Source organism: Pseudomonas migulae NBRC 103157, from assembly GCF_002091715.1.
Taxonomy (GTDB): domain Bacteria; phylum Pseudomonadota; class Gammaproteobacteria; order Pseudomonadales; family Pseudomonadaceae; genus Aquipseudomonas; species Aquipseudomonas migulae_A.
The window spans coordinates 1-88,064 of sequence record NZ_BDAG01000033.1 but is presented as its reverse complement, the minus strand read 5'-3'; the positions used below and the strand labels follow the sequence as shown (position 1 = coordinate 88,064).

86 protein-coding genes and 1 pseudogene are annotated in these 88,064 nt (G+C 59.1%); 24 read left to right on the top strand and 63 right to left on the bottom strand.

What is annotated here, in order from left to right; genetic code table 11:
• Positions 1-168 precede the first annotated feature (168 nt).
• The gene (locus tag PMI01S_RS22495; RefSeq protein WP_084322325.1) at positions 169-939 is read left to right on the top strand and encodes an SDR family oxidoreductase; all 771 of its coding nucleotides are present in this window, start codon (positions 169-171) and stop codon (positions 937-939) included.
• A gap of 185 nt (positions 940-1,124) precedes the next feature.
• A complete protein-coding gene (gene tsaA, locus PMI01S_RS22490; protein ID WP_084322324.1) occupies positions 1,125-1,823 on the top strand; it encodes a tRNA (N6-threonylcarbamoyladenosine(37)-N6)-methyltransferase TrmO in 699 nt (232 codons plus the stop codon).
• A gap of 182 nt (positions 1,824-2,005) precedes the next feature.
• On the opposite strand, the gene fpr is transcribed toward tsaA, so the two are convergent.
• Positions 2,006-2,785: a ferredoxin-NADP reductase gene (gene fpr, locus PMI01S_RS22485; protein ID WP_003443014.1), complete on the bottom strand. Its 780-nt coding sequence runs from the start codon at positions 2,783-2,785 to the stop codon at positions 2,006-2,008.
• Positions 2,786-2,907: 122 nt separating this feature from the next.
• On the opposite strand from fpr, the gene PMI01S_RS22480 reads away from it, so the two are divergent.
• Positions 2,908-3,834, top strand: coding sequence for a LysR family transcriptional regulator (locus PMI01S_RS22480; RefSeq protein ID WP_084322323.1), 927 nt, complete (start codon positions 2,908-2,910; stop codon positions 3,832-3,834).
• Here the strand turns inward: PMI01S_RS22480 and PMI01S_RS22475 are convergent.
• The 3 genes from PMI01S_RS22475 to PMI01S_RS22465 all read right to left on the bottom strand — a co-directional run bounded on the left by PMI01S_RS22475 (position 3,831) and on the right by PMI01S_RS22465 (position 5,884).
• Positions 3,831-4,193 carry a diacylglycerol kinase gene (locus PMI01S_RS22475; RefSeq protein WP_008030027.1) on the bottom strand — a complete coding sequence of 121 codons (363 nt, stop codon included), beginning with the start codon at positions 4,191-4,193 and terminating at the stop codon, positions 3,831-3,833. The genes PMI01S_RS22480 and PMI01S_RS22475 overlap by 4 nt on opposite strands.
• A 75-nt stretch (positions 4,194-4,268) precedes the next feature.
• On the bottom strand, positions 4,269-4,919 hold the full coding sequence (gene erdR, locus PMI01S_RS22470; RefSeq protein WP_017336764.1) for a response regulator transcription factor ErdR: 651 nt from the start codon (positions 4,917-4,919) through the stop codon (positions 4,269-4,271).
• Between the two features lie 221 nt (positions 4,920-5,140).
• Positions 5,141-5,884 (bottom strand): tRNA-uridine aminocarboxypropyltransferase, encoded by a 744-nt coding sequence (locus PMI01S_RS22465; RefSeq protein ID WP_084322322.1) that lies wholly within the window; start codon positions 5,882-5,884, stop codon positions 5,141-5,143.
• 186 nt (positions 5,885-6,070) lie between these two features.
• Here PMI01S_RS22465 and PMI01S_RS22460 point away from each other — a divergent pair, with 186 nt between their 5' ends.
• Positions 6,071-6,496 (top strand): PA3611 family quorum-sensing-regulated virulence factor, encoded by a 426-nt coding sequence (locus tag PMI01S_RS22460; RefSeq protein ID WP_084322321.1) that lies wholly within the window; start codon positions 6,071-6,073, stop codon positions 6,494-6,496.
• A 1-nt stretch (position 6,497) separates the two neighbouring features.
• Here PMI01S_RS22460 and PMI01S_RS22455 read toward each other — a convergent pair whose 3' ends face one another.
• Complete coding sequence (locus PMI01S_RS22455; protein ID WP_084322320.1) at positions 6,498-6,698, bottom strand: hypothetical protein; 201 nt, start codon at positions 6,696-6,698, stop codon at positions 6,498-6,500.
• A 366-nt stretch (positions 6,699-7,064) separates the two neighbouring features.
• Between PMI01S_RS22455 and PMI01S_RS22450 the strand changes: the two genes are divergently transcribed.
• On the top strand, positions 7,065-8,183 hold the full coding sequence (locus tag PMI01S_RS22450; protein ID WP_084322319.1) for an LOG family protein: 1,119 nt from the start codon (positions 7,065-7,067) through the stop codon (positions 8,181-8,183).
• Between the two features lie 44 nt (positions 8,184-8,227).
• Here PMI01S_RS22450 and recX read toward each other — a convergent pair whose 3' ends face one another.
• From recX to PMI01S_RS22330, 24 genes and pseudogenes are all read right to left on the bottom strand, one after another.
• The gene (gene recX, locus PMI01S_RS22445; protein WP_084322318.1) at positions 8,228-8,695 is read right to left on the bottom strand and encodes a recombination regulator RecX; all 468 of its coding nucleotides are present in this window, start codon (positions 8,693-8,695) and stop codon (positions 8,228-8,230) included.
• A gap of 8 nt (positions 8,696-8,703) precedes the next feature.
• Entirely contained in the window at positions 8,704-9,756 is a 1,053-nt protein-coding gene (gene recA / locus PMI01S_RS22440; RefSeq protein ID WP_017336758.1) for a recombinase RecA, read from the bottom strand.
• Between the two features lie 83 nt (positions 9,757-9,839).
• The gene (locus tag PMI01S_RS22435) at positions 9,840-10,340 is read right to left on the bottom strand and encodes a CinA family protein (RefSeq protein WP_084322327.1); all 501 of its coding nucleotides are present in this window, start codon (positions 10,338-10,340) and stop codon (positions 9,840-9,842) included.
• Positions 10,341-10,419: 79 nt separating this feature from the next.
• Complete coding sequence (locus PMI01S_RS22430; protein ID WP_084322317.1) at positions 10,420-10,956, bottom strand: lysis system spanin subunit; 537 nt, start codon at positions 10,954-10,956, stop codon at positions 10,420-10,422.
• Entirely contained in the window at positions 10,938-11,501 is a 564-nt protein-coding gene (locus tag PMI01S_RS22425) for a glycoside hydrolase family 19 protein (RefSeq protein WP_084322316.1), read from the bottom strand. The genes PMI01S_RS22430 and PMI01S_RS22425 overlap by 19 nt, the downstream gene beginning before the upstream one ends.
• Before the next feature lie 63 nt (positions 11,502-11,564).
• Positions 11,565-12,581, bottom strand: coding sequence for a contractile injection system protein, VgrG/Pvc8 family (locus tag PMI01S_RS22420; protein WP_084322315.1), 1,017 nt, complete (start codon positions 12,579-12,581; stop codon positions 11,565-11,567).
• Positions 12,582-12,590: 9 nt separating this feature from the next.
• Complete coding sequence (locus tag PMI01S_RS22415; protein ID WP_084322314.1) at positions 12,591-12,803, bottom strand: tail protein X; 213 nt, start codon at positions 12,801-12,803, stop codon at positions 12,591-12,593.
• Positions 12,796-13,179 (bottom strand): phage tail protein, encoded by a 384-nt coding sequence (locus PMI01S_RS22410; RefSeq protein ID WP_084322313.1) that lies wholly within the window; start codon positions 13,177-13,179, stop codon positions 12,796-12,798. The genes PMI01S_RS22415 and PMI01S_RS22410 overlap by 8 nt, the downstream gene beginning before the upstream one ends.
• Positions 13,179-15,239, bottom strand: coding sequence for a phage tail tape measure protein (locus PMI01S_RS22405; RefSeq protein ID WP_084322312.1), 2,061 nt, complete (start codon positions 15,237-15,239; stop codon positions 13,179-13,181). The genes PMI01S_RS22410 and PMI01S_RS22405 overlap by 1 nt, the downstream gene beginning before the upstream one ends.
• A gap of 128 nt (positions 15,240-15,367) precedes the next feature.
• Positions 15,368-15,952, bottom strand: coding sequence for a phage tail assembly protein (locus tag PMI01S_RS22400; RefSeq protein ID WP_084322311.1), 585 nt, complete (start codon positions 15,950-15,952; stop codon positions 15,368-15,370).
• A gap of 162 nt (positions 15,953-16,114) precedes the next feature.
• Positions 16,115-16,621 (bottom strand): phage major tail tube protein, encoded by a 507-nt coding sequence (locus tag PMI01S_RS22395; RefSeq protein ID WP_084322310.1) that lies wholly within the window; start codon positions 16,619-16,621, stop codon positions 16,115-16,117.
• On the bottom strand, positions 16,621-17,787 hold the full coding sequence (locus PMI01S_RS22390) for a phage tail sheath protein (RefSeq protein WP_084322309.1): 1,167 nt from the start codon (positions 17,785-17,787) through the stop codon (positions 16,621-16,623). Before PMI01S_RS22390 ends, PMI01S_RS22395 begins: the two co-directional genes overlap by 1 nt.
• A 2-nt stretch (positions 17,788-17,789) precedes the next feature.
• Complete coding sequence (locus PMI01S_RS22385) at positions 17,790-17,999, bottom strand: hypothetical protein (protein WP_084322308.1); 210 nt, start codon at positions 17,997-17,999, stop codon at positions 17,790-17,792.
• Between the two features lie 101 nt (positions 18,000-18,100).
• Positions 18,101-18,802: a tail fiber assembly protein gene (locus PMI01S_RS22380; protein ID WP_084322307.1), complete on the bottom strand. Its 702-nt coding sequence runs from the start codon at positions 18,800-18,802 to the stop codon at positions 18,101-18,103.
• Between the two features lie 278 nt (positions 18,803-19,080).
• Positions 19,081-20,292: pseudogene (locus tag PMI01S_RS22375) on the bottom strand (phage tail-collar fiber domain-containing protein); the annotation flags it as partial.
• Positions 20,293-20,928, bottom strand: a complete 636-nt coding sequence (locus tag PMI01S_RS22370; RefSeq protein WP_084322305.1) for a phage tail protein I — start codon at positions 20,926-20,928, stop codon at positions 20,293-20,295. It abuts the pseudogene before it with no gap.
• Positions 20,925-21,920 (bottom strand): baseplate J/gp47 family protein, encoded by a 996-nt coding sequence (locus PMI01S_RS22365; RefSeq protein WP_084322304.1) that lies wholly within the window; start codon positions 21,918-21,920, stop codon positions 20,925-20,927. The genes PMI01S_RS22370 and PMI01S_RS22365 overlap by 4 nt, the downstream gene beginning before the upstream one ends.
• Positions 21,917-22,249, bottom strand: coding sequence for a phage baseplate protein (locus PMI01S_RS22360; protein WP_084322303.1), 333 nt, complete (start codon positions 22,247-22,249; stop codon positions 21,917-21,919). The genes PMI01S_RS22365 and PMI01S_RS22360 overlap by 4 nt, the downstream gene beginning before the upstream one ends.
• Before the next feature lie 10 nt (positions 22,250-22,259).
• A complete protein-coding gene (locus PMI01S_RS22355) occupies positions 22,260-22,871 on the bottom strand; it encodes a phage baseplate assembly protein V (protein ID WP_084322302.1) in 612 nt (203 codons plus the stop codon).
• 3 nt (positions 22,872-22,874) lie between these two features.
• Entirely contained in the window at positions 22,875-23,399 is a 525-nt protein-coding gene (locus PMI01S_RS22350) for a hypothetical protein (RefSeq protein ID WP_084322301.1), read from the bottom strand.
• 87 nt (positions 23,400-23,486) lie between these two features.
• Positions 23,487-23,834 (bottom strand): phage holin family protein, encoded by a 348-nt coding sequence (locus tag PMI01S_RS22345; protein WP_084322300.1) that lies wholly within the window; start codon positions 23,832-23,834, stop codon positions 23,487-23,489.
• 96 nt (positions 23,835-23,930) lie between these two features.
• Entirely contained in the window at positions 23,931-24,800 is an 870-nt protein-coding gene (locus tag PMI01S_RS22340; protein ID WP_084322299.1) for a putidacin L1 family lectin-like bacteriocin, read from the bottom strand.
• Positions 24,801-24,809: 9 nt separating this feature from the next.
• On the bottom strand, positions 24,810-24,995 hold the full coding sequence (locus PMI01S_RS22335) for a Com family DNA-binding transcriptional regulator (RefSeq protein ID WP_084322298.1): 186 nt from the start codon (positions 24,993-24,995) through the stop codon (positions 24,810-24,812).
• Between the two features lie 494 nt (positions 24,996-25,489).
• Complete coding sequence (locus PMI01S_RS22330; RefSeq protein ID WP_084322326.1) at positions 25,490-26,224, bottom strand: LexA family transcriptional regulator; 735 nt, start codon at positions 26,222-26,224, stop codon at positions 25,490-25,492.
• 199 nt (positions 26,225-26,423) lie between these two features.
• On the opposite strand from PMI01S_RS22330, the gene mutS reads away from it, so the two are divergent.
• Together mutS and fdxA are read left to right on the top strand one after the other, a co-directional pair.
• A complete protein-coding gene (gene mutS / locus PMI01S_RS22325; protein WP_084322297.1) occupies positions 26,424-29,003 on the top strand; it encodes a DNA mismatch repair protein MutS in 2,580 nt (859 codons plus the stop codon).
• A gap of 142 nt (positions 29,004-29,145) precedes the next feature.
• Complete coding sequence (gene fdxA / locus PMI01S_RS22320) at positions 29,146-29,469, top strand: ferredoxin FdxA (RefSeq protein WP_007908827.1); 324 nt, start codon at positions 29,146-29,148, stop codon at positions 29,467-29,469.
• A gap of 752 nt (positions 29,470-30,221) precedes the next feature.
• Here the strand turns inward: fdxA and rpoS are convergent.
• The 8 genes from rpoS to PMI01S_RS22280 form a co-directional block, all read right to left on the bottom strand.
• Positions 30,222-31,229 (bottom strand): RNA polymerase sigma factor RpoS, encoded by a 1,008-nt coding sequence (gene rpoS / locus PMI01S_RS22315; protein WP_084322296.1) that lies wholly within the window; start codon positions 31,227-31,229, stop codon positions 30,222-30,224.
• Between the two features lie 105 nt (positions 31,230-31,334).
• A complete protein-coding gene (locus PMI01S_RS22310) occupies positions 31,335-32,192 on the bottom strand; it encodes a peptidoglycan DD-metalloendopeptidase family protein (protein WP_084322295.1) in 858 nt (285 codons plus the stop codon).
• Positions 32,193-32,394: 202 nt separating this feature from the next.
• Entirely contained in the window at positions 32,395-33,030 is a 636-nt protein-coding gene (locus PMI01S_RS22305; protein WP_174602683.1) for a protein-L-isoaspartate(D-aspartate) O-methyltransferase, read from the bottom strand.
• Between the two features lie 38 nt (positions 33,031-33,068).
• Complete coding sequence (gene surE, locus PMI01S_RS22300; RefSeq protein ID WP_084322294.1) at positions 33,069-33,818, bottom strand: 5'/3'-nucleotidase SurE; 750 nt, start codon at positions 33,816-33,818, stop codon at positions 33,069-33,071.
• Positions 33,806-34,864: a tRNA pseudouridine(13) synthase TruD gene (gene truD, locus PMI01S_RS22295; RefSeq protein WP_084322293.1), complete on the bottom strand. Its 1,059-nt coding sequence runs from the start codon at positions 34,862-34,864 to the stop codon at positions 33,806-33,808. Before truD ends, surE begins: the two co-directional genes overlap by 13 nt.
• The gene (ispF, locus tag PMI01S_RS22290; RefSeq protein ID WP_084322292.1) at positions 34,861-35,334 is read right to left on the bottom strand and encodes a 2-C-methyl-D-erythritol 2,4-cyclodiphosphate synthase; all 474 of its coding nucleotides are present in this window, start codon (positions 35,332-35,334) and stop codon (positions 34,861-34,863) included. The genes truD and ispF overlap by 4 nt, the downstream gene beginning before the upstream one ends.
• A gap of 43 nt (positions 35,335-35,377) precedes the next feature.
• On the bottom strand, positions 35,378-36,223 hold the full coding sequence (gene fghA, locus PMI01S_RS22285; protein WP_084322291.1) for an S-formylglutathione hydrolase: 846 nt from the start codon (positions 36,221-36,223) through the stop codon (positions 35,378-35,380).
• Positions 36,224-36,231: 8 nt separating this feature from the next.
• Positions 36,232-37,344 carry an S-(hydroxymethyl)glutathione dehydrogenase/class III alcohol dehydrogenase gene (locus tag PMI01S_RS22280; protein ID WP_084322290.1) on the bottom strand — a complete coding sequence of 371 codons (1,113 nt, stop codon included), beginning with the start codon at positions 37,342-37,344 and terminating at the stop codon, positions 36,232-36,234.
• Positions 37,345-37,450: 106 nt separating this feature from the next.
• Between PMI01S_RS22280 and PMI01S_RS22275 the strand changes: the two genes are divergently transcribed.
• A complete protein-coding gene (locus PMI01S_RS22275; RefSeq protein ID WP_084322289.1) occupies positions 37,451-38,347 on the top strand; it encodes a LysR family transcriptional regulator in 897 nt (298 codons plus the stop codon).
• 79 nt (positions 38,348-38,426) lie between these two features.
• Here PMI01S_RS22275 and ispD read toward each other — a convergent pair whose 3' ends face one another.
• From ispD to rpsB, 23 genes are all read right to left on the bottom strand, one after another.
• Positions 38,427-39,134: a 2-C-methyl-D-erythritol 4-phosphate cytidylyltransferase gene (gene ispD / locus PMI01S_RS22270; RefSeq protein WP_084322288.1), complete on the bottom strand. Its 708-nt coding sequence runs from the start codon at positions 39,132-39,134 to the stop codon at positions 38,427-38,429.
• Positions 39,131-39,409 (bottom strand): cell division protein FtsB, encoded by a 279-nt coding sequence (gene ftsB, locus PMI01S_RS22265; RefSeq protein WP_084322287.1) that lies wholly within the window; start codon positions 39,407-39,409, stop codon positions 39,131-39,133. The genes ispD and ftsB overlap by 4 nt, the downstream gene beginning before the upstream one ends.
• Positions 39,410-39,580: 171 nt before the next feature.
• Positions 39,581-40,870: a phosphopyruvate hydratase gene (gene eno, locus PMI01S_RS22260; RefSeq protein WP_008039408.1), complete on the bottom strand. Its 1,290-nt coding sequence runs from the start codon at positions 40,868-40,870 to the stop codon at positions 39,581-39,583.
• 153 nt (positions 40,871-41,023) lie between these two features.
• The gene (gene kdsA / locus PMI01S_RS22255) at positions 41,024-41,869 is read right to left on the bottom strand and encodes a 3-deoxy-8-phosphooctulonate synthase (RefSeq protein ID WP_084322286.1); all 846 of its coding nucleotides are present in this window, start codon (positions 41,867-41,869) and stop codon (positions 41,024-41,026) included.
• A 5-nt stretch (positions 41,870-41,874) separates the two neighbouring features.
• Positions 41,875-43,506, bottom strand: a complete 1,632-nt coding sequence (gene pyrG, locus PMI01S_RS22250; RefSeq protein WP_084322285.1) for a CTP synthase — start codon at positions 43,504-43,506, stop codon at positions 41,875-41,877.
• Positions 43,507-43,780: 274 nt separating this feature from the next.
• The gene (gene tilS / locus PMI01S_RS22245; RefSeq protein ID WP_084322284.1) at positions 43,781-45,109 is read right to left on the bottom strand and encodes a tRNA lysidine(34) synthetase TilS; all 1,329 of its coding nucleotides are present in this window, start codon (positions 45,107-45,109) and stop codon (positions 43,781-43,783) included.
• 131 nt (positions 45,110-45,240) lie between these two features.
• Positions 45,241-46,188 (bottom strand): acetyl-CoA carboxylase carboxyltransferase subunit alpha, encoded by a 948-nt coding sequence (locus tag PMI01S_RS22240; RefSeq protein WP_084322283.1) that lies wholly within the window; start codon positions 46,186-46,188, stop codon positions 45,241-45,243.
• A gap of 140 nt (positions 46,189-46,328) precedes the next feature.
• The gene (dnaE, locus tag PMI01S_RS22235) at positions 46,329-49,850 is read right to left on the bottom strand and encodes a DNA polymerase III subunit alpha (protein ID WP_084322282.1); all 3,522 of its coding nucleotides are present in this window, start codon (positions 49,848-49,850) and stop codon (positions 46,329-46,331) included.
• A 76-nt stretch (positions 49,851-49,926) separates the two neighbouring features.
• Complete coding sequence (rnhB, locus tag PMI01S_RS22230; protein ID WP_017336711.1) at positions 49,927-50,553, bottom strand: ribonuclease HII; 627 nt, start codon at positions 50,551-50,553, stop codon at positions 49,927-49,929.
• 11 nt (positions 50,554-50,564) lie between these two features.
• Positions 50,565-51,695, bottom strand: a complete 1,131-nt coding sequence (gene lpxB, locus PMI01S_RS22225; RefSeq protein ID WP_084322281.1) for a lipid-A-disaccharide synthase — start codon at positions 51,693-51,695, stop codon at positions 50,565-50,567.
• 2 nt (positions 51,696-51,697) lie between these two features.
• Entirely contained in the window at positions 51,698-52,474 is a 777-nt protein-coding gene (gene lpxA / locus PMI01S_RS22220) for an acyl-ACP--UDP-N-acetylglucosamine O-acyltransferase (protein ID WP_084322280.1), read from the bottom strand.
• Positions 52,471-52,911 (bottom strand): 3-hydroxyacyl-ACP dehydratase FabZ, encoded by a 441-nt coding sequence (fabZ, locus tag PMI01S_RS22215; protein ID WP_017336708.1) that lies wholly within the window; start codon positions 52,909-52,911, stop codon positions 52,471-52,473. Before fabZ ends, lpxA begins: the two co-directional genes overlap by 4 nt.
• Positions 52,912-53,019: 108 nt before the next feature.
• Positions 53,020-54,075: a UDP-3-O-(3-hydroxymyristoyl)glucosamine N-acyltransferase gene (gene lpxD, locus PMI01S_RS22210; protein WP_084322279.1), complete on the bottom strand. Its 1,056-nt coding sequence runs from the start codon at positions 54,073-54,075 to the stop codon at positions 53,020-53,022.
• Between the two features lie 3 nt (positions 54,076-54,078).
• On the bottom strand, positions 54,079-54,582 hold the full coding sequence (locus PMI01S_RS22205; protein WP_008028980.1) for an OmpH/Skp family outer membrane protein: 504 nt from the start codon (positions 54,580-54,582) through the stop codon (positions 54,079-54,081).
• A 45-nt stretch (positions 54,583-54,627) separates the two neighbouring features.
• On the bottom strand, positions 54,628-57,003 hold the full coding sequence (bamA, locus tag PMI01S_RS22200) for an outer membrane protein assembly factor BamA (RefSeq protein WP_084322278.1): 2,376 nt from the start codon (positions 57,001-57,003) through the stop codon (positions 54,628-54,630).
• 74 nt (positions 57,004-57,077) lie between these two features.
• The gene (gene rseP, locus PMI01S_RS22195; protein WP_084322277.1) at positions 57,078-58,430 is read right to left on the bottom strand and encodes a sigma E protease regulator RseP; all 1,353 of its coding nucleotides are present in this window, start codon (positions 58,428-58,430) and stop codon (positions 57,078-57,080) included.
• A 53-nt stretch (positions 58,431-58,483) separates the two neighbouring features.
• Complete coding sequence (gene ispC, locus PMI01S_RS22190; protein WP_084322276.1) at positions 58,484-59,674, bottom strand: 1-deoxy-D-xylulose-5-phosphate reductoisomerase; 1,191 nt, start codon at positions 59,672-59,674, stop codon at positions 58,484-58,486.
• Positions 59,671-60,477 carry a phosphatidate cytidylyltransferase gene (locus tag PMI01S_RS22185; RefSeq protein ID WP_084322275.1) on the bottom strand — a complete coding sequence of 269 codons (807 nt, stop codon included), beginning with the start codon at positions 60,475-60,477 and terminating at the stop codon, positions 59,671-59,673. The genes ispC and PMI01S_RS22185 overlap by 4 nt, the downstream gene beginning before the upstream one ends.
• Positions 60,477-61,232 (bottom strand): polyprenyl diphosphate synthase, encoded by a 756-nt coding sequence (gene uppS, locus PMI01S_RS22180; RefSeq protein ID WP_084322274.1) that lies wholly within the window; start codon positions 61,230-61,232, stop codon positions 60,477-60,479. Before uppS ends, PMI01S_RS22185 begins: the two co-directional genes overlap by 1 nt.
• 13 nt (positions 61,233-61,245) lie before the next feature.
• The gene (gene frr / locus PMI01S_RS22175; protein ID WP_084322273.1) at positions 61,246-61,803 is read right to left on the bottom strand and encodes a ribosome recycling factor; all 558 of its coding nucleotides are present in this window, start codon (positions 61,801-61,803) and stop codon (positions 61,246-61,248) included.
• Entirely contained in the window at positions 61,800-62,543 is a 744-nt protein-coding gene (gene pyrH / locus PMI01S_RS22170; RefSeq protein ID WP_003189161.1) for a UMP kinase, read from the bottom strand. Before pyrH ends, frr begins: the two co-directional genes overlap by 4 nt.
• A gap of 209 nt (positions 62,544-62,752) precedes the next feature.
• Positions 62,753-63,616, bottom strand: coding sequence for a translation elongation factor Ts (gene tsf / locus PMI01S_RS22165; RefSeq protein ID WP_084322272.1), 864 nt, complete (start codon positions 63,614-63,616; stop codon positions 62,753-62,755).
• Positions 63,617-63,809: 193 nt separating this feature from the next.
• The gene (gene rpsB, locus PMI01S_RS22160) at positions 63,810-64,547 is read right to left on the bottom strand and encodes a 30S ribosomal protein S2 (protein ID WP_007907989.1); all 738 of its coding nucleotides are present in this window, start codon (positions 64,545-64,547) and stop codon (positions 63,810-63,812) included.
• Positions 64,548-64,920: 373 nt separating this feature from the next.
• Between rpsB and map the strand changes: the two genes are divergently transcribed.
• The 5 genes from map (at position 64,921) to PMI01S_RS22135 (ending at position 71,646) form a co-directional block, all read left to right on the top strand.
• Positions 64,921-65,703: a type I methionyl aminopeptidase gene (gene map / locus PMI01S_RS22155; RefSeq protein WP_084322271.1), complete on the top strand. Its 783-nt coding sequence runs from the start codon at positions 64,921-64,923 to the stop codon at positions 65,701-65,703.
• A gap of 45 nt (positions 65,704-65,748) precedes the next feature.
• On the top strand, positions 65,749-68,451 hold the full coding sequence (locus tag PMI01S_RS22150; RefSeq protein ID WP_084322270.1) for a [protein-PII] uridylyltransferase: 2,703 nt from the start codon (positions 65,749-65,751) through the stop codon (positions 68,449-68,451).
• Between the two features lie 154 nt (positions 68,452-68,605).
• Complete coding sequence (gene dapC / locus PMI01S_RS22145; protein ID WP_084322269.1) at positions 68,606-69,805, top strand: succinyldiaminopimelate transaminase; 1,200 nt, start codon at positions 68,606-68,608, stop codon at positions 69,803-69,805.
• Positions 69,806-69,979: 174 nt separating this feature from the next.
• Positions 69,980-70,729: a M12 family metallopeptidase gene (locus PMI01S_RS22140; RefSeq protein ID WP_159439519.1), complete on the top strand. Its 750-nt coding sequence runs from the start codon at positions 69,980-69,982 to the stop codon at positions 70,727-70,729.
• Positions 70,730-70,872: 143 nt separating this feature from the next.
• Positions 70,873-71,646, top strand: coding sequence for a zinc metalloprotease (locus PMI01S_RS22135; RefSeq protein WP_084322267.1), 774 nt, complete (start codon positions 70,873-70,875; stop codon positions 71,644-71,646).
• A 26-nt stretch (positions 71,647-71,672) separates the two neighbouring features.
• Here PMI01S_RS22135 and PMI01S_RS22130 read toward each other — a convergent pair whose 3' ends face one another.
• Positions 71,673-73,304 carry a Na+/H+ antiporter gene (locus PMI01S_RS22130; protein WP_084322266.1) on the bottom strand — a complete coding sequence of 544 codons (1,632 nt, stop codon included), beginning with the start codon at positions 73,302-73,304 and terminating at the stop codon, positions 71,673-71,675.
• 314 nt (positions 73,305-73,618) lie between these two features.
• On the opposite strand from PMI01S_RS22130, the gene PMI01S_RS22125 reads away from it, so the two are divergent.
• The 4 genes from PMI01S_RS22125 (at position 73,619) to PMI01S_RS22110 (ending at position 76,821) form a co-directional block, all read left to right on the top strand.
• A complete protein-coding gene (locus PMI01S_RS22125) occupies positions 73,619-73,981 on the top strand; it encodes an ArsC family reductase (protein WP_007949322.1) in 363 nt (120 codons plus the stop codon).
• 33 nt (positions 73,982-74,014) lie between these two features.
• The gene (gene dapD, locus PMI01S_RS22120) at positions 74,015-75,049 is read left to right on the top strand and encodes a 2,3,4,5-tetrahydropyridine-2,6-dicarboxylate N-succinyltransferase (protein WP_084322265.1); all 1,035 of its coding nucleotides are present in this window, start codon (positions 74,015-74,017) and stop codon (positions 75,047-75,049) included.
• A 162-nt stretch (positions 75,050-75,211) separates the two neighbouring features.
• Positions 75,212-76,417 (top strand): aminotransferase class V-fold PLP-dependent enzyme, encoded by a 1,206-nt coding sequence (locus PMI01S_RS22115; RefSeq protein WP_084322264.1) that lies wholly within the window; start codon positions 75,212-75,214, stop codon positions 76,415-76,417.
• On the top strand, positions 76,414-76,821 hold the full coding sequence (locus PMI01S_RS22110) for a SufE family protein (RefSeq protein WP_084322263.1): 408 nt from the start codon (positions 76,414-76,416) through the stop codon (positions 76,819-76,821). Before PMI01S_RS22115 ends, PMI01S_RS22110 begins: the two co-directional genes overlap by 4 nt.
• 93 nt (positions 76,822-76,914) lie before the next feature.
• On the opposite strand, the gene tcdA is transcribed toward PMI01S_RS22110, so the two are convergent.
• Positions 76,915-77,733, bottom strand: coding sequence for a tRNA cyclic N6-threonylcarbamoyladenosine(37) synthase TcdA (gene tcdA, locus PMI01S_RS22105; protein ID WP_084322262.1), 819 nt, complete (start codon positions 77,731-77,733; stop codon positions 76,915-76,917).
• Between the two features lie 271 nt (positions 77,734-78,004).
• On the opposite strand from tcdA, the gene PMI01S_RS22100 reads away from it, so the two are divergent.
• The 4 genes from PMI01S_RS22100 to PMI01S_RS22085 all read left to right on the top strand — a co-directional run bounded on the left by PMI01S_RS22100 (position 78,005) and on the right by PMI01S_RS22085 (position 83,265).
• Positions 78,005-80,596 (top strand): glycosyltransferase, encoded by a 2,592-nt coding sequence (locus tag PMI01S_RS22100; RefSeq protein ID WP_084322261.1) that lies wholly within the window; start codon positions 78,005-78,007, stop codon positions 80,594-80,596.
• Between the two features lie 254 nt (positions 80,597-80,850).
• Entirely contained in the window at positions 80,851-82,002 is a 1,152-nt protein-coding gene (dapE, locus tag PMI01S_RS22095; protein ID WP_084322260.1) for a succinyl-diaminopimelate desuccinylase, read from the top strand.
• Positions 82,002-82,811 carry a putative RNA methyltransferase gene (locus PMI01S_RS22090; protein ID WP_084322259.1) on the top strand — a complete coding sequence of 270 codons (810 nt, stop codon included), beginning with the start codon at positions 82,002-82,004 and terminating at the stop codon, positions 82,809-82,811. Before dapE ends, PMI01S_RS22090 begins: the two co-directional genes overlap by 1 nt.
• Before the next feature lie 76 nt (positions 82,812-82,887).
• The gene (locus PMI01S_RS22085; protein ID WP_084322258.1) at positions 82,888-83,265 is read left to right on the top strand and encodes a hypothetical protein; all 378 of its coding nucleotides are present in this window, start codon (positions 82,888-82,890) and stop codon (positions 83,263-83,265) included.
• A gap of 139 nt (positions 83,266-83,404) precedes the next feature.
• On the opposite strand, the gene PMI01S_RS22080 is transcribed toward PMI01S_RS22085, so the two are convergent.
• Entirely contained in the window at positions 83,405-83,614 is a 210-nt protein-coding gene (locus PMI01S_RS22080) for a cold shock domain-containing protein (RefSeq protein WP_019647794.1), read from the bottom strand.
• Positions 83,615-83,850: 236 nt separating this feature from the next.
• Here PMI01S_RS22080 and plsB point away from each other — a divergent pair, with 236 nt between their 5' ends.
• Genes plsB through PMI01S_RS22065 form a run of 3 tightly spaced genes read left to right on the top strand, consistent with a single transcriptional unit; the run spans position 83,851 to position 87,539 of the window.
• Positions 83,851-86,352, top strand: coding sequence for a glycerol-3-phosphate 1-O-acyltransferase PlsB (gene plsB, locus PMI01S_RS22075; protein WP_084322257.1), 2,502 nt, complete (start codon positions 83,851-83,853; stop codon positions 86,350-86,352).
• Positions 86,353-86,410: 58 nt separating this feature from the next.
• Entirely contained in the window at positions 86,411-86,809 is a 399-nt protein-coding gene (locus tag PMI01S_RS22070; protein WP_084322256.1) for a YbaY family lipoprotein, read from the top strand.
• 40 nt (positions 86,810-86,849) lie between these two features.
• Complete coding sequence (locus PMI01S_RS22065) at positions 86,850-87,539, top strand: DUF4197 domain-containing protein (protein WP_084322255.1); 690 nt, start codon at positions 86,850-86,852, stop codon at positions 87,537-87,539.
• The last annotated feature ends 525 nt before the right edge of the window (positions 87,540-88,064 follow it).

Genomic DNA, 88,064 nt, shown 5'->3' with positions numbered 1-88,064 from the left:
AGCTTGCTGGCGATAGCGATTTTGAGAACGCCATCGCCAGCAATCCGGCGCCTACAATTGAACGTCGCTGGCCCGGCTGTATGAATCCCCATTCCGCGCAAAAATAGTGGCTCCGCTTCCGGCGGCTGACGACTAGGGTGTATGCACCCTCAGCTCTCAGGATTCGCCATGCACCCGTACTTTTCCCTGCAAGGCCGCACCGCTCTGGTGACCGGCGGCACCCGTGGTATCGGCAAAATGATCGCCAAGGCTTATGTCGAGGCCGGCGCTACGGTGTACGTCTGCTCGCGGGATGCCCAAGCCTGCCTGCAAACCGCCGAGGAGTTGAGCGCCCTCGGTCACTGCCACGGCGTGGCGGCCAACCTGGCCACCGAAGAAGGTGTGCTTCAGCTCGCCACGCAACTGGGCGAACAGATCAGCCATCTGGACATTCTGGTGAACAACGCCGGCACCACCTGGGGCGCGCCGCTGGAGAGCTACCCGGTCAAAGGCTGGGAAAAGGTCATGCAGCTCAACGTGACCTCGGTATTCAACTGCATCCAGCAGTTCTTGCCGCTGTTGCGCAAGGCCGGGACGGAGGCGAGCCCGGCGCGGATCATCAACATCGGCTCGGTGGCGGGGATTTCTTCCTTCGGCGAACAGGCTTATGCCTACGGGCCGAGCAAGGCTGCCTTACATCAACTGTCGCGGATTCTGGCGCGGGAGCTGGTGAGCCAGCACATCAACGTCAACGTGATTGCGCCGGGACGTTTCCCGAGCAAGATGACACAACACATTGGCAATGATGAGGAGGCGCTGGCGGAGGATACAGCGCTGATTCCGATGAAGCGCTGGGGGCGGGAGGAAGAGATGGCGGCGCTGGCGATCAGTCTGGCGAGTACCGCTGGGGCGTATATGACCGGGAACATTATTCCGCTGGATGGTGGGTTCAGCCTCTAATCCGCGGCGCGGCCATCGCGAGCAAGCCCGCTCCCACATTGGATCTCCTGTGACCACACCCTTTGTGGCCGATATAAATCCAGTGTGGGAGCGGGCTTGCTCGCGAAGGCGTCCTGTCAGGCTCCACCGATGCATGAGTTGATCGGGTTATCATGCCCGCTTCATTCCCGCCTCGACCCCAAACCATGACCTACAGCGTTTCCCCCATCGGCTTCGTGCGCTCCTGCTTCAAGGAGAAGTTCGCCATCCCGCGCCAGCCGCAACTGGCCCCCGCCGCTCGCGGCGTACTGGAGCTGGTAGCGCCGTTCGATCAGGGCGATGCGGTGCAAGGGCTGGAGCAAGTGAGTCACGTCTGGCTTCTGTTCCTGTTTCACCAGGCCCTGGAAGAAAAACCACGCCTGAAAGTCCGCCCTCCTCGCCTCGGCGGCAACAAGTCCATGGGCGTGTTCGCCACCCGCGCGACGCATCGGCCCAATGGCATCGGCCAATCCGTGGTGAAGCTGGACAAGGTTGAAGCCAATCGCCTGTGGATATCCGGTATCGACCTGCTGGATGGCACGCCGATTCTCGACATCAAACCTTACGTGCCTTACGCCGACATCATCGACACGGCCTCCAATAGCATCGCCAGCGCTGCGCCGCCGTTGATTCCCGTGCAGTGGACGGATTCGGCGCTGGAGCAGGCGCACGGGCATGCTCAGCGCCTTGAAGAACCGCTGGTAGAACTGATCGAGCAATGTCTGGCACAGGATCCGCGCCCGGCGTACCAGACGCCTGCGCCTGAGCGGGAGTATGGGGCACAGTTCTGGGATGTGGATGTGCGGTGGCATTACCCGACGTCGGAGCTGATCCGCGTTCTCGAAGTCATTCCCGCGAAAGTCTGAACACCGGAACGAAAAAGCCCGCATGACCTTCTCAGGCCATGCGGGCTTTTCTTTGCGCTACATATCTATTGTAGGAACTGGCTTGCTAGCGATGAACTTGAACTCACCGCATTCAACCAGCAAGGAACGCGTCATCGTTAACGACCATCGCTAGCAAGCCAGCTCCTACAAGTGACCTACGGTCACTTTTCGACGAACGCACGCTCGATCAGGTAATCACCCGGCTCGCGCATCCGCGGCGAAACTTTCAGGCCGAAGCTGTTCAACACTTCGCTGGTCTCGTCGAGCATGCTCGGGCTGCCGCACAGCATGGCGCGGTCGTCCTGCGGGTTGATCGGTGGCAGGCCGATGTCGCTGAACAGCTTGCCGCTACGCATCAGGTCGGTCAGGCGACCTTCGTTCTCAAACGGCTCACGGGTCACGGTCGGGTAGTAGATCAACTTGTCACGCAGTGCCTCGCCGAAGAACTCGTTCTGCGGCAGGTGCTCGGTGATGAATTCGCGGTAAGCGACTTCGTTGACGTAACGTACGCCGTGGCACAGGATCACTTTTTCGAAACGCTCGTAGGTTTCCGGGTCCTGGATGACGCTCATGAACGGTGCCAGACCGGTACCGGTGCTGAGCAGGTACAAATGTTTGCCAGGCTTCAAGTCGTCCAGTACCAGCGTGCCCGTAGGCTTCTTGCTGATGATGATCTCGTCGCCTTCCTTCAGATGCTGCAACTGGGAAGTCAGCGGACCATCCGGCACCTTGATGCTGAAGAACTCGAGATGCTCTTCCCAGTTCGGGCTGGCAATCGAGTAAGCGCGCATGAGCGGCCGGCCGTTGGGCTGTTGCAGGCCGATCATCACGAACTGACCGTTCTCGAAGCGCAGGCCCGGATCGCGGGTGCACTTGAAGCTGAACAGAGTGTCGTTCCAGTGGTGAACACTGAGGACACGCTCGTGGTTCATGTTGCTCATGTACGTGGGACTCCTGGAGATTTTGCCTGCGCCGATGATGTGCGCAATTGCATCGCATTCTAATGGCAGCGACAATATCTGTTAAATGGATTATTAAGATAAGGGTTATCGGTTATATAGATATGCGATTTACTCTCCGTCAACTTCAAGTATTCGTCGCCGTCGCCCAGCAGGAAAGCGTATCCCGTGCTGCCCTGACGCTCAACCTTTCGCAATCGGCGGCGAGCACCTCGATCACCGAGCTAGAGCGTCAGTGCAGCTGCCAGCTGTTCGACCGCGCCGGCAAACGGCTGAGCCTCAACGCCCTCGGCAAACAGCTGTTGCCCCAAGCGGTGGCGCTGCTCGACCAGGCCAAGGAAATCGAAGACCTGCTCAACGGCAAGTCCGGTTTCGGCTCGCTGGCGGTCGGCGCGACCCTGACCATCGGCAATTACCTGGCAACGCTGCTGATCGGCAGCTTCATGCAGCGCCATCCGGAAAGCCAGGTGAAGCTGCACGTGCAGAACACGGCCAACATTGTGCAGCAAGTCGCTCACTATGAAATTGATCTGGGTCTGATCGAAGGTGACTGCAGCCATCCGGACATTGAAGTGCAGAGCTGGGTCGAGGATGAGCTGGTGGTGTTTTGCGCGCCGCAGCACCCGCTGGCTATTCGCGGCACCGCGACCATGGATGAGCTGAGCCACGAGGCGTGGATCCTGCGGGAACAAGGCTCGGGTACGCGGCTGACCTTTGATCAAGCCATGCGTCACCATCGCAGCGCATTGAACATCCGCCTGGAGCTGGAACACACCGAAGCCATCAAGCGCGCGGTGGAGTCAGGATTGGGAATTGGCTGTATTTCGCGGCTGGCCCTGCGCGATGCGTTCCGGCGCGGCAGCCTGGTGCCGGTAGAGACGCCGGACCTGGACCTGGCGCGACAGTTCTATTTCATCTGGCACAAACAGAAATACCAGACGTCAGCGATGCGCGAATTCCTCGACCTGTGCCGCGCCTTCACCGCCGGGGTTCAGCGCAGCGACGAGATCGTGCTGCCCACCATCGCTTAAAGCAGGATCACCGCCCACACCAGCGCGATCATGGTCAACGCCACGAGTTGTGCGGCGCTGCCCATGTCCTTGGCGTTCTTGGACAGCGGGTGCAACTCGAGGGAAATGCGGTCGATGGCCGCTTCCACTGCCGAGTTGAGCAATTCGACGATCAATGCCAACAGGCAGACGGCAATCAATAACGCTTGCTCGACGCGGCTGACGTTCAAAAAGAACGAAATCGGAATCAGGATGACATTGAGCAACACCAGTTGCCGAAAAGCCGCTTCGCCGGTGAAGGCTGCGCGTAGGCCGTCCAGCGAATAACCGGAAGCGTTGAGGATGCGTTTCAGGCCGGTCTGGCCTTTAAAAGGGGACATAGAAGTGGCAACTGACCAAAAAGGAGTGGGAAAGCTAGATCAACGAAAGTCAAAAAAGCGTGAAGACGCCAATCCTTAGTGGCTTGAAATTGACTCAAGTTGTTGCAGGAGCAAAGCCGCCTGGGTCCGGGTCCGCACATTCAGCTTACGGAAAATCGCCGTGACGTGCGCCTTGATTGTTGCTTCGGACACGCTCAGTTCGTAGGCAATCTGCTTGTTCAGCAGACCTTCACAGACCATGGTCAACACCCGGAACTGTTGAGGCGTCAGGCTGGCAAGGCCTTCGCTGGCGGCCTTGGCTTCATCGGAAACGCTGACAGCTTCGAACGCCTGGGGCGGCCAGAACACATCGCCATCCAGCACCGCACGTACGGCTTTCTGGATAACGCTCAGGTCACTCGATTTAGGAATGAAACCACTGGCCCCGAACTCACGGGACTTCACCATGATCGAGGCTTCTTCCTGGGCCGACACCATCACCACCGGAATCTGCGGGTACTGACCGCGTAACAGCACCAGCCCGGAAAAACCGTAGGCCCCCGGCATGTTCAGGTCCAGCAGCACCAGATCCCAGTCGGACTTTTCGTCCAGGCGGGTTTCCAGCTCGGCAATGCTCGCCACTTCCACCAGACGGACGTCCGGGCCAAGGCCCAGCGTCAACGCTTGATGCAGGGCGCTACGAAAAAGAGGGTGGTCATCGGCAATCAGGATTTCGTATGTGGCCATTTTTCAAATGATCCTGTTCTTCTAACAACTCAAGGCACAGCCAGGGAGCTGCACCGGCAGGGCACGTTCAACGCCAATCACGTGGCAATCCACGTAGCTTTTCACGTAAAGAAGCGGCGAATCAAACTGCGGCCGCGCCCTAATCGGCGCCAAGCATGCCCAGCGAAGCCGGGGTGGTCAAGGTGCTTGGCCGGTACAGTTCTTTGCAGTATGGGCGACAATCAGGCCGTGACGGTGGCGATGTTCTGCACGAAAGGCATCAGCTCGGCATGTGCCGGTGTTGCAACATTCATTTCCAGTTGGTGTTTGGCATCGAGGTAATGCTGGCTGAATACGTCGAAATAAGCGTCCAGTGCCGACGCGGCTTCCACATCTCCCGCCAGATCGAGGCACAGCGCCGCCACTTCGGCCGTGCACAAATGCTCGCTGCGGGTCGAGCGGCGCAGCCGATAGCGTGAAAGCTTATCGGGCAGCAGGCTCAGGATCGGCAGCGCATCAAAATAAGGACTTTTGCGAAATATCTTCCGGGCTTCGGTCCAGGTCGCGTCCAGCAGAATGAACAGCGGCCGCTTGGTGCCATCGACTTCGACCGTGTTCGTCACTCGCTCAGGCGCGACATACTCGCCGGGAAAGACCAGATACGGTTGCCATTGCGGGTCGGCGAGCAATGCCAGCAACTGCGGATCGGTTTCCGTACGCGACCAGATGAACGCATGGTTGTCGCGCACCACATCAGCGATCAACCACCCCGTGTTGCTCGGCTTGAACACTTCCTTGTTGGTCATGATCAGACACACGCCAGAGCGGGTCTCGACCTGCGGACGCCACGCGCACAGGCAGTGGCTTTCGATCACGCGGCAGGCACGGCAGCGGGTTGCCCTCCAGCCACGGGCCTGAATCGGCTTGATGCCTTCTTCTTCGCGCTGATCGCGCAGACGGGCTACGGCGTTGGGAGCGTGGTTCATCGTGGGCAACACCGGCAGACAGGAAAACTCGACACGAGCAGCACTCAGGGCAATAAAGGCCGGCAGTTTACCAGAGCGGCCGGCGCAAGCCTGTACCGTCCAGACGGGCTCCCCTATAATTCGCCACCACTGAACGCACAGTCATGTGACGGGTCGAACCACCAGTCACTGAACCAGGAGAGTTTCATGTTGCGCCTTATCGTTCCCACCGCTGCCATTCTGCTGGCGTCGTCCTTCAACGCTCAAGCTGCGTCCTTGAGTGAGCAGAATCTCAACAGAGAGCTGCGAAACGTCGCTGCCCAAAGCAGCGTCGGCACGCCACGGGCGATCAACGAAGACATCCTCGATCAGGGCTACACCGTCGAAGGCAATGTATTGATCAATCACCTGAGCGTGCAAAGCAGCCACGCCAACAAGATGCGGGCTGACCCGAAAGCCGTGTATTTCCAGCTTGGCGCCTCTGTGTGCAACAACCCCTCGTACCGCAAACTGATGGCCAAGGGCGCGGTCATGCGTTATGACTTCACGGAGGTGAAGACCAACCGCTCAGTCGGCTCCGCCAGCTATCAGGAATCGGATTGCCCGAAAGCCACACCGGCGAAGAAAAAGTAATTCAACGGGAATGGGAATTGGCGCGCCGCTGTTCATCGTCGGCGCGCAGTTCTGCCAGGAGCGCCTGCAAATAGCGCGAGCGCCGCTCGGCGCCCTCCAGACGCCGGCAGCACTCCTCTTCAAGACTCAAATGATTGGTCTCGGCCGATGACTTCAATAATCGATACAGTTGCGTATCGATCTCCAGAATGACTCTGGCCATAGCATCCCGCCTCCTTGCACCTCGCCCTTGTTTGAGCGACAAAATCCTTGAACCGCTTGTGCCGTGCGCCCTGCCATTGACGCAAAGTTGTTGTGTTACACCTGTCATTCAGTAAATCAGAGTGTCGGGCACTCGGCGCGCGTTCAGACGAGCGGTGAAATCACCTTGCAAATCGTCAATAAGCGGTTGCCAGGAAAGACTTTGCAGCGCAATGATCAAGTCAGCGAAAAACACCGTGAGGGTCTAGATTCATAGTGTTCCCGTTCACTTTTCAGGGCAGAAAAGGGGCTGCCTGGTTTGCGTTTTCTGATGCGAATGTTTCCTTCATCCAAAGGAACAACAGAGCCTGTATGGAAGGAGAAGTTGATGCCTTACCAACCGAATGACCTCCTGAGCCGTCATTTCGAAGAAAGCGGCCACGACCTCATCAGCAAGGTCGAAGAACAACTCAACCTGGTTTCACCCAACAGCCCGAACATTCCAATTTACCGCGACATGATCCTGACCGTGCTGCGCATGGCCCAGGAAGACCACAACCGCTGGAACGCCAAGATCACCCTGCAAGCCCTGCGCGAACTCGAACACGCCTTCCGTGTGCTCGAACAGTTCCGGGGACGGCGCAAAGTCACGGTATTCGGGTCGGCCCGCACACCGATAGAACACCCGCTGTACGGCTTGGCCCGAGAACTCGGCGCCGCGCTGGCGCGCTCGGACCTGATGGTGATCACCGGTGCCGGCGGCGGCATCATGGCCGCCGCCCACGAAGGCGCCGGCCTGGAACACAGCCTGGGATTCAACATCACCCTGCCCTTTGAGCAGCATGCCAATCCCACCGTGAATGGCACCGCCAATCTGCTGCCGTTCCACTTCTTCTTTACCCGCAAGCTGTTCTTCGTTAAAGAAGCCGATGCGCTGGTCTTGTGCCCTGGTGGTTTCGGTACGCTGGACGAGGCGCTGGAAGTGCTGACGCTTATCCAGACCGGTAAAAGCCCGCTGGTGCCAGTGGTGCTGCTGGACGCTCCGGGAGGCAAGTTCTGGCAAGGCGCCCTGGACTTCATCCGCAATCAACTGGAAGAAAATCGCTACATCCTGCCCACCGACATGAAGCTGGTGAGCCTGGTCTATAGCGCCGAAGAGGCGGTGGAGCAGATCAATCAGTTCTACAGCAACTTCCACTCCAGTCGCTGGCTCAAGCATCAGTTCGTGATCCGCATGAATCACCAGCTCAGTGACGATGCGCTGGCACACATGCAGCATGCGTTTGCCGACCTGTGCCTGAGCGATCACTTCCATCAGCATGTCTACAGCGGTGAGGAGCACGACGAGCCGCAGTTCAGCCATCTTGCACGTCTGGCCTTCACCTTTAACGCCCGTGACCATGGACGCCTGCGGGAACTGGTGGACTACATCAACTTGCCGGAAAACTGGGCGCAGCCCAAACCTCAGGCGCAGCAACGCACGCGGGAACCGTCAAAGGTTACGTGAGGCAAAAAAAAACGGCCCGCTATCGAAATAGCGAGCCGTTTCAGTCAATCGTCCATCCCTCGGCCGCTGAACAAGCGGCTGATCATTTCCATGGAATAGCCCCGATAACTCAGGAACCGCCCTTGTTTAGCGCGCTCCCGGGCGTCTATCGGTAAATGCCCGGAAAACTTGCGCCGCCAGGTGTCTTCCAGTTGTTCCTGCCAGTTGATACCGCTTTCGCGTAATGCGAGCTCGATGTCGTTGCGTTGCAGACCACGCTGGCTCAACTCTTCACGAATACGCAAGGGGCCATAGCCGGAACGGGCACGGTAGGAAACGAAGCTTTCGAGGTAACGGGATTCGGACAACAGACCCTCTTCCGTCAAGCGGTCGAGTGCTGTGTCGATCATTTCAGGGAGGGCGCCGCGCTGACGCAGTTTACGCGTCAGCTCGACTCGACCATGCTCGCGTCGTGCGAGCAGGTCCATTGCGGTTCGCCGCACTGCGACGAGTGTATCGAGTACGGCGGTCATCGGATCAATCAGATATCAGCGTCAGCCAGGTCATCTTCAGTCTCTTTGACTGGCGATGCTTTGACGTCCGGCGCTGGAGTCAGCAGCTTGTCGCGCAGTTGCTTCTCAAGTTTCGCGGCGATTTCCGGGTTGTCCGCCAGGAACTTGGCCGAGTTGGCCTTGCCCTGACCGATCTTGGTGCCTTCGTAGGCATACCAGGCACCGGACTTCTCGACGAAACCGTGCAGAACACCCAGGTCGATCATCTCACCATTGAGGTAGATGCCCTTGCCGTAGAGAATCTGGAACTCGGCCTGGCGGAACGGCGAAGCGACCTTGTTCTTCACGACCTTGACGCGGGTTTCGCTACCGACGACTTCATCACCTTCTTTCACAGCGCCGGTACGGCGGATGTCCAGACGAACCGAGGCATAAAACTTCAGCGCGTTACCACCTGTGGTGGTTTCCGGGCTGCCGAACATCACGCCGATTTTCATACGGATCTGGTTGATGAAGATCACCAGGCAGTTGGCGTTCTTGATGTTACCGGTGATTTTACGCAACGCCTGGGACATCAGACGGGCTTGCAGGCCCACGTGCATGTCACCCATTTCGCCTTCGATTTCAGCCTTCGGTACCAGGGCAGCCACGGAGTCGACGATGATCACGTCAACCGCGTTGGAACGCACCAGCATGTCGGTGATTTCCAGGGCCTGCTCGCCGGTGTCCGGCTGGGAAACCAGCAGGTCGTCGACGTTGACGCCGAGTTTGCCGGCGTACTCAGGGTCGAGGGCGTGTTCGGCGTCGACGAATGCGCAGGTCGCGCCGGCTTTTTGAGCCTGGGCGATCACCGACAGTGTCAGCGTGGTTTTACCGGAGGATTCAGGACCGTAGATCTCGACGATACGACCTTTTGGCAGACCGCCAATGCCGAGCGCGATGTCCAGACCCAGAGAGCCAGTAGAGATAGCCGGGATCGCCTGACGGTCCTGATCGCCCATACGCATTACGGCACCCTTGCCGAATTGACGTTCGATCTGACCCAGGGCCGCAGCCAAGGCTTTCTTCTTGTTGTCGTCCATTAAAGTCCTCACGTAATCAATAAGGCCTGACGGCCAACACCTGTATAAGTAGCCAGTATTATTCCACAGCGATTCAGGATCGCCTACCCCTGATTTGAGATTTCTCCAGAGGCATGACGCAGCAGCCCCTCTAGCGCGGCCTTCACCGTTTGTCGGCGAACCTCGTCGCGGTTACCGGGGAAGTGCTGCACCTCGCTGAAGACCCGCTCCCCCACGCCCCATGCCAGCCAGACCGTGCCCACCGGCTTGCTCGGCGAACCGCCGTCCGGCCCTGCGACACCGCTGACCGCCACGGCAAAATGCGCCCGGCTTTTTTCCTGCGCGCCCCGCACCATGGCCTCGACCACCTCGCGACTGACCGCCCCCGCCGTCTTAAACAACTCGGCCGGGACATTCAATTGCTCGGTTTTCTGACGGTTGGAGTACGTGACATAACCAGCCTCGAACCACGCCGAACTCCCCGGAATACGGGTGATCGCCTCGCAAATGCCGCCGCCGGTACAGGACTCGGCCGCCGTGACGTGAGCATTGAGAACCTGCAGGCGCCGGCCAAGTTCAGCGGCCAGTTGGGTGATTTCTTTCACGGTCATCTCCTGAGCGGGCGGAATGGGACTACCGTACACGAGCGGATCGCGCTTGCAAGTTACAGGATCGATCAAAATGTTAGCGGCCGAGCGCCCGGATGTAGGCCTGACAAGCCTGCAAGGCAATCAGCGCACGGTCGCCGGCGTCGGTGATGGCGATAATTCGTTGAGCATGCGTCGGGTCAAGTCGGGCTCGTAGGGTGCCATGATCCACGCCGCTGGCACCGGGGGCGGTTGGCACTGTGCAGCCGATGGAAGTGTCGCTGGCATTGAGGAGGACTGACAGCCGCACATCAGCAGTGGCAAGACGATCGCGCAAGCGACCTTGATCACGTTGGGCATCGCTAAGCGCTCGATAATGGGTTTGTTCGCTGACCGACAGTTGTTGCTCCAGCGTCAGCCGCTTGTCCTGCTCGGCCTGTTGTCGGGCGGCGGCCGCCAGAGTCAGTTGGTTGAGCGTCTCGGCGTGCGCCCTGGCCTGTTCCGCCAGTTGCCGCCCGTAACGCCCCTCCTGAAATCGCCAGGCCAACGCCGCCGAGCCACCGGCCAACACAGCCAGTAACACAACAACGCCAATCACCCGCCAAGACACCGGGATCAAACCGAAGGCTGGCATAACACCGCCCTCGCCCGCGCCCACAGCTGCAGACGGTTCTGCAGTCCATTGAGGCCACCGTTGATCCGGCGGGTGATGCTGTTGAACTGGTCACGATCAGCCAGCTCGTTGAGGCCGTTTTGCGCCCAGAACCAGGCGGCGGATTCGGCGGCCCATTGCGGCTGTTCCAGCAGTTCCGGCAACTGGAGCAGACGCTCGTCGCCGAACAATCCGAGGCTGCACTGTTGGTAATTGTGGCGGCCGGTAATCTGAATCAGACCACGACCGCGGTACTTTTGACCGTCGCCGTCGAGTGCCAAGGTATTACCCAAACGAGTGGCCAACAGGCCCGTGTCGTATTTGCTCAAATACTGGTTACTGCCGAGTTCGCGTACGTACCGCAACTGGCCCGATTCGTGCCCCACTTGCGCCAGAAAAGCAGCAATGCGTTTTGGGGTGCCGATTCTGTAGCGAGCCATGGCGGCGTTGAGAGCAGAAATGAAAACGCCCGCTTGGCTGCGGGCGTTGGGCATGATTTTTTGCAGTTGTGATTGTGTAATCGTCATCGCATCCCTTGAGCGAGGCAACCGTCGGGGCCCCGGGGTTTCAGATTGAATTCGGGCCGCAGGCTATGACCGGGCGTCCAGGCAAGTCGCCTCGATCGAGCAGCGATAGCTGTTCTGGCGACTGCCACTGGTCGTGACCTTGTCAATCGACCAGCAACCGCGCATAAAGTCCGGCCAGGTCGTATCCAGCAACACCAGGCCTTCGGCAGCCAACCCCGGATGACCGGGGCACTCGATCTTCACTTTCAGCGCTTCACGCATCATCCGACGCACTTCGCCTTCACCGGCGGCCCGCGCTTCGTCTGCGCTGTGATAGCGCTGGCGGATTGTCTTGAACGGTGCGATGCCGCTCTCCTCGACACGCACTTTGCCAGCCGCCGCATCCCACCAACTGGTCCTGCACCCTTGATATTTGGCTCGGCTGGTTTCATCCAGCGTGGCAGAAATGAAGGCATGATCGCCGGGTCGATTGTTGGTCGTCACCGACAACTGAATGTCTGGCAGCACCTTGCCCGACAATGATTTCGCCTGACCGCGCCGCGCCAGCACATACAGTTCGTTGATCGGTTTGGCGACGGCGTCATGAAGGTAGGCAAGTCGCGTCAGAAAACCCATGTCGGTTTCGTTCGATTGATCTACGTGTTCAATCTTGATAAGTGCCAGATCGGGGGCAACACGAGGGGAAAAACCATGCCTGGACGTTAGCTGGCGAAACAGTGCGCCCAGGGTCGTCGGACCGTGGCTGACGGAGCGACGCTGTTTGAACCCTGTTTGATCCGCCGCACTGAATGGCGCCGCCGTGGCCACCAGCGTCAGACGCAGGGGAAACAACGTCGGCGTGCGCCGCGTGATAACGAATTGGCCTTTGTCGATCAGACCCGACTCCAGGTATCCGACCCTGAGACCGACTTTTCCGCCGAGGCTCGGCAGCCCGTCGAGCCCCTCCAAATCGATCGTGAGCGTCAATTGATCGGACTCGATCCCGGCTGCGTCGATGTGTTGCCACGAAATCAATCGCTCGTTGAGCAGTACCGCGTTCGCGCCGTAAATTTCCACCGAGGGAGTGAAACCCAGTGACATGGTGCCTCCTTATTCCCAGGCCGAGACCGGTGTGGGTGCGATGGGTTTCGAGTCCAGTTCCGGCAAGGCAACCCACACCCCCGCCGGCAACACGGGCCCCTGTTCAGCCAGCAGCGGGTTGAGACGCCACAGTGCTTCCTCGGCGACATCGTCGCAACGCTCGATCTCGCGGTACAACAACAGACTCACCGAATCACCGGCAATACTTCGAACTCTACGCATTGGCGAACTCCATCAATTCGATCACCCAGCCGACCACCATCGCGGTGCCGTCATCAATGACGCCTTCTTGGTTTTCCGAGATCTTGTTGATCTGCCAAAGCCCCCAGTTGCGACCGATGCCATCCACCAGCGGCACAGGGATGCGCTGCGCCTGCAATGCACGCAGCTCATCGAGCCGATCCATGGCCGTCGCGTACATCGATTTCCCCGTGATCGTCAGCCCCTGCAGGCCTTGGCCGGTCTGGCTGGATTTGGGTTTGCTGGTAAGGATGTCGATGTTCTTCCAGCCGCCGTCCGAGGTACGCGCCAACGAGCTGTAGGCGAAGTTTCTGGACAGGCCAAAAATGAAATTGCCCAACGCCATTTGCTGACGCATTACGTACCTCCATCGGTCAGGGCCGCGTCACTTCGCACGGCGAGCGGATTGGTCATCATCAACGGCATGAACTCGCCGTTAAAATGCAGGCGCAGATTCGCCATGATCTTTTCAATCAGACGCTCGGTGTCCGTCGGATCGGCGCCGCTGATCTGGATCAGCGGCGAATAGTTGACCTGTCGGTTGTCTGCCGTAGCGCTGGTCAGGTCTTTGCTGACCTGGTCGGGTGACTGAAGTCGATCGGCTGCGGTGTAAAGGGTTTCGCCTGCCTCTTCTCCCAGGCTGCTGCCGAAGTAGCTGCCTACGAGGCCGCCGATGAGGCCACCCACAGCAGTACCCAGAACGGGAACAGGGATGAAACTGCCGATCATGGCGCCTGTTGCAGCACCGGCATAACCACCGGCCAGTGCGCCAGCGCCCGATCCGGCAGCACCGGCAGCCGCTTTATAATCGCCCGCCATCAACGCTTTGATCCCGTCGTAAGCCACCGTGGCGATCGCCAGAGGAACACCCAGCCTGCCAGTGAAAGACTTGGCTCTGGCCGCAGAGGTGACCAGTCGATTGCGCATCGTAGGACGAGAGGTTCTGGCGTTATCTGAACCCAGTTGTGGCTGGATGGCAGCGTCCGGTTTCAGAAGCTCCGTGGCGGTAGAAGACGCAACGGATACCAGTTTGCTCAAGATAGCCCCGCGTAACGGAGTCGTGAGCGCGGCGCCGAGCAACGTCAATGCAGCAGCGACTTTCGGTAACGTTTCAACTACCGCACCAAAGCCGCTGATCACTTTACCGGCACTCAGCATTGCAAGGTCGGTAAACGGAGACACCGCGTTGGCAATCGCCGTATCGAGACGGGTCAAACTCGCATCCAGCGCATTCCAGCGTGCTTGCGAGGTGTTGCCTCGGACTTCGGCGGTCTGCGCCATCGAGCCCTCGCCAGAGGCCACCGTGAACGCCGTGTTCAGATCCTGAGGCGCCATCACCAACTTGCGGATGCCTTCATCACCCTCAAACAGCGTCTTGATCAATGAGGTCTGTTGTTCGGCAGGCTTGTTCTTCAGCGCCGCCAGCACATCCTTGATCGCCCCCGACGCATCCGTGCGCATTCTGCTGACCAGTGCGCCCGGCTCGATATCAAGTTGCGCCCAGGCTGTTCGCTGCTCTGCCGTAGCGTTGCTGCCCTTGCCGAAAGCAGTGCCGAGCGTTTTCAACGAGGCGCCGGCCTCGTCCTTGCCCACAGATGCATTCAGCAGGGCCGCCGCAATTGCCGCCACCTGCTCTGGCGTCATGCCCGCCGCAAAACCCTCCTTGCCGCCGCGCTGGACGACCGAGCCGATGTCTGTCGCGGAGGCATTCAAATTGATACTGGCGCCAAGGCGGGTGGCGGCGTTGCCCAAGTCGAGACTTTTTTCGCGATCAAGGCCCAACGTGGTGCGCCAGCCGGTCATGATCGCGCCGGCCTCTTTGATGTCAATCTTGTACGCCGACGCCATGACGCCACTGTCGCGGGCGAAATCGGCCAGCGTTTGCTTCAGGTCCTCCGGTTTGACGACCTTGACCAGCCCCGCGTTGACCGCCGCCAATTCAGCCTGCGCCAGCTGCACTGGCGTAGCGCCGCTGGGGGCGATTTGTTTGTCGCTGGCCAGCTTCTGATTGTCTACGGACAGCGCTTGAAGGTCATCCGGGTCCAGCTTCACTTTCAGATTGAGATCGACCATGGCCGTCTGCAACGCCATCGCCGACTTCAAGTCGTCGGGAGGCGAGCGCTGCTCAATCTCAGCCTTGAGCGCTGACTTTGTCTCACCGCCCGACACGGGCAGCGGTGCGCTTGCCTTGAGCAGCGACTGCTGCGACGTGTTCAACAATGCCAGTGTTTCACGGAGCTTTACCTGCTCCGCTACCAACAAACGGATGTCGAGACTGGCCGTGGCCAAGTCCAGACTCAGTTGGGTGAAATGATCCTTGAGACCACCCAGCCCGACCACTTCATTCGTGCTGCCGGATTGCGGCAGCACGACGCTGTTCATCGCTGCTCCGGACAGCTGATATTGACTGTCTGCCATCCCGCTCTACTCCTGTTTCACGCCAAGGCGAGTGATCGCAATGTCGTAGCGGCGCAAGGCCTTGCCGACGTCCCATTCCAGAATGTCCGCTTCACTTATCGGGTAAATGAGCGGCACCACATCGAGGATTACTTCGATGTCGCGCTCCGAAAGAAGGCCGCCGGTTTGTTTAAAAAATCGTCGATGCGTACCTGAAGCTGTGTCCAGTCAGGCACGGTCAAACTGGCCAGATCGGGCAGCATCAGGCCGGTGCAATGGGCCGTGATGAATTCGGCGCGCTCCTTGGCGGTCTTGAGTTTTTTCATCGCCTTGGTCGCACGCAGCACCGGCATTTCCAGGGTCAGCGTGGTCAGGGTTCGACCCGCCACGGCGAGCGGTTGCAGCAAGCTCACTTCGTCGGGATCGGCCGACGGTTGTTCACCCTCGTCCGCTTGTTCAAGGAAATGCGACGTCGGCAAGGTCGACATGTCATGCACGTACTGCGCGATGCTCACGTAGTCCGGGCGTTTGAGTTGATCGAGTTCCTTGACCGACAGTCCGGTGGCCAGCAGCGCCAGTTCGAAGAACTGATCGTCCTCATCATCGCCGGCACGGGCCAGGGCTTCTTTCTGTGCGGCGTAGTACAGCGGTTTGAGCTGAATCTGCTCGATCGACGACTGATCGTCGGCGGTGATCGGCGACAACAAGGCGTGAACAGGAGGTGTCCAGGACATGAAATGAATTCCTTGGTGAATCATGAGAAGGCGTTACGCATTGCACCTTGTGGGAGCGGGCTTGCTCGCGAAGGCGGAGTGTCAGTCGACCTTTACTTTGACTATCAATCCGCGTTCGCGAGCAAGCCCGCTCCCACATGAGTTCGGTGCTCGCCGAGCGAATTAAGGGATCAACACCGCGCGACGGGCGTCGCCGAGAATGTCGATGCCGTTGAGCACGAACTTCTGCGTGCGCACGTCGATGTCGATCACCGGGATGCCGTTTTCCAGGCGGTTGTAGGTGCGGCAGGACAGCTCAAGCGTGGTGGTCGGTTTGTCATTCATTTTGAGCGCCGTCTCAGCCAGGGACTTCAGCTTGCCGCCGACGGTGTGGTAGGTGAACCAGGTGTTGCCATCCTGATCCTGACCGGCCTCACGGACGTTCAGCAAAATGTCGTCGCCCAGTTTCACGCCCAGGGCGAGCATGACTTCTGCGCCCACGCCTTGCAGCTTGAGCGTGGCGGTGAGGGCTTTGCCGCTCTTGGCCATTTCCTCGCCGATGAAGCGCCCGCCGACCATGTTCTCCATCTCGAACTCGATCTTCGGCGGGGTGAACTCTTCCACCGTCGCCGACAACGGCAGGCCTTGCAGGGTGGCCGCGATGGCCTGTCTTACGCGGTTGGTAAACATTAGAGAACGTCCTCCAGGAACTGCTCGATGATTTCATCGCGGGCATTGAGTTGATAAACCATGTGTTCGTTCGGCGCGTAGCGGCCGTAGTCGATGACCACGTACCAGGTGCCGTTCTTGTACTTCTCGACGCTGTTCAATTCCGGGTGCAGGTACACGCTGCCGCCGGGAATGGTTTCGTCGGCGACCAGGGTTTGCAGCCAGTCGTTGATGCGCTTGACCTCCTGGTCCATGAACGACTTGGTCAGGTTCTTGGCCATGGCTTTCTGGCCGGCCTTGACCAGCTTGCGGCTGATCGCATCTTCGAGGCCGACGTAGCTGATGAACTTGCCGGTGATGGAGCGGTTACCCAGCAGCGAGAAGCCGCCGAGGATGGTGCGGGCGTAGTAGCTGATGCCGTAGCGGTTGAGCAGATCGCCCTCGGTGGAGGTGTCGAGGATGTTGTATTCCACGACCCGCGAAACGTCCTCGGCAAAGGTCACCTGATTGCCCGGGCTCTCCCATTGCTTGACCTTGGCCAAGGCCGCGATGGCCAGGCTCGACGGTGACAGGAACACGTTTTTCTTCGCCGCCTTGGAGTACACCGACGGCATGTTGTGCACCAGCAGGCAGCGGTCGAAACCCAGTTCCGCGCCACCCAGTTCCTGGCTGTACGTCACCTGATCGGCGACCGCGGCATCCTTGCCGTCGAGCACCACACGAGCCTTGATGCGCTTGCCGAAAGACGCGAACTCACCGGCCACGGCTTTGGTGCTGGTGAAGCCCGGCGCGCCGATGATGGTCAGGTCTTCAGGCACGCTGCCCAATGCCGCGAGGCCGAGCTTGCGGCCGGTCAGCGGATCGATGCCGCCGATCACATTGTTCAGGGTGTCGGCCGGGGTCGCGCCCTCTTCGACGATGACCACGTAGACCGGCACCTTGACCACTTTCAGGATCTGGAAGACCGCGTGGTACAGCGTACCCGCCTCGGTGCCGGTCGGATCGAGCAGCGCCTGGGTGGTGAAGCTGTTGATGCGAAACGGCGCGTTGCGTGGAATCAACGGATCAGCCTTCGGCGCGGTGCCGATCAGACCGATGACGTTGTCACCCTGGCCACCCATGGCCTCGGGGGATTCGGTGGCATTGACGGTAATGCCGTTGTGCTCGAAGTTCAAAACCTCAGCCATGGTTATTCAGCCTTCTTGGCGGCGGCTTTTTTTGCCGCGGTGGATGTAGAGGCAGTCTCGGCAGCCTCGGTTTTTTTCAGCTCCAGACGACCAGCGCTGCGCAACGCACTGGCCTCCACATCGAGCAGATGCATTTCCTGGCCGATGCTCGACCAGTGACCTCCGCCGGTGGGGAATGGGAGGAGCACGGTGTACGTTTGGCGTTCTGCCATTTCTGTTTCTCCTTGAACGAAAAAGCCCCTTTGAGAAGGGGCTGTCGGGTGTTGTGTGTGTTGTATTGCGGGAAAGAAAACGCCCCGACGGTGCGGGGCGTTTATTGGGGAGTGATGAAGGTTTCCAAAGGTGGATCATCAAAGCCCTGAGACACAAGCCAGGCAGCCGCCAAGGCATCATTAGGACTGGTCGGCCACTCGCTGTCCTGCGGAGCCTGACCAACGACATCGACACGATTCAGCTCGACGCCGTAGATTTTCCAGAACTTGAGATCCGCAACCTCGCGCTCATTGGCAATCTCCAGATCCAACGCGTTCTGCAAAGTGGAAATCATGTTTGCGCTGAATTGCGTCAACAACGTTTTCTTCTTGGCGGCCTTATTCTTCAGTGCGCGTGCCGTCGCGACTTCATCGACGGACCAGTGATCGTCCTGCCATTTATCGAAACGGGTCACCGGGGCTTCAAGCGTAAAACCTTCAGGCAAGTCGCCCAGCAGCTCCCAGACTTGAGACTCTCCGGTCTCGGTGCTGTAGACCGGCAAACCGCGGTGGTCCGCGACCTGCTTCCAGCCTTCGCCCGATAGCTTGACTGCCGCATAACCAGCCTCCAGCGCAGGCGGCTCGCACTCATAAGCATGCGCAGGGATCAACCAGGTAAAAGGTTCCAATGGGCTGGGGTCCGCGATCCCAATGCCGATGAACTCTCCAGTAATGGGGTGCACATTGCAGATGGTCGGTGGCGTGACCTCATCAGCGAGCCACCAGGACACCTCGCCTTTCGAGGTAATGCGTTCGTCTGACATTCTCAAAAACTCCAATAGGGATCTGATCAATATTTGATACAGGCAAGAAACGCCGTGTTGAGTGGCCGGGCTTCAGTGCCACCGGAACTGGCAATGGTGATCGCGTGAGTGTGATCTCCGTTTGAGCTGGTGGTGGTTCCTGCAGACCCGTACCAAGGCTCGTCACCCCACACCGCATTGCCTTCGGTACCTGGCCCCCGATCCAGGTTGATCCAGATACCGTGTGTATGGGCGCCGGCGACCGCCGCACTGGCGGTATGCACGTGAGCGGCGTTCTGACTCGCCTGGACGCTACCGAAAACACGACCCGGGTCGACGTTTCGCCCGTCATCGAATGCTCGATCGAAATGAGCCCGGGAATCCGGCAAATTGAACGTGGTCGCACCATCCCCCACGCCGTAATAAGTGCCGATTCTGGCGAACAGTGCGGCGTAGGTCGTGCGTGATACCGCAGCCCCATTGCGCTTCAAAAAGCCGGCAGGCGGCGTGACCATTGCGAAGTGCGTGACCTCGCCAACCCGGTCCCCCGCGACACTCAATGCAAATGCCTCGACCTGTGCTTTGGTGTAAACATCGGTCAATCCGTAACCCGCCACGGTGGTAGGGTTGTCACCCGCAATGGCGCGACCGTATTTATCAACCGTCAGACTCTTGTAAGCCCCCGCCTGAATCCCCGTTCTACCCGCCAGCATTTCAAAGCTCAGCGCAGTAGTGCCCAGCGTGATCGGACCATTCGTGACCAGGTGCCAAAGCGAATCACCGTTCGCCGTGCCCTCCTCGACCATCACGGTCAGCCCCGGCGTCACTTTGGCGCTGGTGTTCGAATCGACCGAGCGCACCCAGTCACCATTGGCGGCAACGTAAATGCCGTTATCTTTCGCCGTCGCCTGGCCCGCCACCAGCACCCGCTGACCAGACACCACCGCGACGCCATCAATCTGCTGCGCACCGTTTAATACGATGTTCCCAGTGGCAACCACGCGAACCGACGGCTTGCCATCAAGCTTGGCCAACTCATCGGCGAGATACCCCATCACCCATGCCCGGGTCGCTTTGACCACAGTGTCGTCAATCAACAACGTCACCAGAGAGGCATTGCTCGTCTCGAAAATCGAGCGAATGTAAAACTCTTTCCCCGAACCCGACGTTGCCAGCACAGGCTTGAACGACTCCGGGTATTTGACGATGGCGTACAAAATCCCGGTGTCAGTCCAGAGCCCCGCTTCACGCACATACCAACCGCCCTCTTCCGGCGGGATGGTCACTTCGGCCAATAACCAGCTCGGATTTTTCTCATCCTGGAACAGCGCATTCAGTGGCCCGCGCCACACTTCCCGTTTGAGCGCGGTGGCGGTCGCCGCCGGGTTGTAAACCGCGCCGCCGCCGTCACCGACCGAAATCTGCGACAACTTGATCGGCACGCCCGCCGCCTTGCAGGCGGTTTCGTAGGCAATCCCTGCATTCGTGAGCAGGGTGTAATAGTCAGCCATTCAGGCCCCCTGAGGATAAATAGTGGATGTTTCGACGGCGTAGAGCCCGGCAGCCATAAAGGCCTGACCCGAGGCTTCGAGCCCTTCGATGACAATCGGATACACCGTGGTGAGTTCGCCGCATACCGTCGCCGCGCCGATGACATGACTGCCAAATGCGCTCAAACCCACGGACACCGACAGAATGTCGCGTTCGCTTTTGGCGTCCGCCAGGCGCCGGTCGAGACGTGCGTCGATTTCTTCGCTGTAGGGCTGCTCGGTAAACGCCCTGACGGAAAAGCTGTAAGGCTGACCCGGTGGTGTCTGCTCGTACCAAGCCCGGATTTCGGGCATCAACCGCAATCCTTTCGCGGCGTTTTCCAGCGCCTGTCGCGTCCCGGCCTGCCGCGCCGTGGGCCAGGCGAATTCAACCGTCAGGCGCTTTTCCGCCTCGACCGCCTCGGAGCTCCATTCGCTGACACCGCGATCCGCGGCGAGATACGGCAGAAACGCCAACGGCGTCGCCTTCGGGTTCATCAGCTCGGGAAATGGCGGCGTGATGCGATCAAGCAATGCGCCGAAACCGAGATCCAGCGCTTTTTCCAGCGGCGAGCTGTTGGACGGCAACAGGCTCGAACGAGGTGTCTGGTCACTCATAGCGTGAGCACCTCGACCTCGACACCCATGCAGTACGGCGCTTCGAAGGCGGTCGTCACAATCGGCGCGACCGGTTCGAGAATCTCGAGTTGAACCGCGCCGGCGCTGTGCAGCGTGTAGTCGATCCAGCTCGGGTCGACCCGCCCTTCCAGGCGATGACAACTCTGGGCATACGCTTGCAGTTGCTGTTGCGCGGCCACTTTGGTCAGCCCCGAATCCGGGCCGGCGTTGATCCTCGCGACGACGCGGATTTTGTAGTTCTTGATGTGAGCGCCCTGCACCGTGACCCGATCCGTTTCCGGTCGGACGTCAGGCCGGGCGAAGTGCTGGCGCACACCGTCGAGCAGCTCTTCGGACGCGGTGCCATCGCCTTCCCTTGCAAGCACCGTGACCATCACCTCACCGGGCGCCGTGCGACGCCCGTTGCCGTCCTTGACCTGTGCGGCATGGCCGTCCGGATCGAAGGTGTACGTGACCGTCACCTCCCCCGGCGCCGCCGTTTCCACCTTCACCACAGGACGCTCGCCCAGGGTGAACACCTCGCGGCGATACTGCATGCGCGAACCGGCGGCCGGTGCATGCGGCGCCAGGTAGTAACGCAACCGGGCGTCATCGTCGCTCTCGTACACGGGGGCAATCGGCGGGAATGCCGCCGGATCGCCCGGGTCGAGCAGTTGACGCTCAAGCCCCATGTCGGCGAGGCGAGCATCCAGATTGCTGCCGGTCGCCCACCAGGCCAGCATCTGCATGATGCGGGCGTTGTATTTTCGTTCGTGGATTTGCAGGCGCACACAAAACGCCTCAAGGGCCAGGGTCAGCAACTCGCTTTCGTTTTCAAGACTGGCCTTGAGCTTCACCGCCGTCTCGGGAGACCGGGCGCCGACGTACTCGACGACAAATGTCTTGAACTCGGCGAGCAAATCCTCGAACGCTTCGACGGTGACGATCGACGGTTCGGCCAACTGGTTCTGGCCAGGGATCAACATGCTCATGTCACCACCTCGAAGGTCTGGCTGCGGTTTTTCCAGGTGCCGGCGAATCGCAACACCAGCCCGGCGCCTCGCCGGCCGGCGACAATGGCCTGCGGCTGGAAATCACTGATGCCGTTCTGCTCGTTGTAAAACGCCTGCGCCGCATGGCTCTGGGCAAGGATCAGCAGGTCGTCGCCGAGGTTGCGACCCAGCAGGTCCGGGATCATCGAGCCATACAAAGGACGCTTCTGACGTGTGCCCAACGGCGTGGTCAGCGCCCGGGTCGCGCGCTGCACAAACTGCGGCCAGTCGTCGACCGCCGCCCCGGTGTTTCTATCGATTCCGATCATGGGAAACTCTTTATGCGGTACTGATGACGCGTCCCTGGTGGTCCACCACCGGGCCGCTCAGGTGCACACCGGAAGCGTCGAGTCGCAAGCCGACCGCGCCCAGTTGCAATTCGATGGCCTCAGGCGTGATCGCAAGGCTCGCCGGGCCGAGATTCAACTCGAGCGCTTCGCGAGAGCCAGTGAACGCAGCCGGGCCGTTCTTCCAGTGCAAGGCGTGACGGGCGTCGTCGTAACCGCTTTCAGTGCCGTCCAGATAGAGGCGACGCGTCAGCGAGGCCTGTGTCGAAGCGGGGGGAAACTGATTGCCGTTAAGCCCGAACAACGCCACGGATTGAGCGCTGCCCTCGCCGCCGCCATGGTTGAGCAACAGGCATTGCTCGCCGACCGAGGGGATCCGCGACTCGCGTTGCGCCCCGGCGCTGGGGTTGAAAAAGCGGATCGCCGGGGACAGCAATTCACCGTGTCTGACCCGGCACGTGTTAGTGGCCGCATCGACTTCCTGGCACACGCCGATACGACACAGGCTGTCGGTTCGCCGGTGCAAGTCTTCAAGTTCAGCCTCCATCTCGGCCAGGCGCTCAATGATCGGGCCGAGTTGCTGACGTAAAAGCGCATCGAACATGGCTCAGCCCTCGAGTGCGGTGTATTGGTCCGGGTCGTCGATGTTCGAGACCTCCCAGGTTTTGGCGAATTTCGGGATGCCCAGCGGGTCCTCCAGCAGCAATGCGCCGAGGTAAATCGTCTGGGTAAAGGAGAGGGTCCAGGCGAGGTACTCCTGCGAACCGCTGATGAGCGTCGACGGCAAGGCATCGATGTTCATGGGCAGGTCGCATTGGTTCCCCGGCAGGCCCCAGCGGTTATCCGTGGCCAATCCCTTGAGTACGCTCGCCAGATCGCCAGCGGCCAATCCCGGGTTACTCAGCGTTGGCGACACAATGACTTGCAGCGAGACCGTCAAAACATGGGCGATCCGCCCGTCATGGGCGCGCTCGCCGGGTGCATTGCGTTCGATGGCGATCAGGACCCACGCCTGATCGAACGTGCCGTCGAAGTCCTGACGACCTCCGACCTTCAAACCCAGGCCAGCCGAACGCAGCGCTTCGGCAATGGCAAACAACAGCCGCGACGGCTTATCGATGTCGGGGGACATAAGGGGCTTCCAGTTGAAATATTGAAGCGTTCCGCTGCGCGAGGGATGCAGCGTGCCGGCGTTGCCAGAACGGCAAAGGTGTTGGTGTTATTGATCCGGACGAGAATCACGCGGCGGCACTTCGCACACGCCGATCCGCTTGGCCGCCCAGCGTTCGTAAAGGCCGATGGCGACATCGGCGCCGGCCATCGCCGTGAGGCAACCGAACGCGCCGGCCGCCCAGATCGACATGCCGGCGGCGTACAGCAGCATGATGGCCGAGACCCCACAGATCATGCAGGCCCCGGAACGCAAGGCCAGACGCCGCAGCAATGACCAGCCACGGGCGCCCTCCTTATCGGCGCGCCACATTTCGCCAGACACCCCGCCCATCAAGGCGAGCACGATGACCAGCCAGATCGGCATGTCCAGCAACGCTTGTTGCTCGTTTGTCATGTCACGCCTCCTGGGGGGTGAATGGCCCAAAAATGAAAAAGTCCTGCGCAATAAAAAGACGCCCTGCCACCTGGCAGGGAGTCCTTGGCTCTACCCTTAAAACTCCCAACCGATATGACCGTAAGTTGGATACGGTGCAGTACCGTTATGCTCGGGACTTGTGGTGTCCGGATAATAGATTTTTCGGGCGCGAATGGTTGGCGTATAGCCGAAACGCGCCCAGACAGGCACATCCTGGACGACCGCCAGGCTGCCATTGGGTTGAAGGCGCAAAGAAGCTCCCGGACGGCCACCGGTTCCCGAGTTCCACAGCGGAACGTCATTCGCTGCATAAACAACGAAGTTGCCGTCCGCCTGGAACACTGCCTTCACCGCGCCTTTGTTCTGCGTGTAACTGGCCCAGCGAACACTCCAGTTCGGGCCGTAGTTCACAACGTTGCCATCGCCCTGGAAGATGATGGCGCCGTCACCGGCAAAGTAAGGCTGTCCTCTGACCAACTCCGATGGCCCAGGGAATATCACTGCGGCACTGCCCGTCACGACAGGAATCGACGGAGTGCCATTCCAGAGCGTCTGCGAGTCGATGATCACGATGTTGCCATCGTCCTGCACCTGAAGATAAGTGCGATTGGCGGCTGCCTCTACACTGTCCATTGCCGTTGTATTGACCGTGGTCCAGCAACGGTTACGGGTGTGGTCTACAAGAACACCGCTGTAATACACGTAGAAACAGTTGGGCACCGCTGCTACAGGATTCAGTGTGTTCGTGTAAGCGTTACCGTCAGCTACCCAGGCCAGTGCGCCATTATCGTAGAGCGCCAGGTTCATGTCCGGTTGCAGCAGCAGTTTGAACCGCTTGCTCGGCGATTCGAGATACTGCCCCGGGCTCATCGAGTTGCGCGGCGGCAACACCGGGCTGCCATTGTTTGTGAACTGGATACGGGGTGGTCCTAGTGGTCCTGCCATTTTTGTCACCTATTGAGTCGAATGGTTTTGTGCGCAGGATTGCGCGTTCATGTCGCTCAACGGCGATCGCTCATGGCTCGCGGCCTTCACGTGATTCAATGTTCCGCAGCGGGAACATTTGATCTGGAGCTCGGTGTACTCACCCACTCGGGCGAGAAGTCTTTTGCACTGCCCACATCTGCAATCTTTCAACATCGCGATGCCTCCTGGCTTCTGTCGAATCCTTGTTGTCGTCGAGGTCGACAGACCTCGGTCGAGGTAGGCATTCCAAAAAGCCCGGCGCTAACCGGGCTTTTCAGTAATGCGATCCTTCGCGTTGACCTTTCGGCGCTACTGGCGCGGTACGGGTCCATTCAGATTGTTTTTCCGACCGCGGTCCCTGCCCGCCGGATAACTGCTTCTGGTGCTTTACGCTGCACACCCGGGTCAGTTGCCAACCCTCTGAACCGTTGAGGCCGGTTCATCGCTGCCTTTGTGGTGGAACTAAAGAGCTTCGTTTCGAGCTGCTTTGTTGAGCGGCTTGAGACAAAGAATATGCATGGATGCATATACAGTCAATGCATAAATGCATTTATTTATGCACTGAGAATGCACTAGCGCATGAAAGCCCCACAGACAAAGGCGTTGGCGGTTTTCAGCAGGCGAAAAAAAACCCGCGCAGTGGCGGGTTTTATCTGACAGCGGTGAGGTTAACGGGCGTACATGCCCCACCAGAAGACGTGACCGAGGATGACGATTTGTTCTTCCTGGATTTCCTGGAAGGTGTAGTCCTCGTCCGGATGCTCATCGCGATTGAAGCTGCGCAGGCGAATCCCCGTCGGCAAACGATAAAGCTGTTTAACCCGCAGTTGACCATTGTGGTTGATCGCATACAGGTCGCCGTCGACGATATCGCCGATCCCGCATTTGCCGGCATTGACGCCCACCGTGGCGCCGTCGCGCAGTACCGGCAACATGCTGTTGCCACGCACTGTCACGCATTTGGCCTGGTCGAACTGCACACCGTTGTGGCGCAAGCTGCGTTTGCCGAAGCGCAGGCTAGAGCGCTCGCTTTCTTCGATGACGAATCTTCCTGATCCAGCAGCCAATTCAACCTCGCGAAGAAAGGGGACCGACACCTCGTCGTCATCGACGGGCGTATCGTCATCCCACAGGCTTATGTCCTTGAGTTCGGAATGCAATTCATCGCGACCGGAATTGACGGCGGGCGCGACATCCGCACGGCCTCGCAACTGGTCAGTGCTCACGGCAAAGTACTCGGCGATCTTCGAGATGTGTTTGTCCGAAGGATCGACGATCTTCCCGCTGAGGATTCGCGAGAGAGTGGATTGAGGCACGCCGGTGCGACGGTGAAGCTCCGTGGGGGAGATCCCGTGCTGATCGAGCAGCGCTCTTAATACGGTAGAAACATTGCGTTTTTGCATAACGCGCATAGTGCTTGATCTTTTTTCCGATGACAAATGCTGTTTTGCATAATTCGTGCATAAGCTGCAGAAATGTATCCCGCGGCTTTCATGCCTGCGTCGGGTGGACCGCCCATGTTAACCTTGCGCCCATCGCGGAAAAGCCGGGCCGATGTCCCTCCTTTGCCCTACACCTTTCAACGAATTTGCCTGATATCCGATGAATAAAGCACTCACCGATCTGTCCTCTCACACGCCAATGATGCAGCAGTACTGGCGCCTGAAGAACCAGCACCCCGACCAGCTGATGTTCTATCGCATGGGTGACTTCTACGAGATCTTCTATGAAGACGCGAAGAAGGCCGCCAAGTTGCTGGACATCACCCTGACCGCCCGTGGGCAGTCGGCCGGTCAGGCAATTCCGATGTGCGGGATTCCTTACCACGCCGCGGAAGGTTACCTGGCGAAACTGGTCAAGCTCGGCGAGTCCGTGGTGATCTGTGAGCAGGTCGGCGATCCGGCGACCAGCAAGGGGCCGGTGGATCGTCAGGTGGTGCGGATCATCACGCCGGGCACGGTCAGCGATGAAGCGCTGCTGGATGAGCGTCGGGATAACCTGATCGCGGCGGTGCTGGGTGACGAGCGTCTGTTCGGGCTGGCGGTGCTGGACATCACCAGCGGCAACTTCACCGTGCTGGAGATCAAGGGCTGGGAAAACCTGCTGGCGGAACTGGAGCGGGTCAATCCGGTGGAGCTGATGATCCCGGATGACTGGCCGAAAGATTTGCCGGCGGAGAAACGCCGCGGGGTTCGTCGTCGTGCGCCGTGGGATTTCGAGCGCGACTCGGCGCTGAAAAGTCTCTGCCAGCAATTCTCGACCCAGGACCTGAAAGGTTTCGGATGCGAGAACCTGACCCTCGCCATCGGCGCCGCCGGTTGCCTGCTCAGCTACGCCAAGGAAACCCAACGCACCGCCCTGCCCCATTTGCGCAGCCTGCGCCATGAGCGTCTGGACGACACCGTGGTGCTGGATGGCGCGAGCCGTCGCAACCTGGAACTGGACACCAACCTGGCCGGCGGTCGCGACAACACGCTGCAATCGGTGGTCGATCGTTGCCAGACCGCGATGGGCAGTCGTCTGCTGACCCGCTGGCTGAACCGGCCGTTGCGCGACCTGAAGGTTTTGCTCGCGCGTCAGACCTCGATCACGTGCCTGCTCGACGGCTACCGCTTCGAAAAGCTGCAACCGCAGCTCAAGGAAATCGGTGACATCGAGCGGATTCTCGCGCGAATCGGTTTGCGTAATGCCCGTCCTCGCGACCTCGCTCGTCTGCGCGATGCGCTTGGTGCTCTGCCTGAGCTGCAAGTGGCGATGACCGAGCTCGAAGCGCCGCACATCATTCAACTGGCCAAGACCACCAGCACCTACCCGGAACTGGCGGCACTGCTGGAAAAAGCCATCATCGACAACCCGCCTGCGGTGATCCGCGATGGCGGCGTGTTGAAAACCGGTTACGACAGCGAACTCGACGAGTTGCAATCGCTGAGCGAAAACGCCGGGCAGTTCCTGATCGATCTGGAAGCACGCGAAAAGGCCCGCACCGGTCTGTCGCACCTGAAAGTCGGGTACAACCGCATTCACGGTTACTTTATCGAGCTGCCGAGCAAGCAGGCCGAATCAGCGCCGGCCGACTACATCCGCCGCCAGACCCTGAAAGGCGCCGAGCGTTTTATCACGCCGGAACTCAAAGCATTCGAAGACAAGGCACTGTCGGCCAAGAGCCGCGCCCTGGCTCGCGAAAAGATGCTTTACGAAGCGCTGCTCGAAGACCTGATCGCCCAGTTGCCACCGCTGCAGGACACCGCCGCGGCACTGGCCGAACTGGATGTGCTGAGCAACCTTGCCGAACGCGCGCTGAACCTCGACCTGAACTGCCCGCGCTTCGTCGATGAGCCGTGCATGCGTATCAGCCAGGGTCGTCACCCGGTGGTCGAGCAAGTGCTGACCACGCCGTTCGTGGCCAATGACCTGAGCCTCGACGACAGTACTCGCATGCTGGTGATCACCGGTCCGAACATGGGCGGTAAATCCACCTACATGCGTCAGACCGCATTGATCGTGTTGCTGGCGCACATCGGCAGTTTCGTACCGGCGGCCAGTTGCGAATTGTCGCTGGTGGACCGGATCTTCACCCGGATCGGTTCCAGCGATGACCTGGCCGGTGGGCGTTCGACCTTCATGGTCGAAATGAGCGAAACCGCCAACATTTTGCACAACGCCACCGAGCGCAGCCTGGTGCTGATGGACGAAGTCGGTCGCGGCACCAGCACCTTCGACGGCTTGTCCCTGGCGTGGGCCGCAGCCGAACGCCTGGCGCACCTGCGAGCCTACACGCTGTTCGCCACCCACTACTTCGAGTTGACGGTGTTGCCGGAAGCGCAACCGCTGGTGGCCAACGTGCACCTCAACGCCACCGAACACAACGAACGCATCGTGTTCCTGCACCACGTGCTGCCCGGGCCTGCCAGCCAGAGCTACGGCCTGGCCGTGGCGCAACTGGCCGGCGTACCGAGCGAAGTGATCGTGCGTGCTCGCGAGCACCTGGGTCGACTGGAAGCCACCGCGCTGCCCCATGAAGTGCCCAAGGCAGCCAAAGGCAAACCGGCCGCGCCACAGCAGAGCGACATGTTCGCCAGCCTGCCGCATCCGGTGCTCGATGAACTGGCCAAACTGGATCTGGATGACTTGACGCCGCGTCGCGCGCTAGAAATGCTCTATACACTAAAGACACGGATCTAACGCACTTGCCTGCAAGCTGTTAGAATCTCGCGCGGTTTGGGATGCTGCAGGCTAATAGCCTGGTCTGCAGACTATCGCTCCCAAACCTGGCGACCCCAACGTGAAGGGGCTCCGCTGCCGCCGCCTGAGGAGAAAATTAGAAATGACCTTCGTCGTCACCGACAACTGCATCAAGTGCAAGTACACCGACTGCGTAGAAGTCTGTCCGGTGGACTGCTTTTACGAAGGCCCGAACTTCCTGGTGATTCACCCGGATGAGTGCATCGACTGCGCACTGTGTGAACCAGAATGCCCTGCCGTGGCCATCTTCTCTGAAGATGAGGTCCCGGAAGAGATGCAGGAATTCATTCAGCTGAACGTTGAGTTGGCCGAAATCTGGCCAAACATCACCGAGAAGAAAGAATCGCTGCCCGATGCCGAAGAGTGGGATGGCGTCAAAGGCAAGATCAAAGACCTCGAACGCTGATTTGCCCCGCGTTCCCGAAAAGGCCCCTTGCGGGCCTTTTTGCTTTTCTACAGACGGAAAAGGTTCTTCATAGCCCCCTGGAAACACGGATAACGCAAAACCCGTAGGAGCCGGCTTGCTGGCGATGGACTCAAATACGCCGCGTTGATTCAGACATCACGTGTTATCGTTAACGATCTTCGCCAGCAAGCCGGTTCCTACAAGAGACCGTACCCACGCTGAAAATGAAGCGGCATCCCAACCAAAAAAAAGGCAAAAAAAAGGGGCGGTTTGACCCGCCCACATTTTTTCCCTATTCCCTGTGTTCCTTTTCATCGTCCTGATGAATCGCGTCCTGCAATGTCCTTTCCCCTCATCCTTGAAGGGCGTGTCTGTCCGTCGACACAACCTGAATACTAGAGAGTTCCCGGGCAAGCGCAATCGCCTTCCCAGGCAAAAACCGGCTGCCATATGCGCTTAACTTTTATAAATATCTATAAATATCAGTAAGATAAAGCAAGAACAGACAAACAATAGTCGTCTGCCAGGGTGTAAAAATAACGAACACTTACGAAAGAGTAAGCAAAGACTTACAACGCGAAACTACAAACCTGAGGTCCCCCCCTGTAGGAGCCGGCTTGCTGGCGATGAACGATCACGCGGATTATCTGGTTAACCGCGGGGGTCTGGATCGCCAGCAAGCCGGCTCCTACAGGGACAACAAAAAGCCCCGAACCAGTCGGGGCTTTTTACTTGCGGCTCAAGCGATTTTCTTATTGAAACAGCGACTCGCTGGACAGACCATTTTTCTCCAGAATCTCCCGCAGCCGCTTCAGGCCTTCAACCTGGATCTGTCTGACGCGCTCACGGGTCAGGCCGATTTCCAGACCTACATCTTCCAGCGTACTGCTCTCATGACCGCGCAGACCGAAGCGGCGTATCACCACCTCGCGCTGCTTGTCGGTCAGTTCCGAGAGCCATTGATCGATGCTCTGAGACAGGTCGTCATCCTGCAGCAGTTCGCACGGATCGGTTGGACGGTCGTCGGTAAGGGTATCCAGCAGGGTTTTATCCGAATCCGGACCCAGCGAGACGTCGACCGAAGAAACCCGCTCGTTCAAGCCGAGCATGCGCTTGACCTCCCCCACCGGTTTTTCCAGCAGGTTGGCGATTTCTTCGGGTGAGGGTTCGTGATCGAGTTTTTGCGTCAGCTCCCGTGCGGCCCTCAGGTACACGTTGAGTTCTTTGACCACATGGATCGGCAACCGGATAGTCCGGGTCTGATTCATGATCGCACGCTCGATGGTTTGACGAATCCACCAGGTTGCGTAGGTCGAAAAACGGAAGCCACGTTCGGGGTCGAACTTCTCTACCGCCCGAATCAGCCCGAGGTTGCCCTCTTCGATCAGGTCCAGCAGCGACAAGCCACGATTGACATAGCGTCGGGCGATTTTCACCACCAGCCGCAGGTTGCTTTCAATCATGCGTTTGCGCCCGGCCGGATCGCCACTTTGCGACAAGCGTGCAAAGTGAACTTCTTCTTCGGGGGACAGCAGAGGGGAAAAGCCAATTTCATTGAGGTACAGCTGCGTCGCATCGAGTGCACGCGTGTAGTCAATGTACTTGTGTTGCTTTAACGAAGCGGAGTGTTTGGATTTGGCACGAACGGAAGGTGGAGCAGCCCCTTCATCATTCGACATCGAATCCGTATCGATACCGGCCTCCATCAGGAGAACCTCATCGTCGATGTCAAACTCCGGCACTTCTTTACTGAGAGCCATTGTTATAGTCCTTTGGTGAGTTCGACCTCAAGCTCAAGCGGCGCCTCTATCCTTGGCAACGCTGGAGCCTGTTCCCTCTACGTGACGGAACAGGCTGGTAACAAATCAACGACGTGGCAGGAACTGCAGCGGATCTACAGGTTTACCTTGTCGGCGAATCTCAAAATGCAGTTTCACCCGGTCTGTACCCGTTGACCCCATTTCGGCAATTGTCTGTCCGACCTTGACCTGCTGCCCCTCCCGAACCAACAGCCTGCGGTTGTGACCGTAGGCACTGACGTAGGTATCGCTGTGTTTGATGATGACTAATTCGCCGTAGCCCCTTAAGCCACTCCCGGCGTATACCACCGTCCCATCAGACGCAGCTAAAACAGGCTGTCCCAAATCTCCGGCGATATCAATTCCTTTATTCAAACTACCGTTTGAAGAGAATTTTCCAATAAGAATGCCATTAGAAGGCCACCCCCAGCCGGTCGGGGCCGGGCCTGCAGGAGGCATCGGAGCAGGCGCTGGCTTGTTGGCGACGGACGGTGCTACCACCGTTGTCGTCGTAGTTGCGCCATTTGGCTGGCGCCGGATTACCGTGGTTTTACTCGACGATGAAGGCGCCGAATTGGCCGGGCTGACCACCGCCGTCGGCGTTGAACCGGTGCGACCGTCAAAGCGAATCGTCTGACCCGGATGTATCGTGTAGGGCGCAGGAATGTTGTTGCGCGCCGCGAGGGCTTTGTAGTCCCAGCCGTAGCGAAAAGCGATCGAGAACATCGTGTCTTTAGGTCGAACCACGTACTGACCCGTGGTCACTGCCGGACGCTGGGCGACGGCGTTGTTGCGATCGACGACGCGCACGTCGCTCGATTTGGTGCTGGAACAACCGACCAGCAAGGTACTCAAGACAAGGCCAGTCACCAGGCGCTGAAAGCTCGTTATACCCATTCGCTGCGCAATGACTGTGAGACTCACCCGCCGCTCCCTTTGTGGTGGCTGAAATATTGAATTGCCGTGTTCCCGGCATGAAGTGTCGCAAGTATAACGGGCGGTGCAGGCTTTACCTTTAATGAAGCGAAGCACACGTTTGCTACCTGACGATGAATCCCGTTTAACTGATCGACGCCGCTGTAAGACAGGGGCAATCGAAGAGAATTCACCGGGACGAAACAAATGCTCAGGCCAGTGGCCCGTTGAGCAATGGAACGAAACGCACCGCCCCCAGAACACGCCTGGAAAACCCGTGCTCTTCACGGATGATCAGCATCAACTGTTGAACCTCACCCGACCCGACCGGTATCACCAGTCGCCCTCCAGGGGCCAACTGGTCGAGCAATGCCTGGGGCACATCGGTCGCCACCGCCGTCACGATGATGCCGTTGTACGGTGCCAGCGCCGGCCAGCCTTCCCAGCCATCGCCCCAGCGGAAGACCACGTTGCGCAGGTTGAGGTCGACCAGACGCTCCTTGGCCCGGTCCTGCAAAACCTTGATGCGTTCGACGGAAAAAACCCGCTCGACCAGTTGCGACAGGATCGCGGTCTGATAACCCGACCCCGTGCCGATTTCCATCACCTTGTCCAGCGGCCCCGCCTCCAGCAGCAGCTCGCTCATGCGGGCCACCATGTAAGGCTGGGAGATCGTCTGGTTGTTGCCGATCGGCAGCGCCGTGTCTTCATAGGCACGGTGCGCCAGCGCCTCGTCGACGAACAGGTGTCGCGGCGTACGGCGAATCACTTCCAGCACCTTGGCGTTGGAAATGCCCTCCTCATACAATCGCTGGATCAGACGCTCGCGGGTGCGTTGCGAGGTCATCCCGATACCGCGATGCATCGGGTCTTGTTCACGAGCCATTAGCGCAATCCCTCCAGCCAGCCATCAAGGCTTCGGAAGGCATCATTGAAGGTGCGATCCAGTTGCAGTGGCGTGATGGACACATAGCCTTGCATCACCGCATGGAAATCGGTGCCCGGACCGCCGTCTTCGGCATCGCCCGCCGCAGCGATCCAGTAACCGGCCTTGCCACGCGGGTCGACCACTTTCATCGGTGCCGCTGCGCGAGCGCGATGACCGAGGCGAGTGAGCTGGATTCCGCGGATGTGGTCCAGCGGCAAATTGGGAATGTTCACGTTCAATACCGTGCGCGGTGGCAGGTCAAGGTCGGCGTGGGCCTCCACCAGTTTGCGCGCATAGTAAGCGGCTGTGGGAAGGTTCTCGACTTGCCGTGAGACAAACGAAAAGGCAAACGAAGGACGCGCCAGGAAACGTCCTTCGAGGGCCGCTGCCACGGTGCCGGAATACAACACATCGTCGCCCAGGTTCGCGCCCAGGTTAATACCGGAAACCACCATGTCCGGTTCGAGCTCCAGCAAGCCGTTGAGACCCAGGTGCACGCAATCGGTCGGTGTGCCATTAAGGCTGATAAAGCCGTTGATCAGGGTTTGCGGGTGCAACGGACGGTCGAGCGTCAGCGAACTGCTGGCGCCGCTTTTGTCCTGGTCCGGGGCGATAACCACGCATTCGGTGTAATCCGCCAGCGCAGCATAAAGCGCAGCGAGACCGGGTGCGGTTACCCCATCGTCGTTAGAAATCAGAATACGCATGGGCTGTCCGTCTGCCCCACCGGCACCAGATCGACGAGTTCACGCACCAATACGGTGGCGAAGCATCCGGCCGGCAGGACGAATTCCAGTTGCAGAATGTCAGGCTCGGGATAATGCCACGTCAACCCACCAATGGGCAGTCGCAGGATGCGACGTTCGTGGCTCATACCGGCGTTAATCAACCAATCACGCAGATCCGCTTCGCGCGCGGCGATTGCCTGCTCCAGTTCATGGACAGCGCCCGTCGCCGGCGAGTCACCTTCTCCCCACTGCGGGCCGGTCGGGTGCAGGTCGAGAATCGCCAGTCGCGGGTCGCTGCACTCGGCCTCACCGGCCGGAAAGAAGCTTCGGCTGTCGGTGAACGCCAGCAGATCACCGACCTGCGCCTGCTGCCAGGTACCATCAGCCACACGCGCCGCCAATACCTGGTTGAACAGAAAACTGCGCGCGGTGGAGAGCAACCGCGAACGAACGTTGCGTTGCTCCGGCAAAGCCTTGCGCGCCGCCCAGGCTCGGGCGTCGACCACATTGCCGCCGTCGAACCCGAACCGCTGGGCGCCGAAATAATTGGGGATACCTTGTTTGGCGATCAGTTGCAGGCGCGCTTCGATGGCCGCTTTGTCGCCCGCGAACTGTGTCAGGCGCAAGGTGAAACCGTTGGCCGAATGGGCACCGCGTTGCAGCTTGCGTTTATGTCGACCGGTCTTGAGGATTTTCAGCGTATCGTTTTCCGCCGCCGACAAATCAGGATCGGCCTTGCCCGGCAGTTGCACGCTGAACCACTGGCGGGTAAGCGCCTGACGATCCTTGAGGCCGGCGTAGCTGACGGTGCGCAATGGCACACCCGCTGCCTTGGCAATTCGCCGTGCCGCTTCTTCGGTATTCAGTCCGCGCTTTTCCACCCAGATCCACAGATGTTCGCCATCGCCACTGAGCGGGATGTTGAGCACTTCATCGACCTGGAAATCTTCCGCCGTGGCTTTCAACACTGCGGTGCCGAGGGCTTCACCGTAGGCACGCGGGCCGAGCAATTGCAGTTCGTTCATGCGCGCAGCAACAAGGCAACGGAATGCACGGCGATACCTTCTTCGCGACCGACAAAGCCGAGTTTTTCGGTGGTGGTAGCTTTCACGTTCACTTGATCCAACTCAACTTGAAGATCCGCGGCAATCAGCGCGCGCATCGATTCGATATGCGGGGCCATTTTCGGCGCCTGGGCGACGATGGTGTTATCGACGTTGCCGACTTTCCAGCCCTTGGCGTGGACCAGTGCGACGACGTGACGCAACAGCACACGGCTGTCGGCGCCCTTGAATTTCGGGTCGGTGTCCGGGAAGTGCTTGCCGATATCACCCAGCGCAGCAGCGCCGAGCAAGGCATCGCTCAAGGCGTGCAGCAGGACGTCACCGTCGGAGTGAGCGAGCAGCCCGAAGCCGTGTGCAATGCGCACGCCGCCCAGAGTAATGAAATCGCCTTCAGCGAAACGGTGCACATCATAGCCGTGGCCAATACGCATAAAAAAACGCCCCGATTTTTGTCAGGGCGTGATTCTACCTGCATTAGACGCCTAGGGCGCGTGCGTGATGCTGCAAGTGTTCATCAATGAAGCTGGCGATGAAGAAATAGCTGTGGTCGTAGCCCGGTTGCAGGCGCAACGTCAGCGGATGTCCGGCCAGTTTGGTCGCTTGTTGCAAGGCTTCAGGCTTGAGCTGCGTGGCGAGGAAATCATCACGATCACCTTGGTCAACCAACAGCGGCAGCTTCTCGTCGGCCTCGGCAATCAATGCGCAGGCATCCCATTCGCGCCATTTCGAACGGTCCTCTCCCAGGTAACGGGAAAAGGCTTTCTGACCCCACGGGCAGTCCATCGGATTGTTGATTGGCGAGAACGCCGACACCGACTGATAGCGCCCCGGATTGCGCAATGCGCAGACCAGCGCGCCGTGACCGCCCATGGAATGACCACTGATGCCGCGCTTGTCCGATGCCGGGAAATGAGCCTCGACCAATGTCGGTAATTCCTGCACGACATAGTCATGCATCCGATAGTGGCGGGACCAAGGTTCCTGCGTGGCATTCAGATAAAACCCGGCGCCGAGACCGAAGTCCCAGGCGCCATCCGGGTCACCCGGCACATCCGGACCGCGAGGACTGGTATCCGGTGCGACGATGATCAGCCCGAGCTCCGCGGCCATGCGCAGGGCGCCGGCCTTGTGCATGAAGTTCTCGTCGGTGCAGGTCAGCCCGGACAACCAGTACAGCACCGGCAGTTTGCCGCCCTGCTCCGCTTGCGGAGGCAAGTACACGGCAAACACCATGTCGCAACCGAGCACCTCGGAGCGGTGCCGGTAGCGTTTGTGCCAGCCGCCGAAGCTTTTCTGGCAGGAGATATTTTCCAGGCTCATGGCGGACCTCAGAAATGGATGACGGAACGGATGCTTTTTCCTTCATGCATCAGGTCGAAAGCCTTGTTGATATCTTCCAGGCCCATGGTGTGAGTGATGAACGTGTCCAACGGGATTTCGCCGGTTTCGGCCATTTCGACATAGCTTGGCAATTCGGTGCGACCACGCACACCGCCGAACGCCGAACCGCGCCAGACGCGACCGGTCACCAACTGGAATGGACGGGTGGAGATTTCCTGACCTGCACCGGCCACGCCGATGATCACCGACTCGCCCCAGCCCTTGTGGCAGCACTCGAGTGCGGCGCGCATCAGTTGGACATTGCCGATGCACTCGAAGGAAAACTCGACGCCGCCATCGGTCATGTCAACGATGACTTCCTGAATCGGGCGGTCGAAATCTTTCGGGTTTACGCAGTCGGTTGCACCGAGCTGCCTGGCGATCTCGAACTTGGCCGGGTTGATGTCGATGGCAATGATCCGCCCAGCCTTGGCTTTGACCGCACCGATGATCGCTGACAGACCAATACCGCCAAGACCGAAAATCGCCACGGTATCACCCGGTTTCACCTTGGCGGTATTCAGCACGGCACCGATGCCGGTGGTGACACCACAGCCCAGCAGGCAAACTTTTTCCAGTGGCGCTTCTTTCTGGATTTTGGCGACGGAGATTTCCGGCAACACGGTGTACTCGGAAAACGTCGAGGTGCCCATGTAGTGGAAAATTGGCTGGCCCTTGTAGGAAAAACGCGTAGTGCCATCCGGCATCAGGCCTTTGCCTTGAGTGGCGCGAATCGCCTGACACAGGTTGGTCTTGCCCGACAGGCAGAATTTGCACTGGCGGCATTCCGGGGTGTACAGCGGGATGACGTGATCGCCGACCGCCACTGAGGTCACGCCCTCACCGATGGCTTCAACCACCGCGCCACCTTCGTGACCGAGGATCGACGGAAAGATGCCTTCCGGATCAGCGCCCGACAGCGTGTACGCATCGGTATGGCAGACACCTGAGGCAACTACACGCAACAAAACTTCACCGGCCTTGGGCATGGCGACATCGACTTCAACGATCTCGAGGGGTTTCTTGGCCTCGAAGGCAACGGCAGCGCGCGACTTGATCATGTGGATTCTCCAGTGCATAAAAACGAGACAGGAAGTGTAATACGGCGCCCGACGATGAATAATCAGGACGAAAGCAAAACATTATTGCCACACAGGGATAATCTCGATGCTCGAGAACCGCTGGGAAGGTATCGACGAATTCGTCGCCGTTGCCGAATGCAGCCAATTTACGGCGGCTGCGGAGCGTCTGGGGGTTTCTTCCTCCCACATCAGTCGCCAAATAGTACGCCTCGAAGAGCGCCTTCACACGCGACTACTTTATCGCAGCACCCGTCGCGTGACGCTGACCGAAGCCGGCCAGACTTTTTTGCAGCATTGCCAGCGTTTGCAGGACGGTCGTGAAGAAGCGCTCAGAGCAGTCGGCGATCTGACCAGCGAGCCCAAAGGCATGTTGCGCATGACCTGCGCAGTGGCGTACGGCGAGCGCTTCATCGTGCCGCTGGTAACGAGATTCATGGGGCTTTATCCACAACTTCGAATCGATATCGAACTGAGCAACCGGCAATTGGACCTGGTGCATGAAGGCCTGGATCTGGCGATTCGCCTCGGTCGTCTTCAGGATTCGCGATTGGTGGCAACGCGACTGGCGCCGCGGCGCATGTACCTGTGTGCATCTCCTTCCTACCTAGAACGGTATGGTCGCCCACACAGCTTGTCGGAACTGAGCCGCCACAACTGCCTTATCGGCAGTTCGGACCTCTGGCAACTGGAACAGAACGGGCGAGAGTTTTCCCAGCGAGTACAGGGAAACTGGCGCTGCAACAGCGGGCAAGCGGTGCTGGATGCGGCGTTACAGGGTGTCGGCTTGTGTCAGTTGCCGGACTATTACGTGCTGGAGCATTTGAAAGCCGGCTCTTTGATTTCATTGCTGGAGGCGCATCAGCCACCGAACACGGCGGTGTGGGCGCTTTATCCACAGCAACGACACTTGTCGCCCAAGGTGCGCAAGTTGGTGGACTATCTGAAGGAAGGTTTGGCCGAGCGGCCGGAGTATCGGACTTAAGGTCAAAAGATCGCAGGCTGCGATAGCTCCTACATTAGAAATGCGGTCTCTTGCAGGAGCTGCCGCAGGCTGCGATCTTTTAGCGGCGGTTAGCCCAACGCTGGCGCAACCATTCGAGGTCTTCGGGGCGAGTGACTTTCAGATTGTCCGCGCGCCCCTCGATCAGCCGTGGCGCCAGCCCTGCCCATTCCATGGCCGAAGCCTCATCGGTGATGACCGCATCAGCCACCAGGCTGTCGGCCAGGGCCCGATGCAACGCACCCAGTCGAAACATCTGTGGCGTATACGCTTGCCAGATCACACTGCGATCCACGGTTTCAACAACACGACCGAGCTTATCGACCCGCTTGAGGGTATCGCGCGCCGGAACCGCCAGCAGACCACCGACCGGATCGTCAGCCAGTTCAATCAGCAACTTATCCAGATCATCACGGCTAAGGTTGGGCCGTGCGGCATCGTGCACCAGCACCCAATCCTCATCGCCAGCCCCCAACGCATGCAAATGCAGCAAGGCATTGAGCACCGACCCGGAACGCTCGGCACCGCCGTCAACGCGTTGAATACGCGAATCGCCAGCGCACGCCAGATTTGGCCAGTAAGGGTCGTCCACAGCAAGACTGACCACCAACCCCTTCAGGGAAGGATGATCAAGGAAACAGCCGAGGCTGTGTTCAAGAATAGTGCGCCCGCCCAGCTGCAAATATTGCTTGGGACGGTCCGCGGCCATACGGGCACCAACACCCGCGGCAGGAATCACGGCCCAGAAGGCCGGTAACGAGGAATTCATTGAGCCAACTGGTAAAGGGTTTCACCGTCCTTGACCATGCCCAACTCATGGCGAGCGCGCTCTTCAACGGTCTCCATGCCTTTTTTCAATTCACTGACTTCGGCGTCCATCACCCGATTACGTTCCAGTAACCCTTGGTTCTCAGCCTGTTGATCCGCGATCTGCTGAGTCAGCTCGGCCACTTGCGCCAGACTGCCATTACCCACCCACAGGCGGTACTGCAGGCCAGCCAGCAACAAGAGCAAGACGAGGAACAACCAATTGGGACTGCGCATCGAATATCAGGTATCCAGTGAAAAAAGACAGCCATGCCAAAACTTTGAAGCGACTGATAGCACGAAGCCTGGAATATCCAGGCTTGTGCTAGTAAGGCATCAGATTAGTGGCAAATCCGCCGCTGTCGCGACTTTTCCGACACAATCCGCTGACTTTTTACCATCTACAGCTTAACCGCGAAACTCGCTGCGGCCGTTGTACTTGGCTTTGCCATTCAACTGCTCTTCGATACGCAGCAGTTGGTTGTACTTGGAAACACGATCGGAACGGCACAGGGAGCCGGTCTTGATCTGGCCAGCCGAAGTGCCCACGGCCAGGTCGGCAATGGTCGAATCTTCGGTTTCGCCGGAACGGTGCGAGATCACGGCAGTGTAACCGGCAGCCTTGGCCATCTGGATGGCTTCCAGGGTTTCGGTCAGGGTGCCGATCTGGTTGAACTTGATCAGGATCGAGTTGGCGATCTTTTTATCGATGCCTTCTTTCAGGATCTTGGTGTTGGTCACGAACAGGTCGTCGCCTACCAGCTGGGTTTTCTCGCCGATCTTGTCGGTGAGGATTTTCCAGCCAGCCCAGTCGGACTCGTCCAGGCCATCTTCGATGGAGATGATCGGGTAACGCTCGGTCAGACCCTTGAGGTAGTCGGCGAAACCTTCAGCAGTGAACACCTGGCCTTCGCCGGACAGGTTGTACTTGCCGTCTTCATAGAATTCGCTGGCCGCGCAGTCCAGTGCCAGGGTCACGTCGGTGCCCAGCTTGTAACCGGCGTTGGCCACGGCTTCGGAGATCACTTTCAAAGCGTCTTCGTTCGACGCCAGGTTCGGCGCAAAACCACCTTCGTCACCGACAGCAGTGCTCAGGCCACGGGCCTTCAGAACGGCTTTGAGGTGATGGAAAATCTCGGTACCCATGCGCAGACCTTCCGAGAAAGACTTGGCGCCAACCGGCTGAACCATGAATTCCTGGATGTCGACGTTGTTATCGGCGTGCTCGCCACCGTTGATGATGTTCATCATCGGAACCGGCATCGAGTAGACACCCGGGGTGCCGTTCAGGTTGGCGATGTGTGCGTACAGCGGCAGGTCCTGGTCCTGAGCTGCTGCCTTGGCCGCGGCCAGGGAAACGGCGAGGATCGCGTTGGCGCCCAGGGAACCTTTGTTTTCAGTGCCGTCGAGCTTGATCATTGCGTGATCGAGGGCTTTCTGGTCGCTTGGGTCTGTACCTTTCAACAGGTCGCGGATCGGACCGTTGATGTTGGCGACGGCTTTCAGAACGCCCTTGCCCAGGTAACGGCTCTTGTCGCCATCACGCAGCTCGAGCGCTTCACGCGAGCCAGTGGAAGCACCGGACGGCGCGCAAGCGCTGCCGATGATGCCGTTATCGAGAAGCACGTCCGCTTCCACGGTGGGGTTGCCACGGGAGTCGAGAACTTCACGACCTTTGATGTCGACGATTTTTGCCATTGTTGTAAACACTCCAAAGTTGACGAAAACGCTTTGTGCTCGATTTATAACTTGTGGGTCGCACTGCTTTTGTAGGAGCCGGCTTGCTGGCGAAGGCGTCTGTAAAGGCCCCATCGCCAGCAAGCTGGCTCCTACAACAACCGAATTCCGATGTTACGCGGTTTCTACCGTCGGAAAACTCTTCACCAGTTCGTCCAATGCTTTGAGCTGGGCCAGGAATGGCTCCAGTTTGTCCAGACGCAAGGCGCAAGGGCCATCGCATTTGGCGTTGTCCGGGTCCGGGTGCGCTTCGAGGAACAGACCGGCCAGCGACTGGCTCATGCCTGCCTTGGCCAGGTCGAGGACCTGGGCACGACGACCGCCGGCGGAATCCGAGCGACCACCGGGCATTTGCAGCGCGTGGGTCACGTCGAAGAACACCGGGTATTCGAACTGCTTCATGATGCCGAAGCCGAGCATGTCGACGACCAGGTTGTTGTAGCCGAAGCTCGAACCGCGCTCGCAGAGGATCAACTGATCGTTACCCGCTTCCACGCATTTGTTCAGGATGTGTTTCATTTCCTGAGGCGCGAGGAACTGGGCTTTCTTGATATTGATCACCGCACCGGTCTTGGCCATCGCGACCACGAGGTCGGTCTGACGCGACAGGAAGGCCGGCAGCTGGATGATGTCGCAGACTTCAGCGACGACCGCCGCCTGTTCAGGCTCGTGGACGTCGGTGATGATCGGCACGCCAAAGGCTTGCTTGATGTCCTGGAAAATCCGCATGCCCTCTTCCAGGCCGGGACCACGGTACGAGGTCACGGAGGAACGGTTGGCCTTGTCGAAGCTGGCCTTGAACACGTAAGGGATACCGAGTTTCTCGGTAACCTTCACGTACTCTTCGCAGACCTGCATCGCCATGTCGCGGCTTTCCAGCACGTTCATGCCGCCGAACAGCACCATTGGCTTGTCGTTGGCAATCTCGATATCGCCTACGCGGATGATCTTCTGGGCCATCGGATTTACGCCTTCTTCTGGTGTTGAACCAAAGCTGCTTTGACGAAACCGCTGAACAACGGGTGACCGTCGCGTGGTGTCGAGGTGAACTCAGGGTGGAACTGGCAAGCGACGAACCATGGATGATCCGGCGCTTCGACCACTTCAACCAGCGCGCCATCACCGGAGCGACCGGAGATTTTCAGACCGGCTTCCATGATTTGCGGCAACAGGTTGTTGTTCACTTCGTAGCGATGACGGTGACGCTCGACGATCACGTCCTTGCCGTAGCAACCGTGAACCAGGGAACCAGGTTCCAGCAGGCAATCCTGCGCGCCGAGGCGCATGGTGCCGCCCAGGTCGGACGTTTCGGTACGGGTTTCGACCGCGCCGGTGGCATCTTCCCACTCGGTGATCAGACCCACGACCGGGTGACCGCTTGCACGATCGAACTCGGTGGAGTTGGCGTCTTTCCAGCCCATGACGTTACGAGCGAACTCGATCACGGCGACTTGCATGCCCAGGCAGATGCCAAGGTACGGAACCTTGTTTTCGCGAGCGTACTGAACGGCGGTGATCTTGCCTTCCACGCCACGCAGACCGAAGCCGCCTGGAACCAGGATCGCATCGACGCCTTCCAGCAGCGCGGTGCCCTGGTTTTCGATGTCTTCGGAATCGATGTAGCGCAGGTTGACCTTGGTGCGGTTGCTGATGCCGGCGTGACTCATCGCTTCGATCAGCGACTTGTAGGCGTCCAGCAGTTCCATGTACTTGCCGACCATGGCGATGGTGACTTCGTGCTCAGGGTTGAGCTTGGCGTCGACCACGGCTTCCCACTCGGACAGATCCGCGCCGCCACATTGCAAGCCGAAACGCTCGACCACAAAATCATCCAGGCCCTGGGAGTGCAGGATGCCCGGGATCTTGTAGATGGTGTCGGCGTCTTCCAAGGCAATCACCGCACGCTCTTCAACGTTGGTGAACTGCGCGATTTTGCGACGCGAGGAGATGTCGATCGGGTGATCGGAGCGGCAAACCAGCACATCAGGTTGCAGGCCGATGGAACGCAGTTCCTTGACCGAGTGCTGGGTTGGCTTGGTTTTGGTTTCGCCGGCAGTGGCGATGTACGGCACCAGCGTCAGGTGCATGAGCATCGCGCGCTTGGCGCCGACTTCGAAACGCAATTGACGGATCGCTTCGAGGAACGGCTGGGATTCGATGTCACCCACGGTGCCACCGATCTCGACCATCGCCACGTCGGCGTCGCCGGCGCCCTTGATGATCCGGCGCTTGATTTCGTCGGTGATGTGCGGGATCACCTGGATGGTGGCGCCCAGGTAATCACCACGGCGCTCTTTGCGCAGGACGTGCTCGTAAACACGGCCGGTGGTGAAGTTGTTGTTCTGGGTCATGGTCGTGCGGATGAACCGCTCGTAGTGACCCAGGTCCAGGTCGGTCTCGGCGCCGTCGTGGGTGACGAACACTTCACCGTGCTGGAACGGGCTCATGGTGCCCGGGTCGACGTTGATGTACGGATCCAGCTTCAGCATGGTGACCTTAAGTCCCCGCGCCTCCAGGATGGCCGCCAATGAAGCCGATGCAATGCCTTTCCCCAATGAAGAAACAACACCGCCCGTGACGAATATGTAGCGCGTCATGAAAAACCCTAGAAGTCTGCGTTAAAGCGGTCCGAGCCGCCGGGGAAAGCGAAGGAAGGCCGAAGCCCCCGATCACCTGCATTAATCACAGTGCACCTTTCAAAAAAACCGCCGCGTTGGGACAGACCGGGAGATGAAACACCGGTACGTTGCTCGCTACACATTTTTTGGAATCGCCCAGCAAAGACTGCTTGGTAATCGGCAACTCCTGCAATTCAGGCGAATCCACAGAAGTTGTATCAAGAAGGGAGCGTAGTCTACCGGAAAGCCCCTTTCAGCTCAAACCTTGATCTTCGTTCGGTGGCTGCCAATGCAAATTCCAGCCGTCCTGCTCACACCCATTCAAGCCCCGAAGGTTGGCCACCGCCAGCAATTGCTCGCCCCGGTACAGCAGCGGCAATCTGCCACGGACGAACCCTGGAACCCCGCGCTCATTGAGCAAACGCTTCAGGTCCCGATGGCCACGATCGGGCAGGTTCATGGTCTCGCCTCCCTCTCGATAGCGGATATGCAGCGGGCCTTCGGGGGGTTGTCCGGTGAACGTGAGCACGCCATTGTCAGGCAAAACCAATGCTTGCGAGGGGTCAGCCCACCTTCCCACGTCGAGTGCAGGACGTCGCCAACGGCCGGATAACCACCAGATGCGTCCGCCCGCCCGATGCAGTTCGCCATCCGCCAACCGCCAGATCGGACGGGCATCGCCGGTGGCATCACGCAAATCCTCCCAACCCGACCAATGGTCGCTGTCCGGCAGACGCGTCAGCGCAGCGAGCCAGTGACTCATTGCATTTCGCTGGCGAGCGGCGGACAGCTTTGCAATCGGCGACAACTCGAGGGACGGCACACCTAACCAATCGAATTCACTGTCAGTAAGGGCATGCGCCAGATCAATGTGCGCCAGCTCATCAAGCAATCCACGGGCTTCACTCAGATGGGCCGCGCTGCGGGCCATGCTCGCCACGGCTTGAGGCCAACGTGCGGTCATGACCGGCAACACCTGATGCCGCAGGTAATTGCGCGAAAATTGATGATCCTGGTTCGAAGGGTCTTCTATCCACCTCAACTGATGCCCGGTCGCGTAAGCCTCAAGCTCTGCGCGCGAGACATCGAGCAGCGGTCGCAGCAGATGCCCCCGCCCCAACGCACGCTGGCTCGGCACCCCCGACAAGCCTCTTACCCCTGCCCCACGCAGCAATCGGAACAACAGGGTTTCGGCCTGATCATCGCGGTGTTGGGCGGTCAGCAGCACTTCATTGGCTTGAGTGGCCTCGATGAACGCGCCATATCGCGCATCACGGGCTGCGCGCTCAAGGCTGGCGCCGGGCTGAACCTGGACGTGAACGACCTGCAAAGGTACACCCAGCCCATCACAGACAGACTGGCAGTGCTCCGGCCATGTATCAGCCACAGCCTGTAGGCCGTGATGAATGTGTATAGCCTTGAGCTCGGGGAGGTGTTCGTTTTTTGCGAGATTGGCGAGAAGGTGCAGAAGGACCGTGGAATCGAGGCCCCCGGAGAAAGCAATGCGCCAGGTTGTGGCGTTGCGCCAAGGCTTGAGATTCAGCAAGAGCCTGACAGGCAGATCAATCATGGGCTGGCTCATATCGACCCCTTTGCACAAAACAAATGTGGGAGCGGGCTTGCTCGCGAAGGCGGCTCAACATTCAACACATCAGTTGACTGTTATACCGCTTCCGCGAGCAAGCCCGCTCCCACATTGAAGCCAAGGTCAGATCAGAGACCGTAGCTCATCAGACGCTCGTAACGGCGGGCCAGCAGCGCTTCGTTATCGAACTTCTTCAACATCGCCAGCTGCGAACTCAGCTCGGCACGGATCGATGCAGCGGCTGCAGCCGGATCACGATGAGCGCCGCCCAAAGGCTCGCCGATCACTTTGTCGACGATGCCCAGGCCTTTCAGGCGCTCGGCAGTGATGCCCATGGCTTCGGCGGCATCCGGTGCTTTTTCTGCGGTTTTCCACAGAATCGAAGCGCAACCTTCCGGCGAGATCACTGCGTAGGTCGAATACTGAAGCATGTTCAGCTGATCGCACACGCCGATTGCCAGAGCGCCGCCGGAACCACCTTCACCGATTACGGTGGCGATGATTGGGGTTTTCAGGCGGGCCATGACGCGCAGGTTCCAGGCAATCGCTTCGCTCTGGTTACGCTCTTCAGCGTCGATGCCAGGGTAGGCGCCCGGCGTATCGATGAAGGTCAGGATCGGCATTTTGAAACGTTCAGCCATCTCCATCAGGCGGCAAGCCTTGCGATAGCCTTCCGGGCGCGGCATGCCGAAGTTGCGGCGAACTTTCTCGCGCACTTCACGGCCTTTCTGGTGGCCGATGATCATCACCGGCTGGTCATCCAGACGGGCCACGCCGCCAACGATGGCAGCGTCGTCGGAGAAGTGACGGTCACCGTGCAGTTCGTCGAACTCGGTGAAGATGTGTTCGATGTAGTCCAAGGTGTATGGACGTTTCGGGTGACGCGCCAGACGCGCGATCTGCCAGCTGGTCAGCTTGCCGAAGATGTCTTCGGTCAGCGTGCTGCTTTTGTCCTGCAGGCGGGAGATCTCATCGCCGATATTCAGCGAATTGTCATTACCGACCAAGCGCAACTCTTCGATCTTGGCTTGCAGGTCGGCGATCGGCTGTTCGAAATCTAGAAAATTCGGGTTCATAGGCGTCCGTCTAGGGTCGACGTCCAAGAGAGCTTGGGCCGGCCGGTTGTCTATTCGCGCCCTACCTTAAGGGACAGGCGCGTTCAGGTCGAGATTAAAAATTCAGGTCGAGATCAAGGCCTATGGAAGGCACCTGACCGTCAACGGTATTGGAGGAAGACGTTGTCTCGCCCGAACTGGTCACGCAGGGCTTGAATCAACGCATCCGCCGGGTCGATTCGCCAGGTCTCGCCGAACTGCAGCAAGGCCTTCGCATCGGGGCTCGTGTATTCCATGGTGATCGGGCACGCGCCGCGGTGACGCTTGAACAACTCACCCAGCCAGCGTAGCTGATCGCCCTTCAAATCCTTGGTCTGCAGCTTCAATCGCAGGCTTTCGGCCAGGTTGGTGCGCGCGTCCTCCATGCTCATCACCCGTTTGACCCGCAGACGCAAACCGCCGGAGAAGTCGTCATTGCTGACCTCGCCTTCGACCACCACCATCGCGTCAGTCTGCAACAGCGACTGCGCGGAATGGAACGCGTCGGCGAACAGCGAGGCTTCGATCCGGCCAGAACGGTCGTCGAGGGTGATGAACCCCATCTTGTCGCCCTTTTTGTTCTTCATCACCCGCAGGGCGATGATCATGCCTGCGACGGTCTGGGTATCCCGAGCCGGCTTCAAGTCGATGATGCGTTGACGAGCGAAACGGCGGATTTCACCTTCGTATTCGTCGATCGGGTGACCGGTCAGGTAAAGGCCCAGGGTGTCTTTCTCCCCTTTCAGGCGTTCCTTCAGGGTCAGCTCTTTCGCCTTGCGGTTATTGGCGTAGACGTCGGCATCTTCCTCGACAAACAGCCCGCCAAACAGGTCGGCGTGGCCACTGTCGTGGGTGCGGGCGGTTTGTTCGGCGGCCTTGATCGCCCCTTCCATCGCGTTCAACAAGACCGCGCGGTTCTGGTCGATGCTCGCTTGATAGGCTTTCGGTTCGTCATGGAAATAGGGCCCCAGACGATCCAGCGCACCGCTGCGGATCAAACCGTCCAGCGTGCGTTTATTGATGCGTTTGAGGTCGACCCTGGCGCAGAAATCGAACAGGTCCTTGAACGGACCGTCCTGGCGCGCCTCGGTAATCGCCTCAACAGGGCCTTCGCCCACACCCTTGATCGCGCCGAGGCCGTAAATAATCCGGCCTTCTTCATTCACCGTGAACTTGAATTCGGAGGTATTCACATCCGGCGCGTCGAGACGCAGCTTCATGGTGCGAATTTCTTCGATCAAGGTCACGACCTTGTCGGTGTTGTGCATATCCGCCGACAGTACCGCGGCCATGAACGGCGCCGGGTAGTGCGTTTTCAGCCACGCGGTCTGGTACGACACCAGGCCGTAAGCGGCGGAGTGGGATTTGTTGAAGCCGTAACCGGCGAATTTTTCCACCAGGTCGAAAATGTTACCGGCAAGGTCAGCGTCGATATTGTTGGTCTTGCAACCTTCAATGAAACCGCCGCGCTGCTTGGCCATTTCCTCGGGCTTTTTCTTACCCATGGCCCGACGCAGCATGTCCGCACCACCAAGGGTGTAACCGGCCATGACCTGGGCAATCTGCATCACCTGTTCCTGATACAGGATGATGCCGTACGTCGGTGCCAGTACCGGCTTCAAGCCTTCGTACTGGTAGTCCGAGTGCGGGTACGCGAGTTCGGCGCGACCGTGCTTACGGTTGATAAAGTCGTCAACCATGCCCGATTGCAAAGGGCCCGGACGGAACAGAGCCACCAGTGCGATCAAGTCTTCCAGGCAGTCGGGCTTGAGCTTTTTGATCAGCTCTTTCATGCCGCGCGACTCGAGCTGGAACACCGCAGTGGTTTCGGCTTTTTGCAGCAGCGTGTAGGTCGGCTTGTCGTCCAGCGGAATGAACGCGATGTCCAGCGGTGGCTCGTTGACCTTGGCGCGATCGCGGTTGATGGTTTTCAACGCCCAGTCGATGACCGTCAGGGTCCGCAGCCCCAGGAAGTCGAACTTCACCAGGCCCGCAGCTTCAACGTCGTCCTTGTCGAACTGGGTTACCAGGCCATCACCGGCTTCGTCACAATAGATCGGCGAAAAGTCAGTCAGCTTGGTCGGCGCGATCACCACACCACCGGCGTGCTTGCCGACGTTGCGCACAACACCTTCGAGCTTGCGCGCCATTTCCCAGATTTCGGCGGCTTCTTCATCGACCTTGATGAAGTCACGGAGGATTTCTTCCTGCTCGTAGGCTTTTTCCAGGGTCATGCCGACTTCAAACGGAATCATCTTCGACAGACGATCCGCCAGACCGTAGGACTTGCCCTGCACCCGCGCCACGTCCCGGACCACAGCCTTCGCGGCCATGGAACCGAAAGTGATGATCTGGCTTACCGCGTTGCGGCCATACTTTTCGGCCACGTAGTCGATGACCCGATCACGACCGTCCATGCAGAAGTCGACGTCGAAGTCGGGCATCGATACCCGTTCCGGGTTAAGGAAACGTTCGAACAGCAGGTCATATTCCAGCGGATCGAGGTCGGTGATCTTCTGCACATAGGCCACCAGCGAGCCGGCACCCGAACCACGGCCAGGACCTACCGGCACGCCGTTGCTCTTGGCCCACTGGATAAAGTCCATAACGATGAGGAAGTAACCCGGAAACCCCATCTGGATGATGATATCCAGCTCGAAATTCAGCCGGTCGACGTAGACCTGACGCTTGGCTTCGTAGTCTTGCGTCGTGTCCTTGGGCAGCAGAACGCTGAGGCGCTCTTCCAGGCCATCGAAGGACACCTTGCGGAAATACTCGTCGATGGTCATGCCATCGGGAATCGGGAAGTTGGGCAGGAAGTGAGTGCCCAGCTTCACTTCGATGTTGCAGCGCTTGGCGATCTCGACGGTGTTTTCCAGCGCCTCGGGAATGTCGCTGAACAGCTCGGCCATTTCCTCGGCGCTTTTGAGGTATTGCTGATCGCTGTAATTCTTCGAACGCCGCGGATCGTCGAGGGCGCGGCCCTCACCGATGCAGACGCGGGTCTCGTGGGCGGCGAAGTCTTCCTGCTTGATGAAGCGCACGTCGTTGGTTGCCACGAGTGGCGCGCCGATTTTCTCCGCCAGGGCCACGGCGCCGTGCAGTTGTTCTTCATCGTTGGGGCGATTGGTGCGCTGGATTTCCAGGTAAAAGCGATCCGGGAACACCGCCATCCATTCACGCGCGAGCTTTTCCGCTTCTGCCGGATTGCCGCTGAGCATGGCCAGGCCAATCTCGCCTTCTTTCGCTGCCGACAGCATGATCAAGCCTTCGCTGGCCTCGGCCACCCACTCACGCTCGATGATGACCGAACCATTGCGCTGGCCGTCGATGAAGCCGCGGGAGATCAGCTCAGTCAGGTTGCGATAGCCGACAGCGTTCATTGCCAACAGGCTGATCCGGCTCAGGGCGTTGTCCGGATCCTTGTTCGACAGCCACAGGTCGGCGCCGCAGATCGGCTTGATGCCTGCGCCCATGGCAGCTTTATAGAATTTGACCAGGGAACACATGTTGTTCTGGTCGGTGACCGCGACGGCAGGCATGTTCATGCCGACCAGGGTCTTGACCAGCGGTTTGATCCGCACCAGACCGTCGACCAGGGAATATTCAGTGTGCAGGCGTAGATGAACGAATGAAGCCGGCATAGTGATCCTGTCTAGAAACGTGAAGACAACAAGGCCCGGATTGTACCGGGCCTTGGCAAAAACATCAGCCTTGCAACTAACTCTCGATCAGGCTTTCCCGAGCTTCGTATGCCAACCGCACCGGGGCAAACGAGCGGCGATGAATCGGTGTCGGGCCCAGACGCGCCAAGGCTTCCAGATGAACGGGCGTCGGATAGCCTTTGTGACCACCGATGCCGTAACCCGGGTAAATCAATTCGAAAGCAGCCATTTCACGATCGCGACTGACTTTGGCCAGTATCGACGCCGCAGCAATTGCTGGCACCTTGCCGTCACCCTGCACCACCGCTTCGGCACGCATGGACAGTTTCGGGCAACGGTTACCGTCGATCATCGCCAGTTTTGGCTGAATGTGCAGGCCTTCGATCGCACGCTGCATGGCCAGCATGGTGGCATGGAGGATGTTCAACTCGTCGATTTCTTCAACTTCCGCGCGCGCGATGCACCAGCTCAGGGCCTTCTCGCAAATTTCGTCGTAGAGCTTTTCACGGCGGGCTTCGGTGAGCTTCTTCGAATCGTTCAAGCCCAGGATCGGACGGTTCGGATCAAGGATCACAGCCGCGGTTACCACGGCGCCACAAAGCGGGCCGCGACCGACTTCGTCGACACCGGCAACCAGATCTTCGACTTCAGCGACCAAGGTGAAATCCAGCCCCATTTGCATGCTTGTTTTACTCATTGTACTTGGCCGATCAGTTTCAGCACTGCATCCGCAGCCTGGTTGGAGGCATCCAGACGAAGGGTCCGGTGAATCTGGTCGAAGCCGCGTGTCTGTTCCTCGCCACCCTCGATCAGTGGCGACAAGGTCTGGGCCAGCGCTTCAACCGTCGCATCGTCCTGCAGCAACTCGGGCACCAACAGGCGCTGGGCCAACAGGTTCGGCAACGAGACGTAGGGGCTCTTGACCATGCGCTTGAGAATCCAGAACGTCAGCGGTGCCAAACGATAGGCAACGACCATCGGCCGCTTGTACAACAAGGCTTCGAGGGTAGCCGTTCCGGAGGCGATCAACACCGCGTCGCAAGCTGCCAGCGCCAGATGGGATTTGCCGTCGAGCAGGGTCAGCGGCAGATCGCGACCGACGAGCAACTCTTCAAGCTGCGCGCGGCGCTGAGGACTGGCGCACGGCATGACGAACCGAACGCCAGGACGCAGGGCGCGCAGACGCTGGGCGGTATCGAGGAACAACGCCCCCAGACGACCTACTTCGCCACCGCGACTGCCGGGCATGAGCGCAACCAACGGCCCGTCAGGCAAACCGAGTTCAGCCCGTGCGGCGGCGCGGTCAGCTTCAAGCGGGATCGCATCGGCCAGGGAATGCCCGACAAACCGCACCGGCACACCCTTCTCTTCATAGAATTTTGCTTCGAATGGAAACAGCGTGAGCATCAGGTCGCAGCCTTCGCGAATCTTCAGCACCCGCTTCTGCCGCCACGCCCAGACCGACGGGCTGACGTAGTGCACGGTCTTGATCCCGGCCTGGCGCAGCTTGAGTTCGATATTCAGGTTGAAGTCCGGGGCATCGATACCGATGAACACATCCGGCTTCTCGGCGATCAGGTCAGCGACCAGTTTCTTGCGGCGCTTGAGCAACTCGCGCAGTCGACCCAGCACTTCCACCAGGCCCATGACCGAGAGACGCTCCATCGGAAAGTACGAGGTCAGGCCTTCGGCCTGCATCAGCGGACCACCGACACCGATGAACTCGACTGCCGGATGCTGTGCCTTGAGCGCACGCATGAGACCGGCGCCCAGAATGTCACCGGAAGCTTCACCCGCCACCAGCGCAATACGCAGATTAGCCATGATTAACGCGTGATGCCGCGGGTCGAAGACTGGATGGAATCACGGAACACCGCGACTTCCGGAAACTGCGCCGAAGGTTCGGCCAGTTCGGCGAGCGCTTGTTCGACGGTCAGGCCCTGGCGGTAAACCACCTTGTAGGCTCGACGCAGGGCGTGGATCGCGTCTTCGCTGAAACCACGGCGACGCATGCCTTCGAAGTTCATGCTGCGCGCTTCGGCCGGGTTGCCGAACACCGTGACGTACGCTGGAACGTCCTTGCCGATGGCGGTGCCCATACCGGAAAAGCTGTGGGCGCCGATATGGCAATACTGGTGGACCAGGGTGAAACCGGACAGGATCGCCCAGTCTTCAACGTGCACATGGCCCGCCAGCGCGGTGTTGTTGACCAGGATGCAGTGGTTGCCGATGACGCTGTCGTGGCCGATGTGGGCATAGGCCATGATCAGGTTGTGATCGCCCAGGGTCGTTTCCGAACGGTCCTGAATGGTCCCGCGGTGAATCGTCACGCCTTCACGGATGACGTTATGGTCGCCGATGACCAGACGGGTTTCTTCACCTTTGTATTTCAGATCGGGAGTGTCCTCGCCTACCGAAGAAAACTGGTAGATGCGATTGTGCTTACCGATTCGGGTCGGGCCTTTGAGAATCACATGCGGCCCGATCACTGTCCCCTCGCCGATTTCCACACCTGCGCCGATGATCGACCAGGGGCCGACCTCAACGTCGTCAGCCAGAATGGCCGACGGATCGATGATTGCGCGAGGGTCAATCAAACTCATAGTTTGCGTTCCGCGCAGATGATTTCAGCGGAGCAGACTGGTTTGCCATCGACCGAAGCCTGGCATTCGAACTTCCAGATCTGACGCTTGCAGCTGATGAAGCGGGCTTCAAGGATCAATTGGTCACCCGGGGTGACGGGCTGGCGAAAACGAAGCTTGTCGGAGCCGACGAAGTAGTAAAGCGTGCCGTCGGCGGGCTTCACGTCAAGCATTTTGAAGCCAAGGATACCGGCAGCCTGAGCCATCGCTTCGATGATCAGCACGCCCGGCATGATTGGATGCGCGGGAAAGTGACCATTGAAGAACGGTTCGTTGATGCTGACATTCTTGTAGGCGCGAATGCGCTTGCCTTCCACGTCCAGTTCCACGACCCGGTCCACCAGCAGGAACGGGTAACGGTGAGGCAGGTATTCGCGAATCTCGTTGATGTCCATCATTTCGGGGGGAAGCCTATGTAGAGATTGGAAACGCGCGACTGACGCGCGTTCCTCTAGCAAATCAAGGAGGCAGTCTAGCGGCTGTGCACACTTGATATGGAAATGGTATCAGCCATCTGATGAAGCATTACCGTCAGGGGTCACTTCCCCTGCCCGCTTTTCCAGCTGTCGCAGCCGCCGCGCGATGTCATCGAGCTGACGGATGCGTGCCGCGCTTTTGCGCCATTCGGCAGCCGGTTGCATGGCCGTACCGGAAGAGTAGGAGCCCGGCTCGGTAATCGAGTGGGTCACCATGGTCATCCCGGTGATGAAAACCTTGTCGCAAATTTCGATATGCCCCACCAGCCCAACGCCACCGGCGAGCATGCAGTGCTTGCCGATCTTGGTGCTGCCGGAAATGCCCACGCACGCGGCCATGGCGGTGTGATCACCAACCTGGACGTTGTGAGCGATCTGAATCTGATTGTCGAGCTTGACGCCATTCCCGAGGACGGTATCGGCCAGCGCACCGCGGTCGATGGCGGTATTCACGCCGATCTCCACATCGTCACCGACCAGAACACCACCGATCTGAGCGATTTTCTGCCAGATGCCTTTCTCGTTGGCAAAGCCGAAGCCTTCGCCACCCAGTACCGCACCGGATTGAATCACCACCCGCTTGCCGATGCGCACGTCGTGATACAGCGTGACGCGCGGTGCGAGCCAGCCACCTTCACCAATGACGCTACGGGCGCCGATGAAGCAGTGCGCGCCGATGGTCGTACCCGCATCAACTCGCGCCCCGCTTTCGATAACCACAAATGCACCGATACTCGCCGCCGGATCGATCACCGCGTCCTCCGCCACTACCGCTGTCGGATGAATACCGGCAGCCGCCTTGGGCTTGGGATCGAACAGGTGGGAAATGCGTGCATAAGCAAGATACGGGTCGGGCACGACCAGCGCATCCCCGTCAAACCCTTCGGCGTCAGCGGCTTTCAGCAACAGGGCTGCAGCCCGGCTGTCAGCCAGGTATTTACGGTATTGGGGATTTGCCAGAAAGCTCAACTGAGCTGGGCCAGCCTCTTGCAAAGTGGCTAGCCCAGTAATTTCCTTCTCCGGGTTGCCACGCAGGGTGGCGCCGAGGAACTCGGCCAACTGGCCGAGTTTTATGGTCGCTGTCATGGATTACTTCAGCTGATTCATGCGCTCGATAACCTGGCGAGTGATGTCGTACTGAGGCTTGACATCAATCACTGCGCCACGCTCGAAGACCAGGTCAAAAGCACCTTTCTTGATGACTTCTTCCACAGCGCTGTCCAGTTTCGGCTTGAGCTGCTTCAGCATTTCACGGTCAGCAACGGCTTTGGCTTCGTTCAGTTCCTTGGACTGGAACTGGAAGTCACGGGCCTTTTGCTTGAATTCAAGTTCCAGACGCTCACGCTCGCCTTGCTGCATCTTGTCGCCGCCCGCCATCAGGCGGTCCTGAATACCCTTGGCGCTGCTTTCCAGCGTCTTGAGCTTGGTCAGCTGCGGGCCGAACTTCTTCTCGGCATCGACGGCGTATTTCTTGGCCGCGTCGGATTCCAGCAGAGCCATCTGATAGTTCAGAACGGCGATTTTCATGTCGGCAAAAGCCGGACCTGCTACCAGTACGGTCGCCAGGAGAACCAATTGAGTCAACTTACGCACGATGCACTCCTACAAAATCCATTGTCGTTATCTTGGGTCAGACGCTTAGAACGTCTGGCCGAGGGAGAATTGGAACACTTGAGTTTCAGCCTCATCCGGTTTCTTGATCGGCATGGCCAACGCGAAACTCAGAGGACCCAGTGCGGTAACCCATGTCACACCTACACCGACAGAGCTGGCCATGTTGCTCAGACTGATGTCGTTGCATTGCGTATTGGACTTCGAACCGTCGGCATTGGTCGGCGTCTTGCACTGCGAGTCGAACACGTTACCCACGTCCCAGAATACCGAGGTACGCAGGGAACGCTGGTCCTTGACGAACGGCAGAGGGAACAGAACCTCCACACCGCCCTGGATCAGGACGTTACCACCGAATGGCAGCGGATCCTGGTCCGGATCGAGCGCGGTGCCCGGATTGCGGCCGGTACTCGGTGTACTGCGAGGACCCAGGGTGCTGTCCTTGAAGCCACGAACCGAGTTGAAACCACCAGCATAGTAGTTTTCATAGAACGGCAAGCCATCGGTCGAACCGTAGCCATCGCCATAACCCAGTTCGGTATGCAGGCGCATGGTGTAGTTTTCGCTCAGTGGCTGGAACAACTGACCACGGTAGTCGAGCTTGAAGAACGACAGGTCACTGCCCGGCGTCGTGGATTCCAGCACCAGGCTTTGGGAATGACCACGGGTCGCCAGCACACCTTTGTTCAGGGTCGACTCGGACCAACCGGCCGACGCCTTGAAGTTCAGGTAGTTGTCGCCTTCCTTGTTAACGAAGTCGAAGATCTCGTCAACGGTGTACAGGCCAGTCTTGATCTTGTCCTGTTGCGCGGTCAGACCGAAGGTCAGACGCGACGTTTCGCTGATCGGGTAACCGACGCTCACGCCTGCACCCAGGCTGTCTACGGCATAGCTGGCTACGTCGACGTCGAGGTCTTTGTAGTCAGTGGTGCGATAGAAAGCGTTGTAACCCAGGCTCACGCCATCAGCAGTCCAGTACGGGTCGACATAACCGAAGTTATAGCGGCTCTGGTATTCACTGCGGGTCAAGCCGACGCTGACCTTGTTACCGGTACCCAGGAAGTTGTTCTGGGTGATCGAACCACCGAGGATCAGACCAGCACTCTGTGCGAAGCCGACGCTGGCGGTAATCGAACCGGAAGCTTGCTCTTCAACGCTGTAGTTCACGTCAACCTGGTCATCGACACCCGGAACGGCCGGGGTTTCGACGTTGACTTCCTTGAAGAAGCCCAGACGCTCAAGACGGGTCTTGGACTGGTCGATCAGATAGGTCGAAGCCCAGCCACCTTCCATCTGACGCATTTCACGGCGCAGCACTTCGTCTTCGGACTTGGTGTTGCCACGGAAGTTGATGCGGTTGACGTAAGCACGCTTGCCCGGATCGACAGCGAAAGTGATATCGACAGTGTGGTCTTCATCGTGCGGCTGAGGTACGCCGTTGACGTTGGCGAAGGTGTAGCCCTCGTTACCCAGACGGCGGGTGATCAGTTCGGACGTGGTGGTCATCAGCTTGCGCGAGAACACCTGGCCTTTCTGCACCAGAAGCAACGACTTGACCTGGTCCTCAGGGACTTTCAGGTCGCCGCTCAGCTTGACGTCACGAACGGTGTACTTCTCGCCTTCGTTGACGTTGACGGTGATGTAGACGTGTTTCTTGTCCGGGGTGATGGATACCTGGGTCGAAGCGATATCCATGTTGATATAGCCGCGGTCCAGGTAGTAGGAACGCAGACGCTCCAGGTCACCGGAAAGCTTTTCACGGGCGTACTTGTCGTCGTTCTTGAAGAACGACAGCCAGTTGGTGGTCTTGAGTTCGAACAGGTCGATCAGGTCTTCATCAGGGAAGACGGTGTTACCCACCACGTTGATGTGCTGGATAGCAGCGACGGTGCCTTCGTTGATGTTGACCTTCAGCCCGACGCGGTTGCGCGGCTGCGGCACCACTTCGGTGTCGACGGTAGCCGAGTAGCGGCCCTGCGCGACGTATTGGCGCTGCAGTTCGTTACGTACACCTTCGAGGGTGGCACGCTGGAAGATCTCGCCTTCGGCCAGACCGGATTGTTTGAGGCCTTTCATCAGGTCTTCAGTGGAGATCGCCTTGTTGCCCTCGATCTCGATACTGGCGACTGACGGACGCTCGACTACCGTAATGACAAGAACATTGCCATCGCGGCCCAGCTGGATATCTTGAAAGAACCCGGTTTTGAACAGCGCACGAGTGGATTCCACCAGGCGACGATCATCCGCCTGTTCACCGACGTTCAACGGCAAGGCACCAAAGACGCTACCCGCGGAGACCCGCTGGAGGCCATTGACGCGAATATCAGAGATAGTGAAGGACTCGGCGTGAACTTCGGCGATCATCAATACGGTGAGAACCGCAGTTAGCAGCAGACGTTTCATGAAGTCCTTTCTTATTCCAACTGGCAATAAACAAACTGCCGCAAAATGCGGCAGATTCGCAATTCAGCGAAGTGTTACAGACGGCCCAAATCATTGACCAGAGCAAGCAACATCACCCCGACCACCAAACTGATACCGATCTGTATCCCCCAACCCTGCACCCGATCCGACAAGGGGCGACCACGCGCCCACTCGATCAGATAAAACAACAAATGCCCCCCATCCAGTACAGGAATGGGCAACAAATTCAGAACCCCCAAGCTAATACTCAGATAAGCAAGGAAATTCAGGAAATCAGCGACGCCCGACTGGGCAGAAGCGCCCGCCACTTTAGCAATGGTTATCGGTCCACTCAAGTTTTTTACCGAGAGCTCACCGAACAACATTTTCTTGAGCGAATCGAGGGTCAGTACGCTCATGGTCCAGGTGCGTCGAGCCCCCTCGCCAATCGCTGCCAAAGGCCCGTAACTGACCTCGCGAATCATCTCCGGTGGCCAATCGATTGCTTTCACCCCGGCACCGAGATAACCACTGGGCGACTTTTTCTCGCCGCGAGCAGCGAGCGTCACAGGGACGTCGATTTGAGCACCATCACGCTCGACGCGCAGCATGATTTTGGTATCCGGTTGCGTACGAACGGTGTCGACCACCTGCTGCCAGTCATCGAGCGCCTTGCCATCCAATGCCAACAACCGGTCACCGGTTTTCAGGCCAGCCGCCTGTGCAGGGCCTTTCGGGTCAAGCTCGGCCAAAACCGGCGGCAATGCCGGACGCCAAGGGCGAATACCCAACGAACGAATCGGATCCGGTTCGTCGGCGCCCTTGAGCCATTTATTCAGGACCAGCTCACGAGACGAATCCGCTGTGGAACCCTGCTCGCGGACCAGCACCTGAAGGGAACCGCTCTCGCCAAGACGGCGAACCAGCTGCAGATTGACGGCCCCCCAACCCGAAGTCGGCTCACCATCGATGGCGACAATTTCCTGACCAGGGCTCAAACCGGCCTTGGCGGCGATACTGCCGGACTCAACGGCACCGATAACAGGCCGCACCTGCTCGCTGCCGAGCATCGCGAGCACCCAGAAAAAAATCATCGCCAGTAAAAAGTTGGCAATCGGGCCTGCCGACACAATTGCAATGCGCTGACGGACGGATTTGCGATTGAAGGATTGATCGAGCTGATCGGCTGGCACTTCGCCTTCGCGCTCATCGAGCATCTTCACGTAGCCGCCCAGCGGGATCGCGGCGACGACGAACTCAGTGCCTTTCTTGTCGTGCCAGCGCAGCAACGGCATGCCGAAGCCCACGGAGAAGCGCAGCACTTTGACCCCACAGCGACGCGCGACCCAGAAATGGCCGAATTCGTGGAAGGTGACCAGCACGCCCAGGGCTACCAGGGTGCCGACAATCATATAGAGCGCGCTCATCTACTTTCTCCGCAATCCTATCCAGTGCTGCATGGGCCAACGTGTGGCAGCACTTACCGCCCGTGACGACTCAACCATTGCCCGGCCAGGACTCGCGCTTTCGCGTCAGCCGTGAACACAGCCTCGAGATCATCCACCGCAACCACAGGCTCGAGATTCAAGACTTCTTCGATGATACTCGCGATTTCCAGATAACGAACCCGCCCGTCGAGAAACGCGGCGACTGCCACTTCATTTGCCGCATTTAGCATCGCTGGTGCGCTATTGCCAGCCTCGGCAGCCTGACGCGCCAGCCGCAGGCATGGGAAACGCTCTTCATCGGGCGCCTGGAAATCCAGACGTGCGATGGCAAACAGATCCAGCGGAGCAACGCCCGAATCGATACGCTCCGGCCAGGCCAGGGCGTTGGCGATCGGTGTGCGCATGTCAGGATTGCCCAGCTGAGCCAATACTGAACCGTCGATGTAGTCGACCAGCGAATGAATCACACTCTGCGGGTGAATCAACACTTCTACCTGGGACGGCTTGGCATCGAACAGCCAGCAGGCCTCGATCAGCTCGAGCCCCTTGTTCATCATGCTCGCCGAGTCCACGGAGATCTTGCGCCCCATGGACCAGGTCGGGTGCGCACAGGCCTGCTCAGGCGAAACATCGGCGAGCTCGGCCAAGGGTGTCTGCCGGAACGGACCGCCAGAGGCTGTCAGCAAAATCCGACGAACGCCCACGACCCCGAGCCCGCGGGAAAAATCCTGCGGCATGCACTGGAAAATCGCGTTGTGCTCGCTGTCGATCGGCAGCAGCACTGAACCGCTTTTGCGTACGGCCTGCATGAACAGCGCGCCGGACATCACCAGCGCTTCTTTGTTGGCCAGGAGAATTTTCTTGCCGGTTTCAACGGCCGCCAGGGTCGGACGCAAGCCCGCCGCACCGACGATGGCCGCCATGACCGTATCGACTTCCGGATCGGAGGCGACCTGACACAGGCCCTCCTCCCCAACCAGCACGCGAGTCGACAGACCGACTGCACGTAAATCGTCCTGCAGGACCCGGGCGGCGCTCTGCTCCGGCACGACGGCGAACTTCGGTGCATGACGGACACAAAGCGCATGCAACTCGCTCAGACGCGTGAAGCCGCTCAAGGCAAAAACCTGATACCGCTCGGGATGACGGGCAATGACGTCGAGCGTGCTCAGACCGATCGAACCGGTCGCCCCCAGAACGGTAATCTGTTGAGGGCGGCTCACGGTGCGGCCATCCAAAGCAGCACAGCGAATACAGGAATCGCAGCCGTCAGACTGTCGATGCGATCCAGCACGCCGCCATGACCGGGCAGCAGATTACTGCTGTCCTTGATGCCGGACTGGCGCTTGAACATGCTTTCGGTGAGATCACCCACCACCGAGATGAACACGACAATTGCCGCACCGATCAACCCTTTGAAAAGCTCGGCAACCGTCCAGTCGCGAACCAGGCCGACAATGACGGTGATGACCAGGCTCAGCGCCAGGCCGCCATACACGCCTTCCCAGCTTTTGCCGGGACTGACCTGCGGCGCCAGTTTGCGTTTGCCGAACGCGCGACCAGAGAAGTAGGCACCGATATCGGCCCCCCAGACCAGCACCATCACCGCCATGATCAGCAAGTTACCCAATGGGTATTGTTTGATCTGCACCAGACCTTGCCAGGCCGGCAGCAGAACCAACAGACCGATCACCAATTTGGTCGCCGCACTGGACCAACGCTCGCTGGAACGCGGATACGTCAGCACCAGATACGTCGCCACACCCCACCACAGCACCGAAGCGCCCAAAACCCAGGGCGCAAGCCCCGGCAGGATGTGCATGACAAACAACATCAACGCGACCATTGCTGCGTAGGCCACGCGCATCGGTTGAGCGGCAAACCCCGCAAGGCGCGCCCATTCCCAGGCACCGAGGGTCACGACCAGCCCGATAAACAGCGCAAAGCCGGAACCTTCAAGCAGGAAAAACCCGCCCAAGGCAATCGGCAGCAGTATCAGTGCAGTGATGATTCGTTGTTTAAGCATTAAACCCGGGCTCCAGCCTCGACCTGCTCGCTCGTTTTACCGAAGCGACGCTGACGAGAAGCGAAATCGGCCAGCGCGGTGCGCATGGCGTCGTGTTTGAAGTCCGGCCAGAACAGGTCGGAGAAGTACAACTCGGCGTAAGCCAGTTGCCACAGCAGGAAGTTGCTGATGCGGTGTTCACCACCGGTGCGGATACACAGGTCCGGTAACGGCAGGTCGCCGGTGGCCAGGCAGGTTTGCAACAGTTCCGGGGTAATGTCTTCCGGACGCAGATGGCCGGCCTGGACTTCTCGCGCCAGACGCTGCGCGGCCTGCGCAATGTCCCACTGACCGCCGTAGTTGGCCGCGATCTGCAGGACGAAGCGATTGGCGCCCGCCGTCATGGCTTCAGCCTCGCGCATGGCCGCCTGAAGCTCTGGATGAAAACGCGAACGGTCGCCAATGATGCGCAGACTGATGTTGTTTTCGTTCAGGCGCTTGGCCTCGCGACGCAACGCCTTGAAGAACAGGTCCATCAAGGCACTGACCTCATCGGCCGGGCGCTGCCAGTTCTCGCTGGAGAAGGCGAACAGGGTCAATACCTCGACCTTGGCCTCGGCACACACCTCAATCACCGCACGAACTGCATCCACACCCGCTTTATGCCCGGCGACACCCGGCATAAAGCGTTTTTTCGCCCAGCGATTATTGCCATCCATGATGATCGCGACATGGCGCGGCACCGCGGACGGCGCAACCTGCTTGGTCTTTTCCATGAAAACGCGACCCTTACACGGCCATCAGGTCTTTTTCTTTCTGCGCCAAATTCGCGTCGATTTCAGCCACGTACTTTTTGGTCAGATCATCAATTTCGCCAGTGGCGCGACGCTCTTCGTCTTCACTGATTTCCTTTTCCTTGACCAGGTCCTTGAGCTGGCTGTTTGCGTCACGACGGATGTTGCGCACGGCAACACGGGCATCTTCCGCAACATCACGAGCCTGCTTGGTGAAGCCCTTGCGGGTTTCTTCGGTCAGGGCCGGCATGGAGATCAGCAGCAGCTCACCCAGGTTGGTCGGATTGAGGTTCAGACCCGCGCTGCCGATGGCTTTGTCGACGGCACCGAGCATGTTGCGCTCAAAGGCAACGACTTGCAGGGTACGGGCGTCTTTGACGGTGATGTTCGCCACTTGCTTGATCGGGGTGTCGGAACCGTAATATGGCACCATCACGCCTTCCAGAATGCTTGGGTGCGCCTGGCCGGTACGAATGCGGCCGAAGTTGTGAAGCAGCGATTCCACCGATTTCTTCATGCGCTCTTGAGCGTCTTTCTTGATTTCGTTGATCATTGTTGGCCTTCCTCGATCAGGGTCCCTTCAGCGCCGCCATGCACGATGTTCAGCAGGGCGCCGGGCTTGTTCATGTTAAATACGCGCAACGGCATTTTGTGGTCGCGGCACAGACAAATGGCTGTCAGATCCATCACGCCCAGCTTGCGATCCAGCACTTCATCGTAGGTCAGATGATCGAACTTCTCGGCATGCGGGTCCTTGAATGGATCTGCGGTGTAGACACCATCGACCTTGGTCGCTTTCAGCACGACGTCAGCGTCGATTTCGATCGCACGCAAGCAGGCTGCCGAATCCGTGGTGAAGAACGGATTGCCGGTGCCGGCCGCAAAGATCACGACTTCCTTGGAGTTCAGGTGGCGCATGGCTTTGCGGCGATCATAGTGATCGGTGACGCCAACCATGGAAATGGCCGACATCACGATGGCCGAGATATTGGCACGTTCCAGCGCATCACGCATGGCCAGGGCGTTCATCACAGTGGCCAGCATGCCCATGTGGTCGCCTGTGACCCGATCCATGCCGGCCGCGCTCAGCGCTGCCCCGCGGAACAGGTTGCCGCCGCCGATCACCAGACCGACCTGGACACCGATGCCAACCAGTTGGCCGACTTCCAGCGCCATGCGATCCAGAACTTTCGGATCGATCCCGAACTCTTCCGAGCCCATCAGGGCCTCGCCGCTAAGCTTGAGTAGAATGCGTTTATAGCGAGCCTGATAACCACTGCCCTGCTGAGCCATTGCGAATCTCTCCTGCGGCGTATTTTAAAAATTCTTTGCGAGCTGTTTACAGCTGGCGTTCACTCTAGCTTGGCGCTGCTTCAGCGCCATCGGAACATGGCTTTGTAAGCCAGTTCCAAAGGGAAACCAATAAAAATTGGTGCCCCATCTGAAAAGAGGCTGCGCGCGTAAGCGGGCAGCCTCTTCAGGGCGACAGTTAAAAAACCGTCTTATTGCTTGGCGGCAGCCAGCTGGGCAGCAACTTCTTCAGCGAAGTTGTCGACCGGCTTCTCGATGCCTTCGCCTACTTTGAAGTAGGTGAAAGAAACGATTTCAGCACCGGCTTTCTTGGCCAGTTCGCCGACCTTGATTTCAGGGTTCTTGACGAACGCCTGCTCAACCAGGCTTGCTTCAGCCAGGAACTTGCTGATACGGCCTTTGACCATGTTCTCAACAATGTTTTCTGGCTTGCCTTTGATTTTTTCTTCGTTCAGCTGCAGGAACACGGCTTTTTCGCGCTCGATTGCTTCAGCGGAAACTTCCGATGGCAGCAGGAACTCAGGGTTGCTGGCCGCTACGTGCATAGCGATGTCTTTGGCCAGCTCAACGTTGCCGCCCTTCAGAACAACCGCAACACCGATCTTGTTGCCGTGCAGGTAACCACCAACAACATCACCTTCAACGCGAGCCAGGCGACGGATGTTGACGTTTTCGCCAACCTTGCCGACCAGTACCAGGCGAGCAGCTTCTTGAGCTTCGATCAGCGGAGCGACGTCAGTCAGTTTGTCAGCGAACGCTTTTTCAACGCTTTCAGTAACAAATGCCTTGAAGTCGTCCTGCAGAGCCAGGAAGTCGGTCTGCGAGTTCACTTCCAGCAGAACGGCGGATTTACCGTCTTCTTTCAGAGCGATAGCGCCTTCAGCAGCCACGTTGCCTGCTTTCTTGGCAGCCTTGATTGCGCCCGAAGCACGCATGTCATCAATGGCTTTTTCGATGTCGCCGCCAGCCTTGGTCAAGGCTTTTTTGCAGTCCATCATGCCTTCGCCAGTACGCTCGCGCAGTTCTTTGACCAACGCTGCAGTAATCTCTGCCATTTCAAAATTCCTCTTGGATAGGTTTTCAACCATTCCACCCGATCGAACGGGCGTTCAATTCTTCCCGAACCACCCTTGTTAGCAGCTGCAAGTTACAAATACTGTAAATGCGCCACCGGACAAATGGTTTTCGAGGTGGCAAAAAGGGGGCCAAGCCCCCTTTTTGCTTACTGAGTCAACGCCAAGGCGTCAATTACTCAGCTGCAGCTGCCGGAGCTTCTTCAACGAACTGCTCGGTGCCACCAGCAACGTGGTTGCGACCGCGGATTACAGCGTCAGCCATCGAACCCATGTACAGCTGGATAGCGCGGATTGCGTCATCGTTGCCTGGGATGATGTAGTCAACGCCTTCCGGGCTGCTGTTGGTATCGACTACGCCGATAACCGGGATGCCCAGCTTGTTGGCTTCGGTGATCGCGATGCGCTCGTGATCAACGTCGATAACGAACAGTGCGTCTGGCAGACCGCCCATGTCCTTGATACCACCCAGGGAACGATCGAGCTTCTCAAGATCGCGAGTGCGCATCAGCGCTTCTTTCTTGGTCAGCTTGGCGAAAGTACCGTCTTCGGCTTGCACTTCAAGGTCACGCAGACGCTTGATGGAAGCACGGATGGTTTTGAAGTTGGTCAGCATGCCGCCCAACCAGCGGTGATCGACGTACGGCGAACCGCAACGTGCTGCTTCTTCAGCAACGATCTTGCCAGCGGAACGCTTGGTGCCGACGAACAGAATCTTGTTTTTGCCCTGGGCCAGACGCTCTACGAAAGTCAGAGCCTCGTTGAACATTGGCAGGGTTTTTTCAAGGTTGATGATGTGGATCTTGTTACGCGCGCCGAAAATGTACTTACCCATTTTCGGGTTCCAGTAACGGGTCTGGTGACCGAAGTGCACACCGGCCTTCAGCATATCGCGCATGTTGACTTGGGACATGATAGTTCCTTAATAAGTCGGGTTTGGCCTCCACGTATCCCAATGACCAACCAGCAGCATCAGCTGAAGGCACCCAGGTCATCGTGTCGACACGTGTGTGGATTTAAGCCTTTCGGGGTATCCCCGGAAAGCGGCGCATTTTATATCACAAGACTCCAAAAAACGGAACCCGGATTCTCAATTCCTGATGCGAGCCTTCATCTACACCCTTGGAATCGCTCAAGAATGCGCCTATCTATAGAGAGAAGCGATGCACAGAGGCTCAGATTTGCGCTGATCGTCTGTTAGAATCGCGTTTTTCAGGGCGGCGAACATCGATCGCACACTGCCCATTCCGTGTTAGCAAGCGCCATTGAGCGCAGAGAGAGCCTGTATGACCGTCACCCTCAAAACCCCGGAGGACATCGCAAAAATGCGTGTCGCCGGCAAACTGGCCGCCGATGTGCTGGAAATGATTGCTGAACACGTCAAGCCGGGCGTCACCACCGAAGAGCTGGACCGTATCTGCCACGACTACATCGTCAACGTGCAGCATGCCATCCCTGCCCCGCTCAACTACAAAGGCTATCCGAAGTCGATCTGCACCTCGATCAACCACGTGGTCTGCCACGGCATTCCGAACGAGAAGCCATTGAAGGATGGCGACACGCTGAACATCGACGTCACCGTGATCAAGGACGGCTTCCACGGCGACACCAGCCGCATGTTCCACGTCGGCACCGTGCCGGTCTGGGCGGAGCGCCTGTCGCAAGTGACCCAGGAATGCATGTACAAGGCCATCGAAATCGTCAAACCCGGCTGCCGCCTGGGCGACATCGGTGAAGTGATCCAGAAGCACGCCGAAAAGAACGGTTTCTCGGTGGTTCGCGAGTTCTGCGGCCACGGCATCGGCAAGGTGTTCCACGAAGAGCCGCAGATCCTGCACTACGGCCGCGCCGGCACCGGCATGGAACTGAAAGCCGGCATGACCTTCACCATCGAGCCGATGATCAACCAGGGCAAGGCCGACACCAAAGTACTGGGCGACGGCTGGACCGCGATCACTAAGGACCGCAAGTTGTCGGCACAGTGGGAGCACACGCTGGCAGTGACCGAAACCGGTTACGAGATCTTCACCTTGCGCAGCGATGACACCATCCCGCGCGTTTCGGCCTGATCCGGTCCGAGCTGAACCCAGCCTTATAGAAAGGAAAGCCAATCGATGCCGCAGGTGGATCCCGAACTCTTCGACCGTGGCCAGTTCCAGGCTGAACTGGCCCTGAAGGCCAGCCCGATCGCGGCTTTCAAAAAGGCGATCCGCCAGGCCCGCGAGGTCCTTGACGGACGCTTTCGCAGCGGCCGGGACATTCGCCGGCTGATCGAGGATCGCGCCTGGTTTGTCGATAACATCCTGCAAAAGGCCTGGGAGCAGTTCAACTGGAGCGAAGACGCCGACATCGCGCTGATCGCGGTCGGCGGCTACGGTCGCGGCGAGTTGCATCCTTTTTCCGACATCGATCTGCTGATCCTGCTGGACAGCGCCGACCATGAAGTTTTCCGTGATTCCATCGAGCGTTTTCTGACGCTGTTGTGGGACATCGGCCTGGAAGTCGGCCAGAGCGTGCGCTCGGTGGACGAATGCGCCGTTGAAGCCCGCGCCGACCTGACGGTTGTCACCAACCTGATGGAAAGTCGCACCATCTGCGGCCCCGAACGTTTGCGCCAGCGCATGCTCGACGTCACCAGCACCGCACACATGTGGCCGAGCAAGGACTTCTTCCTGGCCAAACGCGCCGAGCAGAAGGCCCGTCACCACAAATACAACGACACCGAATACAACCTGGAACCCAACGTCAAAGGCTCGCCCGGCGGACTACGGGATATTCAGACGATTCTGTGGGTGGCCCGGCGCGAGTACGGCACCCTGAACCTTCGGGCATTGGCAGGCGAAGGTTTCCTGGTCGAGAGCGAAAACGCCCTGCTGGCCTCCTCGCAGGAGTTCCTGTGGAAGGTTCGTTACGCGCTGCACATGCTCGCCGGTCGCGCCGAAGACCGCTTGCTGTTCGACCACCAGCGTTCGATTGCCGGCCTGCTGGGTTTCAAGGGCGATGACGCCAAGCAAGCCATCGAAAACTTCATGCAGCAGTACTACCGGGTGGTCATGAGCATCGCCCAGCTCAGCGACCTGATCATCCAGCACTTCGAGGAAGTCATCCTCGCGCCGGAAGATGAGGCGCCGCCACAGCCGATCAATTCTCGGTTCCAGTTGCACGACGGTTACATCGAGGCGCGCAACGACAACGTATTCCGCCGCACGCCGTTCGCCATGCTCGAGATCTTCGTGCTGATGGCCCAGCAGCCGGAAATCAAGGGCGTGCGCGCCGATACCATTCGCCTGCTGCGGGAAAACCGGCATCTGATCGATGACGATTTCCGCAATGACATCCGCAACACCAGCCTGTTCATCGAGCTGTTCAAGTGCAAGATCGGCATCCACCGCAACCTGCGTCGGATGAACCGTTACGGCATTCTCGGGCGTTATCTGCCGGAGTTCGGTTTCATTGTCGGGCAGATGCAGCACGACCTGTTTCACATCTATACGGTCGACGCGCACACGCTGAACCTGATCAAGCACCTGCGTAAGTTGCAGTACACGCAAGTGTCGGAAAAATTCCCGCTGGCCAGCAAGCTCATGGGCAAGCTGCCCAAGCCTGAACTGATCTATCTCGCCGGTCTGTATCACGACATCGGCAAAGGTCGGCACGGCGATCACTCGGAAATCGGCGCAGTGGACGCCGAGGCTTTTTGCCAGCGCCACCAATTGCCAGTGTGGGACAGCCGCCTGATCGTCTGGCTGGTGCAGAACCACCTGGTGATGTCGACCACCGCCCAGCGCAAGGACTTGTCCGACCCGCACGTGATCCACGACTTCGCGCAAATCATCGGTGACGAAACCCGCCTCGATTACCTGTACGTGCTGACCGTCGCCGACATCAACGCCACCAACCCGACGCTGTGGAACTCCTGGCGCGCCAGCCTGTTGCGCCAGCTCTATACCGAGACCAAGCGAGCGTTGCGTCGCGGCCTGGAGAACCCGGTGGATCGTGAAATGCAGATCCGCCAGACCCAGAGCGCCGCCCTCGATATTCTGGTGCGCGGCGGCAACGATCCGGACGACGTCGAACAGTTGTGGTCGCAATTGGGTGATGATTATTTCCTGCGTCACACCGCCGGCGACGTGGCCTGGCATACCGACGCCATCCTGCAGCAGCCGGCGGACGGCGGGCCGTTGGTGCTGATCAAGGAAACCACCCAGCGCGAGTTCGAGGGCGGTACGCAAATCTTCATTTATGCGCCGGACCAGCACGACTTCTTCGCCGTGACCGTGGCGGCGATGGATCAGCTGAACCTGAACATTCACGACGCCCGGGTCATCACGTCCAGCAGTCAGTTCACCCTCGACACCTATATCGTGCTCGACACTGACGGCGATTCGATCGGCGATAACCCGGCAAGGATCAAACAGATCCGCGAAGGCCTGACCGAAGCCCTGCGCAACCCGGACGATTACCCGACGATCATCCAGCGTCGGGTGCCGCGCCAGCTCAAGCATTTCGCGTTTGCGCCACAGGTGACGATCCACAACGACGCCCAGCGGCCGGTGACGGTGCTGGAGCTCAGTGCCCCGGACCGGCCAGGCTTGCTGGCGCGGATCGGTACGATTTTCCTGGAGTTCGATCTGTCGCTGCAGAACGCCAAGATCGCCACCCTCGGCGAGCGCGTGGAAGACGTGTTCTTCATCACCGACGCGAACAACCAGCCATTGTCCGACCCGTTGCTGTGCAGCCGCTTGCAGGATGCGATCGTTGAACAGTTGAGCGTCAACCAGGAACCCGATATCAAACTGTCACGAATCAGTATCTGACCCGACAAATTTCCCCCTGCGGAGATAGCCCTTTGTAGGAGCCGGCTTGCTGGCGATAGCATCACCTCGGTGTGTCAGATGCACTGGAGTGATGCTATCGCCAGCAAGCCGGCTCCTACGGAGTGCAGGCCTCCACATTGAACGAGATCGACCGATGAACAACGCTTTGTCCCAGCTCCAGCCCTACCCGTTCGAGAAGCTCCGCGCCCTGCTCGGCAGCGTCACGCCCAACCCGGACAAACGCCCTATCGCACTGTCCATCGGCGAACCGAAGCACCGTTCGCCAAGCTTTGTCGCCGAAGCCCTGTCCAGCAATCTGGATCAGATGGCCGTTTACCCGACCACCCTCGGCATTCCGGCGCTGCGTGAAGCCATCGCCGCGTGGTGCGAACGCCGCTTCAACGTTCCGAGCGGCTGGCTCGACCCGGCGCGCAACGTGCTGCCGGTCAACGGCACTCGCGAGGCGCTGTTCGCCTTCACCCAGACCGTGGTCAATCGTGGCGATGACGCGCTGGTGGTCAGCCCGAACCCGTTCTATCAAATCTATGAAGGTGCCGCGTTCCTCGCCGGCGCCAAGCCGCATTACCTGCCATGCCTGGACGAGAACGGCTTCAACCCGGACTTCGATGCCGTCTCCCCGGACATTTGGAAACGCTGCCAGATCCTGTTCCTGTGCTCGCCAGGCAATCCGACTGGCGCCTTGATCCCGGTTGAAACCCTGAAAAAGCTGATCGCCCTCGCCGACGAACACGACTTCGTGATTGCAGCGGACGAGTGCTACAGCGAACTGTACTTCGACGAACAAACCCCGCCAGCCGGCCTGCTTAGCGCCTGCGTGGAACTGGGCCGCAAGGACTTCAAGCGCTGCGTGGTGTTCCACAGCCTGTCGAAGCGCTCCAACCTGCCAGGCCTGCGTTCGGGTTTCGTGGCCGGTGATGCCGACATTCTCAAAGGCTTCCTGCTGTACCGCACTTATCACGGCTGCGCGATGCCGGTTCAGACTCAACTGGCGAGCGTCGCCGCGTGGAATGACGAAGTGCATGTGCGGGCCAACCGTGCGCTGTATCGCGAAAAGTATGATGCGGTGCTGGAAATCCTCAGCCCGGTGATGGACGTGCAACGCCCGGACGGCGGCTTCTACTTGTGGCCGAACGTTAATGGCGATGATGAAGCGTTCTGCCGTGATCTGTTTGTGGAAGAGCATGTGACTGTGGTGCCGGGTTCCTATCTGTCCCGCGAGGTAAACGGCGAAAATCCAGGGGCCGGTCGCGTGCGCATGGCATTGGTTGCACCATTGGCGGAATGTGTTGAAGCGGCAGAGCGTATTCGCAACTTCATTTCCTCCCGAAAATAGCAACTTGAGTAAATCCGCACTGTGCAATGCAGTGCGGATCTAGCTAACTTGGTTACAACCCTGCCATATACAAATATCCACTCGAACATTAACCTGAGTCACGCCATCAAAACCTGTATATTAAATTTTATAACCCCCAACTAAACAACTACTCGTTACATGGAAGTAACAAGCATGAATTCATTTAAACCCTGTCAAATACCGCAACCAAAAAACGACGCAGACTCCTACATAGCCGCCATCAACGAACGTCCTCTTAACGCGCTAAATAGCCAATCAAATCGCCCAAAAAGAAACATCGGCGCTCATACAAAGTACTGGGCTACAGGAAGAACTCTAAAAATCGCAATGTATGACGCCAGCGACGAGGTTATCGAAGAGGTAAAAGCCGCCGCCAGTGAATGGCTCCCTTACGTCAATCTGAAATTTGATTTTGTAACAGGTGATACAGGCGACATCCGGATCCACATCAACCCTCCAAATGGAGTAAACAGTTCTGAAATTGGCACTGACGCATTGATCGACGACATAGGAGGCACTGATGCAGAAAGGCGTGCCCCCAGTATGTTTCTCAATTGGAAGTCGGGGAGCCAACGCTTTAGATATGTCGTTCTACATGAGTTCGGGCATGCCTTGGGAGCGATGCACGCACACCAGCACCCAGACTCGGAGATACCATGGAACGTGCAGAATACTTATAAACACTGTGCCAAAAAGTACGGTTGGAACAAAGCTGATGTCGACACGAATATCTTGCCCCTGCCCCGAAGCCACCAACATGCTTACGAACCTTATGACGGCGACTCAGTCATGCACTATGAGATCCCTCGGGAATGGACATTCGGAAACTGGGGTCAATCGGAATCGTGGGCAATCAGCAACGGGGACATCATCATGATGCGCAAAGCCTATCCCAAGGATTAAGCACTGCTGCAGTGACGGTACTACTTTTCACCGTCGAAACTTTATTCCTCATTGATGCACCCGCTCCCTGACAAGGCGCATATAAAACACAAAAAAATGCAATAAACCCATCCTGGGCCCTCTATAAAAATGGATATTTATATATGGACATCATGTCAACTTATCACTTGGAAACTCCGATGGACCCTAAAGCCTCTTATGAGGTTGCCATCGCCGAAAACCCTGCAAACCGTGTAGTTTCTACGCCTGGCCGCCAAAAGCGCGCCGCAGGCAAACATACCCACTTCTGGGCACCTGGCCGAACCCTGCGAATTGCATTTTTGAATGGCGATGAAGCATTCAAGAATGCCGTCAAGACTGCTGCCAGTAACTGGCAACCACATATCAATCTGAACCTGGATTTTGTCGAAGGAACGGAGGGCGATATTCGTATCAAGTGTGAACAGGGCATTTATTGGTCTTTCCTTGGCACCGCCGCTTTGACACAGACAGATCAGAGCCTGCCAACGATGATCCTGGCGACGGATTACCGCTATTCATTAAAGTTCTTTCTTGCCAATGCCATGCATGAATTTGGTCATGCATTAGGTGCCCAACATGAGCAACTGAACCCTGCGGCAAACATCCCCTGGAACAAGCCAGCCGTCTACGCCGCGCATTGGTTACCTGAAAATGCTGACGAAGACAGTTACCAAGACAGTCTCACCCGCAAAAAAGTGGACGACCTTTACTTCAATCTGCTTGATGCCAACGAAGTAAAAAACTCGCCCTACGACCCGCTGTCGATCATGCATTATGCCGTCCGGCAGGAATGGACCGATGGCGACTTCAAGGTCGACCTTAACTTTGTCCTCAGCGAGAAGGACAAGGCCTTTATGACGCAGGTCTACCCTTACCCTGAAGCGCAAAGCGAATGATTCGGTCGCCAGGCCATCAACACGCGTTATTTGACGGCCCCCAGATTCGCTTCACTCAAATCCAGTTCACCTAATACTTCTCGCAATACGTCATCACCAATCTGGTGATGACGGCTGAGCTTGTATAACTCCAGGCGTTGCGCCCGCAGCGCCTTCAAACGCAAGCGCCGCTCCAGCAAGTCCATCTGGAATGCCAGGGCCTGGGCCTCCGCCGAGTCGTTGAACACCTCCAGTTGGTGCCGATACTCGGACATGATCCGAGCCTTCAGCTCAATGGCCAGCGCAGCCTGGGCTGCGTCATGAGGGGTGACCTCTTCGGTTTCGAGCGCATGAATGGCCGCTTCGGCGGTTTTGCGCCAGGCATCGCGCACCTCACTGCGACGTTTGTCGTCCGGGCTCTTTTCAATGCCACGCAACAACAGTGGCAGCGCGATACAGGCCGCAACCAGCGACAGCAGAATGACCCCGGCTGCAATGAAGATCAGCAGATCTCGTTCAGGAAACGCATCACCCGCCATCAACATCGGCACAGACAACACGCCCGCCAGCGTCACCGCTCCGCGCACGCCACCCACCGTCAGTAACCAGCAGGATCGCGCAGTCGGCACGTTGACCATTTCACCCTTGCCGCGCCAACGGCGCAGCAGCCCCGACAACCGCCAGATGCTCTGCACCCAGACAAACCGCAACACCACCAGCACCAGGAAAATCGCCACCACGTCGAGGCAGCGATAGAGCAGTGTCGGCCACAACGAGGTTTCGTGGCTGACCACGGCTTTGATAATGTCCGGCAATTGCAAACCCAGCAGGAGGAAGATCAATCCGTTGAACGCGAACTCCAGCAACGACCAGACGCTGCGATTGAGCAGTCGAGTGCTGGTCTGGCGCGGCAGCAGATCGAGCCAGCTCTGCATCATCCCCGCCGCGACCGCCGACAAAATGCCCGATGCGCCCAGCCGTTCGGCCAGCACGTACGCCGCAAACGGCAGCAACAACATGAAGACAACGTGCGTCGCCGGATCATCCCAGCCCCGGGCGATCATCCATGAGCGCAAACGCCCGACCAGCCAGCTCAGCGCCACACCGACAGCCAGGCCACCAACCGCCACCAACACAAACGTCAGGCTGGCGTTGGCCAGCGAGAACACCCCGGTCACCGCCGCTGCCAGGGCGAACTTGAAGGTCACCAGGCCCGACGCGTCATTCATCAGCGCCTCGCCCTGCAGCATATGCATCAGCGGGGTCGGCAGGCGGTTTTGAGAAATCGCCGAGACGGCCACGGCATCCGTCGGCGACAACACTGCCGCCAAGGCAAAAGCCACCGGTAGCGGAATGCTCGGCAACAACCAATGGATGAAGTAACCCGCACCGACGACGGTAAACAGCACCAAACCGACCGCCAGGGTCAGGATCGGCCCGCGCAGTCGCCAGAATTCGCGCTTGGGCATGCGCCAGCCGTCGGAGAACAGCAGCGGTGGCAGGAACAAAAACAGGAACAATTCCGGGTCCAGTGCGACGTGCAACCCGAGCGTCGGCCAGGCCAGCAACGCGCCGGCACCGATTTGCACCAGCGGTAATGGCAATGCAATCACGCGTCCGACCAGGCGCGAAACACTTACCAGCATCAACAGGATCAGGACGGTGTAGGCGGTTTGCATAAAGCGCAGTTCCCGGGCAATCGATAGCATTGAAGTGCCATATTAGCCGCCTAGACTGTTCCCTGACCGTTACACCAATGTCGCATCGCCTGAAAACACCTCAATCCAATGTGGGAGCGGGCTTGCTCGCGAAGGGGGCTTAACAGTCAACATTTGTGTGTCTGACACACCGCTTTCGTCGGAACGCCGCCCGGAGCAAGCCCGCTCCCACAAGGGATTTGCGGTGGCATAACGACCAAGGCCGACGCGAAACCGTCCGGTCATGGCATAATCCTTCACCTTTTTTTTCCAGCACCTGCAAAGGGGGCAATTCCTTGACCGTTTCAAGCAAAACGTTGCACCTTTTCGGCATCAAAGCCTGCGACACCATGAAAAAGGCGCGCACCTGGCTCGATGAACACGCTGTCAGCTATGACTTTCATGATTACAAAACGGCCGGAATCGACCGTGAACACCTGACCCAATGGTGCGACGAGCACGGCTGGCAAGTGGTGTTGAACCGTGCAGGCACGACCTTTCGCAAGCTCGACGACGAACGCAAAGCCGATCTCGACCAGCCGAAAGCCATCGAACTGATGCTCGCACAACCCTCGATGATCAAGCGCCCGGTGCTCGATCTCGGAGACAGAACCCTGATTGGCTTCAAGCCAGACATCTACGCGGCAGCGCTCAAGTAAGCCCGCCCGTTCAATTTTGTTAGAGGTATTTACATGTCCACTACCGTATTCAGCCTGGCCTTTGGTGTCGGCACTCAAAACCGTCAAGGCGCATGGCTGGAAGTGTTTTACGCACAGCCATTGCTCAATCCTTCGGCCGAACTGGTCGCGGCCATCGCGCCGGTCCTGGGCTACACCGACGGCAATCAGGCCATCGCCTTCAGCACCGCTCAGGCTTCGCAACTGGCTGAAGCCGTCAAAGGCGTCGACGCCGCACAGGCTGCCTTGCTGACCCGCCTGGCCGAGAGCCACAAGCCGCTGGTCGCGACCATTCTGGCCGAAGACGCGCCACTGACTTCCACGCCTGAGGCTTACCTCAAGCTGCACCTGCTGTCCCATCGTCTGGTCAAGCCGCACGGCCTGAACCTGGCGGGCGTGTTCCCGCTGCTGCCGAACGTCGCGTGGACCAGCCAGGGCGCAATCGACCTCGCCGAACTGGCCGAGCATCAACTGGAAGCCCGTCTGCGCGGCGAATTGCTGGAAGTGTTCTCGGTGGACAAGTTCCCGAAAATGACCGACTACGTGGTACCGGCCGGCGTGCGCATCGCTGACGCGGCGCGGATTCGTCTGGGCGCTTACGTCGGCGAAGGCACCACCGTGATGCACGAAGGTTTCGTCAACTTCAACGCCGGCACCGAAGGCCCGGGCATGATCGAAGGCCGCGTTTCCGCGGGTGTCTTCGTCGGCAAGGGTTCGGACCTGGGCGGCGGTTGCTCGACCATGGGCACCCTGTCGGGCGGCGGCAACATCGTGATCAAGGTCGGCGAAGGCTGCCTGATCGGCGCCAACGCCGGTATCGGTATCCCGTTGGGCGACCGCAACACCGTTGAATCGGGCCTGTACGTGACCGCTGGCACTAAAGTGGCGCTGCTGGACGAGAACAACAAGCTGGTCAAGGTCGTGAAAGCCCGTGAACTGGCCGGTCAGCCTGACCTGCTGTTCCGCCGCAATTCGGAAACCGGCGCCGTGGAATGCAAAACCCACAAATCGGCGATCGAACTGAACGAAGCGCTGCACGCTCACAACTAAGCGTCACATGATCACCCTGTAGGAGCGAGCTTGCTCGCGAGAAACGTAAGGGCAACGCGGTTATTCAGGTCACACGCGTTAACGTTAACGTCCATCGCGAGCAAGCCCGCTCCTACAGGGGTACGGTGTACACCCCGCCCATGTTTAGCAGGGCCAAATTGCATGATGATTCCCTCTCCCTGGCGCGCCGATTTTCCGGCCATCGCCGCGCTGCAACGGCAAGACCAGACCTATCTGGACAACGCCGCCACCACTCAAAAACCTCAAGCGCTGCTGGATGCCCTGGCGCATTACTACGCCAATGGTGCGGCCAACGTGCATCGGGCGCAGCACTTGCCCGGCGCGCATGCCACCCAGGCGTTCGAGGACAGCCGCAGCAAAGCCGCCCACTGGCTGAATGCCGGCGATTGCGGGCAGATCATTTTTACCCACGGCGCCACCTCCGCGCTGAACCTCCTGGCCTATGGCCTGGAACACCTGTTCAATCCGGGCGACGAGATTGTCATCAGCGCCCTTGAGCATCACGCCAACCTGTTGCCATGGCAGCAATTGGCTCACCGTCGCGATTTGAAGCTGGTGATCCTGCCACTGGATACCGACGGCTTGATCGACCTCGATGCCGCCGCGTCGCTGATTGGCCCACAGACTCGTTTGCTGGCGGTCAGTCAGTTGTCCAACGTGCTCGGTGCCTGGCAACCGCTGCCCGCCTTGCTGACGATGGCCAAGGCACACAGCGCGATGACTGTGGTCGATGGCGCTCAGGGCGTGGTCCATGGTCGACATGACGTGCAGGCACTCGGTTGCGACTTCTATGTGTTTTCCAGCCACAAGCTCTACGGACCCGATGGCCTGGGTGTGCTGTTCGGGCGCCACGAAGTGCTCAAGCAACTGCGCCATTGGCAATTCGGCGGCGAAATGGTGCTGGATGCGGATTACCAGCACGCACGCTTTCGCCCGGCGCCATTGGGATTCGAGGCGGGCACGCCGCCGATTTCCAGTGTGATTGGACTTGGCGCGACGCTGGATTACCTCGCCGGTCTCGATCAGGACGCGGTCTCAGCCCATGAAGCGGCGCTGCACGACTATTTGTTGAAAGGTCTTGAGGCACGCAACGGCATCCGCCTGCTGGGCAAACCGCAACTGGCGCTGGCGAGTTTTGTCGTCGAAGGTGTGCATAACGCTGATCTGGCGCATTTGCTGACAGAACAGGGGATCGCCGTGCGCGCCGGTCATCACTGCGCCATGCCGTTGCTGAAAAGCTTTGAACTGGCCGGGGCGATTCGGGTGTCGTTGGCGCTGTACAACGATTCCGAAGATCTGGAACGGTTCTTTGAAGCGCTGGATCAGGCGCTGGAGTTGTTGCGATGACCCTCCCCGCTGATGCCGTCAAGGCGCTCGAAACCTTTCAGGCTGCCGCTGGCTGGGAACAACGGGCGCGGCTGTTGATGCAATGGGGCGACCGTCTGCCCGTGTTGAGCGATGTGGACAAGATCGAGGCCAATCGCGTGCATGGTTGTGAAAGCCAGGTGTGGTTGGTGGGCTCGCTGCAGGACGGTCACTGGCAGTTTGCCGCGAGCAGTGATGCGCGATTGATTCGCGGGTTGGTGGCGTTGTTGCTGGCGCGGGTTAACGGGTTGTCGGCGGTTGAGTTGCAGCAGGTGGATTTGCCGGAGTGGTTCAATCAGCTTGGATTGAGCCGGCAGTTGTCGCCGTCGCGCAGCAACGGCCTCAACGCCGTGCTCCAGCGAATGCGGAGCCTGAGCGACATGTAGGGGCCGGCTTGCTGGCGATCCAGGCGACTCAGTATGGCTGAGACACCGCGGCGCATGGATCGCCAGCACGCCGGCTCCTACAAGGATCGCGTTTCAAACCCCGGGTTTGACCCGATCCGCCGGGCGCCGCACACCCGCCACAATTTTATCCACAGCCTTGGTCGCCGCGACCATGCCGAATGTCGCCGTCACCATCATCACCGCGCCAAACCCGCCCGCGCAGTCCAGCTTCACACCATCCCCGACAAAACTCTTCTGCAGGCAAATGCTGCCATCCGGCTTCGGGTAGCGCAGCTGTTCGGTGGAAAACACACACGGCACGCTGTAATGACGGGTCACCGTGCGGGAGAAGTTGTAGTCGCGGCGCAGGGTCGAGCGCACTTTCGAGGCCAACGGGTCGTTGAAAGTCCGGTTCAAGTCGCAGACCTGAATCAACGTCGGATCAATCTGCCCGCCCGCCCCGCCGGTGGTGATGATCTGGATCTTGCGGCGTTTGCACCAGGCGATCAGCGCAGCCTTGGCGTTCACGCTGTCGATGCAGTCGATCACGCAGTCGATGTTCGGCGTGATGTACTCGGCCATGGTGTCGCGGGTGACGAAATCCGCCACCGCGTGCACCGTGCAGTCCGGATTGATCCCGCGCAGGCGCTCGGCCATCACCTCGACTTTGGGTTTGCCGACAGTGCTGTCCAGCGCGTGCAACTGACGGTTAGCGTTGCTGACGCAGACGTCGTCGAGGTCAAACAGCGAAATCTCGCCCACGCCACAACGGGCTACGGCTTCCGCCGCCCAGGAACCGACGCCACCGACGCCGACGATCGCCACGTGGGCGGCGCGCAAGCGCTCAAGCCCTTCGATGCCATACAAACGGGCGATGCCTGCAAACCGCGGATCTTCTGTGCTCATGACCATTACCCCAAAAACCGGCGCGCATTATAGGGCCGTCGGCGGCCAAGAGCATCTTTGGGCTATGAACGGGCGTCTTGAACTCATTATTCAGCCTACGCAGAACCAAGATTTAACCTACAAGGTCCAACGAAAGAACTTAAGTCGAGTTGGATTGCCCAACGTCCGGCTGTTCCCTGTCTGCTGTACGGTCAGGGAACGCCCGGTGTAGGATGCGCGCCCCTTGGCAACCGCCGACCGTAACTTCGTTCCACAGCCTTTGGAACCCGAAATAGCTATGTCATCGCGTAAATTTGGACTCAACCTGGTCGTGGTGCTCGCCATCGCTGCCTTGTTTACCGGCTTCTGGGCGCTGATCAATCGCCCGGTCACCGCCCCCAACTGGCCAGAACAGATCTCCGGGTTTTCCTACTCGCCGTTCCAGCAAGGCCAGTACCCGCAGAAAGAGCAGTACCCGACCGACGATCAAATGCGTCGCGATCTGGAGATCATGAGCAAGCTGACGGACAACATCCGCACTTACTCGGTCGATGGCACCCTGGGTGACATTCCCAAGCTGGCTGAAGAGTTCGGCCTGCGGGTCACCCTCGGCATCTGGATCAGCCCGGACCTGGAACGCAACGAGCGGGAAATCACCCGCGCCATCGAAATTGCCAACTCCTCGCGCAGCGTGGTTCGCGTGGTGGTAGGCAACGAGGCGATTTTCCGTAAGGAAATTACCGCTGCTGAACTGAGCGTGATTCTTGATCGCGTCCGTGCCGCCGTTAAGGTGCCGGTCACCACGTCCGAGCAATGGCACGTCTGGGAAGAGCACCCGGAACTGGCCAAGCACGTCGATCTGATTGCCGCGCACGTCCTGCCTTACTGGGAATACGTCCCGGTGGACAAGGCCGGTCAATTCGTCCTCGACCGCGCCCGCGACCTGAAAAAGATGTTCCCGAAAAAACCGCTGCTGCTCTCGGAGGTTGGCTGGCCGAGCAACGGTCGCATGCGCGGCGGCACCGATGCGAGCCCGGCGGATCAGGCGATCTACTTGCGCACGCTGGTGAACAAGCTCAACCGCCAGGGCTTCAACTACTTCGTGATCGAAGCGTTTGACCAGCCGTGGAAGGCCAGTGACGAAGGTTCGGTGGGCGCGTACTGGGGCGTGTTCAACGCCGCGCGTCAGCAGAAATTCAACTTCGAAGGCCCGGTCGTCGCGATTCCGCAATGGCGTGTGCTGGCCATCGGCTCGGCAGTGCTGGCCTTGCTGTCCCTGACCTTGCTGATGATCGACGGTTCGGCCTTGCGTCAGCGTGGCCGCACCTTCCTGACCTTTATCGCGTTCCTCTGCGGTTCGGTTTTGGTATGGATCGGCTACGACTACAGCCAGCAATACAGCACCTGGTTCAGCCTGACGGTCGGATTCCTCCTCGCACTCGGCGCGCTCGGGGTGTTTATCGTTCTGCTGACCGAGGCGCATGAACTGGCCGAAGCGGTCTGGACCCACAAGCGCCGGCGCGAATTCCTGCCCGTTGTAGGCGATTCGGACTACAGACCGAAAGTCTCGATTCACGTCCCTTGCTACAACGAGCCGCCGGAGATGGTCAAACAGACCCTCAACGCCTTGGCCAACCTCGACTATCCGGATTTCGAAGTCCTGATCATCGACAACAACACCAAGGACCCGGCGGTTTGGGAACCGGTGCGCGATTACTGCGCAACCCTCGGCCCGCGCTTCAAGTTCTTCCACGTCGCACCGCTGGCCGGTTTCAAGGGTGGCGCGCTGAACTATCTGATTCCGCACACCGCCAAGGATGCCGAAGTGATTGCCGTGATCGACTCCGATTACTGCGTCGACCCGAACTGGCTCAAGCACATGGTGCCGCACTTCGCCGATCCGAAAATCGCTGTGGTGCAGTCGCCGCAGGATTACCGCGACCAGAACGAAAGCACCTTCAAGAAGCTTTGCTACGCGGAATACAAGGGCTTCTTCCACATCGGCATGGTCACCCGTAACGACCGCGACGCGATCATTCAGCACGGCACCATGACCATGACCCGTCGCTCGGTGCTCGAGGAACTGGGCTGGGCCGACTGGTGCATCTGTGAAGACGCCGAGTTGGGTCTGCGCGTGTTCGAGAAAGGTTTGTCGGCGGCGTATTACCACACCAGCTACGGCAAAGGCCTGATGCCCGATACCTTTATCGACTTCAAGAAACAGCGTTTCCGCTGGGCTTACGGTGCGATTCAGATCATCAAGCGTCACACCGCGAGTTTGCTGCGCGGCAAGGACACCGAACTGACCCGTGGCCAGCGTTACCACTTCCTCGCGGGCTGGTTGCCGTGGGTCGCGGACGGCATGAACATCTTCTTCACTGTCGGCGCACTGTTGTGGTCGGCGGCGATGATCATCGTTCCGCAGCGGGTCGATCCGCCGTTGCTGATTTTCGCGATCCCGCCATTGGCGTTGTTCGTGTTCAAGGTCGGCAAGATCATCTTCCTTTACCGTCGCGCGGTTGGCGTGAACCTCAAGGACGCGTTCTGCGCGGCGCTGGCCGGTCTGGCGTTGTCGCACACCATCGCCAAAGCGGTGCTGTACGGTTTCTTCACCAGCAGCATTCCGTTCTTCCGTACGCCGAAAAACGCCGATAACCACGGCTTCTGGGTGGCGATTTCGGAGGCGCGTGAAGAGATGTTCATCATGCTGCTGTTGTGGGGCGCGGCGCTGGGGATCTTCCTGGTGAACGGGCTGCCGAGCAACGACATGCGCTTCTGGGTGATCATGCTGTTGGTGCAGTCGCTGCCGTACCTGGCGGCGCTGATCATGGCGTTCCTGTCTTCGCTGCCGAAACCGGCCGTCGAGGCCGAAACGGCACCGGCAGTCTAAATCTTTACAGATGCACTAAACGGCGGCCAATGGCCGCCGTTTTGCTTTAAGATAACCGCCATTTTGCAGGGCTTGGCGTGATATACGGTCTTACTGACCGCACTCAAAACCTGTGAGAGCGGGCTTGCTCGCGAAGGCGGTTTAACATTCAACATTTCCGTTGTCTGACACACCACCGTCGTGAGCAAGTCGAATCGTCGCACCGCCGCTCCCACATTAGTCCGTGCCCATATTCAAGTTTTCCGGAGTTTTCCATGACGGCCCACGCCGACCTTTCGCCGACCCTTCAACTCGCCATCGACCTGATCCGCCGTCCGTCCGTGACGCCGCTCGACGCCGATTGCCAGAAGCAGATGATGCAGCGCCTGGGCGATGCCGGTTTCAACCTGGAACCGATGCGCATCGAAGATGTGGATAACTTCTGGGCGACCCACGGCAAACATGACGGCCCGGTGCTGTGTTTCGCCGGCCACACCGATGTGGTCCCGACCGGCCCGGTGACCGCCTGGCAGATCGACCCGTTCAATGCGCTGATCGACGAACACGGCATGCTCTGCGGCCGTGGCGCGGCAGACATGAAAGGCAGCCTCGCCTCCATGACCGTGGCCGCCGAGCGCTTCGTCGCCGACTATCCGGATCACAAGGGCAAGGTCGCGTTCCTGATCACCAGCGACGAAGAAGGTCCGGCGCATCACGGCACCAAGGCAGTCGTCGAGCGCCTCGCCGCTCGCAAGGAACGCCTGGACTGGTGCATCGTCGGCGAACCGTCGAGCACCACGCTGGTGGGTGATGTGGTCAAGAACGGCCGTCGCGGTTCCCTCGGCGCCAAACTGACCGTGCACGGCGTGCAAGGTCATGTGGCCTATCCGCACCTGGCCAAGAACCCGATCCACCTTGCCGCCCCGGCCCTGGCCGAACTGGCAGCCGAGCATTGGGATCATGGCAACGATTTCTTCCCGCCGACCAGTTTCCAGATCTCCAACGTGAATTCCGGCACCGGCGCGACCAACGTGATCCCGGGTGATCTGGTGGCGGTGTTCAACTTCCGTTTCTCCACCGAATCCACCGTCGAAGGCCTGCAAAAGCGCGTCGCCGACATCCTCGACAAACATGGCCTGGACTGGCACATCGACTGGGCGCTGTCCGGCCTGCCGTTCCTCACCGAACCGGGCGCGTTGCTGGATGCCGTGGCATCGAGCATCAAGGACGTCACCGGTCGCGAAACCAAGGCGTCCACCAGCGGCGGCACCTCCGACGGTCGCTTCATCGCGACCATGGGTACGCAAGTGGTTGAACTGGGCCCGGTCAACGCAACGATCCACCAGGTCAACGAGCGCGTGCTGGCCGCCGACCTCGACGTGCTGACCGAAATCTACTACCAGACCCTGATCAAGTTGCTCGCCTGATGCTCGCCTGCCCGATCTGCAGCGAACCGCTGAACGCGGTGGACAACGGCGTGGCCTGCCCCGCCGGGCATCGCTTCGACCGTGCGCGCCAGGGTTATTTGAACCTGTTGCCGGTGCAGCACAAGAACAGCCGCGACCCTGGGGATAACCTGGCGATGGTCGAAGCCCGTCGCGACTTCCTGAACGCAGGCCATTACGCGCCGGTGGCCAAGCGCCTGGCGGAACTGGCGGCCGAATACGCACCACAGCGCTGGCTCGACATCGGTTGTGGCGAGGGTTACTACACCGCGCAGATCGCCCAGGCCCTGCCCAACGCTGACGGTTACGCGCTGGACATCTCCCGGGAAGCGGTCAAACGCGCCTGCAAGCGCAACCCGCAGCTGACCTGGTTGATCGCCAGCATGGCGCGGGTGCCGTTGGCGTCTGGCAGTTGCCAGTTTCTTGCCAGCGTCTTCAGCCCACTGGACTGGGAAGAAGCCAAGCGCTTGCTCAGCCCCGGCGGCGGCTTGATGAAAGTCGGGCCGACCAGCGGCCATCTGATGGAATTGCGCGAGCGACTGTACGACGAAGTACGCGAATACACTGACGACAAGCATCTGGCGTTGGTGCCGGAAGGCATGGCGCTGCAACACAGTGAAACCCTGGAGTTCAAACTGACGCTTTCAAAGGGTCAGGATCGCGCCAACCTATTGGCCATGACGCCTCACGGCTGGCGCGCCAGTGCCGAACGCCGGGCGGCGGTCATCGAACAGGCCGAGCCGTTCGAGGTCACCGTGTCGATGCGTTACGATTACTTCGTACTTCAATAATTTTTTGGTCTTGAGCAACGGCTTGAGGCCGGCTAAATCCGCGAATGGATTTTTCAGACCCGCAGTGAGGACATCCATGCGCCAACCCGATATCGAGATTTACCTGAAAGACGCTGACGTCGACTACAAGGCCATCGCGGCCTGGCTCGGCAGCGCATTGGGCCCGTGCACCGACTGGGTTCAGAAAGGCCAGACCTACAAGTGCAAGGCCGGCAACGTGCCGGTGACCTGGTTGCCGAAAGCCGTAGGCAAATGGAACAGCCTGTACCTGGAAAGCGACCAGACCCCGTGGGAAGACGACATCGCCTGTGCCCGCGCCGCGTTTGCCGCGCTGAACGTCGAAGTGCGTTGCGCACCGGGCAGCTGGGTCGAGGAAGAAGGTGAGGAAACAGCGGATCGCTGGATGCGCATCAGTGCCGATGGCGAAGAAGAGATCACCTGGAAAACCGCTTAACATCAGCAACATTGATCAAACGTGGGAGCGGGCTTGCTCGCGAATGCGGTGTGTCAGTCAAAGTTAATGTCGACTAACCCACCGCATTCGCGAGCAAGCCCGCTCCCACATTGGTTTTCGGGTGATCTGGAGAGTGGTTTTACAGCCCCACCACATCCTCAGCCTGCAACCCCTTCTGTCCTTCCACCACTGCGTACTCGACCTGCTGACCTTCAGTCAGCGAGCGGTGGCCTTCACCGCGAATCGCGCGGTAGTGCACGAACACATCCACCCCGTCCGCGCGCTGAATAAAACCGTAGCCCTTGGCGTCGTTGAACCACTTCACGTTGCCGGTTTCACGTGTTGCCATTTGTTCATACCCCTTTTTTATTATTGATCGGGCTTTTCGCAGGAAAGCCTCGGGAACATTGCTTGCGCGGACCAGGTGCCACTATCTGGCCAGTGCGGGCTCGCCGAGTATATGACAGCTGCCAAAACTCTCAACTCAACTTTACTTAGGCGCTTTTTTGCCGATTTTCGGTGAATCCGGCACACTATCGGCCGCCCGAGCAAACGCTCGGTTTTATTCACTCATGCAGATGCCGTATGACCCGTTCCCCGTTCCGCCGTCTTGTGTTTGGCACCCTGCGCCGACTGCTCTATCTCTGGGTTCGCTCCGAGACGATCAATCAGTCGTCGTTCACCCTCAACCTCGACCGCAGTCGTCCGGTGTTCTACGTCCTGCAAAACCCTTCGCTGACCGACCTCGCCGTGGTCGACACCGAGTGCAGCAAGGCCGGCCTGCCCCGCCCGGTGCTGCCGGTGTCGGTGGGTAACCTGCTGGAACCCGCCGCGTTCTTTTACCTGACACCAGACCCCGACTGGCTCGGTCGCCAGGACAAGCGCGGTGCGCCGCCGACGTTGACCCGCCTGGTCAGCGCCCTGAGCCAGAATGCCGCCGAAGACGCGCAGATCATTCCCGTCAGCGTGTTCTGGGGCCAGTCGCCGGACAGCGAATCGAGCCCGTGGAAACTGCTCTTCGCCGACAGCTGGGCGGTTACCGGGCGTCTGCGCCGCTTGCTGAGCATCATCGTGCTGGGGCGCAAGACCCGCGTGCAGTTTTCCGCGCCGATTCACCTGCGCGAACTGATCGATCACGACAAGGGGCACGAGCGCACCGTGCGCATGGCCCAGCGGATTCTGCGGGTGCACTTCCGCAACCTCAAAGCTGCGGTGATCGGCCCGGACATTTCCCACCGGCGCAATCTGGTCAAAGGCCTGCTCAATCAGCCGCTGGTCAAGCAAGCGATCCTGGATGAAGCCGAGCGCGAGAACATCTCCCCGGAAAAAGCCAAGGCCCAGGCCCTGCGCTACGGCAACGAGATCGCCTCGGACTACACCTACACCGCGATTCGCTTTCTGGAAGTGGTGCTGAGCTGGTTCTGGAACAAGATCTACGACGGAATCAAGGTCAACCACATCGAAGGCGTGCAGAAGGTCGCCCAGGGTCACGAAGTGATCTATGTGCCGTGCCATCGCAGCCATATCGACTACTTGCTGCTGTCCTATCTGTTGTTCCGCAACGGCCTGACCCCGCCGCACATCGCCGCAGGGATCAACCTCAACATGCCGGTGATCGGCAGCCTGCTGCGGCGTGGCGGTGCGTTCTTCATGCGTCGTACTTTCAAAGGCAACCCGCTGTACACCTCGGTGTTCAACGAATACCTGCACACCCTGTTCACCAAAGGTTTCCCGGTCGAGTACTTCGTCGAGGGCGGCCGTTCGCGCACCGGGCGCATGCTGCAACCGAAAACCGGGATGCTGGCGATCACCTTGCGCAGCTTCCTGCGTTCATCGCGTATGCCGATCGTCTTCATCCCGGTGTACATCGGTTATGAGCGCGTACTGGAAGGCCGGACCTACCTCGGCGAATTGCGCGGTGCGAGCAAGAAGAAAGAATCGATCTTCGACATTTTCAAAGTCATTGGCGCCCTGAAGCAGCGCTTCGGCCAAGTGGCGGTGAACTTCGGCGAACCGATCAAACTCGCGGAATTCCTCGACAGCGAACAGCCAGACTGGCGTCAACAGGAACTCGGCCCGCAGTTCAAACCGGCGTGGCTCAACGAAACCACCAACCGCCTCGGCGAAAAAGTCGCGCAGCACCTGAACGAAGCAGCGGCGATCAACCCGGTCAACCTCGTGGCGTTGGCATTGCTGTCCACCAGCCGTCTGGCGCTGGATGATCGCGCCATGGCGCGAGTGCTGGATCTGTATCTGGCACTGTTGCGCAAGGTGCCATACTCGCCGCACACCACGCTGCCGGAAGGTGACGGGCGTGCGCTGATCGAGCATGTGAAGGACATGGATCTGCTGTCCGAACAAAGTGATGCGCTCGGCAAGATTCTGTACCTGGACGAGCAAAATGCCGTCCTGATGACCTACTACCGCAACAACGTCCTGCACATCTTCGCGTTGCCGTCGCTGCTCGCGAGCTTCTTCCAGAGCGCCTCTCGCATGAGCCGCGAACAGATCCTGCGCTACACCCGCGCACTGTATCCGTACCTGCAATCGGAGCTGTTCATTCGCTGGTCGCTGGACGAACTGGATGCAGTGATCGATCAATGGCTCGAAGCGTTCGTCGAGCAGGGCCTGCTACGTTTTGAAAATGACGTTTACCTGCGCCCGGCGCCGAGCTCGCGGCATTTCGTGTTGCTGACCTTGCTGTCGAAGAGCATCGCCCAGACGCTGCAACGCTTCTACATGACCGTTTCCCTGCTGCTCAACAGCGGCCAGAACAGCATCAGCGCCGAAGAGCTGGAGGACCTGTGCACGGTGATGGCCCAGCGCCTGTCGATCCTGCATGGCCTGAACGCCCCGGAGTTCTTCGACAAGAGCCTGTTCCGCCACTTCATCCAGACGATGCTCGACCTGGACGTGCTCAAGCGCGACGAAGCCGGCAAATTGAGCTATCACGAACTGCTCGGCGAACTGGCCGAAGGCGCGGCCAAACGGGTGTTGCCGGCGGAGATTCGTTTGTCGATTCGCCAGGTGGCGTTGCATCGCAGTGAAGATGCGGCGGATCTGGCTACCACACAGCCCGAGCAATAACGCAACCCCCCTGTGGGATCGCCGCACCGCCGCTCCCACATGAGATTGGAGATATCAGATGAAAAAACTCTCTCTATTGGCCATCACCGCTTTGCTCGGAGCCTGTCATTCGATGCAGCCCGCCGACAAAACCAGCCTGGATGGCGAAGTCTTCTACCTGCAACGCATCGCCCTGCCCCCGACCGCCACCCTGAGCGTCAGCTTGCAGGACGTGTCTCTGGCCGACGCCCCGGCCGTGATCCTCGACGAACAGAAGGGCCCGGTCAAAGGTCAGGTGCCGCTGCCATTCCATCTGAGTTACGATCCGGCTCAGGTCAAACCCGGCCACAGATATTCCGTCAGCGCGCGCATCGAAGTGGATGGCAAGTTGATGTTCATCACCACCGAACACCACGCCGTGCAACTGGATGGCAGCGATCCGCAGCCACTGAAAATCCGCGTCGACGCAGCCCGTTGATTTTATTTTTCAAACACTTTTCATGAACAAGGAAGCCGCCATGTTCCGCCCTACCCTTCGCTTCGCCGGCCTCTGCGCAGGCTTGATGATTTCCGCCAGCGCCATGGCGCTCTCGCTCAGTGACCTGTCGCAAAAAGATGCCACCGGCGGCCTCAAGGATGCCCTGACCCAAGGCGCGCAACTGGCCGTAAAACAACTCGGTACACCGGGCGGGTTCAGCAACAACCCGGACGTGAAAATCGAACTGCCAGGCAAACTGGGCAAGGTCGCCAGCAAGATGAAACAGTTCGGCATGGGCGACCAGGTCGATCAACTGGAAACCAGCATGAACAAAGCGGCAGAAACCGCCGTGACCCAGGCCCAGCCGATCCTCGTGGACGCCGTGAAGAAAATGTCCGTTGAAGACGCCAAGGGCATCCTCAGCGGCGGCAACGATTCGGCCACCCAATACCTGAACAAAACCAGCCGCGAACAAATCCGCGCCAAGTTCCTGCCGATCGTCAAGCAAGCCACCGACCAGGTCGGCCTGGCCAAGCAGTACAACTCGTTCGCCGGCCAAGCCGCGACCATGGGCGTGATCGATACAAAAAATGCCAACATCGAAAGCTACGTCACCGAACAGGCACTGAACGGCTTGTTCGAAATGATCGGCAAACAGGAAGAAACCATTCGCAAGAACCCTGCTGCGGCAGCGACCAGCCTGGCGAAGAAAGTGTTTGGCACCCTCTAAGCCACAACGCCGATCCTGTGGGGGCTAGCCTGCTCCCACAAGATCAGCGTATATCCGCGAGAACAGGCCGGCTGGCGGGGCGCCATCGCCAGCAAGCCGGCTCCTACGAGGTCTGCGTGTATCCGCGAGAATAGGTTGGTTGGCAGGGCGCCATCGCCAGCAAGCCGGCTCCTACAAGGTCTGCGTATAGCCGCGAGAACAGGTCGGTTGGCAGGGCGCCATCGCCAGCAAGCCGGCTCCTACGAGGTCTGCGTATAGCCGCGAGGATAGGTTGGTTGGCAGACCGTCTTCGCCAGCAAGCCGGCTCCTACAAGGTCTGCGTATAGCCGCGAGAACAGGTCGGTTGGCAGGGCGCCATCGTCAGCAAGTCGGCTCCTACAAAAGCAGCGTATGTCGGCGAGAACAGGTGGCTGGCAGGCCGTCTTCGCCAGCAAGCCGGCTCCTACGAGGGCAGCGTATATTGGCGAGGATAGGTTGGCTGGCAGGCCGCCATCGCCAGCAAGCCGGCGCCTACAAAAGCTGACC

Excerpts from the sequence above, each read along its gene's own strand:
- tsf (WP_084322272.1), bottom strand. The coding sequence starts at position 63,616 with ATGGCAGAGATTACTGCAGCGTTGGTCAAAGAACTGCGCGAGCGTACT.
- PMI01S_RS22415 (WP_084322314.1), bottom strand. The coding sequence starts at position 12,803 with ATGCGTAGAGTTCGAAGTATTGCCGGTGATTCGGTGAGTCTGTTGTTG.
- frr (WP_084322273.1), bottom strand. The coding sequence starts at position 61,803 with ATGATCAACGAAATCAAGAAAGACGCTCAAGAGCGCATGAAGAAATCG.
- PMI01S_RS22135 (WP_084322267.1), top strand. The coding sequence starts at position 70,873 with ATGGACATCATGTCAACTTATCACTTGGAAACTCCGATGGACCCTAAA.
- PMI01S_RS22140 (WP_159439519.1), top strand. The coding sequence starts at position 69,980 with ATGAATTCATTTAAACCCTGTCAAATACCGCAACCAAAAAACGACGCA.
- PMI01S_RS22355 (WP_084322302.1), bottom strand. The coding sequence starts at position 22,871 with ATGTTCGATGCGCTTTTACGTCAGCAACTCGGCCCGATCATTGAGCGC.
- PMI01S_RS22405 (WP_084322312.1), bottom strand. The coding sequence starts at position 15,239 with ATGGCAGACAGTCAATATCAGCTGTCCGGAGCAGCGATGAACAGCGTC.
- dapC (WP_084322269.1), top strand. The coding sequence starts at position 68,606 with ATGAACAACGCTTTGTCCCAGCTCCAGCCCTACCCGTTCGAGAAGCTC.
- map (WP_084322271.1), top strand. The coding sequence starts at position 64,921 with ATGACCGTCACCCTCAAAACCCCGGAGGACATCGCAAAAATGCGTGTC.
- PMI01S_RS22080 (WP_019647794.1), bottom strand. The coding sequence starts at position 83,614 with ATGGCAACACGTGAAACCGGCAACGTGAAGTGGTTCAACGACGCCAAG.
- eno (WP_008039408.1), bottom strand. The coding sequence starts at position 40,870 with ATGGCAAAAATCGTCGACATCAAAGGTCGTGAAGTTCTCGACTCCCGT.
- PMI01S_RS22385 (WP_084322308.1), bottom strand. The coding sequence starts at position 17,999 with ATGGCAGAACGCCAAACGTACACCGTGCTCCTCCCATTCCCCACCGGC.
- PMI01S_RS22495 (WP_084322325.1), top strand. The coding sequence starts at position 169 with ATGCACCCGTACTTTTCCCTGCAAGGCCGCACCGCTCTGGTGACCGGC.
- PMI01S_RS22350 (WP_084322301.1), bottom strand. The coding sequence starts at position 23,399 with ATGTCCCCCGACATCGATAAGCCGTCGCGGCTGTTGTTTGCCATTGCC.
- PMI01S_RS22475 (WP_008030027.1), bottom strand. The coding sequence starts at position 4,193 with ATGTCCCCTTTTAAAGGCCAGACCGGCCTGAAACGCATCCTCAACGCT.
- PMI01S_RS22345 (WP_084322300.1), bottom strand. The coding sequence starts at position 23,834 with ATGACAAACGAGCAACAAGCGTTGCTGGACATGCCGATCTGGCTGGTC.
- PMI01S_RS22240 (WP_084322283.1), bottom strand. The coding sequence starts at position 46,188 with ATGAACCCGAATTTTCTAGATTTCGAACAGCCGATCGCCGACCTGCAA.
- PMI01S_RS22150 (WP_084322270.1), top strand. The coding sequence starts at position 65,749 with ATGCCGCAGGTGGATCCCGAACTCTTCGACCGTGGCCAGTTCCAGGCT.
- truD (WP_084322293.1), bottom strand. The coding sequence starts at position 34,864 with ATGAACGAACTGCAATTGCTCGGCCCGCGTGCCTACGGTGAAGCCCTC.
- PMI01S_RS22420 (WP_084322315.1), bottom strand. The coding sequence starts at position 12,581 with ATGTCACTGGGTTTCACTCCCTCGGTGGAAATTTACGGCGCGAACGCG.
- bamA (WP_084322278.1), bottom strand. The coding sequence starts at position 57,003 with ATGAAACGTCTGCTGCTAACTGCGGTTCTCACCGTATTGATGATCGCC.
- PMI01S_RS22430 (WP_084322317.1), bottom strand. The coding sequence starts at position 10,956 with ATGCCAGCCTTCGGTTTGATCCCGGTGTCTTGGCGGGTGATTGGCGTT.
- recA (WP_017336758.1), bottom strand. The coding sequence starts at position 9,756 with ATGGACGACAACAAGAAGAAAGCCTTGGCTGCGGCCCTGGGTCAGATC.
- PMI01S_RS22360 (WP_084322303.1), bottom strand. The coding sequence starts at position 22,249 with ATGATCGGAATCGATAGAAACACCGGGGCGGCGGTCGACGACTGGCCG.
- PMI01S_RS22410 (WP_084322313.1), bottom strand. The coding sequence starts at position 13,179 with ATGCGTCAGCAAATGGCGTTGGGCAATTTCATTTTTGGCCTGTCCAGA.
- fghA (WP_084322291.1), bottom strand. The coding sequence starts at position 36,223 with ATGAGCCTGGAAAATATCTCCTGCCAGAAAAGCTTCGGCGGCTGGCAC.
- uppS (WP_084322274.1), bottom strand. The coding sequence starts at position 61,232 with ATGGAAAAGACCAAGCAGGTTGCGCCGTCCGCGGTGCCGCGCCATGTC.
- plsB (WP_084322257.1), top strand. The coding sequence starts at position 83,851 with ATGACCCGTTCCCCGTTCCGCCGTCTTGTGTTTGGCACCCTGCGCCGA.
- PMI01S_RS22450 (WP_084322319.1), top strand. The coding sequence starts at position 7,065 with ATGCCTTACCAACCGAATGACCTCCTGAGCCGTCATTTCGAAGAAAGC.
- mutS (WP_084322297.1), top strand. The coding sequence starts at position 26,424 with ATGAATAAAGCACTCACCGATCTGTCCTCTCACACGCCAATGATGCAG.
- PMI01S_RS22390 (WP_084322309.1), bottom strand. The coding sequence starts at position 17,787 with ATGGCTGAGGTTTTGAACTTCGAGCACAACGGCATTACCGTCAATGCC.
- tcdA (WP_084322262.1), bottom strand. The coding sequence starts at position 77,733 with ATGGTCATGAGCACAGAAGATCCGCGGTTTGCAGGCATCGCCCGTTTG.
- PMI01S_RS22395 (WP_084322310.1), bottom strand. The coding sequence starts at position 16,621 with ATGTTTACCAACCGCGTAAGACAGGCCATCGCGGCCACCCTGCAAGGC.
- surE (WP_084322294.1), bottom strand. The coding sequence starts at position 33,818 with ATGCGTATTCTGATTTCTAACGACGATGGGGTAACCGCACCCGGTCTC.
- fpr (WP_003443014.1), bottom strand. The coding sequence starts at position 2,785 with ATGAGCAACATGAACCACGAGCGTGTCCTCAGTGTTCACCACTGGAAC.
- PMI01S_RS22380 (WP_084322307.1), bottom strand. The coding sequence starts at position 18,802 with ATGTCAGACGAACGCATTACCTCGAAAGGCGAGGTGTCCTGGTGGCTC.
- ispF (WP_084322292.1), bottom strand. The coding sequence starts at position 35,334 with ATGCGTATTGGCCACGGCTATGATGTGCACCGTTTCGCTGAAGGCGAT.
- rnhB (WP_017336711.1), bottom strand. The coding sequence starts at position 50,553 with ATGCAAATGGGGCTGGATTTCACCTTGGTCGCTGAAGTCGAAGATCTG.
- fabZ (WP_017336708.1), bottom strand. The coding sequence starts at position 52,911 with ATGATGGACATCAACGAGATTCGCGAATACCTGCCTCACCGTTACCCG.
- PMI01S_RS22455 (WP_084322320.1), bottom strand. The coding sequence starts at position 6,698 with ATGGCCAGAGTCATTCTGGAGATCGATACGCAACTGTATCGATTATTG.
- PMI01S_RS22480 (WP_084322323.1), top strand. The coding sequence starts at position 2,908 with ATGCGATTTACTCTCCGTCAACTTCAAGTATTCGTCGCCGTCGCCCAG.
- ispD (WP_084322288.1), bottom strand. The coding sequence starts at position 39,134 with ATGAATTCCTCGTTACCGGCCTTCTGGGCCGTGATTCCTGCCGCGGGT.
- rseP (WP_084322277.1), bottom strand. The coding sequence starts at position 58,430 with ATGAGCGCGCTCTATATGATTGTCGGCACCCTGGTAGCCCTGGGCGTG.
- PMI01S_RS22085 (WP_084322258.1), top strand. The coding sequence starts at position 82,888 with ATGCGCCAACCCGATATCGAGATTTACCTGAAAGACGCTGACGTCGAC.
- PMI01S_RS22425 (WP_084322316.1), bottom strand. The coding sequence starts at position 11,501 with ATGACGATTACACAATCACAACTGCAAAAAATCATGCCCAACGCCCGC.
- PMI01S_RS22275 (WP_084322289.1), top strand. The coding sequence starts at position 37,451 with ATGCTCGAGAACCGCTGGGAAGGTATCGACGAATTCGTCGCCGTTGCC.
- PMI01S_RS22370 (WP_084322305.1), bottom strand. The coding sequence starts at position 20,928 with ATGAGTGACCAGACACCTCGTTCGAGCCTGTTGCCGTCCAACAGCTCG.
- recX (WP_084322318.1), bottom strand. The coding sequence starts at position 8,695 with ATGACCGCCGTACTCGATACACTCGTCGCAGTGCGGCGAACCGCAATG.
- tsaA (WP_084322324.1), top strand. The coding sequence starts at position 1,125 with ATGACCTACAGCGTTTCCCCCATCGGCTTCGTGCGCTCCTGCTTCAAG.
- kdsA (WP_084322286.1), bottom strand. The coding sequence starts at position 41,869 with ATGGCCCAGAAGATCATCCGCGTAGGCGATATCGAGATTGCCAACGAC.
- PMI01S_RS22070 (WP_084322256.1), top strand. The coding sequence starts at position 86,411 with ATGAAAAAACTCTCTCTATTGGCCATCACCGCTTTGCTCGGAGCCTGT.
- PMI01S_RS22400 (WP_084322311.1), bottom strand. The coding sequence starts at position 15,952 with ATGTCCTGGACACCTCCTGTTCACGCCTTGTTGTCGCCGATCACCGCC.
- dnaE (WP_084322282.1), bottom strand. The coding sequence starts at position 49,850 with ATGCCGGCTTCATTCGTTCATCTACGCCTGCACACTGAATATTCCCTG.
- ftsB (WP_084322287.1), bottom strand. The coding sequence starts at position 39,409 with ATGCGCAGTCCCAATTGGTTGTTCCTCGTCTTGCTCTTGTTGCTGGCT.
- lpxD (WP_084322279.1), bottom strand. The coding sequence starts at position 54,075 with ATGACAGCGACCATAAAACTCGGCCAGTTGGCCGAGTTCCTCGGCGCC.
- PMI01S_RS22130 (WP_084322266.1), bottom strand. The coding sequence starts at position 73,304 with ATGCAAACCGCCTACACCGTCCTGATCCTGTTGATGCTGGTAAGTGTT.
- pyrH (WP_003189161.1), bottom strand. The coding sequence starts at position 62,543 with ATGGCTCAGCAGGGCAGTGGTTATCAGGCTCGCTATAAACGCATTCTA.
- erdR (WP_017336764.1), bottom strand. The coding sequence starts at position 4,919 with ATGGCCACATACGAAATCCTGATTGCCGATGACCACCCTCTTTTTCGT.
- PMI01S_RS22330 (WP_084322326.1), bottom strand. The coding sequence starts at position 26,224 with ATGCAAAAACGCAATGTTTCTACCGTATTAAGAGCGCTGCTCGATCAG.
- PMI01S_RS22110 (WP_084322263.1), top strand. The coding sequence starts at position 76,414 with ATGACCCTCCCCGCTGATGCCGTCAAGGCGCTCGAAACCTTTCAGGCT.
- dapD (WP_084322265.1), top strand. The coding sequence starts at position 74,015 with ATGTCCACTACCGTATTCAGCCTGGCCTTTGGTGTCGGCACTCAAAAC.
- PMI01S_RS22100 (WP_084322261.1), top strand. The coding sequence starts at position 78,005 with ATGTCATCGCGTAAATTTGGACTCAACCTGGTCGTGGTGCTCGCCATC.
- PMI01S_RS22460 (WP_084322321.1), top strand. The coding sequence starts at position 6,071 with ATGTTGCGCCTTATCGTTCCCACCGCTGCCATTCTGCTGGCGTCGTCC.
- PMI01S_RS22090 (WP_084322259.1), top strand. The coding sequence starts at position 82,002 with ATGCTCGCCTGCCCGATCTGCAGCGAACCGCTGAACGCGGTGGACAAC.
- PMI01S_RS22335 (WP_084322298.1), bottom strand. The coding sequence starts at position 24,995 with ATGTTGAAAGATTGCAGATGTGGGCAGTGCAAAAGACTTCTCGCCCGA.
- PMI01S_RS22115 (WP_084322264.1), top strand. The coding sequence starts at position 75,212 with ATGATGATTCCCTCTCCCTGGCGCGCCGATTTTCCGGCCATCGCCGCG.
- dapE (WP_084322260.1), top strand. The coding sequence starts at position 80,851 with ATGACGGCCCACGCCGACCTTTCGCCGACCCTTCAACTCGCCATCGAC.
- PMI01S_RS22185 (WP_084322275.1), bottom strand. The coding sequence starts at position 60,477 with ATGCTTAAACAACGAATCATCACTGCACTGATACTGCTGCCGATTGCC.
- tilS (WP_084322284.1), bottom strand. The coding sequence starts at position 45,109 with ATGAGCCAGCCCATGATTGATCTGCCTGTCAGGCTCTTGCTGAATCTC.
- lpxA (WP_084322280.1), bottom strand. The coding sequence starts at position 52,474 with ATGAGTTTGATTGACCCTCGCGCAATCATCGATCCGTCGGCCATTCTG.
- PMI01S_RS22465 (WP_084322322.1), bottom strand. The coding sequence starts at position 5,884 with ATGAACCACGCTCCCAACGCCGTAGCCCGTCTGCGCGATCAGCGCGAA.
- lpxB (WP_084322281.1), bottom strand. The coding sequence starts at position 51,695 with ATGGCTAATCTGCGTATTGCGCTGGTGGCGGGTGAAGCTTCCGGTGAC.
- rpoS (WP_084322296.1), bottom strand. The coding sequence starts at position 31,229 with ATGGCTCTCAGTAAAGAAGTGCCGGAGTTTGACATCGACGATGAGGTT.
- PMI01S_RS22280 (WP_084322290.1), bottom strand. The coding sequence starts at position 37,344 with ATGATCAAGTCGCGCGCTGCCGTTGCCTTCGAGGCCAAGAAACCCCTC.
- fdxA (WP_007908827.1), top strand. The coding sequence starts at position 29,146 with ATGACCTTCGTCGTCACCGACAACTGCATCAAGTGCAAGTACACCGAC.
- rpsB (WP_007907989.1), bottom strand. The coding sequence starts at position 64,547 with ATGTCCCAAGTCAACATGCGCGATATGCTGAAGGCCGGTGTGCACTTC.
- PMI01S_RS22305 (WP_174602683.1), bottom strand. The coding sequence starts at position 33,030 with ATGACCTCGCAACGCACCCGCGAGCGTCTGATCCAGCGATTGTATGAG.
- pyrG (WP_084322285.1), bottom strand. The coding sequence starts at position 43,506 with ATGACGCGCTACATATTCGTCACGGGCGGTGTTGTTTCTTCATTGGGG.
- PMI01S_RS22065 (WP_084322255.1), top strand. The coding sequence starts at position 86,850 with ATGTTCCGCCCTACCCTTCGCTTCGCCGGCCTCTGCGCAGGCTTGATG.
- PMI01S_RS22365 (WP_084322304.1), bottom strand. The coding sequence starts at position 21,920 with ATGAGCATGTTGATCCCTGGCCAGAACCAGTTGGCCGAACCGTCGATC.
- PMI01S_RS22340 (WP_084322299.1), bottom strand. The coding sequence starts at position 24,800 with ATGGCAGGACCACTAGGACCACCCCGTATCCAGTTCACAAACAATGGC.